96 protein-coding genes and 3 tRNA genes (1 of these 99 running past the window's edge) are annotated in these 115,343 nt (G+C 58.4%); 34 read left to right on the top strand and 65 right to left on the bottom strand.

What is annotated here, in order from left to right; genetic code table 11:
• Positions 1 to 512 precede the first annotated feature (512 nt).
• Entirely contained in the window at positions 513 to 695 is a 183-nt protein-coding gene (locus tag EYD00_RS26210) for a type I restriction enzyme subunit R domain-containing protein (protein ID WP_022563332.1), read from the top strand.
• On the top strand, positions 695 to 1,819 hold the full coding sequence (locus tag EYD00_RS18965) for a DUF3387 domain-containing protein (RefSeq protein WP_022563331.1): 1,125 nt from the start codon (positions 695 to 697) through the stop codon (positions 1,817 to 1,819). Before EYD00_RS26210 ends, EYD00_RS18965 begins: the two co-directional genes overlap by 1 nt.
• A gap of 235 nt (positions 1,820 to 2,054) precedes the next feature.
• On the opposite strand, the gene EYD00_RS18960 is transcribed toward EYD00_RS18965, so the two are convergent.
• Positions 2,055 to 2,144: transfer RNA gene (locus EYD00_RS18960), tRNA-Ser, on the bottom strand.
• A 166-nt stretch (positions 2,145 to 2,310) separates the two neighbouring features.
• Between EYD00_RS18960 and EYD00_RS18955 the strand changes: the two genes are divergently transcribed.
• Together EYD00_RS18955 and EYD00_RS18950 are read left to right on the top strand one after the other, a co-directional pair.
• Positions 2,311 to 4,965, top strand: a complete 2,655-nt coding sequence (locus tag EYD00_RS18955; RefSeq protein WP_034500324.1) for an N-6 DNA methylase — start codon at positions 2,311 to 2,313, stop codon at positions 4,963 to 4,965.
• A gap of 22 nt (positions 4,966 to 4,987) precedes the next feature.
• Entirely contained in the window at positions 4,988 to 5,476 is a 489-nt protein-coding gene (locus EYD00_RS18950; RefSeq protein ID WP_034500322.1) for a hypothetical protein, read from the top strand.
• A 20-nt stretch (positions 5,477 to 5,496) separates the two neighbouring features.
• Here the strand turns inward: EYD00_RS18950 and EYD00_RS18945 are convergent, their stop codons facing one another.
• Complete coding sequence (locus tag EYD00_RS18945) at positions 5,497 to 5,901, bottom strand: hypothetical protein (RefSeq protein ID WP_131258904.1); 405 nt, start codon at positions 5,899 to 5,901, stop codon at positions 5,497 to 5,499.
• A 221-nt stretch (positions 5,902 to 6,122) separates the two neighbouring features.
• On the opposite strand from EYD00_RS18945, the gene EYD00_RS18940 reads away from it, so the two are divergent.
• Positions 6,123 to 6,704, top strand: coding sequence for a recombinase family protein (locus EYD00_RS18940; protein ID WP_034500318.1), 582 nt, complete (start codon positions 6,123 to 6,125; stop codon positions 6,702 to 6,704).
• 294 nt (positions 6,705 to 6,998) lie between these two features.
• Here the strand turns inward: EYD00_RS18940 and EYD00_RS18935 are convergent, their stop codons facing one another.
• From EYD00_RS18935 to EYD00_RS18890, 10 genes are all read right to left on the bottom strand, one after another.
• Complete coding sequence (locus tag EYD00_RS18935; RefSeq protein WP_034500317.1) at positions 6,999 to 8,024, bottom strand: hypothetical protein; 1,026 nt, start codon at positions 8,022 to 8,024, stop codon at positions 6,999 to 7,001.
• Positions 8,025 to 8,561: 537 nt separating this feature from the next.
• On the bottom strand, positions 8,562 to 9,554 hold the full coding sequence (locus tag EYD00_RS18930; protein ID WP_034500314.1) for a site-specific integrase: 993 nt from the start codon (positions 9,552 to 9,554) through the stop codon (positions 8,562 to 8,564).
• A gap of 71 nt (positions 9,555 to 9,625) precedes the next feature.
• The gene (locus EYD00_RS18925) at positions 9,626 to 10,369 is read right to left on the bottom strand and encodes a HEPN domain-containing protein (RefSeq protein WP_034500313.1); all 744 of its coding nucleotides are present in this window, start codon (positions 10,367 to 10,369) and stop codon (positions 9,626 to 9,628) included.
• A gap of 5 nt (positions 10,370 to 10,374) precedes the next feature.
• Entirely contained in the window at positions 10,375 to 11,562 is a 1,188-nt protein-coding gene (locus EYD00_RS18920) for a DUF262 domain-containing protein (RefSeq protein ID WP_051674353.1), read from the bottom strand.
• A 183-nt stretch (positions 11,563 to 11,745) separates the two neighbouring features.
• Positions 11,746 to 11,835: transfer RNA gene (locus EYD00_RS18915), tRNA-Ser, on the bottom strand.
• 197 nt (positions 11,836 to 12,032) lie between these two features.
• The gene (locus EYD00_RS18910) at positions 12,033 to 12,914 is read right to left on the bottom strand and encodes a dihydrodipicolinate synthase family protein (RefSeq protein WP_004437365.1); all 882 of its coding nucleotides are present in this window, start codon (positions 12,912 to 12,914) and stop codon (positions 12,033 to 12,035) included.
• On the bottom strand, positions 12,911 to 14,554 hold the full coding sequence (locus tag EYD00_RS18905; RefSeq protein ID WP_006699958.1) for an ABC transporter ATP-binding protein: 1,644 nt from the start codon (positions 14,552 to 14,554) through the stop codon (positions 12,911 to 12,913). Before EYD00_RS18905 ends, EYD00_RS18910 begins: the two co-directional genes overlap by 4 nt.
• Entirely contained in the window at positions 14,547 to 15,470 is a 924-nt protein-coding gene (locus EYD00_RS18900) for an ABC transporter permease (RefSeq protein ID WP_022563330.1), read from the bottom strand. Before EYD00_RS18900 ends, EYD00_RS18905 begins: the two co-directional genes overlap by 8 nt.
• 15 nt (positions 15,471 to 15,485) lie before the next feature.
• Positions 15,486 to 16,400 (bottom strand): ABC transporter permease, encoded by a 915-nt coding sequence (locus tag EYD00_RS18895; RefSeq protein WP_022563329.1) that lies wholly within the window; start codon positions 16,398 to 16,400, stop codon positions 15,486 to 15,488.
• Positions 16,401 to 16,476: 76 nt separating this feature from the next.
• Positions 16,477 to 17,985 carry an ABC transporter substrate-binding protein gene (locus EYD00_RS18890; RefSeq protein ID WP_004437354.1) on the bottom strand — a complete coding sequence of 503 codons (1,509 nt, stop codon included), beginning with the start codon at positions 17,983 to 17,985 and terminating at the stop codon, positions 16,477 to 16,479.
• A 320-nt stretch (positions 17,986 to 18,305) separates the two neighbouring features.
• On the opposite strand from EYD00_RS18890, the gene EYD00_RS18880 reads away from it, so the two are divergent.
• Genes EYD00_RS18880 through EYD00_RS18870 form a run of 3 tightly spaced genes read left to right on the top strand, consistent with a single transcriptional unit; the run spans position 18,306 to position 21,579 of the window.
• On the top strand, positions 18,306 to 19,502 hold the full coding sequence (locus tag EYD00_RS18880; RefSeq protein WP_022563327.1) for a sialidase family protein: 1,197 nt from the start codon (positions 18,306 to 18,308) through the stop codon (positions 19,500 to 19,502).
• Positions 19,499 to 20,455: a 4-hydroxythreonine-4-phosphate dehydrogenase PdxA gene (gene pdxA / locus EYD00_RS18875; protein WP_006699954.1), complete on the top strand. Its 957-nt coding sequence runs from the start codon at positions 19,499 to 19,501 to the stop codon at positions 20,453 to 20,455. The genes EYD00_RS18880 and pdxA overlap by 4 nt, the downstream gene beginning before the upstream one ends.
• Positions 20,452 to 21,579 (top strand): iron-containing alcohol dehydrogenase, encoded by a 1,128-nt coding sequence (locus EYD00_RS18870; protein WP_022563326.1) that lies wholly within the window; start codon positions 20,452 to 20,454, stop codon positions 21,577 to 21,579. Before pdxA ends, EYD00_RS18870 begins: the two co-directional genes overlap by 4 nt.
• Before the next feature lie 56 nt (positions 21,580 to 21,635).
• On the opposite strand, the gene EYD00_RS18865 is transcribed toward EYD00_RS18870, so the two are convergent.
• The 4 genes from EYD00_RS18865 to EYD00_RS18850 all read right to left on the bottom strand — a co-directional run bounded on the left by EYD00_RS18865 (position 21,636) and on the right by EYD00_RS18850 (position 26,363).
• On the bottom strand, positions 21,636 to 22,343 hold the full coding sequence (locus tag EYD00_RS18865; RefSeq protein WP_004437348.1) for a FadR/GntR family transcriptional regulator: 708 nt from the start codon (positions 22,341 to 22,343) through the stop codon (positions 21,636 to 21,638).
• A 4-nt stretch (positions 22,344 to 22,347) separates the two neighbouring features.
• Entirely contained in the window at positions 22,348 to 23,388 is a 1,041-nt protein-coding gene (locus EYD00_RS18860) for a four-carbon acid sugar kinase family protein (RefSeq protein ID WP_034500310.1), read from the bottom strand.
• A 185-nt stretch (positions 23,389 to 23,573) separates the two neighbouring features.
• A complete protein-coding gene (locus EYD00_RS18855; RefSeq protein ID WP_022563323.1) occupies positions 23,574 to 25,817 on the bottom strand; it encodes a polysaccharide deacetylase family protein in 2,244 nt (747 codons plus the stop codon).
• A gap of 156 nt (positions 25,818 to 25,973) precedes the next feature.
• Positions 25,974 to 26,363, bottom strand: a complete 390-nt coding sequence (locus EYD00_RS18850) for an acyl-CoA thioesterase (protein ID WP_004437343.1) — start codon at positions 26,361 to 26,363, stop codon at positions 25,974 to 25,976.
• A gap of 174 nt (positions 26,364 to 26,537) precedes the next feature.
• Between EYD00_RS18850 and EYD00_RS18845 the strand changes: the two genes are divergently transcribed.
• Complete coding sequence (locus EYD00_RS18845; RefSeq protein WP_022563322.1) at positions 26,538 to 26,732, top strand: hypothetical protein; 195 nt, start codon at positions 26,538 to 26,540, stop codon at positions 26,730 to 26,732.
• A gap of 39 nt (positions 26,733 to 26,771) precedes the next feature.
• Here the strand turns inward: EYD00_RS18845 and EYD00_RS18840 are convergent, their stop codons facing one another.
• Both EYD00_RS18840 and EYD00_RS25975 read right to left on the bottom strand, forming a co-directional pair.
• On the bottom strand, positions 26,772 to 28,583 hold the full coding sequence (locus tag EYD00_RS18840; protein WP_022563321.1) for an ABC transporter ATP-binding protein/permease: 1,812 nt from the start codon (positions 28,581 to 28,583) through the stop codon (positions 26,772 to 26,774).
• Positions 28,540 to 28,803 carry a hypothetical protein gene (locus EYD00_RS25975; RefSeq protein WP_034500309.1) on the bottom strand — a complete coding sequence of 88 codons (264 nt, stop codon included), beginning with the start codon at positions 28,801 to 28,803 and terminating at the stop codon, positions 28,540 to 28,542. The genes EYD00_RS18840 and EYD00_RS25975 overlap by 44 nt, the downstream gene beginning before the upstream one ends.
• Before the next feature lie 71 nt (positions 28,804 to 28,874).
• On the opposite strand from EYD00_RS25975, the gene EYD00_RS18830 reads away from it, so the two are divergent.
• The 7 genes from EYD00_RS18830 (at position 28,875) to EYD00_RS18800 (ending at position 40,975) form a co-directional block, all read left to right on the top strand.
• Positions 28,875 to 32,201 carry a transglutaminase family protein gene (locus tag EYD00_RS18830; RefSeq protein ID WP_022563320.1) on the top strand — a complete coding sequence of 1,109 codons (3,327 nt, stop codon included), beginning with the start codon at positions 28,875 to 28,877 and terminating at the stop codon, positions 32,199 to 32,201.
• Between the two features lies 1 nt (position 32,202).
• Entirely contained in the window at positions 32,203 to 34,608 is a 2,406-nt protein-coding gene (locus EYD00_RS18825; RefSeq protein ID WP_022563319.1) for a circularly permuted type 2 ATP-grasp protein, read from the top strand.
• A gap of 4 nt (positions 34,609 to 34,612) precedes the next feature.
• Positions 34,613 to 35,494, top strand: coding sequence for a transglutaminase family protein (locus EYD00_RS18820; protein WP_034500307.1), 882 nt, complete (start codon positions 34,613 to 34,615; stop codon positions 35,492 to 35,494).
• A 166-nt stretch (positions 35,495 to 35,660) separates the two neighbouring features.
• Positions 35,661 to 36,899: a vWA domain-containing protein gene (locus EYD00_RS18815; protein ID WP_022563317.1), complete on the top strand. Its 1,239-nt coding sequence runs from the start codon at positions 35,661 to 35,663 to the stop codon at positions 36,897 to 36,899.
• Positions 36,900 to 37,023: 124 nt separating this feature from the next.
• The gene (locus tag EYD00_RS18810) at positions 37,024 to 38,646 is read left to right on the top strand and encodes an ABC-F family ATP-binding cassette domain-containing protein (RefSeq protein WP_022563316.1); all 1,623 of its coding nucleotides are present in this window, start codon (positions 37,024 to 37,026) and stop codon (positions 38,644 to 38,646) included.
• 60 nt (positions 38,647 to 38,706) lie between these two features.
• Positions 38,707 to 39,699, top strand: a complete 993-nt coding sequence (locus EYD00_RS18805) for a 2-hydroxyacid dehydrogenase (protein WP_022563315.1) — start codon at positions 38,707 to 38,709, stop codon at positions 39,697 to 39,699.
• Positions 39,700 to 39,826: 127 nt separating this feature from the next.
• Positions 39,827 to 40,975 (top strand): alpha-hydroxy acid oxidase, encoded by a 1,149-nt coding sequence (locus tag EYD00_RS18800; RefSeq protein ID WP_022563314.1) that lies wholly within the window; start codon positions 39,827 to 39,829, stop codon positions 40,973 to 40,975.
• A 27-nt stretch (positions 40,976 to 41,002) separates the two neighbouring features.
• Here EYD00_RS18800 and EYD00_RS18795 read toward each other — a convergent pair whose 3' ends face one another.
• A complete protein-coding gene (locus EYD00_RS18795; RefSeq protein WP_022563313.1) occupies positions 41,003 to 41,347 on the bottom strand; it encodes a hypothetical protein in 345 nt (114 codons plus the stop codon).
• A 176-nt stretch (positions 41,348 to 41,523) separates the two neighbouring features.
• Here EYD00_RS18795 and EYD00_RS18790 point away from each other — a divergent pair, with 176 nt between their 5' ends.
• The gene (locus EYD00_RS18790; protein WP_022563312.1) at positions 41,524 to 42,465 is read left to right on the top strand and encodes a bifunctional helix-turn-helix transcriptional regulator/GNAT family N-acetyltransferase; all 942 of its coding nucleotides are present in this window, start codon (positions 41,524 to 41,526) and stop codon (positions 42,463 to 42,465) included.
• A gap of 21 nt (positions 42,466 to 42,486) precedes the next feature.
• On the opposite strand, the gene EYD00_RS18785 is transcribed toward EYD00_RS18790, so the two are convergent.
• The 10 genes from EYD00_RS18785 to cpdR all read right to left on the bottom strand — a co-directional run bounded on the left by EYD00_RS18785 (position 42,487) and on the right by cpdR (position 53,099).
• The gene (locus EYD00_RS18785) at positions 42,487 to 43,989 is read right to left on the bottom strand and encodes an FGGY-family carbohydrate kinase (RefSeq protein ID WP_022563311.1); all 1,503 of its coding nucleotides are present in this window, start codon (positions 43,987 to 43,989) and stop codon (positions 42,487 to 42,489) included.
• The gene (locus EYD00_RS18780) at positions 43,982 to 44,824 is read right to left on the bottom strand and encodes a class I fructose-bisphosphate aldolase (RefSeq protein ID WP_034500331.1); all 843 of its coding nucleotides are present in this window, start codon (positions 44,822 to 44,824) and stop codon (positions 43,982 to 43,984) included. The genes EYD00_RS18785 and EYD00_RS18780 overlap by 8 nt, the downstream gene beginning before the upstream one ends.
• Before the next feature lie 2 nt (positions 44,825 to 44,826).
• Complete coding sequence (locus tag EYD00_RS18775) at positions 44,827 to 46,551, bottom strand: glycerol-3-phosphate dehydrogenase/oxidase (protein ID WP_022563309.1); 1,725 nt, start codon at positions 46,549 to 46,551, stop codon at positions 44,827 to 44,829.
• Positions 46,552 to 46,666: 115 nt separating this feature from the next.
• Positions 46,667 to 47,665, bottom strand: a complete 999-nt coding sequence (locus tag EYD00_RS18770) for an aldo/keto reductase (protein ID WP_022563308.1) — start codon at positions 47,663 to 47,665, stop codon at positions 46,667 to 46,669.
• Positions 47,662 to 48,636 carry a sugar-binding transcriptional regulator gene (locus tag EYD00_RS18765; protein WP_022563307.1) on the bottom strand — a complete coding sequence of 325 codons (975 nt, stop codon included), beginning with the start codon at positions 48,634 to 48,636 and terminating at the stop codon, positions 47,662 to 47,664. The genes EYD00_RS18770 and EYD00_RS18765 overlap by 4 nt, the downstream gene beginning before the upstream one ends.
• Before the next feature lie 41 nt (positions 48,637 to 48,677).
• Positions 48,678 to 49,679 carry an ABC transporter permease gene (locus tag EYD00_RS18760; protein ID WP_004437313.1) on the bottom strand — a complete coding sequence of 334 codons (1,002 nt, stop codon included), beginning with the start codon at positions 49,677 to 49,679 and terminating at the stop codon, positions 48,678 to 48,680.
• 12 nt (positions 49,680 to 49,691) lie between these two features.
• Entirely contained in the window at positions 49,692 to 51,212 is a 1,521-nt protein-coding gene (locus EYD00_RS18755) for a sugar ABC transporter ATP-binding protein (protein WP_022563306.1), read from the bottom strand.
• Positions 51,213 to 51,281: 69 nt separating this feature from the next.
• Positions 51,282 to 52,295, bottom strand: a complete 1,014-nt coding sequence (locus tag EYD00_RS18750; RefSeq protein WP_004437310.1) for a substrate-binding domain-containing protein — start codon at positions 52,293 to 52,295, stop codon at positions 51,282 to 51,284.
• Positions 52,296 to 52,580: 285 nt separating this feature from the next.
• Positions 52,581 to 52,655 (bottom strand) — tRNA-Val (locus EYD00_RS18745).
• Positions 52,656 to 52,736: 81 nt separating this feature from the next.
• Entirely contained in the window at positions 52,737 to 53,099 is a 363-nt protein-coding gene (gene cpdR / locus EYD00_RS18740) for a cell cycle two-component system response regulator CpdR (protein ID WP_003497910.1), read from the bottom strand.
• Between the two features lie 181 nt (positions 53,100 to 53,280).
• Between cpdR and EYD00_RS18735 the strand changes: the two genes are divergently transcribed.
• Positions 53,281 to 54,165: an N-formylglutamate amidohydrolase gene (locus EYD00_RS18735; protein WP_022563305.1), complete on the top strand. Its 885-nt coding sequence runs from the start codon at positions 53,281 to 53,283 to the stop codon at positions 54,163 to 54,165.
• A 313-nt stretch (positions 54,166 to 54,478) separates the two neighbouring features.
• The gene (hisN, locus tag EYD00_RS18730; protein WP_022563303.1) at positions 54,479 to 55,255 is read left to right on the top strand and encodes a histidinol-phosphatase; all 777 of its coding nucleotides are present in this window, start codon (positions 54,479 to 54,481) and stop codon (positions 55,253 to 55,255) included.
• 21 nt (positions 55,256 to 55,276) lie between these two features.
• Here the strand turns inward: hisN and EYD00_RS18725 are convergent, their stop codons facing one another.
• Positions 55,277 to 56,218: an alpha/beta fold hydrolase gene (locus EYD00_RS18725; RefSeq protein WP_022563302.1), complete on the bottom strand. Its 942-nt coding sequence runs from the start codon at positions 56,216 to 56,218 to the stop codon at positions 55,277 to 55,279.
• Complete coding sequence (locus tag EYD00_RS25970; protein ID WP_162471999.1) at positions 56,215 to 56,364, bottom strand: hypothetical protein; 150 nt, start codon at positions 56,362 to 56,364, stop codon at positions 56,215 to 56,217. Before EYD00_RS25970 ends, EYD00_RS18725 begins: the two co-directional genes overlap by 4 nt.
• 223 nt (positions 56,365 to 56,587) lie before the next feature.
• Between EYD00_RS25970 and hspL the strand changes: the two genes are divergently transcribed.
• Positions 56,588 to 57,070: a heat shock protein HspL gene (gene hspL / locus EYD00_RS18720; protein ID WP_004437287.1), complete on the top strand. Its 483-nt coding sequence runs from the start codon at positions 56,588 to 56,590 to the stop codon at positions 57,068 to 57,070.
• Positions 57,071 to 57,132: 62 nt separating this feature from the next.
• Here the strand turns inward: hspL and EYD00_RS18715 are convergent, their stop codons facing one another.
• On the bottom strand, positions 57,133 to 58,152 hold the full coding sequence (locus tag EYD00_RS18715) for a bile acid:sodium symporter family protein (protein WP_022563300.1): 1,020 nt from the start codon (positions 58,150 to 58,152) through the stop codon (positions 57,133 to 57,135).
• A 98-nt stretch (positions 58,153 to 58,250) separates the two neighbouring features.
• Between EYD00_RS18715 and EYD00_RS18710 the strand changes: the two genes are divergently transcribed.
• A complete protein-coding gene (locus tag EYD00_RS18710) occupies positions 58,251 to 59,111 on the top strand; it encodes a LysR family transcriptional regulator (protein WP_022563298.1) in 861 nt (286 codons plus the stop codon).
• 6 nt (positions 59,112 to 59,117) lie between these two features.
• Here the strand turns inward: EYD00_RS18710 and glpK are convergent, their stop codons facing one another.
• The 19 genes from glpK to EYD00_RS18610 form a co-directional block, all read right to left on the bottom strand.
• Positions 59,118 to 60,617 (bottom strand): glycerol kinase GlpK, encoded by a 1,500-nt coding sequence (gene glpK / locus EYD00_RS18705; RefSeq protein WP_022563297.1) that lies wholly within the window; start codon positions 60,615 to 60,617, stop codon positions 59,118 to 59,120.
• 69 nt (positions 60,618 to 60,686) lie between these two features.
• Positions 60,687 to 62,408, bottom strand: a complete 1,722-nt coding sequence (locus EYD00_RS18700) for an ABC transporter substrate-binding protein (protein ID WP_004437278.1) — start codon at positions 62,406 to 62,408, stop codon at positions 60,687 to 60,689.
• A gap of 73 nt (positions 62,409 to 62,481) precedes the next feature.
• Entirely contained in the window at positions 62,482 to 62,775 is a 294-nt protein-coding gene (locus EYD00_RS18695) for a DUF2160 domain-containing protein (protein ID WP_004437276.1), read from the bottom strand.
• A 2-nt stretch (positions 62,776 to 62,777) separates the two neighbouring features.
• A complete protein-coding gene (locus tag EYD00_RS18690) occupies positions 62,778 to 63,701 on the bottom strand; it encodes a carbohydrate ABC transporter permease (protein ID WP_022563296.1) in 924 nt (307 codons plus the stop codon).
• A gap of 3 nt (positions 63,702 to 63,704) precedes the next feature.
• Positions 63,705 to 64,571: a carbohydrate ABC transporter permease gene (locus EYD00_RS18685; RefSeq protein WP_004437268.1), complete on the bottom strand. Its 867-nt coding sequence runs from the start codon at positions 64,569 to 64,571 to the stop codon at positions 63,705 to 63,707.
• Positions 64,572 to 64,573: 2 nt separating this feature from the next.
• Positions 64,574 to 65,644 carry an ABC transporter ATP-binding protein gene (locus EYD00_RS18680; protein ID WP_022563294.1) on the bottom strand — a complete coding sequence of 357 codons (1,071 nt, stop codon included), beginning with the start codon at positions 65,642 to 65,644 and terminating at the stop codon, positions 64,574 to 64,576.
• 12 nt (positions 65,645 to 65,656) lie between these two features.
• Entirely contained in the window at positions 65,657 to 66,727 is a 1,071-nt protein-coding gene (locus tag EYD00_RS18675) for an ABC transporter ATP-binding protein (protein WP_006699929.1), read from the bottom strand.
• A 36-nt stretch (positions 66,728 to 66,763) separates the two neighbouring features.
• On the bottom strand, positions 66,764 to 68,287 hold the full coding sequence (locus EYD00_RS18670) for a glycerol-3-phosphate dehydrogenase (protein WP_022563293.1): 1,524 nt from the start codon (positions 68,285 to 68,287) through the stop codon (positions 66,764 to 66,766).
• 108 nt (positions 68,288 to 68,395) lie between these two features.
• Positions 68,396 to 69,169, bottom strand: coding sequence for a DeoR/GlpR family DNA-binding transcription regulator (locus EYD00_RS18665; RefSeq protein ID WP_006699927.1), 774 nt, complete (start codon positions 69,167 to 69,169; stop codon positions 68,396 to 68,398).
• 142 nt (positions 69,170 to 69,311) lie between these two features.
• Positions 69,312 to 70,778 carry a siroheme synthase CysG gene (cysG, locus tag EYD00_RS18660; RefSeq protein ID WP_034500303.1) on the bottom strand — a complete coding sequence of 489 codons (1,467 nt, stop codon included), beginning with the start codon at positions 70,776 to 70,778 and terminating at the stop codon, positions 69,312 to 69,314.
• Positions 70,750 to 73,398, bottom strand: a complete 2,649-nt coding sequence (locus EYD00_RS18655; protein WP_022563291.1) for a nitrate reductase — start codon at positions 73,396 to 73,398, stop codon at positions 70,750 to 70,752. The genes cysG and EYD00_RS18655 overlap by 29 nt, the downstream gene beginning before the upstream one ends.
• A 238-nt stretch (positions 73,399 to 73,636) precedes the next feature.
• Positions 73,637 to 73,972, bottom strand: coding sequence for a nitrite reductase small subunit NirD (gene nirD, locus EYD00_RS18645; protein ID WP_006699925.1), 336 nt, complete (start codon positions 73,970 to 73,972; stop codon positions 73,637 to 73,639).
• A 5-nt stretch (positions 73,973 to 73,977) separates the two neighbouring features.
• On the bottom strand, positions 73,978 to 76,425 hold the full coding sequence (gene nirB / locus EYD00_RS18640) for a nitrite reductase large subunit NirB (RefSeq protein WP_022563290.1): 2,448 nt from the start codon (positions 76,423 to 76,425) through the stop codon (positions 73,978 to 73,980).
• 5 nt (positions 76,426 to 76,430) lie between these two features.
• Positions 76,431 to 77,228 carry an ABC transporter ATP-binding protein gene (locus EYD00_RS18635; RefSeq protein ID WP_022563289.1) on the bottom strand — a complete coding sequence of 266 codons (798 nt, stop codon included), beginning with the start codon at positions 77,226 to 77,228 and terminating at the stop codon, positions 76,431 to 76,433.
• Between the two features lie 13 nt (positions 77,229 to 77,241).
• Positions 77,242 to 78,135: a nitrate ABC transporter permease gene (gene ntrB, locus EYD00_RS18630; RefSeq protein WP_022563288.1), complete on the bottom strand. Its 894-nt coding sequence runs from the start codon at positions 78,133 to 78,135 to the stop codon at positions 77,242 to 77,244.
• Between the two features lie 113 nt (positions 78,136 to 78,248).
• Positions 78,249 to 79,541, bottom strand: a complete 1,293-nt coding sequence (locus EYD00_RS18625; protein WP_034500300.1) for a CmpA/NrtA family ABC transporter substrate-binding protein — start codon at positions 79,539 to 79,541, stop codon at positions 78,249 to 78,251.
• A gap of 376 nt (positions 79,542 to 79,917) precedes the next feature.
• The gene (locus EYD00_RS18620) at positions 79,918 to 81,213 is read right to left on the bottom strand and encodes a CmpA/NrtA family ABC transporter substrate-binding protein (protein WP_034500299.1); all 1,296 of its coding nucleotides are present in this window, start codon (positions 81,211 to 81,213) and stop codon (positions 79,918 to 79,920) included.
• Between the two features lie 33 nt (positions 81,214 to 81,246).
• On the bottom strand, positions 81,247 to 81,834 hold the full coding sequence (locus tag EYD00_RS18615; RefSeq protein WP_022563285.1) for an ANTAR domain-containing response regulator: 588 nt from the start codon (positions 81,832 to 81,834) through the stop codon (positions 81,247 to 81,249).
• Between the two features lie 97 nt (positions 81,835 to 81,931).
• The gene (locus tag EYD00_RS18610; RefSeq protein ID WP_004437233.1) at positions 81,932 to 82,597 is read right to left on the bottom strand and encodes a GntR family transcriptional regulator; all 666 of its coding nucleotides are present in this window, start codon (positions 82,595 to 82,597) and stop codon (positions 81,932 to 81,934) included.
• A 266-nt stretch (positions 82,598 to 82,863) separates the two neighbouring features.
• On the opposite strand from EYD00_RS18610, the gene EYD00_RS18605 reads away from it, so the two are divergent.
• From EYD00_RS18605 to amyA, 6 genes are all read left to right on the top strand, one after another.
• On the top strand, positions 82,864 to 84,120 hold the full coding sequence (locus EYD00_RS18605; protein WP_004437230.1) for an NRAMP family divalent metal transporter: 1,257 nt from the start codon (positions 82,864 to 82,866) through the stop codon (positions 84,118 to 84,120).
• Positions 84,121 to 84,139: 19 nt separating this feature from the next.
• Complete coding sequence (locus EYD00_RS18600; protein WP_022563284.1) at positions 84,140 to 84,907, top strand: LamB/YcsF family protein; 768 nt, start codon at positions 84,140 to 84,142, stop codon at positions 84,905 to 84,907.
• A gap of 11 nt (positions 84,908 to 84,918) precedes the next feature.
• A complete protein-coding gene (locus tag EYD00_RS18595; protein ID WP_022563283.1) occupies positions 84,919 to 85,728 on the top strand; it encodes a putative hydro-lyase in 810 nt (269 codons plus the stop codon).
• 7 nt (positions 85,729 to 85,735) lie between these two features.
• Positions 85,736 to 87,346, top strand: a complete 1,611-nt coding sequence (locus EYD00_RS18590) for a 5-oxoprolinase subunit B/C family protein (RefSeq protein ID WP_034500298.1) — start codon at positions 85,736 to 85,738, stop codon at positions 87,344 to 87,346.
• Complete coding sequence (locus EYD00_RS18585; RefSeq protein ID WP_022563281.1) at positions 87,343 to 89,073, top strand: acetyl/propionyl/methylcrotonyl-CoA carboxylase subunit alpha; 1,731 nt, start codon at positions 87,343 to 87,345, stop codon at positions 89,071 to 89,073. Before EYD00_RS18590 ends, EYD00_RS18585 begins: the two co-directional genes overlap by 4 nt.
• A gap of 111 nt (positions 89,074 to 89,184) precedes the next feature.
• Positions 89,185 to 90,672, top strand: a complete 1,488-nt coding sequence (gene amyA, locus EYD00_RS18580) for an alpha-amylase (protein ID WP_022563280.1) — start codon at positions 89,185 to 89,187, stop codon at positions 90,670 to 90,672.
• 30 nt (positions 90,673 to 90,702) lie between these two features.
• Here amyA and soxR read toward each other — a convergent pair whose 3' ends face one another.
• Together soxR and EYD00_RS18570 are read right to left on the bottom strand one after the other, a co-directional pair.
• Positions 90,703 to 91,158: a redox-sensitive transcriptional activator SoxR gene (soxR, locus tag EYD00_RS18575; RefSeq protein ID WP_003584914.1), complete on the bottom strand. Its 456-nt coding sequence runs from the start codon at positions 91,156 to 91,158 to the stop codon at positions 90,703 to 90,705.
• Positions 91,159 to 91,314: 156 nt separating this feature from the next.
• The gene (locus EYD00_RS18570; RefSeq protein WP_003584912.1) at positions 91,315 to 93,420 is read right to left on the bottom strand and encodes a TonB-dependent receptor plug domain-containing protein; all 2,106 of its coding nucleotides are present in this window, start codon (positions 93,418 to 93,420) and stop codon (positions 91,315 to 91,317) included.
• Positions 93,421 to 93,568: 148 nt separating this feature from the next.
• Here EYD00_RS18570 and EYD00_RS18565 point away from each other — a divergent pair, with 148 nt between their 5' ends.
• Positions 93,569 to 95,038, top strand: a complete 1,470-nt coding sequence (locus EYD00_RS18565; RefSeq protein WP_034500297.1) for a glycosyl transferase family protein — start codon at positions 93,569 to 93,571, stop codon at positions 95,036 to 95,038.
• A 10-nt stretch (positions 95,039 to 95,048) separates the two neighbouring features.
• Here EYD00_RS18565 and EYD00_RS18560 read toward each other — a convergent pair whose 3' ends face one another.
• The 6 genes from EYD00_RS18560 to repA all read right to left on the bottom strand — a co-directional run bounded on the left by EYD00_RS18560 (position 95,049) and on the right by repA (position 100,987).
• Positions 95,049 to 96,248 carry a low temperature requirement protein A gene (locus EYD00_RS18560; protein ID WP_022563278.1) on the bottom strand — a complete coding sequence of 400 codons (1,200 nt, stop codon included), beginning with the start codon at positions 96,246 to 96,248 and terminating at the stop codon, positions 95,049 to 95,051.
• 38 nt (positions 96,249 to 96,286) lie between these two features.
• Complete coding sequence (locus EYD00_RS18555) at positions 96,287 to 96,571, bottom strand: hypothetical protein (RefSeq protein ID WP_022563277.1); 285 nt, start codon at positions 96,569 to 96,571, stop codon at positions 96,287 to 96,289.
• A 65-nt stretch (positions 96,572 to 96,636) separates the two neighbouring features.
• A complete protein-coding gene (locus EYD00_RS18550; RefSeq protein WP_003584900.1) occupies positions 96,637 to 96,849 on the bottom strand; it encodes a hypothetical protein in 213 nt (70 codons plus the stop codon).
• 450 nt (positions 96,850 to 97,299) lie between these two features.
• Positions 97,300 to 98,577, bottom strand: a complete 1,278-nt coding sequence (gene repC / locus EYD00_RS18545; RefSeq protein ID WP_022563276.1) for a plasmid replication protein RepC — start codon at positions 98,575 to 98,577, stop codon at positions 97,300 to 97,302.
• A gap of 185 nt (positions 98,578 to 98,762) precedes the next feature.
• Positions 98,763 to 99,776, bottom strand: coding sequence for a plasmid partitioning protein RepB (gene repB, locus EYD00_RS18540; protein ID WP_034500292.1), 1,014 nt, complete (start codon positions 99,774 to 99,776; stop codon positions 98,763 to 98,765).
• Positions 99,773 to 100,987 carry a plasmid partitioning protein RepA gene (repA, locus tag EYD00_RS18535; RefSeq protein WP_022563274.1) on the bottom strand — a complete coding sequence of 405 codons (1,215 nt, stop codon included), beginning with the start codon at positions 100,985 to 100,987 and terminating at the stop codon, positions 99,773 to 99,775. Before repA ends, repB begins: the two co-directional genes overlap by 4 nt.
• A 423-nt stretch (positions 100,988 to 101,410) precedes the next feature.
• Between repA and EYD00_RS18530 the strand changes: the two genes are divergently transcribed.
• The 4 genes from EYD00_RS18530 (at position 101,411) to EYD00_RS18515 (ending at position 106,184) form a co-directional block, all read left to right on the top strand.
• Positions 101,411 to 102,796 (top strand): FAD/NAD(P)-binding protein, encoded by a 1,386-nt coding sequence (locus tag EYD00_RS18530; protein WP_034500290.1) that lies wholly within the window; start codon positions 101,411 to 101,413, stop codon positions 102,794 to 102,796.
• A gap of 323 nt (positions 102,797 to 103,119) precedes the next feature.
• A complete protein-coding gene (locus tag EYD00_RS18525; protein WP_022563271.1) occupies positions 103,120 to 103,515 on the top strand; it encodes a RidA family protein in 396 nt (131 codons plus the stop codon).
• 31 nt (positions 103,516 to 103,546) lie between these two features.
• Complete coding sequence (locus EYD00_RS18520; protein WP_022563270.1) at positions 103,547 to 104,635, top strand: D-TA family PLP-dependent enzyme; 1,089 nt, start codon at positions 103,547 to 103,549, stop codon at positions 104,633 to 104,635.
• Positions 104,636 to 104,705: 70 nt separating this feature from the next.
• Positions 104,706 to 106,184: a M81 family metallopeptidase gene (locus tag EYD00_RS18515; protein ID WP_034500288.1), complete on the top strand. Its 1,479-nt coding sequence runs from the start codon at positions 104,706 to 104,708 to the stop codon at positions 106,182 to 106,184.
• Between the two features lie 10 nt (positions 106,185 to 106,194).
• On the opposite strand, the gene EYD00_RS18510 is transcribed toward EYD00_RS18515, so the two are convergent.
• From EYD00_RS18510 to hutI, 6 genes are all read right to left on the bottom strand, one after another.
• Positions 106,195 to 106,767, bottom strand: coding sequence for a HutD/Ves family protein (locus tag EYD00_RS18510; protein ID WP_034500330.1), 573 nt, complete (start codon positions 106,765 to 106,767; stop codon positions 106,195 to 106,197).
• A 37-nt stretch (positions 106,768 to 106,804) separates the two neighbouring features.
• Entirely contained in the window at positions 106,805 to 107,815 is a 1,011-nt protein-coding gene (locus tag EYD00_RS18505) for an alpha/beta fold hydrolase (protein WP_022563267.1), read from the bottom strand.
• A 194-nt stretch (positions 107,816 to 108,009) separates the two neighbouring features.
• A complete protein-coding gene (hutU, locus tag EYD00_RS18500) occupies positions 108,010 to 109,683 on the bottom strand; it encodes a urocanate hydratase (RefSeq protein WP_022563266.1) in 1,674 nt (557 codons plus the stop codon).
• Positions 109,684 to 109,694: 11 nt separating this feature from the next.
• Positions 109,695 to 110,498, bottom strand: coding sequence for an N-formylglutamate deformylase (hutG, locus tag EYD00_RS18495; protein WP_022563265.1), 804 nt, complete (start codon positions 110,496 to 110,498; stop codon positions 109,695 to 109,697).
• Positions 110,499 to 110,570: 72 nt separating this feature from the next.
• The gene (hutH, locus tag EYD00_RS18490) at positions 110,571 to 112,115 is read right to left on the bottom strand and encodes a histidine ammonia-lyase (protein WP_022563264.1); all 1,545 of its coding nucleotides are present in this window, start codon (positions 112,113 to 112,115) and stop codon (positions 110,571 to 110,573) included.
• Positions 112,112 to 113,371 carry an imidazolonepropionase gene (gene hutI / locus EYD00_RS18485; RefSeq protein WP_034500285.1) on the bottom strand — a complete coding sequence of 420 codons (1,260 nt, stop codon included), beginning with the start codon at positions 113,369 to 113,371 and terminating at the stop codon, positions 112,112 to 112,114. Before hutI ends, hutH begins: the two co-directional genes overlap by 4 nt.
• 115 nt (positions 113,372 to 113,486) lie before the next feature.
• Between hutI and EYD00_RS18480 the strand changes: the two genes are divergently transcribed.
• On the top strand, positions 113,487 to 114,833 hold the full coding sequence (locus EYD00_RS18480; RefSeq protein WP_022563262.1) for a formimidoylglutamate deiminase: 1,347 nt from the start codon (positions 113,487 to 113,489) through the stop codon (positions 114,831 to 114,833).
• Positions 114,834 to 114,884: 51 nt separating this feature from the next.
• Positions 114,885 to 115,343 carry the 5' portion of a histidine utilization transcriptional repressor HutC gene (gene hutC, locus EYD00_RS18475; RefSeq protein ID WP_034500326.1) on the top strand. 267 nt of this gene lie beyond the right edge of the window, so 459 of the gene's 726 nt are visible here — the first part of the coding sequence; the start codon lies at positions 114,885 to 114,887; the stop codon falls past the right edge of the window.

Here is a 115,343-nt window from a genome sequence, read left to right as displayed (position 1 = left end):
TCCGGGACGCGGGCGGCTGGTGCAACATATCGGGGTTAACACCTCCTTCGTGGCTCGATAGTGAGGCACAAGGCTCGCGACTTGTCGGAGCCTGCCGACCGTTGAGAGGTCAATTCGCTCGTTGCGCGCGTAATTGCAACCCCGGTATTGAACGCCGGGCACTATCGAAGGTGCTGATTTCGCAAAAACGTCAGGGCGCCTCGCCATTGCGGACGTGCGAGCTGACGACCACGCGTCATTCCTTAGGAGCACAGGAGCCCGTTATTACCCGCCTGTCGCTGGTCGTCATTTGTTTACTCGCTCTTCGAATGTTCGATGACGTGGAAACGCCAGGAAAGACCGGCAATCGGACCAAGCAAACTTCCGCCCTCATCAGCCGTTGAGCGCCACTCGACCGATCAGAGGCGATCGTCCTCCTCACTCGAGTGATCGATCGCAAGTACGTTGCCTGACATAAACCGGCTTCACCCAAGCGCCGGATTGATCTATCCTGTTAGCAGACATGACAGTCGATGTGCATCCGAACGGCGAGGGTCGCCAAGGCAATGTCCGGCCGCGACGATCTCGCCAAGCGGGCGCGAAAGGTCGATGATCCGCTGAAACTGGTCATCGTGCGCGACACGTGGCTTACGGGGTTCGATGCGCCCTGCATGCACATGATGTATATCGACAAGCCGATGCGGGTCATGGGTTGATGCAGGCAATTGCCCGCGTCAACCGTGTCTTCAAGGAGAAGCCAGGCGGCCTCCTGGTCGATTACATCGGCATCGCCACCAACCTGAAGAAGGCGCTCGCGCAGTATTCCCAGTCCGATCGAGACAAGACGGGGATTGATGAAGAGGAAGCCGTCGCCGTCCTCCTGGAGAAATACGAGATCGTCCGGGGCATGTTCACCGGGCATGACTACAGCCTGGGTGTCACGGGCAAGCCTATCGAGCGGCTGAAGGCGCTGGCGGACGGCATCGACTGGATCTTGAAGTGGCAGCAGGCGGAAGCAGCAAAAGTCGAAAGCCCAGAGATCAAGAAACAGGCGCATCGCCGATATCAGGATGCGGTTTTGGAGCTGAGCAAGGCCTATGCCCTTGCCTCCGCCAGCGATGCGGCAACGGAAATTCGTGATGAGGTGTGCTTCTTCCAGGCCTTTCGCGCCGCTCTGGTGAAAACCACGGCTACCGGCAAGATGTCCGACAAGGCCAAATCAATGGCGGTGGAGCAGCTTCTCAACCAGGCCGTAGCCAATGCCGAGATCGTAGACATCCTGAAGGCTGCGGGGCTGCAGTCGCCCGACATCTCTGTTCTCTCTGACCAGTTCCTGATGGACGTCCAGAAGATGGAAAAGAAGAACCTCGCGCTGGAAGCTCTGAAGAAGCTTCTGAACGGGGAGATCAAGAGCCGGTCCAAAACCAACGTCGTTCAGTCCAAGACCTTCTCTCGACGCCTTGAGGAGGCGGTGGCCCGGTATCATGCCAATGCGATTTCGACGGTCGAAATGATTCAGGAACTGATCGCGCTGGCGAAGGAAATCCAAACGGCGACCGCACGTGGTGATGAGCTTGGTCTCTCTCCGGAGGAGATCGCCTTTTATGACGCGCTTGCTGGCAATGAGACGGCCGTCGAGGTCATGGGTAGCGAACAGTTGCGTGTGATCGCCCACGAACTGGTCGAGAACATGCGGGGCTCAGTCACCGTTGATTGGCAACACAAGGCAAGTGCCCGCGCCAGGATGCGCATCCTAGTGAAACGCATCCTCAAGAAGTTTGGATATCCGCCAGACCTGGAGCAGGAGGCCATACAAATGGTGCGAGCTACTTTTGCATGAGATAAGTCGAGGCTGAAGAAAACGCCACTGCACTCTTTGGTCAACCAAGAGCGCAAAGCGAACTTTTTCGGGGCCTAGGCACGAAGACTTTACCCACGGTGCGACGTTCGCGACACTTATCTAACAGCCAAGCCAACGATGATGATCCTCACACAACAATTATGTGGGTCATTTTGTGGGGCGAAGGCGCAAATTAATTACAACACATTGATAAAATTACGCTTTTTTGCATCAATGGCGGAGAGGGTGGGATTCGAACCCACGATACCCTTGCAGGTATGCCGCATTTCGAGTGCGGTGCATTCGACCACTCTGCCACCTCTCCACAGTCTGGTCGGCGCTGTGATGCGCGGGCCGTTCATATCGGTGAGGATGACACCGAATGATATGTGCCAATGATGTGCCGCCATTGAACCAATTTCACAAGCCTCAATCCTTGTCAGTGAACTAGGTCTGACCTAAGACAGCACACTGATTCTAGGAGAGAGCCCATGTCGAGCACAGCCGATCAAAGAACCCCACTGGAATCCATTCGTGAGTTGACGGTTGAACTGAACCCGGCAGGTCGAATCGTCGATTACCTCGATAACACGATTTCCCGAGCGGATGGACCTGAAGAACGCGTTCGTCAATATTACGCAAAGGTGCTGTGCGAAGAGTATGGCTACCCTAAAGCGCGTATGCGCTTTGAGGTTCCAATCAATATTGGTAGCGACGTGAAATTTGCCGACATCGTCGTTTTCCAAACGGAAGCAGCGGCTACGAGTAAGTCGCAAGGCCAAATCGCCATCGTGGTCGAAACGAAAGCGCCGACTAAAACCATTGGGCATGGGCAACTGGCCTCATATATCTCAGCCAGTTCAGCATCCGGAGGCGTTTGGTTTAACGGACATGACATTGCTTACTTTCGTCAAGTTGTTGCTCCTGAAGCTCAACTGGCACCTTGGACCAATATTCCGCGGTTTGGCCAAACATGGGATACAGTAGGTCACTACAAGAAAAGTGACCTGCGTCCACCACGCGAGCTAAAAACTGTCTTCCAACGGTGCCACAATATAATTTATCGAGCAGGTTCTGACTCGGAAGATATTGCTCTCGATATGCTAAGAATCATTTTGGCGAAATATAGAGACGAGCAAAACGAGGGCGAGATATGTGAATTTCGTTGCTCGCCTGAAGAGTTCGCCACACCAGAAGGTATTCATACAGCGGCAGGGCGCGTGCATGAGCTCTTTGCTCAGGTCGTGGCTGATCACTCCGATGTATTTCCTCCCTACGAAAAAATTTCCCTTCGAGACGAGCACATTGCTAGTGTTGTCAATGAGCTGCAACCCTTCCAATTCCTCGCTGACGACGAAACGGAACAGGTATACGACGTCATCGGGACGGCTTTTGAAATATATGTATCGTCCCACCTCAAAGGAGCCCGAGGACAGTATTTCACGAATCGGCTGTTCATAAACATGATGGTCGATATGATCGATCCGGGTGAAAGGGATCGCATCTATGATCCCACCTGTGGATCAGGCGGGTTTCTCATTGCAGCTCTTCGGCATGTCCGCCGCAAAATTCTATCCTCCAATCGCGCAGCAACGGCAAGATCAAGAGCGCTTAGGACGGTCAGTGAAAAACTTTATGGCAGCGACATAGCGCCTCGCCTAGTTCGCGTAGCTAAAACAAATATGATTCTCAATGGCGACGGGCATGGTGGCATCGTTCATTTGAATGCACTTCGTAAGCCTGAAGACCCACTACCTCTTGGGTTCCCACTTCAAGATGGACTTGAGAAGGACTTGCTTCCCACGATTATCCTTTCAAACCCTCCGTTTGGTGCAAGCCACGAGCTACGAGAGAGAAATCGTGATGTCCTAACCAATTTTGAATTGGGTCATGTCTGGACTACATCGAAAGACGGTTGGCTTAAAAAAACCGACAGCCTAAACGATAGCGATGGTGTGCCACCAGAAATCCTTTTTCTCGAGCAATGCATCAAACTTCTTGCTCCGGGTGGAAAACTAGGCATCGTCTTGGCGCGAGGCGTATTGGACAATCGAGATGCATTGGCAGCAAGACAGTATGTTTTGAGACATACCCGCATATTGGGCGTCGTAAACTGCCACCCGAACACTTTTGCGCCCTTCAATGGAACGAAGGCATCGATTCTTTTTCTTGAAAAGAAGAAATCTGAAGGGTTTGCGAGAAACGAAGATTATCCTGTGTTCATGGCCGCAAGTCAAAAAGTGGGGCAAGACTCCATGGGCCGGGAGATTTACAAAACCAATGACGCTGGCGCTTTTGTGGTCGAGAATGGAGCATACGTTCTGGATCACGATCTCGATCGGATCGCTGAAGCTTGGCGGAGTTTTCGTAGTGGACGTCCCCTTGAGTATGAAGCTGCATGGATAACTTCACTCTCGAAGATCACTAGCGCTGTTGAAATGCGGATGAATCCAACTCGTTTCGCTCCGCAAGCAGAGTCAGCTATCACCAAAGTTCTCGAGTTGGCGGGAACGGAAGATTGGACAGTCGAAAGGCTTGGCGATTTCGCTCAAGTCTTTAACGGGCCTCGGTTTAAGAGACCGTTCGCGGAGGACAGTGTTACATCTGGTCCTGGCATAATCCGAATGTATACCCCCAAGGCTTTCTTCGAGGAGCGCGGTGAGAGCGCGAAATATCTCGATGTTAATAGAGCAACGTCTATTCAACGTCGCGCTTTGGACGTGTTGAGGTTGCAGCGGGATTGGATCCTGATTGTCGACAGCGGCACTGCAGGAAAACTTTTGGGCAGAGTGGGCATGACCTCCGGCGTTCATGATGGCTCGATAGGAAATAATAACCTCATCCGAGTCGTAATCGACGATCCTGTCCGGAGGGGATATGTATATCAGTTTCTACGGTCAGAGCTTGGCCAAGCACTGCTGCTGCGCAACGTTTACGGGACCAATCAGGACCACATCGAACCTGACGATGTTAAGGATATTCCAATCCCGATACCGCGTGATAACGACCGATTCAGCAGCATCAATGCTAAAGTAAAGCGTATAACGTGGATGAGAGAGCGAGCTGCTAGTTTGGATGCGCAGGCAAATGATGAGCTTGCGTCAATTTTCTCCGCAGCTCTAGAGCAGACCGAGGAACCAAACTGATAGGCTTATTGTCCCGCGCGCTATGACTGCCAAGCAAGATCGATCAAACGCCTATCTGGAAAATCGCCTCAAACGCGATCATCCTAACATATACGCCGATTGGGTAGCTGGCAGATACGGAAATGTCCTGTCTGCGGCGATCGCTGCCGGTTTGAAAAAGCCACGAACTCGGCTTCATGAGTTAAAGAACGCTTGGCAAAAAGCCAGCGCGCAGGAACGAGATGAATTTGAAAAGTGGTTGCTGGCTCAATCCGGCATAAAGACGCGGCACCCTAGCTCTGCTGGTGCGAAAGTTCCAGTCGCGATTGATCGGCGCCTCCAACCGTGGGCAAAGTCGCGTATCAAAGCGATAATGGCCATGCGGAATTTACAGATGGGCGATGTCATGGTTGAGTTGGGCGAAAAGCGCCTCAACCCGTCCTTAGGGCAAGCTCTTCACAATGGCAGCCGTTTACGACCAACACTGGTGGCCGCATTGGAAGGATGGCTTGAAAAGAACAAGCACATCTAAAATAGTAGATCGATCCCCTTTTACTGAGATGCGCGAACCTGCTCGGCAAGATATTGCAAGGCCCTCTCTGCATCAGTGCCGAGAGTGTTCTGATACCGCTGAAGAAGGGCATCGGAGCACTCAGCGTAGCTCGTCCTTGGCGCTTCCCGTTCAAATGCACGTTCGATTTCTCTATCGGCTGCAATCAAATCGATACTTGGAACACGACCGAGGATGCCAAGTAGCCGGGTCTTGTAGGAGATGTGCTCTCCGGCGGGTTTTCCACATTCGACGGAGCTGCGTTTCAGCACGACGTAAGGAACCATCGCATTCGCGTAAGCGGTGTCTAGCGGGCCTGCGATCGCCGGACTGCTGAGCACGCATATTGACGGGGTCAGCGCCGTTGCCATTAGAACAAACATTCTCGTCATTTTTTTGCTGAGCACCTGACCCTCCATAGATTTCGTGATGTAGGCACCGCACGAAAGGGAAGGGTTCCGTCATAACGAACCGACGATATGGCGCACGAAGATAACGTATTGAGATCCTTCGGAGACGCTTCTCGGTCAACAGAAAAGCCGTGTTGCACGAAAAGGTTCCTTTTAATCAAGGGCTTGCCGGGTATCATACACGGATGGATTGCACCAAAATTTAGGCGGCAGGCAGAATGAACACCTTGGGATATGCTCGCGTCAGCACCGTGGAACAAAGCCTCGACTTACAAATGTCGGCGCTGAGGGCGGCGGGATGCACCGATGTCCTTACAGATGAAGGATACTCCGGCGCAGACTTTACAAGACCCGGTCTGACGCGCCTGCTTCGAAAGCTTCGGCGCGGAGATACCATCGTTGTCTGGCGTCTCGACCGTTTGGGTCGATCTCTCTTCGAACTTCTCAAACTCATTCGCGACCTTAACGAGCGTGGGGTGGAGTTCCGATCGTTGAGTGAAAGCTTAGACACTGGCACGCCAGCCGGTCGGCTCTTGCTGCACGTTCTCGCGTCGATGGCCGAGTTCGAGCGATCGCTGATTAGCGAACGGACGCGGGCTGGTATGGCTGCCGCTCGTGCTCGTGGGAGCCGCATCGGTCGTCGCCCTGCAATGACAGACGATCAGCGCCGGGACGCTCGACAGGCTTTAGCGAACGGTTTAGCGACCGCCGAATCCATCGCGAAACAGCATGGAATTCACCCCCGGACATTGCTTCGAACTCTCAAGGTCGACGCGCAGCGTCTGGATGCTTCATATTGACTCAGAGAAGCTCGCTGGCTCGCTTTGAATGACGGGATGAGGAAATGTTCGTCCCAACGCTGGCTCTCGCTGGTGACTCTCTGTGAGGTTTTTCCTCTTCTTGCCGAGTGCCCTTTCTAACCACCGGCGAAGTTGTCGTATGCTCGGAGTTGGCTTGCAGTTTACAGGCCGGACAGTGTTTCAGGACCAGAATGTCACGCTACCAATTCTCTTCTATATTATCTTAAATAGAATATTTATATAATTGGTAGCGTGACACGTCTTCTCTCCAAAATCTGCCCCGGTTAGGAAAACCTAATCATGAATGTGGGGGAGCGTAATCGAACCGCTGCCATCCTCTCGACCGCGTTTTTTGGCTCTACAACGCTGTTGCCGCTTCCGATCCATCCGCCTCTTATAATCTCCCGCCGGGTCTTCAACTCCACACTGTCTAGAAGCTTCGCTCAGAACGAAATCACCAAGCTTTTTGCAGCCCTGTCTCTGCGGGCACGATGAGCATTCCTTCGAGGAAGGGTCATGAGTGTAGTGCATCCCGAAGCAGGTCGGCCAACGTTCCGTGGAACCCAATGAAGTGGAACCCATCTCTGCGACCGGACCATCACTGAGGTTGCTATCTGCGATCGCCAGCGCTCGTTCGAAGGCCTCCTCGGTCGTAATGGACTTGAAGATTTCAGCCGGAACCTGCTTTCTATCGTAGCTGAAAAGCTGGATTGCACGGTGAAGCGGCATGCTCACTTCTTTGACGTATTCGAGGATGAAGCGCCTGAAGTCGTCCTGTGCTGGGATGCCGCGATAGTTTTCGATCCGGTAGGAAGGATGCTCGACACGGGCAAGACCTGCGGTCACATATTCCCTCCATCTCCCCATAAGAAATTTTGCAAACCAAGGTGCCGACTTATCATTTCCGTGCAGTTGATTTGGCCGCGGAAACTTGTCGCGCTTGTCACCTCGACGTAGAGCGAACTCAAGAGCTACCTCAATATAGAACGGGTAGGGAACTCCAAAGTCGTCTGCCCGCTGCCGGGCGGCAACGAGATGACTTCTCTCGCGGGCGTTAGTAGCAATCGTGCGGAGATGAATTCCGCTGACGTTTTCGACAGATTGGGAATCAACCTCTGCCGCGAATTTCCGCCGAAAAATTTCCTGATAGGTTCGAGCAAAGAGCATGTTGGCATCATGCGGGGACATGAACCGATAATCAAACCACTTCCTGCTGTAGAGCCGCCGCTCAGCCTCAAGCACGTCAGTCGGATGTTGCTGGATCGTCTCGATGAGGGAGTCGACCCGCAATTGTTCGGGAGATTTTGGTGTTTTAGTCATAGCTCATCCTCCACGCCACTATGGCGAGTTAAGCGGGTTTCGTTTTCGGATGAGCAGCCGGCAGCTCGTTTCAGTATATAGCGGAATCTTCGGCGGATTCTTAAAAATGTTCAAGAAAACTCAGAGGTGGTCACGCGGAGCTTTTTCGCCCGACACGCAAACCAAAAAAAGCGTTCTCATCCGCCGCTCGATAGTTTGGATCACGAAAGATGCCGCAAACGAGCAAAAAACGCGAAATCGGGCGTTTCGCGTCAACTTAGTGTAAAGGTAGCGGCACCAAGTTTCTTATATATCCTTAGAAGCCGGTTGTTCATCCCACTTGTTATTCCGGTGGATTCTTGGCGTTTCTGTCGCGTCTGACGCCGCTATTTGTCAAAAGGTAAATCTCCAGCTTCTAGCGGGAGAGGTGGTTTGGATTTTGACACTCGGTGGCGACCCGAGGCATCCCCTTCAGTCGAGACGATTTTTTCTAAGACTTCGCTGTGCTCCGGCGCACGAGACACAGCGCAGCTTCACGATTGCATTTCGTAGATTAATCTATCCCAGACGGGCCACGAGATCGTCAGCGGCGAGGTGCGTGTATCTCCTTAGCATCCGCAACTCTTTGTGCCCGCTCACGCTGCTGACCTCAATCACGTTCAAACCCCGTTCGAACAAGCGGCTGACACCTTCATGGCGTAGATCATGAAAGCGCAACCCGTTTATGCCAGCACGCACCAGCAACCTTCGCCATGCCTGTTCAAGCGTTCCGGCACGCATTGGAAATATAGTAGATTGATCTACATCCGGATGTTCCTTCCAAGCTATCAATGTATCAAATGCTCGCTGTGACAGAGGAACGTCACGACGGGAACCGTTCTTGGTAAGAGCAAGAGAGAGCACCCGGCGATTGTGCGAAAAATCTGTCCACTTCAATCCAAGAAGCTCACCACGGCGCATCCCGGTCTCGACGGCAACGACCAACAGCGTCCGGAGAAAAGGTATTTTTCCGACATCGCAAGCATCAAGCAGCCGTTGCTCTTCATCAGGTGCGAGGCGACGGCTGCGTTCATTGCGGATCACCGGACGACGAACCAGCTTCACGACGTTCTTTGCAAGAGGCAGACCCCAATCCCGGATGGCGACCTCGAGGACGTGGCTGAGGATCGCAAGTTCGCGGACAGCAGTAGATGGAGCTACCGATTGAAGGCGCTCGTCGCGGAACGAGGCAATGTCCTGTTGGCTCAGTCCGATCATCGTCCGGTATGCGAGTTCGTGGCGACGCAACACATCAATGCGCTGTATCTCTTGGACGGAGCCACGCTTCAAAGGCGAAACTTCGTGCTGGTATCGTTCGAGAAGCTGTCCGAGCGTTGTGCTTTCTAGGATTTTCGTGTCCGGCGCAGCGCCGAACCGATCAACCTGCGCCTCAAGGTCGCGCGCCCACTTTTCCGCTTCGAGCTTTGTGTCAAAGCTCTTGCAGCGGGGTTTCATTCCGCGCCGACGAACCTGTGCCTGCCAGCGCCCCCTAAGTTTTCTGATTGTCGCCATCGTGATCTCCAACAGATGTTGAAAATCATGCTTAGGACGCCCTGACGAAGGGTCCAAGGTCGCTGGGTCAATTAATGAGTAGCCTCAGCCAAAGCACGTTCTGGAAGATGATCTGGCAATTCAGCAGCCAGCGCTACAGCTAATGCTTTGAACTCATCTGCGAATTTGTAGACGGTCTCGGCACCGACAGAACTGTCGACATTCAGTGCGTGAGCAATGTCGTTCCTCATTTCCATAAAATCGTTCAATGAAGTTACGAATTGACCGTGAACCTTGCCCTGTTCCTGAAGCCCATAATGCTCCTTCATCACTTCATGCTTACAAACCAAATTACAGACATCTGACAAACCGCATACCGAAAAAATTGAATTGATTTCATTGGGTCGCATATTGTTGTCGTTGTGTATCAACATCTTGTATATATCTTGAGACACATCCCCCCCTAAAAACGAGCAGACTGTATCAAATTTCAACCGCGATGATGCTGAAATATGTTCTAATGAAAGCGATGTCCCTCCTGTATCAATTTTTTCGCGAGCCAGATGCTCAAGTGTTCGCCTCCAGGCAGTAGCCGGGAGCTTTCGTGGTAGCTTTTTGGGATCCTTAGTTTGAGTAACCAAATCCTTTGCGAATTGCCGTCCCATCTGGCGGATGAACTCTTCGAAGGTTGCTGCCATCAACAAGATTGCGGAATTGATTGAAGCAACACGAGCTTTGCTGGAAACCTTACTCGCACTAATAAGTCGGACTACTCCGCATAGCGCGTCGAGATCGGCTATGAAATCCTCACCTATCAAGTCATAGTTGTTTGTCATCGGTATCACGATGCAAGCAGAATTGTCTGAAATAACGAAATGCGATCTCTGACGGACTCCGCTGTGTTGCCTCGTCCTACTAGAATGTCATACTCAGTCGGGTTGGCGAGAGCCTGTGTGAGCCTCAACATAATCGCAGCGTTGCGTGCGGCAATCTCGTTCCTGCGATCCCATAGACGATTTACAGCAACCATAGCAGCATCATAGACTGCCGCGGAAACTCGCTCTCTGTTGTCATTTGGTGCTTTGATTGAGAATGGTTCTCCACCAAACAGGTCGAAGAGGAATTTGAATCGGCTCTTAAATTCGACTTTTGCTGCCTCTGCTTGCTCATGAGTCATTTGAGTGTCCATTGCTCGGTCCAGCATGGATTTCATTGAACCACGAATATTGGCGTCATTTTTTAAAGCAAAATAACGCAGAACGAGTTCGCAATCCTTCATTGTGCTGTATAGGCTGTTTTTCTGCCGCTCTGGATTTATATAATAGTCGTCAGGATTAGTTTCATTATAGGCTGGAATTCCGAAGACTTGCGTAAATAAAGAATACCTACTTAACTCTACTATCGCATTATTAAAGGGTCCGGGATTTTGAGCGTTCCGCAACTCTTGCGCATTCAACTTCATTCCGCCGGTATTCAGTCTATCAAAGACCAACCGCCGAATGTCAGTGAGATTGAGAAGGTTGCTTCCCGTGATTTCGGTTTCGCTTTCCATTAGGAGAACGATAGCCGATATGCTTGCGCGATCTAAAGTTCGTTTCACGCGAGGCGGGGCTTTTGGATAACGGATACCGTTCAGCGGGGAGAGAACTCTCAGCCCGGTTAACGCGAACGCACCAGAGAAAAACTCACGTATAGTATTTAACCTTTGCTGACCATCCATCACTTCATAGCGGGCAGCGTCGTTTTCATAAAAGAAAACCGGTGGGATAGGTATATTGAGAAGAAGCGACTCGATCAGCCGCGATTTCTGCGTTGTGTTCCAGCGTAAACGCCGCTGATATTCTGGGTGAAGATTTATGGCTTCTCCCCGGTCAATCATATCTCTTATCTGAGGAAGTAGAAAGTTATTCGTCTGATATACAACGCGGAACGCATTTTTCGCCAAAAATTCGTCTGGATCACGCGAGTCGACTACGGATGGAGCATCATCTATCTCGTCTATTTCGCCCAGATCAACATCGACGTTCATTCTACTCGCCTTTTCGGTGGTTAATGCGTGCGGTATAAATCGATTAAGAGGAAGAGGCTAGTCTGATTCCTATTCGACCCTCGGATGTGCCGCGAGTGTGGCCCATCGGGCGCACAGGACCGATATTGGACACCAATAGATAACAGCCAATCCGGGAAACCCTTGCCCACCCAAGGCAGATTATGGCGGAGAGGGTGGGATTCGAACCCACGATACCCTTGCAGGTATGCCGCATTTCGAGTGCGGTGCATTCGACCACTCTGCCACCTCTCCGCATGCGCGAACGCTTGCGTTGCGCGCTCCTCTTAAACATCAATGGCCGGGCTGACAAGCGGAATTTCGCGTTTGTGTCACAAATTATTCGTCTTGAACGAGCTCACGGAATGGGGTTGGAGTTTGATTGTTTTTGCCGATATTTACTGATGACACGCCTCGGATTTTGCCAGGCGGGTGTGATTGATCGATCAGGTCTACAGTCGCTGATAGCGCCGGAGGATGTCAATGATCCGGTCATCCTGATCAGGATCCGGCAGGAGCGCCGGCTGGCGGCTGGCGCCGACGGAAGGGTCCTGGAGATAAAGCGAACGTTTCACCATGGCCGGCGCGAAACCGAGGGCATAAAGATCTGTGCGGAAAGCCGCATAAATGGCCTGCTGGCGTTCGGCTTCGGCGATGTCGCCGGCGTTGAAAGCATCGAGAATGCCGGCGAGCACATCCGGAAGCGCGTTGCCGAGACCGGAAATGCAGCCTGCCGCACCGTTCTGCAGCGACCACAGAACGAGATGGTCCGGGCCGGAATAGACCTCGAAGCCGGGCACATCCTTCGCCACCCGAAGATAGGCTTCGAGCGTCTGCTGTGCACCGCCGGAATCCTTGATGCCGGCGATATTGCCGTGAGTGGCGAGCTTGCGGGCGGTTTCCGGTTCTATGTGGTTCTGGGTGCGGGCGGGAATGTCATAGAGATAGACCGGCGTGTCGACAGCGTCGGCCACCGTCGAGAAATGGCGGATCAGGCCATCCTGCGTACAGGCGATGAAGAAGGGCGTGATGACGGCGATGCCGTCGACACCAATACGGTCGAAGGATCTCGCGAGCTGCAGGGTTTCGAAGGTGGCCGGCATGCCAGCATTCACGATGACCCTGGCGCGGCCGGCCACCTCATCCACCACCTCCTCCGTCAGCCGGATCTTTTCATCATGCGTCAGCGCGGTAAAATCGCCGTTGGTACCGGCGCACATGATGTTGTTGCCGGCGGCTACCTGGCGGCGCACCTGCGCACGCGTCGCCTCATAATTGATGGTTTCGTCTTCATTAAAACAGGTGACGAGCGCAACGAAGGCTTGTTTGCTCATGAAAGAACTCCGCTTGAATTTCCGGTGGCCTGGACAGGCGATGCAGCGTTATGTCCGGCCTCCCTATCGGGGTCGGGGTCGAGACTGGCTGAAAGGAGCGCGCGCGTGTAAGCCTCGCCCGGCGCTTCGAAAATCTGGCGGACGGTGCCGAATTCCACCACCTCCCCGCGCTGCATGACCATGACGTGATCGGCAAAATCCCGCACCACCGGCAGGTCGTGAGCGATGAAGATAAAAGAGAGGCCCATTTCGCGGCGCAGCTTGTCCAGCAGCGCAATAACCTGCGCCTGAACCGAAACGTCGAGTGCAGAAACCGCTTCGTCGCAGATGATCAGCTTCGGCTCCAGCGCCAGCGCCCGGGCAATGGCGATGCGCTGCCGCTGGCCGCCGGAAAACTGATGCGGATACCGGCGCATATGATCCGGTGAAAGACCGACCTGCTGCAGCAATTCGGCAACCCGTTCGCGCCATTTCGCCCTCGGCACTATGTCCGGATGGATGACCCAGGCTTCGGAAATCAGCTGGAACACCGTCATGCGGGGATTGAGCGACTGGGTAGGGTCCTGAAACACCATCTGCAGATCGCGCCGAAGCGCATAAAGCTCCGCTGGCGACAGCCTGAACAAGTCACGCCCCTTCCAGACGGCGCTGCCGGCATCCGGCTCATCGAGCCGCAGCAGGATGCGGGCGAGCGTCGACTTGCCGGAACCGCTTTCGCCGACGACGGCGATGGTTTCTCCGGCCATCAGGTCGAAAGAGACACCTTTCAACGCCTCGAAGGCGCCGTAACGCTTGCGCACATTCCGCACGCTGAGCAATGGCTCACCCGTTGCTTTCGGCTCATGCATCTCGCCCCGGCCGGGGGCGGCGTTGATCAGCTTGCGGGTGTAGGGGTGCTGCGGATTGCTGTAAACCTCGCGAACGGTGCCGGCCTCTACCAGAACGCCCTTCTCCATCACCACGACCCGGTCGGCAATTTCGGCGACTACGCCGAGATCATGGGTAATGATGAGCACTGCCATGCCCGTTTCCCGCTGCAGTTCCCTGAGCAGCGAAAGCACTTCCGCCTGCACCGTCACGTCGAGCGCGGTGGTGGGTTCGTCGGCGATCAGAAGATCGGGGCGCAACGCCAGCGCCATGGCGATCATCACGCGCTGGCGCTGGCCGCCGGAAAATTCATGCGGGTATTTCGTCAGCGCCCTGTCAGGATCGGGAATGCCCACACGCGCTATAAGCCGCCTCGCTTCCGCTTCTGCCTCGGCCTTGCCCATGCCATGCGTGGTCATTGCCTCGCGGATCTGCCAGCCAACAGTATAAACCGGGTTGAGATGGCTGAGCGGATCCTGAAAGATCATGGCGATGCGCCGGCCGTTGATCTCGCGGCGCGCCTCGGTCGGCATGGTCAGCAGGTCCTTGCCGTCGAGCAATATTTCTCCACCGCCGATGCGGCCGGGCGGCATGTCGATGAGGTTCATGATGGCCGACGAGGATACCGACTTGCCGGAACCGCTTTCGCCAAGGATCGCCAGCGTCTCACCTCGGTCGATATGGTAGGAGACATCCTTCACCGCATGCACGACACCGCTTACGGTGTGGAATTCCACGGAAAGATTGCGCACCTCGAGAAGATGATCAGCCATTTTTACGGCCCTTCATTTCCAGCCGCCAGCGCTGCACCGGGTCGAGCGCGATGCGCAGCCAGTTGGACAGCAGGTTGAGCGACAGGGTGGTGAGAATGATGGCGAGCCCCGGCCAGAAGGACAGCCACCAGGCATTGGTGAGATATTGCCGCCCCTGCGAAATCATCAGGCCCCAGGTGATTTCCGGAGGCTGAATGCCGATGCCGAGGAAGGACAGCGCGCTTTCCGCGAGCATGACATAAGCGAAATCAAGCGTTGCCAAGGTCGTCAGTGTCGGCAGCACCACGGGCAGGATGTGGCGGAAGAGGATGCGTTTTCCCGAAGCGCCCATGACCCTCGCCGCCTGCACGAACATCCGTTCGCGCACCTCCAGCACCTCCGCCCGGGTGGTGCGAATATAAACGGGAATCCGTGTGATGGCGAGTACCAGCATCAGGTTGAGGATGGAGGAGCCCAGCAGATAAAGCACGATGACCGCAATCAGCAGCGATGGAAAGGACATGATCACATCCGCAAGCCGCATGATGATCTGACCGGTGCGGCTGGAGGAAAAACCGGCGATGAGGCCGAGTACAGTTCCGGTGACGGCGGAGAGAAAAACCGCGCCGGCGGCGATCATCATCGTGTTTTGTGTGGCGGCGACGATGCGCGCGAGAAGCGGGCGGCCGAGTGCATCCGCCCCCAGCCAGAAATACCACTCGCGCTGCCAGTCGAACGGTGCAAGGTTGCGCCCGCGCAGGTTCTGTTTTGTCGCGAGATCGCCGAGCCAGGCCGGGCCGACAAAGGCGAGAATGACGACAATGACGAGAAAGATGGCCGCGCAGAGCGCAAACTTGTCCGCCCACAACATGCGCAGCATGCGGGTTGCGAAAGACGGTTCATCGATGATCTCAGTATCGGCGTTCATAAGGCTCATGGCTGGACGACCTCCTCAGTGCCGGATGCGCGGATCGAGCAGCGCATAGGCGATATCGATCAGAAGGCTCATCAGGAAGATGGCCAACGCCGTGACGAGGATGGCGGCCAGAACGACATTGAAATCCCGCTGAAGGATGGAATCGATCATCAGCTTGCCGACACCAGGGAAACCAAAGATGGTTTCAACCACGACGGCGCCGTTGAGAAGGCTCGCCGCCTGATCGCCGATAACGGTGATCACGGGCAACATGGCATTGCGCAAGGCGTGGATGAAGATGATCGGACCCGATTTCACACCCTTGGCGCGCGCCGTTTTGACATAGGCCGAGGACAGCGCGCCGATCATCGAGCCGCGCACCACCTGCACGATAATGCCGAAGGGGCGTACAAACAGAACCGCGATAGGCAATATCCAGTGCAGCACGGACCCTGTGCCCGACGTGGGAAGCCAGGCCAGGTTGACGGAAAAAACCACGATCGCAACGATCGCCAGCCAGAAATCCGGCACGGATGCCCCGATGAGTGAGATACTCGAAGCGACGCGGTCAAAAAAGCCGCCGGAACGGAACGCCGCGAGCGAGCCGATGATGATGGCCGCCGTGGTGACCAGCGACATGGTGATAACGGCAAGCCAAAGCGTCCAGACGAAAGCCTCCAGCACCACATCCAGCGCCGGGCGCGCCTTTCGGAGAGATTCACCCAGATCACCCGTCATCACATCGCCGGCATAGCGCAGAAACTGCACCATCAGCGGGTCGTTCAAACCGTGCAAGGCGCGAAACTGCTGCTTCAATTCCTCGGACGCTTCCACCGGCAGAAACAGCGCCGCAGGGTCGCCCGTCAGGCGGGACAGGAAGAAAACCATCACGATGAGGCCGATCAGGGAGATCAGGCTCGCAAATGAACGTTTTCGGATGAAGTTCAGCATTGTTGCCTCCGGTTTTTCAATGCGGCGGCGAAGCTTCCGCCGCGCCGCCGCTTCTTCATTGACAGGACGCGGGACCTTATTTGATGCCGATTTCCGAAAGCTGCAGCATCGAGTTGGTGGCAATGGTCGGCTTGAAGTCCAGCCGCTCGGAGACACGGGAGAAACCGACCATGTGGAACAGCAACACATCCGCTACCACGTCATCATGCAGATAGGCGATGAGTTCGGACCAGAGCTTGGCGCGCTCGTCACCCACGGCTGCGGAGGCGCGTTCGATCAGATCGTCCACCTTCTTGTCAGAAAAGCCGGACTGGGTACCCTTGGTGGCATATTTGAAGAACATCGTGAAGGACGGGTCGCCCTTGGAATTGTCATGCATGGCGGCGACGATCTGCGGTCCACGGCCTTCCTTGAATGGCTTCGAATAATAGCTTTCGTGCTCGGCCACTTCCACGAATTTCAGGTCGATCTTGAAGCCGACTTCCTGCAATTGCTGCTGGATCGCTTCCATGATCTCGGTAACGTTCGGGAAATTCGCCGTGCGCGCGATGACGGTGATCGGTGTATCCACCTTTACGCCGGCGGCCTTTGCCTCTTCGAGCAGCTTTTTTGCACCCTCAGGGTCATAGGGGAAGACCTTGACGTCGGGATTCCAGCCGAGCGTGGTCGGCGGAACCAGCGCCGTCGCCAGGACCGCTCCTTCGGGAACCAGCGTGCCGAGAAATGCCTGCCTGTCGATGGCAAGGTTGAGCGCGCGGCGCACCCTGACATCGTTCAAAGGCGCAATATTATGATCGAGGCGCATATAGACCGTTTCACTGTCGAGATAGGAAAAATCGGTCTTAGGATTTGTCGCGTCTAGCTGTGAAATGGAGGGGGAGAGATCGGCCTCGCCAGTCTGCACCATGGCGGCCCGCACCGAGGGATCGGCGCGAAAGAGATAGGTCGCTTCCGTGACCTGCGGCTTCTTGCCCCAATAATCATCACGCGACGTCAGTACGATCTGCTGGCCGGGAGTCCAGTTGGTCAGCTTGTAGGGCCCGGTGCCGACAGGCTCGCGGATGAATTCCATCTTGGTTTCTTCGGGAACGATGGTCACGAGCGACATCAGCAGCGGCAGGATCGGCTGGGCCGGATCCGTCTTGAAATCGATCGTATGGTCGTCGACAACCGTCGGCGTCACCGTCATGCCGCCGAAATAGCGACGGGACTCGCAGGCGTTCTTGTCGCTCATGATGCGCTCGAAGCTGTGCTTCACATCCTTGGCGTCAAAATCCGTACCGTCGGAAAATTTCACGCCCTGACGCAGGTGGAAGCGCCAGCTGCCATCCGAGTTCTGCTCCCATTTTTCAGCAAGGCGCGGCTGAACGCCGTTCTTGCCGCGCACATCAAGCTCGGTCAGGGTCTCACTGACATTTTCCATAATGATACGGCCAATGTTGGAGCGCGTGGCCATGCAGGGCTCAAGCAGGTCCGCTTCTTCCGCCAGCACGATCTTGATCGGCCCCGAAGCTGCAAACGCCGGCGAGCCGGCGGCGCTGAGGGAACCCAAAACAAGGGCGCCCGCAATCAATGACTTCTTCATTCCGTTCTCCTCCCAGATCAGAAATTCAGCAACATGGCGGTGGACCGCAAGAGGCAGTTGAAGGCCCCGTCTCCCGCATCGGGGAGCATGGCGTGCGGATGATCGTCTCCTCCACCCGTCATCAAAGCATCGACGCTATCGCATTTTTTGTCAATTTATTTTTCCTTACCGATTTCAGATCAGTCTCGGTTTATAATTTTTATTGTTGTAAATCAACATATTAGATATAAAACTCCGAATGAATATCACGATATTTTCTACATAATAAACTTGACAACTTTTCGAATATGCCATTTTCATCTGCCCAAGAGGAGATCAAGATGACCCCTGATGACATCGCTCAGGCCATGACCGGAGATATCCACGTCACGTCAGAAAAACGGCGTGAAGCCTTTCTGCCATCGCCCATGATCCAGAACCATGCGAGCTTCCTGCATCTTCTGGACGATGGCGTGCTGCTCTGCGCATGGTTCGGGGGAACGCTCGAGGGAAAGTCGGATATTTCCATCTTCGCATCCGTGCTGACGCCCGGAGCCGGACGCTGGGGAGCGCCGCAGCGCCTCAGTCATGATACGGCCCGCTCCGAACAGAATCCTGTTCTTTTCACCGCGCCGGATGGCGCTCTCTGGCTGTTTCACACCGCCCAGCCCTCCGGCAATCAAGATGAGTGCCGCATCCGCATGGCGAAAATCCATCGTAATCGGTCGGAACCGGAGAAGCTCATTTCAGAGGATGGACGATTTCTCGATCTTCCCAAGGGCTGTTTCATCCGCGCGCCGCTGCGCATCCGCGATGATGGAGCGTGGCTGTTGCCGATCTTCCGTTGCGTTCAGCGACCCGGACAGAAATGGAACGGCAGCCACGATACGGCAGCGCTCGGCATTTCCACGGACGATGGCGAGACATGGACATTGCAGGAATTGCCGGACTCGATCGGCTGCGTGCATATGAGCCCGGTGGCGGGAACGGACGGACAACACTCCGCTTTTTTTCGCCGTCGCCAGGCCGATTTTGTCTACCGCACCGAAAGCAAGGATGGCGGTCGCTCATGGTCAAGGCCGCATCCGACCGATGTGCCGAACAACAATTCTTCCATCGCCGTGACAAGGCTCGGTAGCGGCCGGCTGGCAATGATTTGCAATCCCGTCAACGCCGCCCAGTCGAGCGACCGCCGCGCCTCGCTTTATGACGAACTCGGAGAGGACGATGGCAGGCCGGATGCTGATCCAAGCGGCGGATGCGTGCCCGTCTGGGGGGTGCCGCGCGCACCCGTCACAATCTGCCTTTCCGATGACGACGGGCGCAGCTTTCCGACCCGTATCCTGATCGAGAACGGGCCGGGCACATGTCTGTCGAACGATTCGACGGATGGCCGAAACCTGGAAATGTCCTATCCATGGCTTCTGGAGACACCTGACGGTGCGCTGCACGCAAGCTACACCTATCATCGTCGCGCCATCAAATATGTGCGGCTGGAGCCCGGCTGGGCCGAAACTGCGGACGGGAGAAAAAGATGAGCAATATTATCGGCATCACGATGGGCGATCCTTGCGGGGTTGGTCCCGAGATCACTGTCCGGGCATTTGCTGAAATGTCCGCTTCCGACCAGGCCGCAACGCGGATTTACGGAAACCTCGCCACGCTGGAGGCAGCAAGGCAGGCGCTCGGTCTCGATATCGATCTTGCCCCCCACGTGGCAGACTTGCCCGTTGAGGGTGCGCCTTTGCCCTGGGGCACGCTTTCACCGGTGGCCGGCGACGCCGCATTCCGCTTCATCGAAACGGCTGTGCGGGACGCCGAGGCAGGGCGGATCGGCTGCATCGTCACCGCGCCGATCAATAAGGAAGCGTTGAACCTTGCGGGCCATCATTATGACGGCCACACCGGCATGCTGCGCAGCCTGACAGGTGCCTTGGCCGCTTATATGCTGCTCGCGTCCGAGCGGCTGAAGGTCATTCATGTTTCGACCCACGTCTCGCTGCAGGAGGCCATACGCCGGGCGACGACGGAGCGGGTGCTGGCCACCATTCGCGCCGGCAACGCCCACTTGAAGCGCATCGGCTACGAACGACCCCGCATCGCGGTGGCGGGCATCAATCCGCATTGCGGCGAAAACGGTCTTTTCGGCACCGAGGACGACGATCAGATCGCGCCGGCGGTTGCGGCCGCACGCGCCGAAGGCATCGAGGTACAGGGGCCTGTTTCCGCCGATACCGTATTTCATCGCGCCTATTCAGGCGCTTTCGATCTCGTCGTCGCGCAATATCATGACCAGGGGCATATCCCCATCAAACTCGTCGCCTTTGACACCGCCGTCAATGTCTCCGTCGACCTGCCGATAGACCGTACCTCCGTCGATCACGGCACCGCCTTCGACATAGCCGGCAAGGGCATCGCCAATCACGGCAACATGAATGCGGCCATCGCCTATGCGCGCAAGCTCGTGGCAGGCAAGGGTGGAAAGGGATGAGCACCATGCCTACGGCTCCCATTCTTATCCACCAGCCGCGCAGGCTCGCGGTTGGCGCAGGCACCGTCGCGCAGGTTGGTGACTGGGCCGGCAAAACGGCCTCAACACTGGTAATCGCAACGCCGCTGACGGCAAAATTCGCCGAACGTCTGCAACTGCAGGGGCCCTTTGCCGTCTTCGACGCCATTCCGGGTGAGCCGGATACGATGACACTGGACGCCGCTCTCAATGCGGCGCGCACTGCCAGGCCCGATCTCATCATCGGCCTCGGCGGCGGTTCGGTGATGGATGTGGCAAAGCTTGTCGCCGCATTGTGGAATTCAGATCAGACGCTCGAGGACGTCGCCGGACCTAACAAGGTCGCCCGTCGCGATACACGCCTCGTGCAGATAGCCACCACGGCCGGTACCGGCTCGGAAGCAGGCATCCGCTCGCTGATCACCGATCCCCTCAAGGGCACCAAGATCGCCGTCGAAAGCCCGTATCTGATCGCGGATTTCGCTATTCTCGATCCGGAACTCACCTACTCCGTACCATCGGCCGTAACTGCGGCAACAGGCATCGACGCCATGGCCCATTGCGTCGAAGCCTTTACCAACCGCAAGGCACATCCGATGATTGATGGCTTTGCCCGCATGGGCTTCACGCTGGTCGGGAAATATCTCGCCCGCGCCGTACGTGACGGTTCGGATACGGAAGCGCGGGAAGGCATGATGCTCGCCTCCTATTATGGCGGCATTTGCCTCGGGCCGGTCAACACGGCGGCCGGCCACGCCATCGCCTATCCGCTCGGCACGCGTCTCAGCCTGCCGCACGGGCTGGCCAACGCCATCGTCTTTCCACATGTGCTGGCCTTCAATCAGCCTGCGGTTTCCGCGAAGACGGCGGAAGTGGCCGGAGCGCTGGGGCTTCGTGACCATCTCTCGCCCGGTGATCTGCGCAAGGCAGCAACCGATTTCTGCGCGGCGCTCGGCATCGAAATGTCGCTTGCCAAACACGGAGCAGCCGAGGCCGATCTGACCCGCTATGCCGAGGATGCCCATGCCATCCGCAGGTTGATGGATAACAACCCCGTCGACATGACCCTGCAGGACGTGCTGGGAATTTACCGTCACGCCTACTGAAGCAGAACCGATGCGCGTGACCGCGCATCGGTTCTCGGGCCGTTTACTTGAGCCGCCTAATCTCCGTGCGATGACTCGAAAAGCCGGTCGCGCGATCCTGTCAGGTGCTGCAGCATCAATTGGCGGGCTGAATCGGCATCTCCATCCGCGATCGCCTTTGCGATGGCCTCGTGCTCGGCAAAAACGCGGGTCAGGCCCGAGGCCTCGCGCTTTACGGACATGCCGTGGAATTTCATCCCGACCGCGATATGATCCTTGAGAGCCTCCATCGCGGTGGAGAAATAGCTGTTCCGCGCCGCCCGCGCGATGGCAAGGTGGAACTGATAGTCGGCATCCTCGCGGTGGGACTGGCGGTTGGTCGCATCCCGCATCAGCTCAAGCGCCTTCCTGATGGCCGCAAGTCTTTCGGCGTCATGCCGCAATGCCGCGGCAGCGGCCGCCGCGGGCTCGAGCGTCAGCCTGAATTCGTAGCAATTCAGAAGGTCCGCAACGTTTTCCAGCTGTCCGAAGCCAAGCGGTTCCCGCAAACCGAAGGCCCGGACATAGCTGCCGGAACCTCTGCGGGAGTAAATGAAACCCTGCTCGCGTAATCGCCGTAGTGCCTCGCGAACGACCGGCCGGGACACTTCGAATTCCATGGCGAGTTCATGTTCGGTCGGCAATCTTTCATCCGGCTTGTAGGCGCCGGATTTTATCGCCCGGTGCATCCTTTCGAAAATAATGTCCGGAAGTGCCTTGCGCGCCGTTTCTTTCATCAGCCCCATCTGGTCAGCTCTCTCCAGCATCTGTCGCGCCAAGCATCATTTTCGCGATACGTTTCAATGTGTCAGCTTGCCCAAAACCGCCCGATTTCGCAATGATGCATTGGTTTCCCGCCCAGCCGACACCGAGGCCCGGCAGGCACTCGCCGGCAAGACGCAGCCGCAAAATGCCCATCGCCCGCAGCACCGCCTCGGCCGTTGCCCCACCCGACAGAAGCAGCCTGCCCGCGCCGGCCGTGAAGTGCGGAACGACCCCTTCCGCCAACCGGTCTGAAACTTCAAGCGAAGAAAGATACTCATTCCCCTGGGTTGCCTGAATGAGGGAAAGGTCGACGTCTTCCTCCGCGTCCAGAGGAACGACACCGTTGGGCGCTTCAATGATCGACACCAGATCCGCGCTCTTGAGGACGTCAATCTGCTCCAACGTAATCGGATCGCGGGAACCGATGACAAAGATCCCCTTTCCAGGTGGAACGGTTGCAACATCGGGCAGGACGCGCGCCGACATCACCGCCGCCAGCGTCTCTGCAAGACCACGCGCGCCAATGAAAAGATCAATCCCTTCAGCCTGCGCGGCAGAAAGGGCCTGCCTGATATCCTCAGTCGTTCGCGTATCGGGTATCGAACAACGCAGGGCATGTCTTCCCAGTTTTTCATCAATCGCGATGGCGGTTTCAACCCCAAAGCCCGAGACGGCGCCGCCGCTGACGATACGTCCGAAATCCGGAATTGCCGGCACGACAAGAGCGCGCCGGAAAGAAATTGCATCCATTTCAGCCGCAATATGTCCCTTCAGGCGGGAATCGATCTTTTTGAACAGGATCGTGTCGGCTGGAACCAGTGCCAGTAGTTCCTGTGTGCGACGTCGGGCCTCGTCCGCCTTCCCATCGCGGCATCCAAGATTGACGCTGAGAACGGCAGGGGCAGCGGCCAGCGCCGCATGCACGCCTTCCAGCCCCGTTGCCACCTCTGTCACCATTCCGCGCCCGGCAAAGGGGGCGGCCGCGTCGAGCGCGCCAGTCAGATCATCGGCAAAAATCAACAGCACGGCATCGCCTTCGAAAAGTTGTAAGGTTTTACGTCGATAAATTTATTTATATTCAATAGATAAATAGATGTGAATAACAAAATTGATCGCACGGACCTTTCAAGTCGCCGGAGAGAAATGGAAAGCAAGATCAGCCATGCCCACCGGTAGCGGGGTGCCAGCAAGGATGACGAACCCTCGCGTCGCTAAACGAAGCGGAAAGGCAGACCGGAGATAAGGGCTTTGACGAAGCGCTTTTTCTGAAAGCGGCCGTTCAGTGAAACACGCGGCAAGAGTGTGGGCTTTTCGAGACTGCCGAGGCCGAGAACCCCCGCCTGTGTGGTGACTGCCGCGGAAAACCCTGCGTCCGATACCGCCTTCGCCTCGCGCTCGCCCACCGCCTTCGTCCAACCATAGGGATAAGAAAAGGAGCGCGGTGTATGGCCCGCATATTCCTCTACCCGGCGCTTCGATTCCGCAATCTCGTAAGCCAGGCGCTCAGCGTCGATCTTGCGCATATTCACATGGGTCATGGTATGGGCGCCGAGATGCACCAGAGGATCCTCCGACAGCGCCCTGAGTTCTGCAGCATCCATGATGAGTTCGTCCACGATGGCAACCGGATCGATTCCACACTGTCGAGCGGCGCGATCGATCCTCTCCACCGCTTCATCTTCGGCGGCACTTTGGACAAAATTTTCCAGCCGCGCGAATGCATCCGCTTTTTGCAGGGGCGTTCCGCATGTGACGTGCTCCGGCCCTGCCCCGAAATCGAAATCGAACGACGCCGCCTTCTGCGTCAACGCGGCGGCGGTCTCCCACCACAGGCCGCGTGTACGCTCGACAAAACCGGGCGTGATGAAGATCGTGTAGGGAATGTTATATTTGCGAAAGATCGGCGCGGCGTAGTCTGCGTTGTTGCGATAGCCATCATCAAGCGTGAAGGCACAAAACGACCGGTCTTCTCCGCTGCCGGCAAGCAGTGCCGGAAGATCATGCAGGTGAACGGGAACGAGACCCGATTCAAGCGCCGCCTGTACGGCCTCTTCGAGGAACTCCGGCGTGACGGACAATTGTACATTGGGCGCAAAAGCCGAAACAGCGCCGCCCGGACGCACGTGGTGAAGCGTGAAGATGACACCTCGCCCGGCAAGCGAAGGGAATGCCGAGCGGACAGCCGGAAGGGAACTCACCTCCAGCCCGGCCCTTATGACGGTGTATTTCACAAGGCGTTTTACCGGCTGCAGAAAAAGTCCCGCCGGTTGTCGCGACGACAGGCCGGGTAATATCCGCTTTTTCAACACCCTGAAGGCTGTCAGCGGCAGGTCGATCAGGCCCGGCAGCGGGTCATTCAGCGCAAATGCAGCCCAACTGCGGACCTTGGCGAGGGACGCAAGATAGTCGGCAGCCCGCACCTCCCCTCTCCGCCCCAGGGTAAATGCAGCAACAAGATCACGGACAAGATAGGACCACGACGTGCCGTTGCGGGCCTTGACCGGCTCGCCGGTCGGCTCTTCGTTGGCGGCACGCCACAACAATGCGCCAAGATCAATGCCGGCAGCAGAACAGAGGCCGAACCACGACCACGGACGCGGATTCACATCGAGAAGTTTCAGCGTCCCGTCCCGGTCATCGAACTTGAATTCCACCTCGACCAGTCCGCTATGACCGGCGGACCTCAATATTGTCCGGGCGGCATCGATCGCCGACGGGTTGTCGACAATCTCGACCCGAGTGCTGGTGTAACCGAAATCGACGGGATACTGACGGATGCGCCGGGCGGTGAATTCCGCCACTGGTTCTCCGTTCAGCCACAGGGCAGCATAGGAGAACTGGTTTCGTCCGCCACCTGGAATGAGTTCCTGCACCACCACATTGCCGGCGCCGATCTCTTCGCTGGCCTCGGCAAAGGCGGCTTTCAGGGCCTCCCGATCTTCGGCGCGGACGACCTTGGCGCGGGCGATCGCAGTATCGCCGCCGCCCATATTTGGCTTGAGAATGACGGGAAACAGCACGTCAAGCGCATCGATATCAGCGGCTGATGCCAGCGCATAGGTCCTGGGAATTCTGACGCCGAGTTCCGCCGCACGCCTGTATAGCAGCGGTTTTTCGCACAGCCATTGCAGCGCTGCCCAGTCCGGCAGAACGATCTTGTAGAGAGCCGAAAGTTCATCGTGATGCTGCGAAACGAGCTGAACCTCACCATCGCCGGATGGGACCAGCAGCCAACCCTTGAGATGATGCCTGTCGGCCATCTGCCGCAGGAAAGACATTGCCCCTGCGTCGTGCGGACCGGCCCAGCGTATTGTCTCCCGCACGAAACGCGACCAGCTGGGCAAGGGTGAGTCATGGGTGAGGTAATAAACAGGCACATTCAGGGCCCCGAGGCTGCGCGCGAGGGCGAGCGTGCCATGAGCGCCGCCGACAATAACAACACCTGGAATGGTCAAAGCCTGATCCCCGTCCTACTCCATATCTTGATCGCAAAAATTGATAAATAAATTCGGTATTTCCGAAATATGGGGGTCGCGGAAAGGCCAAGGCGCTTGCGCTGCCGGTCTCTCCACGATGCGTTCCGGACAGCATCCGGAAGGAAAATCAACGCCTCATACGTCTTTCCGAACCGGGCGCGGCTCACCGTTCTCATCGACGGCGACCATGATGAAGACGGCCTCCGTCACCTTTTCACGCGAATCCCGATAGTGCCGGCGCGTCCAGGCTTCGATCTTGAGCGTGACGGAGGTGCGGCCAATCTTTTCGATGCGGGTATAGACGCACAATGTATCACCGATCTTGACCGGCTTCTTGAAGACGATCTCGTTGACTGCGACGGTGACGGTTCGGCCCCCGGCCACATCATTGGCGCGGACGAAAGCGGCAAGGTCCATCTGCGACATGACCCAGCCGCCGAAAATATCGCCGGCCGGATTGGCATCGGCAGGCATGGCAAGCGTTCTGAGCGTCAGTTCCATATCGGCGGGCGGCTGCTGATCCATCTGTCAAATTCCTTTCACAAACCTCCCGCTGCCGGACTTAAACAACCGCACCCCTTCCGCCAATAGCCGATTTGTCGCGGCAGCCCTTCCAAAACCGCAAGGAATCACAGGGTCATCGTAAGCTTCGGTTAACCATGATGGGGCACGATTCCAAAAAAGCGCGGGGGCGTACAAATGGCCTATGACTGGAGTGGAAACAACACGATACAGCAGCGTTACGATCGTATAGTTCTGGCGGTCGCTAGCGTTGTCGCCATCAGCCTGGCAACAGGTACACTGGCTTTCCGCTCACAGGTGGAGCCGAACCACACCATAAGTATCGCCAAACAACAGCGGCTCAACTCTGAAAAATGGCATTTGCGGCTGTGATACGCCTCGATCGGCACACCCGGCAGCACGACCATTGAGCTATTGCGGGGCGCCGCCATCGCGCCTGTCCGTCCCGTCCTTCTGGGAGACGTGGTCTAGATGGGCGACCGCCGGAGAAAGAATCGACAGAAAAGTCTCGGACCGGCCGATATAAACAATCGCCGCGCCCTCGATCCCGCTCAAAACCCCGGCCAGCGTGTCCTGCGTCTGTTTTTCCAAGCCTTCCAGCAGATCGTCAATGACGATGAATTTCGGTTTCAGCAACAGCGCATTGGCAACCCGGATGCTGGCCTGTTCGTCCGAATCCAGTTTTTTGTCCCAACGGATGTTTTCATCAAGACGAGAGGCCATCTCGCCGAGACCCGATGCGGCGAGCGCCGAAACATAGTCCTCATCCGCAAAGCGCTGGGGTGCACGCGGATAAGCCATGATTTCGCGCAGCGTTCCTGCCGGTAGATAACCGTGCTGAGCAATGAAAAGCGTGTCGGTTTGATCCGGCATCTCTATCCTGCCCTGGCCCCAGGGCCACAGCCCCGCCATAGCTGCGAACAAAAGCCGCCGGTTCACACCCTGCTCGCCATTGATCATCAGCCGTTCGCCCGGCCCGACCTCGACATCCGCCTCATGCAGCATGAACCCGCGTTCAATATCCTGCCCGCCCGCATCGCGGCAGATCGTAACCGACTGAAGACGGATTCTGTCATTTTCCGCACTGCGTTGCAGATCGATCGTCAGGCCGTGCTGTTCCACGCTGTCCATCTGGATCAAAGCGTTCCGGAACACGGAGACACGCTGCAACGTCGCCTTCCAGCTGGCGATCGGCCCGAAATTGTCGATATACCAGCGTAGCGCCGTATTCACCTGATTGAAGGCGCCGACCGCCATCATCAGCCCGCCGAAAGTGAGATTGCCGGAAAAATAGACCGGAGCCGCGATCAGGATCGGCGCCACCACCGCGAGCCAGCCATATCCCGCCGAGACCCAGGTCAGATGTGTCAGCGCCATGGCGAGTCCCCGGATGACACCGAGGACGGCATCGATATCGACGCCAATCCGCCGCCTCTCATTTTTTTCGCCGCGCGCAAGGGCAATGGCGGCAAGATTTTCGCTCGCCCGCATTAACGAAAAGCGAAGCTCAGCCTCTTTGGAATAACGCTCCGCGTTCAGCCCCACCAGCCGATAACCGACGAGGTTGCTGAGCAGGGAAGCGGAACCGGCATAAAGGATTGCCGCCCAGACCATATAGCCGGGGATAGCATAGGTATCGCCGCTGATGGTAATGGCAAAGCCCGCCGAGAGCGACCAGAGGACACCGATGAAGCTGACAAGCAGGATCGTCGCGTTCACAAGACCGATCGAAAGCGCCGTACTGCTTTCGGCGAGGTTGCGGACATCGTCATGGAGCCGCTGGTCCGGATTGATGGCTATCGTGCCGAAACTGGCGAGGCGGGCGGCGCGACCCGGCTTCAGCCACTGGTCCACCATATCCTTGGCAAGACCCTCGCGCATGTTAAGCGCCGTCATCTGGTTGAGCCAGGTCTGAATGACGTTGAGGAGCAGCAACAGCCCGGCGATGACCGCGAAAACCTCGAGCTGATGAAGGAAGGCGTCGAGATCGCGCCGTTCCAGCGCGTTATAAAACGGCGCATTCCATTCATTGAGCCTGATCTGCCCGTAGGCCGTCAGCAATATCACCGTGAGAAGGGCCATCGACAGCAAGATCAGACGGTTGCGCACCGGCGATGTCCAGAAGGCGCGCCCCATCACGCGCAGCTGAGCCGGAAAATCGAGATCGAAGCCCGAAAGGTTAGCCGCGCCCTTGCGCTGATCGTCGCTTACCGATGTTGCCATTCATCCATTCCGAAACGTCAGTGGGCAAAGAAAGCCGGTCGCGATTCTGCGCCTTTCGATGCCAAGCAATAACACGCCGTTCGACCATGTCCACAATGCCGGCGAAATCTCCGCGGCGACAACCTGAAAGCCCGCGCAATTCTTCGTGCAGGCAAATGAAGCGGCTTCGACCAACAATGCGATTGCCCCAGGAAATGATCCTTGCTTTCTTTTCCTGCATTGCACAAAATCCGAGTAATTTCAGAGGGGCGGACAAACCGCATAAGCCGGAAAACCGGGCAAGGCAGATTAATGGCGATCAAAGCGAGCATCTATCATCTGACGCATTATAAATACGACAATCCGGTTCGCCTTGGACCACAGATCATCAGACTGAAGCCCGCCTCACATTCCAGAACCAGCGTCATCAGCCATTCTCTCAAGGTTTCACCCTCCAATCACTTCGTGAACCTTCAGCAGGATCCCTACGGTAATTACCTTGCCCGCTTCGTTTTTCCGGAACCGGTGAGCGAATTCAAGATCGAGGTCGATCTTGTCGCCGATATGACGGTTTATAATCCGTTCGATTTCTTTGTGGAGGAAGAGGCGACAAAGTGGCCCTTCGACTATCCGCAGGAACTGCGCGACGATCTCTCCATCTACATGAAGCCGGAACCGACCGGTCCTCTGCTCGCCGCCTTCATGGCCACTGTCGACCGCACTCCAGGTCAACAGACGGTGGACATGGTCGTCGGCCTCAACGCCCGCCTGCAGCAGGAGATCGGTTACGTCATCCGCATGGAACCCGGCGTCCAGACACCTGAGGAGACGCTTACTTCCGGCAAGGGGTCCTGCCGCGATACCAGCTGGCTGCTCGTGCAGGTCCTGAGGCATCTTGGCCTCGCTGCCCGTTTCGTGTCGGGATATCTCATCCAGTTGACACCGGACCTCAAGGCGCTGGACGGCCCATCCGGCACCGAGGTGGACTTCACCGATCTGCACGCATGGGCCGAGGTTTATATGCCGGGTGCGGGCTGGATCGGCCTCGACCCCACGTCCGGTCTATTGACCGGCGAGAGCCATATTCCTTTGGCGGCAACACCGCATTACCGCAACGCCGCGCCTATTTCTGGCGGCTATTACGGCCATGCCAACACGGAATTCGCCTTCGACATGCAGGTCCGGCGGGTTGCCGAGACGCCGCGCATCACCAAGCCTTTTTCGGACGAAAGCTGGGACGAACTCAATGCGCTCGGCCAGGAGGTCGATGAGGTTCTGAATACCCATGATGTCCGGTTGACCATGGGCGGCGAACCGACCTTCGTTTCCATCGACGATTTCGAATCCGATGAGTGGAACACCGGTGCGGTGGGGCCAACAAAGCGCGAAAAGGCCGACCTTCTGATCCGCCGCCTGCGCGAGCGTTTCGCACCGGGTGGGTTTTTGCATTACGGCCAGGGAAAATGGTATCCGGGCGAAAGCCTGCCGCGCTGGACGTTCTCGCTCTATTGGCGCAAGGATGGCCTGCCGATCTGGCAGAACCCGGCGCTTATCGCCGAGGAGGGCGCGAATACCGGCGCAAAGGCGGAAGACGCGCAGAAACTGCTGGGCGGCATCGCCTCCCATCTCGGCATCGAACGGGAGCTGGTGCTGCCGGCCTATGAGGATCCGGCGGAATGGATCATCAAGGAAGGAAGCCTTCCCGACAATGTTGACCCGTCAAATTCCAAGCTGAAGGACCCGGAGGAGCGAAACCGCATAGCCCGCGTCTTCGAGCGGGGACTGACGACACCGACCGGCTATATTCTTCCCGTTCAGGCGTGGAATGCGCGCGCCGCCGGCAAGCGCTGGATCAGCGAAAAATGGAAGACGCGGCGCGGTAAAATATTCCTCGTTCCGGGTGACAGCCCGGTGGGTTACCGCCTGCCACTGGGCACCCTGCCCTATGTGCCGCCATCCGCCTATCCCTATATTCACGAGGCAGACCCCTCGATCCCTCGCGGTCCGCTTCCCGACGTCTTCACGCCATCGGGCCGCGCCTTGCCCGAAGCTTCTTTCCATGCCAGCGAAGCCGCGGGGCAGGAACGCGTAGAGCAGACGATCGGCGAAATCGGCGGCGCGGTGCGCACCGCCATGTCGGTGGAACCGCGTGATGGCAGGCTCTGCGTCTTCATGCCGCCAGTGGAACGCATCGAGGACTATCTCGAGCTGATTGCAGCAGCGGAGGCGGCAGCGGCCGATCTTGGACTGCCAGTCCACATAGAGGGTTATGCGCCGCCGCATGATGAGCGTATCAATGTAATCCGCGTCGCGCCCGATCCTGGTGTCATAGAGGTCAACATCCACCCCGCTTCAAGCTGGAAGGACTGTGTCGACATTACCACCGCAGTCTACGAAGAGGCGCGCCAGTCACGTCTCGGTGCCGACAAATTCATGATCGATGGCCGTCATACCGGCACCGGCGGCGGCAACCATGTGGTGGTGGGCGGCGCCAATCCCAATGACAGCCCATTCCTGCGCCGACCCGATCTTCTGAAAAGTCTCGTGCTGCACTGGCAGCGGCACCCCTCGCTTTCCTATCTCTTCTCAGGGCTCTTCATCGGCCCGACGAGCCAGGCGCCACGTATCGACGAAGCCCGCCACGACAGTCTCTACGAACTGGAGATCGCGCTTGCGCAGGTGCCGCTGCCCGGTGAAGGCGTTCCGCCCTTGCCATGGCTGGTTGACCGCCTGTTCCGCAATCTTCTGACGGATGTAACGGGCAATACCCACCGCGCCGAAATATGCATCGACAAGCTGTTTTCGCCTGATGGACCGACCGGCCGCCTCGGGCTGGTGGAATTTCGCGGTTTCGAAATGCCGCCGAATGCGCGCATGTCGCTTGCCCAGCAGTTGCTGGTGCGTGCTCTCATTGCGCGTTTCTGGAAAAACCCGGCCGTCGGCAAATTCGTGCGCTGGGGCACGGCACTCGCCGATCGTTTCATGCTACCGCATTATATCTGGGCGGATTTCCTGGATGTGCTTGCAGACCTCAGGGAAAACGGTTTCGACCTGAAGCCCGAATGGTTCACCGCCCAGCAGGAATTCCGTTTCCCCTTTTTCGGGGAGGTGGAATATGAAGGATCAAAGCTGGAATTGCGCCAGGCGCTGGAACCCTGGCATGTGATGGGCGAACAGGGCGCCATCGGCGGCACCGTGCGTTATGTCGACAGCTCCGTCGAGCGCCTGCAGGTGCGGCTCGAAACGTCCAATCCCGCCCGCTACGCGGTGGCCTGCAACGGCCGCGCCGTTCCGCTGACTCCGACGGAAAACCGCAGCGTCGCGGTTGCCGGCGTCCGCTTCAAGGCATGGCAGCCCGCTTCCGGCCTGCATCCCGTGCTGCCCGTCAATTCACCCTTGACCTTTGACATTTATGATACATGGTCGAGGCGATCGATCGGCGGATGCATCTATCATGTTGCTCATCCAGGCGGGCGCAATTACGAGACATTTCCCGTCAACGGCAATGAGGCGGAGGCACGCCGCCTCGCCCGTTTCGAACCATGGGGGCATACGGCAGGGCAATATCCGCTTCGGGCGGAAACCGTGTCGCCAGAATTTCCGCTGACGCTCGATCTGCGCCGGCCTTACGGAGTATAAATTGTCTAAAGCCCCGGCAACGGAACGCAAGACGGAAACGAGCGCGCGACCAAGCGGGCTTGAATATTCGCCCTTGCCTGGCGTTGCCGACGAAATGCTCGATAACAACGGCGCGGTGAGACCGGTCTGGAAGACCCTGCTCGAGGCCCTCTCGCGCATGTCTGAGCGGGAGCTGCATGAGCGTTTTGCCCGCACTGACCGCTATCTGCGCGATGCCGGCGTGTTCTACCGCGATTACGGCAAGGGCAGCAGCGAAAGAAACTGGCCGATCTCCCATATTCCGGTGCTGATCGACGACCGGGAATGGACGGTTCTTGCCGAGGGGTTGAAGCAGCGCGCCAATCTTCTGGAAGCCATGGTCGCCGATTTTTACGGCGAAAACCGACTGGTGAAGGAAGGTTATGTGCCGCCGGCGCTGATTGCCTCGAATCCCGAATATCTGCGCCCCATGGTCGGCGTAAAGCCGGCAAGCGGTCATTACCTGCACTTCTGTTCCTTCGAGATCGGGCGTGGGCCAGATGGCAACTGGTGGGTGCTGGCCGACAGGACGCAGGCGCCCTCCGGTGCGGGTTTCGCGCTCGAAAACCGGGTAGCGACCACGCGTGCGCTCTCCGACATCTATGCCGAAACCCATGTTCACCGTCTGGCCTCGTTTTTTGGTGCTTTCCGCGACACGCTGCAGGCGCAAAGAAAACACCCTGACGACCGGATCGCCGTGTTAACACCCGGCCCGGCCAACGAGACCTATTTCGAACACGCCTATATCGCCCGTTATCTTGGCTTCATGCTGCTGGAGGGCGAAGACCTGACCGTTGTCAATGGCCGCGTCATGGTCAGAACGGTTGCCGGGTTGAAGCCGATCGGCGTCCTCTGGCGGCGTCTCGACGCATCCTATTCCGATCCGCTGGAGCTCAACCAGCAATCCCATATCGGCACGCCGGGCATGGTACAGGCATTGCGCAATGAAGCGCTCACCATCGTCAACGCGCTCGGCAGCGGAATTCTGGAAACGCGGGCGCTGCTTGCCTTCATGCCGCGCATCTGCCGCCACATTCTCGGCGAAGAACTGAAATTGCCGTCCATCGCCACCTGGTGGTGCGGACAGGAGGCTGAACGCCGTCACGTCGCCGGCAATATCGAAGGCATGGTCATTGGCCCGGCCTATTCCCGGCTTCCATTCTTCGACGATAACGGCCAGTCCGTGCTCGGCTCTTCCCTGAGAGAAACTGCAAAGGAATCGATCAGCGACTGGCTTGCCTCCGATGGCCACAGGCTGGTGGGCCAGGAAGTGGTGAAGCTTTCAACCACCCCGGCCTACGTCGACAACAAGCTCGTGCCGCGCCCGATGAGCCTTCGTGTATTTGCCGCCCGTACCCAGGATGGCTGGCAGATCATGCCGGGTGGCTTTGCCCGGATAGGCAGCGGTGACGACGTGTCCGCCATCGCCATGCAATCGGGCGGAAGCGCGGCTGATGTCTGGATCGTCAGCGACAGACCGGTGGAGCGCACCACGCTTCTGCCGGCGGAAGAGAGCTTCACCCGCAACATGCCGGGCAGCCTGCCAAGCCGCGCGGCCGACAATCTCTTCTGGCTGGGTCGTTATATCGAGCGCTCTGAAGGCGCCTTGCGCATCCTTCGCGCCTGGCATGGGCGTTATGCCGAATCCGCTGATCCGCGCCAGCCGCTGCTCGCGCATGTCACGCGGTATCTCGAAGCGCTTGATGTGGAGATGAACGATGCCGTGCCGGAAAGCCTGCTTACCAACATCAACAGCGCGCTTTATTCCGCCAGCAACATTCGTGACCGCTTTTCACCGGACGGATGGCTGGCGCTGAACGACCTTGCCAAGACGGCCCGCCGTTTCCACGCGAAAGTGGCTCCCGGCGACGACGCGACCCATGCCATGACGGTCCTCTTGCGCAAGCTTGCGGGCTTTGCCGGCCTGGTGCACGAAAACATGTATCGCTTTACCGGCTGGCGTTTCCTGTCGATCGGCCGTTATCTCGAACGCGGACTGCATATGACGCGTCTTCTCGGCCATATGACCGGCCCGGACGCGCCAGATGGATCCTATGACATGCTGCTTGAAATCGGCGACAGCGTCATGACCCATCGCCGGCGGTATAACGTCAATACGGCAGGTCTGACCGTGACCGATCTTCTGGCACTCGACCCGCTCAATCCCCGCTCGATCCTGTTTCAGCTGAACGAGATCCGCACCGAGGTGGAGCAGCTTCCAAACGCCTTCGTCAACGGCCAGATGTCGCCCTTCTACCGCGAGACGATGCGTCTGCATTCCGGGTTGGCGGTCATGACGCCGGAAAACATGAATGGCGCGATCTACCGCCAGCTCGAAACCGACATGGAGCATCTTTCCGATGTTCTGGCCCGGACCTATCTCGGATAATCCTATGCTCTATGATCTTTCCCTGCATATGGGTTACACCTACGACACGCCGGCACATGGCGCACGCCACATCATCCGCGTCCTGCCGCTCTCCATCCCGGGTCGACAGCGGCTCGTCGCCGGCTCCATCGACGTTTCGCCGACGCCGGAAGAACGGGCCGTCTTCGAGGATTTCTTTCATCTCTCGGCAACATCGGTGCATCTGCGCGCACCGCATGAAAAGCTCGATATTCGCATGCAGGCGCGGGTGATGGTGGAAGCCCCGGCATTGACGGCGGATTTTTCGCCCGAGCTTTCCCGCCTGCCGCAGGACCTCGCCGGTGTGTGGTCGCTCGATTTCCAGTCACCGCACCACTTTATCGGCGCTAGTCCAAGGATCGGAATGGACACGGCGATATCCGCCTATGCCCGGGAAGTGCTGAAGCCCGGAATGACCATTCGCGAAATTGCGCTCTCTCTGTGCAAACGGATCCATAAGGACTTCACCTATGACGGCGAGGCGACGACCGTTGATACGACACCTGCGGAAGCCTTCAAACTAAAGCGCGGCGTGTGCCAGGATTTTTCGCATATCATGATCATGGCCTTGCGCAGCCTCGGCATTCCCGCCGGTTATGTCAGCGGTTTCCTGCGTACCATTCCTCCGCCCGGCAAGGAACGGCTTGAAGGCGCCGACGCAATGCACGCCTGGGTGCGCATCTGGTGCGGCGAGGCTGCCGGTTATCTGGAGCTCGATCCCACCAACGACATCGTGGCGGGGAGCGACCATATCGTCGTCGGTTATGGCAGGGATTATTCCGATGTCGCCCCCGTTATCGGGGTATTGAAGAGCTACGGCAATCAGCAGATAAAACAGGCGGTCGACGTGATCCCCATCCAGCAATGACACAACTTGTATTATTCCAGACCTTCGCGACGACAATTCTTGAAAATACTTTGAAAGCTGCGTCAATTTGACCACTGCGTAAAATTGAACCGATCACCTTAGCGGATTTTACATCGTTTGCGGGTTTCCTGCGCTCAGTCGAATATTCTAATCGGTGAGCCCCCCTATGACCGCCTCCGCACCTGACAAATTGAAGCGCCGTTTCCTGACCGATAAGAGCGGCAATTTCGGCATCATGACGGCAATCCTGCTGCCTGTCTTGCTCGGTTTTGCCGGTGCCGGCATGGAGTTGGCGAATGTGATGCAGGTGAAAGCGGACATGCAGAACACTGCGGATTCAGCCGCCCTTGCGGCGGCAACCGAGGCGCGGCTGAAAAAGGGCGATCTGACGGATGAGCAGATCAAGGAAATCGCCAAGGGCTTCATTGCCGCGCAGATGGAAAAAAGCCTGACCGAAGAAGAAAAGAAGAAACTGGAGGAGAATTCTCCAACCAGCATCACGACGACGGAAAATGCCCGCGGCAAGACCTACACGATCGAAACCACGATCAACCACCAGGTTCAGCTCAATCCGCTGCTCGGGTTCATTGGCGCAAAAACACTCGATCTTTCGGTAACCGGCACCGCAAAGAGCACCGTCAACAAGGGTGCTCCGATCTCCATGTATCTGGCGCTTGATCGTTCCGGCTCGATGTCGTTCAAGACGGATACCGTCAATGCCGCAAAAAAGTCGTGCCCGAACTATACCGCCAGCAACTGGGGCAAGAGCGAAGCGCAGGTTACGTCCAGCCCCTGCTATGTCAACAAGGCCACGTCGCTCAAAACCGCGGTCGGATTTCTCGTCGCCACATTGAACAAGGCCGACCCGACCTACACTGCCAACGGCAGTTCGCAACTGGTGCGGACAGGTGCCTCGGTCTATACGCACGAGACCTATGCCGCCCAGCCCCTTAGCTGGGGCACGAGCAGTGTTGTCAGCTATGTGGACAAACAGATTCCGGAATTTCCCACCGGCGGCACGGACGCCCGCAGCAGCCTGAACGCCGCCTATAACGCACTCAAGAAAGCCAATCCCGACGAAGCGAAGGCACATAAAACGCAGGGGAACGAATCCTTCGAGCGCTATATTGTTCTGATGACCGATGGCGAAATGACGGGAAACAGCGCCTCGTGGAATTCCAGCATCGACCAGTCGGTGCGCACCACCTGCGAGACTGCCAAGAAAGATGGAATCAAGATTTTCAGCGTCGCCTTCATGGCGCCGGACAAGGGCAAGGCGCTGCTGCAATATTGCGCATCGAGCGCTGACAATTATTACGCCCCTGAAAACATGGAGCAGATCGTAACAGCCTTTGGCGAAATCGCCCGCAAGGCTGCAGGCAGCATAGCCACGCTCACCAACTGATCCGCTTCCGGCGCCGCCGCGCCGGAGCGCCTTCTCCGCTGCATGGCTGACAGAACATGTGCGGCAGGTGACAGCGGCGGCGGCCCGTGGCATAGGAGGGCCGCTCCCATTCACAGGCCCTGTCATGATCCGCATCGAAAACATCAGCAAGTCGAACAGTCACCGCATTCTCTATATCGAGGCCTCCGCCGCGCTCAATCGCGGTGAGAAGATCGGCCTTGTCGGTCCGAACGGTGCCGGCAAGACCACGCTTTTCCGGATGATCACCGGCGAGGAGCAGCCGGACGAGGGTCAGGTCGTCGTCGAGAAGGGCATGACGGTCGGCTATTTCGATCAGGATGTCGGTGAAATGTCCGGCCGCTCGGCCGTGGCCGAGGTTATGGAGGGTGCAGGCCCGGTCAGCGAGGTCGCGGCGGAGCTTCGGGAACTGGAAGCCGCCATGTCCGATCCCGACCGGATGGACGAGATGGACGCCATCATCGAACGTTACGGCGAAGTGCAGGCGCGGTACGAAGAGCTTGATGGTTACGCGCTGGAAGGCCGTGCGCGTGAGGTGCTGGACGGGTTGAGCTTCAGCCAGGAGATGATGGACGGCGATGTTTCCAAGCTTTCCGGCGGCTGGAAGATGCGCGTCGCGCTTGCCCGCATCCTTTTGATGCGGCCGGACGTGATGCTGCTCGACGAACCCTCCAACCATCTCGATCTTGAAAGCCTGATCTGGCTTGAGGATTTCCTGAAGAATTATGACGGCGCGCTGCTGATGACCTCGCACGACCGGGAATTCATGAACCGCATCGTGACCAAGATCATCGAAATCGACGGCGGCAGTCTCACCACCTATTCCGGCGACTACGGCTTTTACGAACAGCAGCGCGCGCAGAATGAAAAGCAGCAGCAGGCACAGTTTGAACGCCAGCAGGCCATGCTCGCCAAGGAAATCAAGTTCATCGAACGTTTCAAGGCGCGCGCCTCGCATGCCGCGCAGGTGCAGAGCCGCGTGAAAAAACTCGACAAGATTGATCGCGTCGAGCCGCCACGCCGGCGCCAGACTGTTGCTTTCGAATTCGCGCCGGCGCCCCGCTCGGGTGAGGATGTCGTGGCGCTGAAGAAGGTGAACAAGGCCTATGGCAGCCGCACCATTTATGGCGATCTCGACTTCATGGTGCGGCGCAAGGAACGCTGGTGCATCATGGGCGTCAATGGTGCAGGAAAATCAACGCTGTTGAAGCTCGTGACCGGCACGGCGGAACCGGATTCCGGCAAGGTTACCCTCGGCGCCAGCGTCAAGCTCGGTTACTTCGCCCAGCACGCCATGGATGTTCTTGACGGTGACAGCACCATCCTGGAATGGCTGGAAGAGCGCTTTCCAAAGGCGGGGCAGGCACCGTTGCGCGCCCTTGCCGGCTGTTTCGGTTTTTCCGGCGACGACGTGGAAAAACGTTGCCGCGTTCTTTCCGGCGGTGAAAAGGCCCGTCTCGTCATGGCTGCCATGCTGTTCGATCCGCCGAATTTCCTCGTGCTGGATGAGCCAACCAACCATCTCGATCTCGACACCAAGGAAATGCTGATCAAGGCCCTCTCGGATTATGAAGGCACGATGCTGTTCGTTTCGCATGACCGTCATTTCCTGGCCGCCCTTTCGAACCGGGTTCTGGAACTGACGCCCGATGGTATCCATCAATATGGTGGCGGGTACACCGAATATGTCGAAAGCACCGGACAGGAAGCCCCGGGCCTTCACAGCTGAGCCATCTGCCGAACGCACCGCCCTGTGACGGCAGCTTTCTTTTGGAGACTGGAGAAGCAGATGCGGATCGTGGTTTACAGCGCCAAGCCCTACGACCGGCAGTTCCTTGACGCTGCCGCCCACCCTGGCATGAAGATGCAATATTGCGAAGCGCGCCTGTCTGCCGAAACGGTGGCGTTGGCGGAGGGAGCGATGGCGATCTGTGCCTTCGTCAATGACGACCTGTCCGGACCGGTGCTCGAGAAACTTGCGGCAATGGGTGTGCGACTTGTCGCCCTGCGATGCGCCGGGTTCAATCAGGTGGACCTTCAGGCCGCCGAAAAGCTCGGCCTCACCATTGCGCGCGTGCCGGCCTATTCGCCTTATGCGGTGGCGGAACACACCATGGCGCTCATCCTGTCGCTCAACCGCAAGATTCACCGCGCCTATAATCGCGTTCGCGAGGGAAATTTCGCACTTGACGGGCTGCTTGGCTTCGATCTTCACGGGAAGACGGTTGGTGTTGTGGGGACGGGAAAGATCGGAGCGATCTTCACGCGTATCGCGGCCGGCTTCGGCTGCCGTCTGCTCGGCCACGATATCCGCCAGAATCCGGATTGCGTGGCGCTGGGCATGACCTATGTCACGCGAGAGGAGCTGTTCCGCGCGTCGGACGTACTCACACTGATGTGCCCGCTGACACCGGAGACCCGCCATCTCATTCGTAGCGAAACGCTGCCGCTGCTGAAAAAGGGCGTAATGCTCATCAATACCAGCCGCGGCGCCATCATCGACACGCAGGCCGCGATTGCCGGATTGAAAGACGGCACAATCGGTTCCCTCGGCATTGACGTCTACGAGGAGGAAGCCGATCTCTTTTTCGAGGATCTGTCCAATGACGTGTTGCGCGATGACGTTTTCGCGCGGTTGTTGACCTTTCCCAATGTTCTGGTAACCGGTCATCAGGGTTTCTTCACACAGGAAGCACTCACAAACATTGCGGTCACGACAATCGCCAACATTGCGAGCTTTCTTGATACCGGCAAGGCGCTGCATGCCGTCTCGAGGACCTAGGTCGCCGGGATCGCTAACCGCCTGAGAACTGCAAAATTCGCCCCGGACGCAATTGCCCGCCCCTGAGACCCGGTATAGGTTCACTCGATCTTTTTCGAGCTTTCAAAGCTGACCGGTCGGGCAACAGATGCAACTCAAAGACTGCTATAATTTCCACGATTTTCGCCGCATGGCCAAACAGCGTCTTCCCGGACCGATCTTCAACTACATCGACGGCGCTGCCGATGACGAGGTGACGTATCGACGAAACACGGCCGCCTTCGAAAAATGCGATCTGGTTCCGGACGTGCTGCGCGGCGTTGCCGATGTGGATATGTCTGTCACCGTCATGGGGCAGAAGCTGTCAATGCCGGTCTATTGTTCCCCGACGGCACTTCAGCGCCTCTTTCACCATCAGGGAGAACGGGCGGTTGCTGCGGCGGCCGGCAAATTCGGCACGATGTTCGGCGTGTCCTCTCTAGGCACCACAAGTCTGGAGGAAGCGCGCCGGATCAGCGGCGGGCCGCAGGTCTATCAGTTTTATTTCCACAAGGACCGTGGCCTCAACCGCGATATGATGGCGCGCGCAAAAAGCGCCGGTGTGGAAACCATGATGCTGACGGTGGACAGCATCACCGGCGGAAACCGCGAGCGCGACAAGCGCACCGGCTTTGCCATTCCCTTCAAGCTCAATCTTTCCGGCATTGCGCAATTTGCCATGAAGCCGGCATGGGGCATCAATTATCTGACCCATGAGCGCTTCAGCCTGCCGCAACTCGACGATCACATCAAGATGGACGGTGGAGCGCTCTCCATCAGCCGCTATTTCACCGAAATGCTCGATCCTTCCATGAATTGGGAGGACGTGGAGCAGATGGTGCGCGAATGGGGCGGACCTTTTTGCCTGAAAGGCATCATGTCGGTGGACGACGCCCGGCGTGCCGTCGAGATCGGCTGCAGCGGCATCGTGCTCTCCAATCATGGCGGCCGCCAGCTTGATGGTTCCCGCAGCGCTTTCGACCAGCTGGCCGAGATCGTCGATGCGGTCGGTGACCGGATTGACGTGATGATGGATGGCGGCATTCAGCGTGGCACCCATGTACTAAAAGCCCTGTCTCTGGGGGCAAAAGCCGTGGGGCTTGGCCGCTATTATCTTTTCCCGCTTGCCGCTGCAGGCCAGGCGGGGGTCGAGAGGGCCTTGGAAACAATGCGTATCGAAATCGAGCGCGGCATGAAGCTGATGGGCTGCACAACTGTCGAGCAGTTGACCCGCCGCAACCTTCGGTTCCGGGACTAGGGAAGCGTTCCACGATCTCAGGGCAGGTCAAAGCCTGCCACTGCCACCGCAGACCATTTCAGCCGCGTTTCGTTGATGTTCTTGAAGCGCAAGACCGATGTTCCAGGTGAGCGCCAGGGATACCAGCACGCAAATGCCACCGGAAATCAGCGAACGATGGCGCCTGGCGCCAGACAGAAACAGCCAGCCGATGACGGCATAGGCCAAAAACGCCGGCATAGCAGCGACAAGAACCGATAGGGGGCCGTCGCAATCGATAGCCTCGATACCGACGGCGCGATATTCATTTGGCGTTCCCACAAGCCCGAGGGCGGCGACGGGGAACATCGCAACCAAAACGGCATAACGGAAAAAGCGGGGCGTATCGGGCATATCTGCTCCCTGACCGGATTATTGACCTCCCTGGTGCGGCCAAGAGACGCTTTATCGGTGCATGGAAGGAGGATCGCCAATATTTGCCAAGAAAGCCAGTCCTTATGCCGAGATGGCCTTGGCAGACCGTTCCGCATGTGCATATGGTTGCATGATGCAACCATATTGGATTAACCATGCCTGAACAGCCCCTTCCCATACACGATATCCGCTCCATCTCGCGGCGGCTTGTTCGCGAACTCGGCTTTATGGGAGGAGATTTTGCCGGCACTGATCTGCCGCCCTCCGCCGTGCACGCGCTGATCGAGATCGAGGCGTGCCCGGGCATCACAGCTCGGGATCTGGCGAAGTTGCTCAGGCTGGAGAAATCGAGCGTCAGCCGAATGCTTCGCAAACTCGTCCTTTCAGGAGACCTCCTGGAGGAGACGGATATCGACGATAGCCGAATCAAACGGCTCCGCCTGACCAAACCCGGGCACAATAGGGTGGGAACCATTCACGCCTTCGCAAATTGGCAGGTATCGAGCGCCTTAACACGGATCGGCCCGGCGCAAGCTCTCACGGTTCTGGAAGGGCTACGCCTTTATGCCGATGCGCTGGGAGACAGGGGCGATGTCGCGGCTCCCGCCGTCGAGGTCATCGAAGGCTACAGGCCAGGGCTCATCGCTCGCATCACACAGATGCATGCGCTTTATTACGCCCGGACATCCGGCTTCGGCCAGCGTTTCGAATCCGTTGTAGCAGAGGGCCTCGCGGCTTTTTGCAACCGGCTGGACAGTCCGAAGAACGCGATCTGGCTTGCAATGCGCAGCCAGCAAATCATCGGCTCCATCGCGATCGACGGCGAAGATCTCGGAGCGGATATTGCGCATCTGCGCTGGTTTATTGTCGACGACGGTGTGCGCGGCAGCGGTGTCGGACGCAGACTGCTCGAAACAGCACTGGCCTTTGTCGACAAAAATGGCTTCGCCGCAACCCATCTCTGGACATTCAACGGTCTCTCGACCGCACGCCACCTTTACGAGACCCATGGTTTTACATGCGTCGAGGAATATCCGGGCAGCCAATGGGGAAGCGAGGTCTTGGAGCAACGCTTTGTCCGGCGGCGGCCCGGTTGATCGTCTGCACGTGGTGCACTTTCAGGTTCGCGCCAGCCGCAAGGCGCTCCAGAAGCCACGCAACTGCGCGGTCAACTCCGCATAAAGACCATAACGCCGCGCATAATGCGAGACTTGCGCAGCATCCGGCTGGTAGGCATTCGCAACCCGTGTCATCGCCGAAACCGCCTCCTCATAATCGGGATAAAGTCCAATCGCCACGGCCGCACCAATGGCAGCACCGAGCGCACCTGTCTCGCGGGCCTCCGCGACACGCAGCGGAATTTCCAGGACATCAGCCATGATCTGCGGCCAATGCTGGCTGCGGGAACCGCCGCCGGACATCACGGCGCTTTCCACCGGCAAGCCCGCTTCGCGCAAGACGCCGATGTGGCGGCGATGCTCAAAACACACACCCTCGAACAGGGCGCGTAACATGTGCCCTTCACCATGCCATCCCGCGAGGCCGTAAAAGCCGCCGCGAAATTCCGCACCCAGCCGCGAGCCGAAAATGAACGGATGGAAGAACGGATCGTCGGCGCGCGGGGTAACGGAGCCGACCAATTCGTTGCAGCGCTCGAAGGCGTGGTCGCCGTGGTCACCGCGAACACGATGCACGTACCATTCGAGATTGGCGGCGGAGGTGGCGCTGGATTCGATATTGACATAGCGGTTGCGGCCAAAGGTCGTAACCATGAAGACATCGGGACTGATGACCGGCCTGTCTGCGAAAACCTGGTTGATGCTCCAGGTGCCGGCGATGATCGAAGCTTCCCCGGCATTGATGACGCCCGACCCCATGGCGCTGGAGACCACATCGAAGAAACCGCCGATGACGGGTGTGCCTTCGGATAGCCCCGTCATACCCGCAGCCTCGCCCGTCACCTGGCCGACGATGTCGGCCGATTCCACGCGATGGGGGAAAAACGCGAACGCGTCCTCGATATCGTAAAGAGACAGAAGCTCGCGGTCGAGTCGCGCTTCCGGCAAAGCCAAAAGTCCCGCGCCGCTGAGATCGGAAATATCATTGGCAAGGAGGCCCGTCAGGCGGAAATTGACGAAATCCTTGCAGAACAACACCGTGCCGGTCCGGGCGTAAAGATCGGGTGCATGTCGCTTCACCCAAGCCAAAAGGCTCGGGGTTTGCGCAGGCCATGGCCGCTGCAGGCAGCGGGCCTGCAATTGCGCTCCGCTTTTCCCGTCAAGCTCGGCCGCCACATCGGCGGCGCGGCTGTCGAGCGACTGGATGCCGATCAGGGGCTGTTGTTTCTTGTCTAGAAGATAAAGACCATTGCCATGGCCGGCGCAGCCTACCGCGAGGATGCTGCGAGGATCGACAGCCGCTTTTACCAGAAGCTGCCGGATCGCCTCGCAACCGTTGCGCCACAATTCCTCGAGATCGCGCTCGACATAGCCGGGCTGCGGGAATGTCGACTGTCCGTCGATCGCGTGTTGCGCAACCTGTCGGCCCGCCGTGTCGAACAGCACGGCCTTGATGACCGTGTTGCCGACATCCAGACCCAATATGTGATTTTTGTCAGCCACGATTATAGATATCCCATGCTTCCTCACCACCCGCACCCTGATGGATGATGGCCATCAACGCCGCAACAACGGCCTTGGGATTGTCGTGCTGGTAAATATTGCGCCCGTAAACCATGCCGTTTGCACCTTCGGCCACCAGAGCCGCCGATTTCGCCAATACATTGCGCAAGTCCTCACGCCCCCCGCCCCGCACCAGCACCGGGCACCGCGCCGCCTCGATCACCCTGTGAAAGTCCTGCGGGTTACTGGTCGGATCGGCCTTGATGATATCGGCTCCCATTTCCGAGGCAAGACGAACCAGCGTAACGATTTTTTCGGCATCGCCATCCACCTGATAACCGCCGCGCACATCATTCGGCAGCATGACCAAAGGTTCGATCATCAGCGGCATCCCGAAACGATGGCAATCGGCGCGCACGCGGCTGATGTTTTCAACACATTGACGAAAGAGCTCAGGTTCGTCGGGCAGCATGAACAGGTTCACGACGACGCAGGCGGCATCCATTTCCAGCGCGCCGATGATCGGGTCATGAGAATTCTGAAGCTGCGACCACATGGTCCTGTGGCGTGTTGAGTTATAGGGGTTGCCCATGTCGATGCGCATGACGAGCGCCGGCTTGTCGCGCTCCGGCCGCTGCTGCAGCAGGTCTGCCTGGCCGTAGGCCATCTGGATGGCGTCGGGGCGAGCCTCTACCAGCCGGTCCACGGTCTGCGACATATCCTCCAGCCCGACGAGGAAGCTCGGCTCGTTACAAACCCCGTGATCGATGGCCACATCCAGACAGCCGCCATTGCGGAACAGCCTGTTCATGCGCGCCTTCTTCGAAATCCGCATCATCATGCATTCTCCTTGCATCTGTGTTGAAGCATTGCCGGCGTGACCCCGTAAAAGGTCTCCAGCTCGTGAATGAGCCGCTGACGTTCCGCTGACGCCTGATTTGGCAGCCAGCCCAACTCGCGCGCTGCGACGGCGAGCATCGCGTCGATCAGATCGGCATCGATGACGCCGGTGATGGCGAGCGTCGTGCGACGCAGGACGAGATCGGTCAGGTGCCGCACCTGTTCGCAACGGATGAGCCAGACCACTTCCGCTGCCGTGATCGGCGATTTTTCTGAAAGCCGCACGTCATCCGAACGATCCCGGCAAAAACCCATCAGCTCAAACGCGCGGGAGCCGTAAGCCAGGGCCAGATGCTCCGCCCGGTCTTCGGCAATCGAAAACTCCTCCGACAACAAGGCAGGCAGGCCGCCTGCACCGGCCGGAAAATTCCTGCCGCCGCCGATTGCGCGGTCCATGGTGCCGGTCAGTCGCTTTCGTCCAAGAAAGGCCAGAACCTCGTCGGTCACCTGTTCGCCAAAAGCTCTGAAAGTGGTCCACTTGCCGCCGATCATGCAGAGCTGCGGCGGATCACCCGCAACGCGGTGGATGAAATGGCTGCGGGATATTTTCCCGGTGAAGGCGGCATCGCTTCGCGGCAATGGGCGTATACCGCTGAAACTGAAGACGATGTCGGAGCGATCGATGGCAATCTGCGGAAAGACCTGCCGGATCGCGTCCAGAATGTAGCCCCGTTCCTCGGGCTCGCAGCGCACCCGCTCGGGCCGATCCACCTTGATATCGGTCGATCCCGCAAGAACCCGGTCGAGATAAGGGAAGAGGATGCAGACCCGGTTGTCCGTGTTTTCAAAGAAAATCATGTGGCCGTTCAGCGCCTTGAGAAGTTCCTCATTGGCAAGGATCAGATGCGATCCCTTGGTGCCTGAAACGGTGGGTTTTGCCCTGTCCGACGCCGGGCCATCGGCCAATACGTCGATCGTCTCGTCGATCCAGGCTCCCGTTGCATTGATGATGATCCGGGGCCGTATCGGCAGGATTTCGTCCGCTTCCTCCGTCCGCAGACCATATTCATCGCCCACACGGACGAGTTCGGCATAGTTCAGTGCAACGCTTTGCGGCGCATCCGACTGGCTGTCGATCAGAAGCTCCAGAGCAAGCCGTTCGGGCTGGCTTATCCAAGCATCGTAATAGGTGGCGGAATATCTGATCTCCGGTGTCAGATCCGGCCAATGCTGCAAAGTATCGGCCGCGCCGCGAAAGACGTGACGGGGCAGGATGCGGTTTTTGCGAGTGACGAAATCATAGAGCATCAGACCCGCCTTGATGGCGAGCGCGCCCCGGCTTGCGGGTTTCCCACCGGAGCCGGCAAAGGTTGCTGCCGCATTGAACAGGCCGCTGAAAGTCGAAAAAATCGGGATCGTGGTCGGCAGCGGCCGAACCATATGCGGTGCGAGCCTCAGAAGTGCATCGCGCTCCCGCAGGGATTCGGCCACCAGGCCGAATTCGCCGTTTTCTAGATAACGCAGGCCGCCATGGATCATCCGCGAGGGAGCAGCGCTGCAGCCCGAGGAAAAATCGCTGCGCTCGACCAGAAGAACTCTCAGCCCCTGCAGGGCAAGATCACGATAGGCGGCGATGCCATTGATACCGCCGCCGATGACCACGGCGTCGAAATCACCGTCTTGCCGGATGCGATGGAGAGCGTCCTCGCGAAAACTGGGCATAGGAATACCGTTCGCTGGCGATGACCAGCGTCCCAATGTTGTTGAACGTTAAGCGACGTGAGAAAGGGAACGAAATTATGCGATGTGCGCCTGAAACCCCGTTCCAGCTACATAATCAGGTATCGAGACCCACGAGATGCTCCGCGATACCAGTGCTGATGAGCGCCAACTCACTCTCTGTGAGGCGAAGACGCGCGGCGGCGGCGTTTTCAACCGCCTGAGCCGGATCGCGTGCGCCACACAGCGAGAATGTTATACCCGGCTGGGCAATCGTCCAGGCAATCACCACCTGTGCCACTGAGGCGGAATGGGCGGCCGCCACCGGTTTCAGCACGCCCATCAAACGCGCGATCTTTTCACGGTTGGCCTGGCTGAACCGCGGATTGCCATGGCGCTGGTCATCTTCCGCAAAAACCCGCTCCGGCCCGACCTTGCCCGAGAGGAGACCGAGCGCCAGCGACGAATAGCTGAGAACCGAGACGGCATTCCCCCGGCAAACGGGTAGGAGCGTCGTCTCGATATCGCGCTTTACCATGGAATATTCTTCCTGAATGGCATCCAGCGCCCCGGTGGCGATATAGGCTTCCAGATCGGCCTGCGAGACGTTGCTTGCCCCGATCGAACGGATCTTCCCCTCTTCCTTCAGCCGCACCAAAGCCCCGACTGTCTCGGCAATCGGCGTCGTGGCATCCTGCCAATGGGTGACGTAGTGGTCGATATAATCTGTCCCAAGCCGTTTCAGGCTCTCTTCGACCTCGTACCGGATGGATGCGGCGCCGAGATAACGATGAACCGGCTTGCCATCCTGATGGAAGAAATAAGCGCCCTCATTCACATGCCACACAAGCCCGCATTTGGTGACCAGCACCACCTTGTCGCGTCTGCCGGCAATTGCCTTGCCAACGATTGTTTCGGCAAGCCCCATGCCATAGGCTGGCGCAGTATCGATGAGGGAAATCCCCGCATCGATGGAGGCCTGGATGGCTGCTATGGACTGCCGCTCGTCGGTGCCGCCCCACATCCAGCCACCGATGGCCCAGGTTCCAAGCCCCACGGCAGATGAGTTGATACCGCTTTTGCCTATCGTCCGGGTCAATATTGCGTTGTCCGTCACGAGGTTTCCCCTCCTTCATGATCCAATAAGTAGCCGGCTATCGCTTCATCCACGACCAGCGAGGTCAGATAGTGGCCGGCAAGCGTGGCCGCCACCGGGCCGGCCTTGATGGCGCCTGCTGCGACACCGATGATGTTTGGGCACCGGGCAAGCTGCCCGGGGTCCAGCGCCACCACGCGCGAGTTGAGATCGATCCGGGCAAGCTGCCCGTCCGCCATGGTGAGGTGGGCGAGAAACTCGCCGGCAATGCCGGCATCCACCAGCGCCTGTCCGCCACGGGCGGCATCCGGCAGAAGATCGTAATAGCCAGAGCCTGGCGCCTCCACCGAACCAATGCCGACCAGCGCCACCTGCGCCTGACGCGCCAGGTCGAAAACCTCACGGATCGATGCAACATTCATGAGGAGATCGCGCTGTTCCTCGTCTTCGGCGAATAACGGTGCGTGCAGCAGCGAGGCGCTGCCGCCAAGTTTTTCCGCCAGTTGCGTGGCGAGATGATTGACATCGGTGTAATGCTTGCCCTGCACCCCGCCGGTGAGCGGCACTACCCGCACATCGAAACGGCGCTCCGCCTGCAGATTGTCGACAACCGCACTCACCGCCTTGCCGCCCGTAATCGCGATCACATCGCCGTCGCGGATCGTTTCCAGCAAATGGTTTGCGGCCACCCGCCCGACCATTTGCAAGGCTGTTTCCGGATTGTCCGATACCGTTGGCGTAACGACGGATTGTTTAAGGCCAAACCGGCGGGTGACCTCGTTTTCAAGGTCCACAAGCCGCTGATAAGGACTGGAGATGCTGATCTTCACCATGCCCGCCTTGCGGCCGGCCGCGATCATGCGGTTCACCTTGGTGTGGGAAAGGTTGAGCCGCTCGGCGATTTCGGACTGTTTCACCCCTTCGATGAAATGCAGCACCAGGACGGAATACATCTGCCTCTGTTGATCGAAATCGTCCTTGATATCCAGCATGATCGTCTTTCTCCAGTTACCTTCGGGCGAGCGGACGGCGCTCAACGGCGGCGCCTGACCAGATAGTGGTCGAACAGTACCGCAGCCAGCAAGATGCTGCCCCTGATGATGTCCTGCCAGTAGACAGACACATTGAGCAAGGCAAGCGAACTGGAAACCACCGAGAGAAGGATGGCTCCCAGGATCGCGCCAAGAATCGTACCCGAACCGCCCGAAAGGCTGGCGCCGCCGATGACCGCGGCCGCAATGACGTTGAGTTCCATGCCGATGCCGAAGCTTGGCTGGGCAGAACCGAAGCGCGCCATGTAGATAACACCTGCAACACCGCAAAGCATCGAACAAAGCGTTGTGGTGGCGAAGACCACGCGGCCGACACGGATGCCGGAATAGGCCGCGGCCTTGGGATTGCTGCCGGTGTAAAAAACCTTGCGGAAAGCAGTCGTGCGCCGCAGCAGCAGATCGAAAGAAACGACCACCACCATAAATATGATCAGCACCAGCGGAATGCCGCCAATCACACCCTGACCGATGAACTTGAATTCCGGCGGCAGGGAGTAGAGCCCGAGCGGCCGCCCGCCGGTCGCCAGCAGGCAAACACCGCGCGCAATGACCATGACGCCCAGCGACACGATGAAATGATGCAGACCGATGACCGTGGTCAGAAATCCCATGACCATACCGACCAATGTCGTCAGGCAGATTGCCAACCCCGCCGCCACCCAGGGGTCGACGCCGTTGAGGAAAAGCCAGCCGGCTGCCACCATCGCGAGCGCCGTAACGGATCCCACCGAAAGATCGATGCCACCAGAGATCAGAAGAATCGTCATGCCCACCACGACGATGCTTTCGATAGCGAAGACCATGGCCATGGCCCGCAGATTGTCCACGGTCAGGAAGTACGGCGAGATGAAGGACATCACGGCAAAAAGCGCGAGAATGATTACGATCAGCCCGGTTTCCCGCGCCTTGAGCGCCGGCTCCCACCACGCTGTCCGGCGAACCGCCGTCCCGGCAAGGCTTGAAGGTGTTTCCGATGTTGCCATTTTCCCGCTCCCTCAGGCTTCCGCCGCATTCTGCACAATATTGATCGACGCGAGCTGCATGATCTTCTCCTCCGTCATGTCGTCCCCCTCGACCTCGCCGGTGATGCGCCCCTCGCGCACGACAAGCACACGATCGCTGACGCCGATGAGTTCCGGCAGTTCGGAGGAGATGACGACCACGCCAACCCCCTCACGCGCCAGTTCCCGGATCTGGCGGTGGATTTCCGCCTTGGCACCCACATCCACCCCCCGTGTCGGCTCATCCAGAAAGATGACCTTCGGTTCCACCGACAGCATCTTCGCCAGCGCCACCTTCTGCTGGTTGCCGCCGCTCAGGGTCGAGACGGAATCACCGACGCTGTTCGCCCGCAGTTTCAGCCGGCGCCCCAGCTCATCTGCGCGCTTCATCTCTTTGCGCCGTTCGATGAAACCCATGCCATTCGATATCCTGCCAATGTCGAGCGCGGAGACATTGGCGGCGATCGACATGTTCAGGAACAGCCCATCCCCCTTGCGGTCCTCGGAAAGATAAACGATCCCTTCCCGGATGCTGTCACGATAGTCTTTCAGGCCAAGCCGGCGGCCACGTAACATAACCTCGCCTGTCGGCTTGCCCTCCAGCCGGCAGACCGCCCGCGCGATCTCGCTTCTTCCCGCACCGATCAGTCCAGCCAACCCCAGGATTTCACCCCGATGCAGATCGAAACCGACATCGAAAACGCGCTTTCCTTCATTCAGACCCCGAACAGAGAGAATGACGTCGTCAGACTTCTCATCATCCGAGAGCTTCGGCGGGTAGAGCTTGTCGAGTACCCGTCCCACCATGCTGTTAACGACTTCCTCAGGGGAGATATCAGCAATATTCTCCGTCCTGATATGGCAACCGTCGCGCATGACGGTGATGCGGTCGCAATGTTCGAAAATCTCCGCCATGCGATGCGAAATATAGATGATGGCAATGCCGCGCTCGGCCAGCCGGTGCATGATCCGGAAAAGTGTCTGGGCTTCGGTCTCTGTCAGCGCTGCCGTTGGCTCATCGAGGATCAGGATGCGGCAATCCAGCGTCAACGCCTTGGCAATCTCAACGATCTGCTGCTGCGAAATCGAAAGGCCGCCCGCGCGGCTGGCGGGATCGATGTCGCCGATCTCCCGCAGCACTGCTGCCGCCCGCTTTTCCAGGTCGCGGTAATTCATGAACCAGGAACGGCTTCGACCGGTCTCTGACATAAACATGTTTTCGGCAACCGAAATATCAGGGCAAAGAGCGATCTCCTGATGCACGAAACCGATGCCGAGCCGGTTCGCCACATTAGGCGAGGATATCTTGACCGGCTTGCCATCCAGCAGGATCTCCCCTCCATCGGGCTGCAGAATGCCGTCAATGATATGCATCAGCGTCGACTTTCCGGCACCGTTTTCCCCGGCCAGCGCGTGGATTTCGCCGCGCCGCAGGTCAAGTGCAGCACTCCGCAGCGCCTTTACGGGCCCGAATGCCTTATGAATATTCGTCATGCTGAGGATGACCTCACCCATAACGCCCTCCCGAACCGGCTTTCCACATGGCCGGCGAGGCGTAAACCTCGCCGGGTCCAGATCGACGCCTCAGCGCCCCTTCATATATTCGTTGAGATCGAAGGAGGCGGCGTTCGCCTTGGTGATGACGGCAAAACCATTGTCCATCGAAGGCACCTGCATCGGGTTGAAGCCGGAGACCTTGTAGTCGTTGAACGGGTCGATCAGGTCCGAATGAGCACCGAGAAACGTGTTCATGAAACCCATGAAGCCCTGAACCCCCTGATTGGGATTGATGGCCATATAGATATTACCCTGCTTGATGTGTTCCAGCGTTGCCGGCGTGATATCCGCATGCAGGATCAGGACCTTCTTTTTTGCCTCGAGAACGGCGGTCGTCGCACCTTCAGCCGAACCGGCCTCAGGGATCCACAATGCACCGAGATTGGGATTGGCCTGCAGTAGTGCGGCGGTTGCCTGATAAGCGACGTTTGCATCCTGGTTGGTCGCTTGCCGGCCAACGAGCTTCATCTGCGGATAAGTCCGCCCCATATAGTCTATGAGGGCGGTAACGCGCAGATCATGGTTGCTTTGGCCCGGATTTTCCAGAACGGCATATTCGCCTTTTTCACCAAGCTTCTTGACGATTTCGTCAGCCGCAAACTTCGCCTCTGCGACATTGTCCGAGGTAATATAGGCGGTGCGCTTCGACTTCGGAGAATCGGCGGCGAAGGTGGTCACGGATACACCTGAGGCGATCGCCTTGTTGATCGGCTCGATGAAAGGATCGGCCTGCATCGGGTGCAGGAGAACGCCTTTCGGCTTCTTCACCAGCTCCTGCTCGAAGGACGCGATCTGCTTTGTGATGTCATATTCCGGCGTGCCGGTGAAAACAGCTTCGCAGCCGAGCGCCTTGGCGGCCTGCTTGAACCCTTCAAATACCGGAACCCAATAGGGATGGCTGGAAACCATGACATTCATCACATAGGTTTCGCCGGGTTCACAGGCAAACTTGCCTGCGGCGGCGGCCGGCGAACCGGCGCCAGCCGCAAGCGCCACGGCCAATACACCCGCAGCGACGGTCGATTTCAGAAAAGCCAACATATTCCCCTCCCAAGGATAATGACTTGTCGCGCAATAAATTTTAGTCTCTGTAATTTATTGCATACTGATGGCATAGCTGGAAAAACTGGAGACGTCAACGGCATTGAATTTTATTTTTCAATTCGAAATTTATTGCAAACATACCCCGCCACCGCAGTGACTTGAAGCTCATGCGCAGGAGAAAGCCAGCAGCGACAGAAATCGCTTCCGAGGAAAAAGGGCTTGGCTGAAGGAGAAACGAAAAATGGGTTTCTGACTGCTCAGAAACCCTTTTATGAATTCGGATGGTGGGCGTGACAGGGATTGAACCTGTGACCCCTACGATGTCAACGTAGTGCTCTCCCGCTGAGCTACACGCCCTCCGTGGCGGCGGATAGACCACAAAACCGGTTCATGCGTCAACTGCTTTTTTTCGGTTTTGTGAAGGTTTTTTGAGAGGCCTTACGCCACAAGGAGTTTGTTGACCTCATCCACCAGATCGCGCAGATGGAACGGCTTGGAAAGCACCTTGGCGTCCTTCGGAGCCTTCGAATCGGCATTCAGCGCAACCGCTGCAAAGCCGGTGATGAACATGACTTTCAGGTCCGGGTCGAGTTCGGTCGCGCGTCGTGCAAGCTCGATACCGTCCATTTCGGGCATGACGATATCGGTGAGCAGAAGGGAAAAGGGCTCCTCGCGCAGCCGGTCGTAAGCGCTTGCGCCATTGTCGAAGGAAGAAACCTTGTAACCGGCTTTTTCCAGCGCCTTGACGAGGAAGCGGCGCATATCGTTATCGTCTTCAGCGAGAAGAATTTTCTGATTCATGGTTAAGTGACCGTAACTGCTCAATGTTTGGAATACCCTAGCGCGATTATAGGATTTTCACGGTAAATATCCTGTGAACACGTGAATCGGTATAGCGCTACTTGGGCGACAGTATGGACTTGCCGCACCGTAACTGGCAACATGAACCTCCTGATAGTTTGCGACATGGTAAATGGCCTGAATGGACTGGGTAACAGGTGAATATGAGCTGTTCGAAGTAACGGAACCTGCCGTTCAAACCCTGCCATTCGTCTATAATTCCCCCCATAGCGGCCGCTGCTATCCCATCTCCTTCCTAGAATCGGCGCGGCTCGATTCGCATGACATCCGTCGCTCCGAGGACCACTTCGTCGACGAGCTTTTCGGCGCCGCCCCAGAGATTGGCGCGCCGCTGTTGAAAGCGAATTTTCCGCGCGCCTATCTCGACGTCAATCGAGAGCCCTATGAGCTCGATCCCCGCATGTTCGAGGGCACCTTGCCGCCCTACGCCAATATCGGCTCCATGCGGGTTGCAGGCGGCCTTGGAACCGTGCCGCGTATCGTTGCGGAAAACATGGATATTTATGCCCATCGCCTGCCGGTGGATGAAGCCCTCTCCCGTATCGAGACCATCTACAAACCCTACCACGCATGTCTGCGTCGCCTGCTGTCCCGCACGCACGCACATTTTGGCATGGCGGTGCTGATCGATTGTCATTCGATGCCCGGTAATATCCGGGTCACCGGGTCAAACCTCAGACCTGATATTATTATCGGCGACCGCTACGGCACCAGCGCCTCCCAGGAAGTCTCGCGTGCGGCCCTACATTTCCTCGAAGAACTTGGCTTCGTCGCCGTCTGCAACAAGCCCTATGCCGGCGGCTTCATTACCGAACATTACGGCCGTCCCATACGCTCGCTTCACGCGCTGCAGATAGAGGTCAACCGGTCGCTTTATGTCGATGAAAAAACGCTTTTGAAGAAAGGCGATTTCCCCGCCATTCAGGCTTCGCTGGAAATATTCATGCGCCAGCTCGGGGCTTTCGTGTCGGAATATGCGATCGAAACTTCGCTTGCCGCCGAATAGCACAGCCAAGCTTCTCAATTAAATCGTTCGCCCCTTGCCTGGCTGTGCGCCGGGCAAAAAAAACCGCGCCTTGGCGCGGTCAAGTCTAGGGAGGAAACACCCAAGGAGGGTATTTACAGTCAAAGACTGTAGCATCACGCTACGCAGTAATTGCACAATTGTCAATCATTTTATTTTTTGCATGTTTTTTGTGCTTTTGCCGAAAATATGGAAACCGCGGCTTCGTCACCATACGAGTGGACAGCGGAGGTGATTCCGGTCTATGCATTTCGCCACACAATTGAGGCCATCAATTCACGCAATGAGGTTTCGCATGCTGCCCGACCGGAATTTCTTCTTCGAACTCGCTGATGCGGCCAGCGCCGAAACGCTTCCCCGCTTTCGCACGGGCGTTGCCGTTACCAACAAGCAGGATGGCGGCTATGATCCGGTGACGGAAGGCGATCAAGCGGCCGAAAGCGCCATTCGTGCGCTCATCGAGGCTCGTTTTCCCCAGCACGGCATCCTCGGGGAAGAACATGGCAATGTCGGTCTCGACCGCGAGCATGTCTGGGTCATCGACCCCATTGACGGCACACGCGCCTTCATTTCCGGCGTGCCCGTATGGGGAACTCTGATCGGCTTCCAGTCTGCCGGCCGCGCCACGATGGGCATGATGGACCAGCCCTTCACCAGGGAGCGTTACTTTGCCGACGGCACCTCCGCCTGGTATTTCGGACCCGAGGGCGAACGAACCATCCGCACGCGTGACTGCGCTTCGTTATCGGACGCAATACTTTTTACCACAACACCTCATATTTTCACCGCCGAGGAAAAGCCCTTCTACGAAAAGGTGCAGGATCAGGTCCGCCTTTTCCGCTACGGCGTGGATTGTTACGCCTATTGCCTGCTGGCCGCGGGTCATGTCGATCTCGTCATTGAATCCGGCCTGAAGCCCTACGATGTGGGCGCACTTATTCCGGTCATCAAGCAGGCCGGCGGCATCATCACCACATGGGATGGCGGACGTCCTGAAAATGGCGGCCGCATTCTGGCCGCCGGCTCCAGATCCGTACACGAACAGGCGCTTGCCATTCTCTCCAGACTATAGACCTGCCCTGCAAGGCGGCCATCACTCCGGCGCGAAAAACGCGTCGATGGCGGCCAGTGCCTGCTTGCGGAAAACATCCCGCTCATGCAGCAGTTCATGACGCGCGCCGGTGATGGGAAGAAGCTGCGCTGCCCGGAAATTGCGCGACAGCTCTTCCTGCGCCTTATAGGGCGTTATCGTGTCCAGCATGGGCGCCAGAATAAGGGTAGGAATGGTTATATTCGTCAGATGATCCTGACGGGTCACTCGGCCCATGGTCTTCAATGCCTCATAGACCCAGCGGGCCGTTGGCGCGCCAATGAACAGTTCCGGAAACTGCCTGTGCAGCGAGAGATTCCTTGCGAAACGTTTTGCGTCCGAGGTTAGCGGATTGCCGTCAAAATCCCGTTCGCGCTGGTCCCTGCCAAGCTGAACTTTTCCCAGGCCGGCAAGGCTCAAAGCCGTGGCGACCAGCCGGATAACGGATGACGGGACGGATTGCTGACTGTCGAGTTCTATGAAGGGCGAACAAAGCGCCAGCCGATCAATCCTGTTCGCGAGCCCGGGCGCTGCGGCAAGCGCGGCAAGCGCGCCGGTAGAATGTGCAATCATGAAGAACGGCAGCCTCGTATCCGGAAGCACCACCTGTTCCAGAAAAAGGCTGATGTCGTGCTGATAATCGGAAAAGCGCCGCACGTGCCCGGCACCCGGCCTTTTGAGCAGCCGTTCGGAACCGCCCTGCCCGCGCGTATCGAACGTCGCGACCCAGAAGCCCATGGCCGTCAGACCGGCCACTGTTTCAAAATATTTTTCGATACATTCGTTTCTGCCATGCAGCAGAACCACCGTTCCGCGGGCAACATGACGATGGGTCCGAAAGATCGCATAGCGGAGCTGTTTGCCGGCATGGCCAGAAAAATATCCAACCACATGGCTGTCGGGAACCGGATTGTCTTCACTGGCGCGCAATGTGGCTTCGATCATCGGTCTTTTTCCGGCTTTTCAACTCTTTTCGGATAGGTCGGCGGCGCGGGAAGGTCAAAGAAAAAATTGCCGGAACCGTCGGTTAAAGCAGTCGCGGTTCCGGCGAGTAAGACAGAAGAAGAAGGGACGTTATTGCTTCTGTCCACGGAGAATGTCTCCGATGACTGGAGTTTTATGGCTCTCAAACTGAACGATGCCGGAACCGGATGTTCAGACATGGTTCATGTTGCATCCACCCCTTGACGCCGCGCGACGCCATTCCCATCTCCTTCATGCGGTCGCCAAAGCGGGGCCGCGCCAAATGTCCGACCGTCGCCAGAATGGGATGGCGGACTTAACCGCAAACAGTCGCTTCTTAAGGAGGACACCATGCGTCACGTTGATTTTTCCCCTCTCTATCGTTCCACCGTGGGCTTCGACCGTCTTTTTTCGATGCTTGACGGCCTCGGCCAGCCTGAGCAGGCCCAGTCCTATCCGCCCTACAATATCGAGCGGACCGGTGAGAATACCTATCGCATCACCATGGCGGTTGCCGGTTTCGATGAAAATGAACTCAGCATCGAATCCCGCGCCAATGCGCTGACCGTGAAAGCCGAGAAAGCCACGGATGAGAAGACGACGGAAGGCGAATTTCTGTATCGCGGCATCGCCACGCGCGCCTTCGAACGCCGCTTCCAGCTTGCCGACCACGTAGAAGTGCAGACCGCTTCCCTGAAGAATGGCCTGCTTCACATCGATCTCGTTCGCAATATTCCGGAAGCCATGAAGCCGCGCCGCATTGCGATCTCGTCCGACAGCGCCGATGCGCCGAAGACCATCGAAGCCCAGGTTACCCCGGCTCAGGTTAACTAAGTATTCCACATGCAAGACAGACGGCCCCCTTGAGGGGCCGTTTTTGTTGGCGGGAGCGCGTTTTATCGAGCGGAGGCTGCGGCGCCTTCTGCCGCAGCCGCTTCGGCTATCGCTGCCTTTTCATGGGCCTTGCGGGCATAACGCTGGGCAAGGACAGCGCAGACCATCAACTGGATCTGATGAAAGAGCATGATCGGTAAAACGATGGCACCGATGCTCTGGCCGGCGAAGATCGCGCCGGCCATGGGCACGCCGCTGGCGAGGCTCTTTTTCGAGCCGCAGAAGGTGATGGTGATCTCATCGGCCTTGTCAAAACCCAATAGCCGGCTGCCGAACATCGTTACACATAGGACAAGCGCCAGCAGCAGGATATTGATGACGATGACCACACCGATATCCCGGAGCGAAAACGTGTGCCATATGCCCTCGATGACCGCATCGGAAAAGGCGAGATAAACGACCATCAGGATGGAGCCGCGATCGACCGGAGAAAGCAATTTCTTGCGCGCCCTTATCCAGTCACCAATCCAGGGCTGCAGGACCTGACCGACGATGAAAGGCAGAAGCAGCTGCAGGAAGATTTGCAGGAAAGCATCCAGCGAAAATCCGCCGCCATGGCCGCCGACCGTGAACAGCAGGCCAACCAGCAACGGCGTCAGGAACATGCCGAAAATATTCGAAGCCGAGGCTGAACAAATCGCCGCCGGCACGTTTCCGCCCGCCATTGACGTGAAGGCGATGGATGACTGCACGGTGGATGGCAGCACACAGAGAAACAGCACGCCCATATAGAGCGGTGCCGGCAGGATGCTTTCGGGAATGAAGCCTATCGCCACACCGAGAAGCGGGAAAAGGCCGAAGGTCACGAGCAGGATCGCCAGATGCAGACGCCAGTGCAGGATGCCCGCAATCACCACATCCCGCGAAAGCCGCGCGCCGTGCAGGAAGAACAGCAGAGCGATCGCGAGTTTTGTCGCAAGCCCGAAATATTCTGCCGGCTCGCCGCTGATCGGCAGGATGGAAGCCAGAATTACGGTGGCCACCAGCATCATGGTGAAACGGTCGGGCAGGAAGCGGGTCATGGGAGGTCTTTCCGGCAGCGGTTTTGCTTGAAACGCGCGCCACTATCGCTCATCATGATTTCGGATGCAAAGATTAACAGTTATCATGATTTGAGATAATGCTGAACCTTCAACATCTTGCCAGTTTCGTCATGCTCCAGCAAACCGGCAGTTTTACCCTTGCTGCCGAACGGCTCGGCATTGGCCAATCCACTGTCAGCCAGCATATTCAGAGGCTTGAAGCCTCCCTTGGCCGCCGATTGATCGCACGCAACACCCATCAGGTAAAACTGACCGGCGAGGGTGAGGCATTACTCGGTTACGCTCGCAACATGCTTGAAATCGATAGCAAGGTCTCTTCGCTCTTCAGCGAAAGCCGCCTGCGCGGTCGGCTGCGGCTTGGTGTGTCGGAAGATTTTGTCGCCAGTCGCCTTACGACCATTCTGGAGGAATTCATTCGGCTTTATCCGCTGGTTGACCTTGAACTAACGGTCTCGCTGAGCGGTGTGCTTTACCAGATGCAGGACAATGGCGAACTTGACGTGGTGTTGGCCAAGCGTCGTCTTGGCGACAAGCTTGGTCATTTCCTTTATCGCGAACCGCTCGTCTGGCTGGCGCGCGATCCTGAGCGGATGCTGAACCAGCCGGATGCGCTCCCGCTGATTGCCTTTCCGCCGCCGAGCATCACCCGGAGGGCGGCGCAGGAGGCACTGGACCGGGCCGGTCTCGCCTGGCGGATCGTCTGCACCTGCGGCAGTCTCAGTGGACTAACCGCCGCAGCAAGGGCGGGCATGGGCATTCTGGTGCAGCCGCGCAGCATGGCGCCGGCTGGTCTGAAGGAGATTGCCGCAGGCGTGCTGCCGCTGCTGGAAGACGTTGAATTTGTGCTTCAACCGAGCAAGGGCGCGGAGGCGGAGCTGGTGCGCGCCCTTTCCGATCTCGTTTACAGCAAGAGCATCGCACCCGGCAGTTTCGTGTAACCGGCCTTAATTGTCCCGTTTCGAGAGGCAACGGCCGACGCTGTCGCGCCAGCCTGCGATGGCGTTCTTCCGCTCGCTCTCTTCCATCTCGGGGCTGAAGCGGCGGTCGCGCCGCCAATGGTCGGCGAAGGCCTTGCGGTCCGGCCAGATACCGGCACGTGAGGCCGCAAGCCAGGCGGCACCAAGGATTGTCGTCTCGAGAAACACCGGTCTATCGACGGGCGCGGCGAGAATATCCGCCAGCCGCTGCATCGTCCAATCGGAGGCGACCATGCCGCCGTCGACCCTCAGCACCGTCTTGCCATTGTCACCCGCCCAGTCCTTGCGCATCGCATCCAGCAGATCGAACGTCTGATAGGCAACGCTTTCGAGCGCCGCGCGGGCAAATTCCGCCGGGCCCGTCCCGCGTGTGAGGCCGAAGATCGCACCCCGCGCTTCGGCATCCCAATAAGGCGCGCCAAGACCGGTAAAGGCAGGCACGAGATAAACGCGCTGTTTCGGATCGGCCTTTTCGGCAAGCGCGCTGACTTCTGATGCAACCGAGATGAAACCAAGCTCGTCACGCAGCCACTGCACCGCCGCCCCGGCGATGAAGATAGAGCCTTCCAGCGCATAGGTCGTCACGCCGCCGAGGCGATAAGCAATCGTCGTCAGCAGCCGGTTTGTGGAGGCCACCCGGTCTGTGCCCGTATTGAGAAGTGCGAAGCAACCGGTGCCGTAGGTCGATTTCATCATGCCCGGCTCGAAGCAGGCATTGCCGATCACCGCCGCCTGCTGGTCGCCCGCAACGCCGAGGATCGGAATTTCCGCGCCCAGAAGCGACTTGTCAGTTACGCCGAAATCGGCGGCGCAATCCAGAACCTCCGGCAGCATGGCGCGGGGGATGTCGAGGATGGACAGGAGCTCATCATCCCAGACATTGTCTTCGATATTGTAGATCAGCGTTCGCGAGGCGTTGGTGGCGTCGGTCACGTGCCGGCGGCCGCCGGTGAGACGGTAGATCAGGAAACTGTCGACGGTACCGAAGCAGATTTCTCCCTTGCCCGCCCTTTCGCGAAGACCGCCGACGCTGTCCAAGAGCCATTTCAGCTTCGTGCCGGAAAAATATGGATCGAGCAGCAGTCCGGTCTTTTTAGAGAAGAGCGGTTCCAGCCCCCTTCTTTTCAAATCCTCGCAGACCGGGGCGGCACGGCGATCCTGCCAGACCACGGCGCGGTGCACCGCTTCGCCGGTGTTGCGGTCCCACAGCACCGTCGTTTCCCGCTGATTGGTGATGCCTATCGCCTCTATATCGGTTGCGGCGATGCCGGCATCGGCAAGTGCAAGTCGGATGGTTTCAAGCACACTTTTCCAGATGTCTTCGGCATCGTGTTCGACCCAGCCGGAGGCAGGAAAATGCTGCGGAAATTCTCGCTGCCCGACACCGATGACCCGCATGTCGCGATCAAAGACCATCGACCTTGTCGATGTCGTGCCCTGATCGATCGCCAGAATATAACCGCCCATTATGTCACTCCCTTTCAAACGCAATGACGGGGCGGCAGAGCCGCCCCGATTTAAGATTTTATGCAGACATCACTTCTGCCAGCTTTTCACCAGTTCGTCGTAATTGACGGTGACCGGCTTTTCCTTTTCGTTGGCGATCTTCAGCTGCGGCGCGAGATTGCCCTTCGAAACGGCGTCCTTGTTCCAGTATTCGATATCATGCTCTTCCGCCAGCTTCGGGCCGATATCGCCCTGCACGCCAGCACGTTCCAGGCGGCTCATGACCTTTTCCTGTTCAGCGCAGAGCGAGTCCATGGCAGCCTGTGCGGTCTTGGCACCCGACGACGCATCGCCGATTGCCTGCCACCAGAGCTGCGCCAACTTTGGATAATCAGGAACGTTGGTGCCGGTCGGCGACCACTGAACGCGGGCCGGCGAGCGATAGAACTCGACAAGACCACCGAGTTTGGAAGCCCGGTCCGTGAAGCTCTTGTGATGGATGGTGCTGTCACGAATGAAGGTGAGACCGACATGGCTCTTCTTCACATCCACGGTCTTTGAGGTCACGAACTGCGCATAGAGCCATGCGGCCTTGGCGCGGTCGTCTGGCGTGGATTTCATCAACGTCCAGGAACCCACATCCTGATAACCGAGCTTCATGCCGTCCTTCCAGTAGACGCCATGCGGCGAGGGTGCGACGCGCCATTTCGGCGAACCGTCCTCGTTCACCACAGGCAGGCCGGGCTTGGCCATGTCGGCAGTAAAGGCCGTGTACCAGAAGATCTGCTGGGCGATGTTGCCCTGTGCCGGCACCGGTCCTGACTCGGAGAAGGTCATGCCCTGCGCTTCCGGCGGCGCATATTTCTTCAGCCATTCGAGATATTTCTCGATGGAATAGACCGAAGCGGGACCATTGGTATCACCACCGCGCGCCACGCAGGAGCCGACCGGCTGCGACTTGTCATTGACCTTGATGCCCCATTCATCGACCGGCAGGCCGTTTGGCAGGCCCTTGTCGCCATTGCCGGCCATGGAGAGCCAGGCATCGGTGAAGCGCCAGCCGAGCGAGGGGTCCTTCTTGCCGTAGTCCATATGGCCGAAGACCTTCTTGCCGCCGACGTCGCGGCCGGTGAAGAATTCGGCGATGTCCTCATAGGCCGACCAGTTGACGGGAACGCCGAGGTCGTAGCCGTACTTGGCCTTGAAGTCCGCTTTGTTCTTGTCGTCGTTGAACCAGTCGTAACGGAACCAGTAGAGGTTCGCGAACTGCTGGTCGGGAAGCTGGTAGAGCTTCTTGTCCGGTGCCGTCGTGAACGCGCTGCCGATGAAGTCCTTGAGGTCGAGACCGGGATTGGTGACATCCTTGCCTTCATTGGCCATGAAGTCCGTCAGGTTGCGCACCTGCTGGTAACGCCAATGGGTGCCGATGAGGTCGCTGTCGTTGACCCAGCCATCGTAAAGGTTCTGGCCGGTCTGCATCTGTGTCTGGATCTTTTCGACAACGTCACCTTCCTGGATAAGGTCGTGCGTCACCTTGATGCCGGTAATGGCGGTAAATGCAGGCGCCAGAACCTTTGATTCATATTCATGCGTGGTCAGGGATTCGGATACGACCTTGATCTCCATGCCCGCGAAAGGCTTCGCGGCATCAATGAACCATTGCACTTCCTTTTCCTGCTCTGCACGGGAAAGCGCCGACATGTCGCCGATTTCCTTGTCCAGAAACTGCTTTGCTTCCTCCATTCCGGCAAAAGCCGAACCTGTCATTGCCAGCAGCATGGCTGCCGTCGTCGTCATCAGATGCCGTCGCATATCAGTCCTCCCAAGGGTTGCGATTGCATGAAGTCTGCGAGATGCGGTTTCCTCCGCCGCATCTTTTCCTGCTCTAGACAAAACGGAAAACGCCAACGGCGTAGACCACGGATAGAGCGAGAGCCCACCACAGGTTCGGGCCGACCAGCCCGAGCCATGCGAGATGAATGAAGGCGCTGCCAAGCAGCGAGATGAACAGCCTGTCACCACGCGTCGTTTCGAAGCGCAACAGGCCGAAGCGGGGATTGCCGCCGGGCGAGAGACGTTCCCAGAACCACATGCCGACCAGCAAAACCGCGATGGTGCCGAAAAAGGCCGCCGTCTGCCACGTCCACGCCATCCAGGTAAAATCGGGCATCTTCGTCATGGTCAAACCCTTCCCAGCGCAAAGCCTTTGGCGATGTAATTGCGCACGAACCAGATCACCAGAGCGCCGGGTATCAGCGTCAACACGCCGGCAGCGGCAAGCAGGCCCCAGTCCATGCCGGCGGCAGACACGGTGCGCGTCATCGTCGCGGCAATCGGCTTGGCGTCCGTCGTCGTCAGCGTACGGGCGATCAGAAGCTCGACCCACGAGAACATGAAGCTGAAGAAGCAGGCGACGCCGATGCCGGAAGCGATGAGCGGCATGAAGATCTTCACGAAGAATTTCGGGAAGGAGTAGCCGTCAATGTAGGCGGTCTCGTCGATTTCCTTCGGCACGCCGGACATGAAACCTTCGAGAATCCAAACCGCCAGCGGCACGTTGAACAGGCAATGCGCGAGCGCCACCGCAATATGCGTGTCGATCAGCCCGAAAGCGGAATAGAGCTGGAAGAACGGCAGCGCAAAGACCGCCGGTGGCGCCATGCGGTTGGTCAAAAGCCAGAAGAACAGGTGCTTGTCGCCGAGAAAACGGTAACGCGAAAAGGCATAGGCCGCTGGCAGCGCGACAGCCACCGAGATCACCATGTTCATGACGACATAAATGATCGAATTGATATAGCCGGAATACCAGGATGAATCGGTGAAGATCGTCCTGTAGTTCTGCAACGTCGGCTGATGCGGATAGAGCGTCATGGAAGAGACGATTTCCGCATTCGTCTTGAAGCTCATATTGATAAGCCAGTAGATCGGCACGAGCAGAAGCAGGATGTAGATGGTCGGCACCAGCCAGGAAAACCGGGATGGCCCGTGATGGCGGCGTGAGCGCGCCCTTGCGGCAAAGCTGGGTCTTGCCGACGTGGCAACGCCCGACGAGCCGGAGACCAAGCCGTTACGTTCCACGCCGGTCGTGACATTGGAGGCGCTCATGACTCAGGTCTCCGCGTCGTGGCTGGTCATCACGGTATAGAACACCCACGATAACAGCAGGATGATGAGGAAGTAGATCAGCGACATGGCCGCTGCCGGGCCGAGGTCGAACTGGCCAAGTGCCATCTTCACGAGATCTATGGACAGGAAGGTTGTGGAATTGCCCGGGCCGCCGCCGGTGACGACGAAGGGTTCGGTATAGATCATGAAACTGTCCATGAAGCGCAGCAGGAAGGCGATCAGCAGCACCCGTTTCATCTTCGGCAGCTGGATGAACCGGAACACCGCAAAACGCGACGCGCCATCGATCCTTGCCGCCTGATAATAGGCGTCAGGAATGGAAACCAGGCTGGCATAACACAGAAGCACGACAAGGCTCGTCCAATGCCACACATCCATGATGACGACGGTAATCCAGGCATCGACGGGATCGTTGACATAGTTGTAGTCGAGCCCGAGCTGATTGGCGTAATAACCGAGAAGTCCGATATCGCTGCGCCCGAAGACCTGCCAGATCGTGCCCACCACATTCCACGGCACCAGCAACGGCAGTGCCATGGTGACGAGGCAGATCGGCACGCCGATGCCGGATTTCGGCATTTTGAGTGCGATGAAGATGCCGAGCGGAATTTCAATCGCGAGGATGATGCCGGAGAATAGCAGGTTGCGCCCCAGCGCATCCCAGAACCGGTCCGACGCCAGGATTTCCTCGAACCATTGCGTTCCCGCCCAGAAGAACTGGTTGTTGCCGAAGGTGTCCTGCACCGAATAATTCACGACGGTCATCAGCGGAATGACGGCGGAGAAGGCGACCAGCACCAGCACCGGCAGCACCATGAACCATGCCTTGTTGTTCCAGCTTTTTTCCATGGTCAGGCCCCCATCTTTACACGCCAGGAATCGGCGAAAACACCGATGGCGGCCGGGTCGAAGCGCACACCGGCCTCCGCCGGGATTTCCTCGTCTTCCGCAACGACGATCGCGAGTTTCTGGCCGGCGAACCGGGCACGCACGATCTTCTGCCGGCCGATGTCCTCGACCTTATCGACAGTGATGGGCATGCCGCCGCGCTCCAGCCGGACGAATTCCGGGCGGATGCCGATTTCGATGCGCTGCCCCGATGCGATCGTCGGCGCACCTGCCAGCGGCACACCAAGACCGCCGACTACAGCCGTCGTCCCCTCGATATTGGCGGGCAGAACATTCATGCCCGGCGAGCCGATAAAATAACCGACAAATGTATGCCCCGGCCGCTCGAAAAGCTCAGCCGGCGTGCCGATCTGGACAATCTGGCCGTCATACATCACCACCACCTTGTCGGCGAAGGTCAGCGCTTCGGTCTGGTCATGGGTGACGTAGACCATGGTAAAACCGGACTGGCGATGCAGGCGCTTCAGCTGCGAGCGCAGCACCCATTTCATATGCGGATCGATGACCGTCAGCGGCTCATCAAAGAGAATGGCGTTGACGTCGGAGCGTACGAGGCCGCGCGCCAGCGAGATCTTCTGCTTCTGGTCCGCCGTCAACCCGCGGGCCCTGCGTTTGGCCATACCGGAGAGGTCGGTCATCTCAAGGATTTCCCGCACGCGGCGGTCGACCTCGGCCTCCGGCACATGCCGGTTGCGCAGCGGAAAAGCAAGATTGTCGTAAACTGTCATCGTGTCGTAAACGACCGGGAACTGGAACACTTGGGCGATATTGCGATCTTCAGTCGCAAAATCCGTGACGTCTGTTCCGTCGAACGCGATGCGGCCTTCGGAGGGGCGCAGCAGGCCAGAAATGATGTTGAGCAGCGTGGTCTTACCACAACCGGAGGGACCGAGAAGTGCATAGGCCCCGCCATCCTCCCATTCGTGATGAACCTCCTTCAGCGCATAATCGCCGGCAGCCTGCGCCTTGGCGTTATAGGCGTGGCGGATATGATCGAGCGTGATACGTGCCATGACCGATCCCCCTTACGCCGCTTCGCCGATGGCGCGGCCATTTGCGTCGAATGCCATCAGGTGGCTTGTATCGAGAAACAGCTCGATATCCCTGTCCGGTTCGATGTCGTGAATGCCATGCGCCAGCATGACCCAGCGTCGGCCCGAAAATTCCACATGCACGAAGCTTTCCGACCCGGCGATTTCCGAGATCAGCGTCCGCGCCCGTATGGATTGCCGTGCTTCACCCTTCGCCTGCGGGAAAAGATGATGCGGCTGGAAAGCGATGGTCAAAGGTCCATCCGGCACGGTGGCAAGGTGCGCCGGCACCGCGACAACGGCGCGATCAGCACGGGTAAAGGCTCCACCCGTCTTGATGACCTCGATGGTGTTGAGCGGCGGGTCGGCGAAAATTTCCGCCGTCACAATATCCACCGGGCGCCGGTAAACCTCGATGGTGCGACTGAACTGGGTTACCCTGCCCTCGTTGAGCGTTGCCGTATTGCCGCCCAACAGCAGCGCCTCTGACGGCTCTGTGGTGGCATAAACAAAGATCGCGCCCGACTCCGCGAAAATGCGCGGCAGCTCCTCGCGCAATTCTTCGCGCAGCTTGTAATCGAGATTGGCCAACGGCTCATCGAGCAGCACCAGAGTGGCGTTCTTGACGATGGCGCGGGCAAGTGCCGTGCGCTGCTGCTGGCCGCCGGAAAGATTGAGCGGCGTACGGTCGAGATAGGGTGTAAGCCTCAGAAGCTCCGCGGCTTTTCTCACTTCCCGGTCGATGGTTGCCTGATCCTTGCCCGCAACCCGCATCGGCGAGGCAATGTTTTCGTAAACGCTGAGCGCCGGATAGTTGATGAACTGTTGGTACACCATGGCGACATTGCGCTTCTGGACCGGCCAGCCGGTCACATCCTCGCCGTTGACCAGGATCGAGCCGCTGCTTGGCTTGTCCAGCCCCGCCATAAGCCGCATGAGCGACGTCTTGCCCGAAAGCGTCGGTCCAAGCAGAACGTTCAGGCTTCCGCGCTGCAACGTCAGATCCGTGGGATGAATATGATAGTCACCGCCCACCATCTTCGAGACATTTCGCAATTCAAGCATGGTGATCCAAAGCCTCCTCCGCTTTTGTCCGGATCGTCAGATTGCCTTCAATCGTCCACCTGCAATGTCATCGATGTAGTCCTCCAACCCACGCACCTCGTCGGGGGTCAAAAACAGCCCCTGCTTGGTACGGCGCCACAGAATATCCTCCGCCGTCAGCGCCCATTCCCGCGCCATCAGCCAGCGAACTTCAGCTTCGTAGAGCGTGCCGCCGAAATACCGCCCAAGCGCCGGCGCGTCTGTCGCATTGCCTATCATCGCCGCCACATCGGTGCCGTAGCAGCGGACAAGCCGCTCCGCATGACGCTTTTCCAGGAAGGGATAACGCGATAGCAGCGCAGAAACCTCCGCAGCATAAGCTTCTACATTGAAATTTCCGCCCGGCAGATGAGAACCCGCTGTCCATGGGGCTCCCTTTGTTCCCAGCGCATCGCCGATCTTTTCAAGAGCATGTTCGGCGAGTCGCCGATAAGTGGTGAGCTTGCCGCCGAAAATATTGAGAAGTGGTGCCTCGCCGTCGGTCCCCTCGGTCTTCAAGACATAATCACGCGTCGCCTCCTGCGCTTTTGACGCGCCGTCATCAAAAAGCGGCCGCACCCCGGAATATGTCCAGACGATATCGGACGGCTTCACCGGTTCGGCAAAATATTCACTCGCCGCGCTGCAGAGATAGCTGATTTCCTCGTCGCTGATCTTAACAGCCCGGGGGTCACCGGTATAGTCGCGATCCGTCGTGCCGATCAGGGTGAAATCCTGTTCGTAAGGGATGGCGAAAATGATGCGGCCATCCGGATTCTGAAAGAAGTAGGCGCGCGGATCGGAGAACTTCTTGCGCACGATGATATGGCTGCCCTGGACGAGGCGAACATTGTGAACGTTGTTTTTTCCGAAGGTCGCCGACAGAACCCTGTCGACCCATGGACCGGCGGCATTCACCAACATCCGCGCCCGGTGGACCTGCGTTTCTCCGGCGGCATTTCTCGTCTCGACCCGCCAGAACGCGCCGTCGCGCCGCGCGGAAACCACCTGCGTCCGATTGAGGATCAACGCGCCACGGTCAGCGGCATCACGGGCGTTCAGCACGACCAGGCGGGCGTCATCGACCCATCCGTCGGAATATTCGAAAGCCCGGGCGAAAATCGGTTTCAAAGGCTTTCCGGCCGGATCACGGCGCAGATCGAGCGAGCGGGTGGCGGGCAGAAGCTTGCGGCCGCCAAGATGATCGTAAAGGAAGAGCCCGAGACGCACGAGCCACGCCGGACGCACACCGCCCTTCTGGAAGGGCAGCACGAAACGCATGGGCCAGATGATATGAGGCGCCATCGCCCACAGAACCTCGCGTTCCATCAGTGCTTCGCGCACCAGACGAAACTCGTAATGTTCGAGATAACGCAGGCCGCCATGAATGAGCTTGGTTGCAGCAGACGACGTACCGGAGGCGAAATCGTTCATTTCCGCAAGTGCGACGGAATAGCCCCTGCCGACGGCGTCGCGCGCAATGCCGCAGCCATTGATACCGCCGCCGATCACGAAAATATCGTGAATTGCCTCGTCAGACATGCACCCTCCCGCGCTTTCATCGACGCTCTCCTCATCGATATATTGAAAGCACGACCATCTAATTCGAAGACAAAACGAATGTCAAACGAAATTCCGACAGCCCGTGGATCAGGTGCCGCGGGCCTCCGTCTCGATCAGCCGGACATCATGATCGGCGCAGATACCGCGGATGGAATCAATCGGACAATGATCGGTGATGAAGGTATGAACCTGCGAAAGATGGCCGATGCGGACAGGGGCCGTCCGTTCGAATTTGAGCGAATCCGATACCAGAATCACATGGCGCGCGTTGGAGATGATTGCCTGCGCAACCTTGACCTCGCGGAAATCGAAATCCAGCAGGGCGCCGTCCTCATCGATGGCGGACACGCCGATGACGGCGAAATCCACTTTGAACTGGCGAATGAAATCCACGGCCGCTTCCCCGACAATGCCGCCATCGGAGCCGCGCACGACACCACCGGCAATCACCACCTCAATACCCGGAAAAACGCGTAACCTGTTGGCAACATTTATATTATTCGTGATGACCATCAGTTCGTGATGATCCGCCAGCGCTTCGCCCACCGCCTCCGTGGTCGTGCCGATGTTGATGAAAAGCGACGAATTGTTGGGAATGAGAGCGGCGGCAGCGGCCCCGATCGCCTGCTTTTCCACGGAAGCAATCGCCCGCCGAGCCTCGTATTTGACATTTTCATTGCCGCTTGGAAAAAGCGCGCCGCCGTGGATGCGGGTCAGAACACGGGTATCGCAGAGGTCGTTCAGGTCCTTGCGGATCGTCTGAGGGGTGACGGAAAACCGAGATGCCAGCTCGTCGACCAGCACTCGCCCGTTCGCTTTCGCCAGCGCGACGATTTCATCCTGACGCGGTGTGAGCAACATTTCGCCCTCCCTCCTCTTTCAATTTTTTCGTTTTATTGAAGAGCGAACAAAAAACCAATGTCAAGGCATGGTTTAGGCCGACCGTGGGTGGCCGCGTCGACGTCGTGTGTCAAAAATTTGCGCCGGGGCGGCGCGTGGTCCGTCATCGAGCTATCAGAACGGGCGGAAGGATCTCCTTTGCATCCATCAAGGACAGCGCCGGGGAAGCGGCGCGGAACGCATCGCCAATGCCGATCAGAACGGGCTCGTTTACCCCCAGCCGCTCGATTGCCGCAGACAGTTGCGTGAGTGGGCCGCGCCAGCGCTGCTCATTCGCCCGGGTGACGGAAACCACGACGGCAACGGGCGTCGAGGCGTCCATGCCGTGGGCGAGCAAGGAGGACTGGATTGCCGCCGCGGTTCGCCCGCCCATGTAAAAAACCGTGGTTACGGCGGGGTCGGCAAGCGATGTCCAGTCAATATTCTCCGGCAGCTTTCCCTGACGGGAATGGCCGGTGATGAAGCGCACCGACTGGGCGTGGTCGCGATGGGTCAGGGAAATGCCGAGGCGGGAGGCCATGGCGCTTGCCGCGGTGATACCGGGCACGACATCGACGGGAATGTTTTCAGCCGCCAGCGCGGCGATCTCCTCACCGGCGCGCCCGAAAATCATCGGATCGCCGGATTTCAGGCGCACCACCCTTTTTCCCGCCTTTGCAAGCCGGATCATCATGTCGTTGATATCTTCCTGCCTGCAGCTTTCGCGGCCGCCGCGCTTGCCAACCAGCATGCGCTTGGCCTCCCGCCGCGCCAGCTCCAGCACCTCGGCTGAGACAAGATCGTCAAACAGGATGACATCTGCCGCCTGCAGGGCGCGCACCGCTTTCAGCGTCAGAAGTTCGGCGTCTCCAGGGCCGGCGCCCACAAGCGTCACCCGCCCCCCAACCTCGCAAGCCTGCATTCCGGTAGCCGTCAGCAATCGTTCTTCGCTGTCTTCGTCCAGCCTTTCGGTAAAGGCCCGATCGACGAATTTCTCCCAGAACAGCCGCCGGGACGGACCTGGCGTCAGCCGCAGGTTAACCCGCTCACGGATGGTCCGGGCAAGCGCGCCCCAATCCCTGAGCGAGTGCGGCAGCAATGTCTCAATGCGCCGACGGATGGCCTGAGCCAGAATAGGTGCTGCGCCATCGGTGGAGATCGAGACGACCACTGGCGAGCGATTGACGATGGAGCCGAACTGGAACTGGCAGAATTCCGGCTTGTCGATGACGTTGACGGGAACACCCGCTGCCCGCGCAGCGGCATGAAAGGCTGCCGCCTCCGTATCCGTTTCGCAATCCGCCAGCGCCAGTTCCGCATTGGCGAATATGCCACTATGCCAGCGCATGGCATGGAAATGCAGGCGAGTGCTTCTGGCAACGAGCCCTGCAAATGTCTCGGACAGGTCACCCCTCTCACAAAAGACATGCAATTCCGCGCCGCAGGCCAGCAACAGCTCCGCCTTCCAGGCGGCCCCATCCGATCCGCCCGCCAGCACCACGCGCTTGCCCTCAAGCCCCCAGAAAACCGGCAGCTTGGCGAGTTTCTCCATACGGGCCGGTTCATTCCGCTGCGGTTTTAAGGCATCCATTGATGACCCCCTTGATTTCGGCGCGGCACGAGCCGCAATTGGTGCCGGCATTCAACACCTTGCCGATGGCTTCGACGCTATGGCAGCCATCCCGGACTGCGGCCGTGATCTGGTTGACGCCGACATTGAAGCAAGAGCAGACCGTGGCCCCCGGATCGGGACGGCCGGCTCCCGGGCGACCGGCGATCAGCGCAAACCGCATTCGCAGATCCTCATGGCGCTCGGTCAATTGTAAAATCGCCCAGTTGCGGGCAACAGCCACCGGCCGCCTTGCGATGAACAGCGCCGCCAGCAGTATATCGCCATCGAAAAAGGCAAGGCGCAGATCGCCAGTTTGCCGGTCGCTATAACCCAGCGGCTCGATCCCGGCGTCGATGCCGAAGACCTGTCGTGCCCAGAGCATCCAGTCCTGCGGCTCTTCCGCAAAGGCAAGCTCCATGCGATAGCCGCCATCCGCCTTTGCAATCGCCCAATAGGCGCAGTCCGGCGCATCGGGCCGGGTGCGGGAAATGGCGAAACCGTAAGCCTTCGCTTCGAAACGTCTTGCCCTCACGCCCGTGTTTTTCGAGGCGGGCTGGCCGGAATAAGGGTCCGTGACCGGGGCCACAACCATATCGATCCGCGCCAGCGAGGCGAACTGGTCGTTCCAGTGCATCGGCGCGAACACCGACCCGCGCGCCTGCCTTTCGCTGATCAACGCCCGCAGCAGAACCTTACCATGTGGACTTTCCAGCTCTACCAGATCGGCGCTTTCAATGCCCAGCGCCTGCGCATCGCGCGGGTGAAGCTCGGCGAATGGCTCGGCGATATGGGCGGTAAGGCGTGCGCTTTTGCCGGTGCGGGTCATGGTATGCCACTGGTCGCGAATGCGCCCGGTATTCAGCGTCAGCGGATAGTCCGCCGACGTTCTGTCCACCTCCGGCAAGGCTGTGACGATGAACCGTGCCTTGCCATCGGCGTGATAAAACCGGCCATCTTCAAAGAAACGCGTCGTGCCGGCGTCGCCTGCCTGCGGTCTTGGCCATTGGAGGGGCGCCATCCCGTCATAGACTTTCGGGTCGACGCCACTGATGTCGAAATCGCGACTGCCCAGATTTTCGAAGCCAGACAGAGCCGCATGTTCGGCGAAAATCTCCGACGCGTGCCGGAAGGCAAAGGCTGCGCCGAAACCCATGCGCCGGCCCACTTCCGCCATCTGCCACCAGTCCGCCTTCGCTTCACCGGGTGTATCGAGAAAACCGCGCTGGCGGGAAATGCGCCGCTCGGAATTGGTGACCGTGCCGTCTTTTTCCCCCCAGCCAAGCGATGGCAGAAGCACATGGGCATGGCGCGCCGTATCGGTCTTTGCCATGACATCGGACACCACGACGAATGGACAGGCCTTGATGGCCGCTTCGACGGCACCGGCGTCAGGCATGGACACCACTGGATTGGTTGCCATGATCCACAGCGCCTTGATGCGGCCATCGGCCACGGCCCGAAACATATCAACGGCCTTGAGGCCGGGTTTTTCCGCAATGGCAGGCGAGGCCCAGAAGCGCTGCACGCGATCACGATCCCCGGCACTTTCGATGGCCATATGGGCGGCCAGCATGTTGGCCAGCCCGCCGACCTCGCGCCCGCCCATGGCGTTCGGCTGACCGGTGAGCGAAAACGGTCCCATGCCGGGCCTGCCGATGCGACCGGTCGCAAGGTGGCAATTGATGATAGCGTTGACCTTGTCGGTGCCGCTTTGCGACTGGTTGACGCCCTGGCTGTAACAGGTGACGGTTTTTTCGGTGCGTTCGAACAATTCGTAAAAGGGAATCAGTTCGGCAATCGTCAGCCCGGTGGCCTCAGCGATATCAGGCAGGCTATGTTCGGTTGCTGCCTGCATCGCAGCATCAAAACCGACCGTGTGATCTTCCACAAAGGCGTGATCGACTGCAGGACTACCGGAAAGATGCGCCAGCAGGCCGGTAAACAAGGCCACGTCTCCATCCGGGCGGATGGCGAGGTGCATATCGGCAATATCGGCGCTCATCGTGCGACGCGGATCGATGACAACGACTTTCATTTCCGGCCGTGCCGCCTTTGCCGCCGCTAGCCTCTGGTAGAGGACGGGATGGCACCAGGCGAGATTTGAACCGGTGAGGATCACCAGATCGGCAAGCTCCATATCCTCATAGGTGCCCGGCACCGTATCGGCCCCGAAGGCGCGGCGATGGCCGGCGACCGAGGACGACATGCAGAGCCTTGAGTTGGTATCGATATTGGCCGAACCGATGAAACCCTTCATCAGCTTGTTGGCGAGGTAATAATCCTCGGTCAGCAATTGGCCGGAGACGTAAAAGGCAACCGAATCCGGGCCATGTTCGGCAATGGTGTCGGAGAAGCGGGAAGCGACGAGATCAAGCGCTTCGTCCCATGTTGCCCGCTTGCCATTGATCTCAGGGTGAAGAATGCGTCCTTCAAGGTCGATGGTTTCGGCGAGAGCCGAGCCCTTGGAGCACAGCCGGCCGAAATTGGCGGGGTGGTCCTGATCGCCTCTGATGGAAACGATGCCATCGTCGTTGACGGTGGCGATGACGCCGCAGCCGACGCCGCAATAGGGACAGGTGGTTTTGGTTTCAACGGGCATGGGTTTGCCCTCTCAGCGTGTGGCGGTTACGCCGCCTCAACGTGTGGCGCTTACCCCCCTCTGCCCTGCCGGGCATCTCCCCCTCAAGGGGGGAGATCAATCGCGGCACAAACTTCCATTCACAACTGGCGTCGTCGCCGGTGGAGAGGGAACGAGGAGCCCTCCGCTTGTCGATCTCCCCCCTTGAGGGGGAGATGCCCGGCAGGGCAAAGGGGGGTAAAGCCACCGCCATCGCAATTCACTCCGCCGCAATCATCAGGGTTTCGAGCGCTATCGAAAGCCTTCCATCCAGATTACGCACCGGAATGGTCCTCACCTCGCCCTCATCCGCCCCCAAGGCCTTGCCGGTTTCCAGCGAAATGACCCAATTATGCAAGGGACACGTCACCGAAGCGCCATGCACGATGCCCTGGCTCAGCGGCCCGCCCTTGTGCGGGCAATGGTCCTCGATGGCGAAGACCTGATTTTCCGCCGTGCGGAACACGGCGATCTTGCCCATCGGCGTTTTTACGCACCGTGCGCCGCGCAGTGGGATGTCGGAGATGTCACCAATATCGATCCAGTTGACGTCCATCGTTCTCACTCCGCTGCCTCGCTGAAACCGATTGCCGCCATGGGCCTGAATTCGTGCTTGTCGTGGCCGGACACACGCTCGGACCAGGGATCGACCTGCGCGAATTTCTGGCTGAAGACGAAGCGTTCGAAATAGGCCCGACGCTTCTCCGCATCATTCATGATCTGGCGACGAACCTCGTCGTAGCCGATGCGCTTGGCCCATTTGTAGATGCGCTCAAGGTAGCGCGCCTGCTCACGGTACATTTGGGTGAGCGCCACGATATGCTCCAGCGCTTCATCCTCGGTTCTGACAAGACCCAGAACTTCAGTGCCCTTGATATCGAGGCCGGCGGCACCGGCGAAATGGATTTCGAACCCGGAATCAACGCAGATGACGCCGATATCCTTGCAGGTGGCCTCGGCGCAGTTGCGCGGACAGCCGGAAACGGCAAGCTTCAGCTTGGCGGGTGTCCACGAGCCCCACATGAATTTTTCAATGCGGATGCCAAGCCCGGTGGAATCCTGCGTGCCGAAGCGGCACCATTGCTGGCCGACACAGGTCTTCACGGTGCGCAAGCCCTTGGCATAGGCCTGGCCGGAAATGAACCCGGCCTTGCCGAGATCGGCCCAGACCGCCGGCAAATCCTCCTTCTCGATGCCGAGAAGGTCGATGCGCTGGCCGCCCGTCACCTTAACCATCGGGATTTCGAACTTGTCGACCACATCGGCAATCGCCCGAAGTTCGGAAGAGGATGTCACACCGCCCCACATGCGCGGCACGACGGAATAGGTCCCATCCTTCTGGATATTGGCGTGAACACGCTCATTGATGTAACGCGACTGGTAGTCATCGGCATACTCATCCGGCCAGTCGCAGACGAGGTAATAATTGAGCGCCGGCCGGCATTTCGCACAGCCGCAGGAGGTTTTCCACTCAAGCTCCTGCATCACGGCTGGAATGGTCTTAAGACCCTTGGCCTTGATGAGACGGCGTACATCGTCGTGGCCGAGATCGGTGCATTTGCACATGGGCTGCACGGCAGCGGGGTTATAACTGTCGCCGAGCGTCAGCGTCATCAGCTGTTCGACAAGACCGGTGCAATTGCCGCAGGAGGCGGAAGCCTTGGTGTGGGCGCGCACATCATCCAGAGACGTCAATCCCTTGGAGGTAATGGACGAGGTGATCTTACCCTTGCAAACGCCGTTGCAGCCGCAGATTTCCGCATCATCCGGCAAGGCTGCAACGGCCGCCATAGGGTCCAGCGGCGACCCTCCCTGATAGGCCTGGCCGAAAATCAGGGTTTCGCGCATGGCGGAAATATCGGTGGACTTCTTCATCAGATCGAAGAACCACGACCCATCCGCCGTCTCGCCGTAAAGCACCGCACCGATGATGCGGTTTTCTTTCAGGATGAGGCGCTTATAGACGCCGGCCGTGGCGTCTCGCAGCACGATTTCCTCGCGGTCGTCGCCTTCTGCGAAATCGCCGGCGGAAAACAGGTTGATGCCGGTGACCTTGAGCTTCGTGTTAGTGACGGAGCCGTGATATTCGGCCGAACCGCCGCAAAGGCGGTCGGCTAACACCCGGGCCGATTCATAAAGCGGGGCAACCAGCCCGTAGCACATGCCGCGATGTTCCGCGCATTCGCCGAGCGCATAGATCGAGGCGTCCGACGTCATCATGCCATCGTCAACGACGATACCGCGATTGACGGCAAGACCGGCTTCCCTGGCAAGACCGGAAGCGGGACGGATACCGACCGCCATCACCACCATGTCGCCTTTGATGATCCTGCCGTCTTCCAGCTCGATGCCCTCGACCTTCTCCTTGCCAAGAATGCATTTGGTATTGGCCTTGGTGATGATGTCGATGCCGCGCTCGGTGAGCGCCTTCTCCAGAAGATAGGCCGCTGCCGGATCAAGCTGACGCTCCATGATCGTCGGCATCAGGTGGATGACGGTGACGTCCATTCCCTGACGCTTGAGACCATAGGCGGCTTCCAGCCCGAGAAGGCCGGCGCCGATGACAATGGCGCGGCCCTTTCCTTCTGCGATCTCCAGCATCTTCGTCACATCATCGAGATCGCGATAGGCGAGCACGCCGGGCAATTGATGGCCGGGGACGGGAATGATGAAGGGCAGAGAACCGGTGGCGATCACCAGCTTGTCATAGGAAGCCGTAATACCGTTTTCGCTGGTGACGGTCTTTTTGTCCCGATCGATACCGGTGACCTTCGCACCCTTGTGCAGCGTCACATTATTGGCCGCATACCAGTCGTCATTGTGGATGACGATGTCCTCGTAGCTCTTTTCGCCTGAAAGCACCGGCGAGAGCATGATGCGATCGTAATTAACACGCGGCTCAGCGTTGAAAATGGTGACATCGTAGAGGCCGGGCGCGGTTTCGAACAGGTTTTCCAGCATGCGCCCCGGCGCCATGCCATTACCGATGATGACGAGTTTCTGCGTCATGGTCGTTACTCCGCGGCTTCGACGAAGCGGTGACGTTCATAAAGGAACTTCAGCACGGCCTCGCGGCATTTGAGGTAGGTCTTGTCGGATGCAAGCTCGATACGGTTGCGCGGGCGTGCCAGCGGCACCTCGAGCACTTCGCCGATGTGAGCTGCGGGACCGTTGGTCATCATCACGATACGGTCGGAGAGCAGCACAGCCTCGTCCACGTCATGGGTGATCATGACCATGGTGTTGCCGAGCCGGGCGTGGATTTCCATCACCGCATCCTGAAGATGAGCGCGGGTCAGCGCATCCAGCGCCCCGAAAGGCTCGTCCAGCAGCAGGATTTTCGGCTCCATGGCGAGCGCCCGGGCAATGCCGACACGCTGTTTCATGCCGCCGGAAATTTCCGAAGGCTTTTTGTCTTTCGCCTGCCCCATCTGAACGAGATCGAGATTGCGCATGACCCAGTCATGCCGCTCGGTCCGGGTCTTGGTGTTGCGGAAGACCTTCTCGACAGCGAGATTGACGTTTTCATAAACCGAAAGCCACGGCAGCAGGCTGTGGTTCTGAAACACGACGGCGCGTTCAGGTCCGGGTTCGTTGACCTCCCGGTTTTCGAGGAGCACGGCACCGGCGGAGACTTTCGTCAACCCGGCGATGAGGTTCAGCATGGTGGATTTGCCGCAACCGGAGTGGCCGATGACCGAGACGAATTCACCCTTTTCGATAGTGAGGTTGATGCCTTTCAGCACCTCGGCGCGCGAGCCGCCCTTGTCGAAATATTTGTCGATGTGATCGAGCTTGAGATATGCGTTCATAGTTATCGCCCTTTCAGTTGGCCGCAGCGCCGCGGGTGATGACCTTGCCGAGCGCCGCCACCAGCTTGTCGAGCATGAAGCCGACGACGCCGATGTAGGCGAGTGCCACGATGATGTCGGGCAGGCGCGAGGAATTCCACGCATCCCAGATGAAGAAGCCGATACCGACGCCGCCGGTCAGCATTTCCGCCGCCACGATCGCGAGCCACGAAAGGCCGATGCCGATGCGCAGGCCGGTGAAGATGTAGGGTGCTGCCGATGGCAGCATGATCTTGAAGAAGAATTCGAGCTGGTTCAGCCGCAGCACCTGCGCCACGTTGCGGTAATCCTGCGGAATGTTCCGCACGCCGACTGCGGTATTGATGATGACCGGCCAGATGGAGGTGATGAAGATCACGAAAATGGCCGACGGATTGCTGTCCTGAAAGGCGGCCAGTGAAAGCGGCAGCCAGGCGAGCGGCGGCACGGTGCGCAGCACCTGAAAGATCGGATCGAGGCCGCGCATCGCCCAGACCGACTGGCCGATGACAGCCCCGAGAATGATGCCGGCGATGGCGGCAAGGCCGAAACCGTAGGCCACCCGCTCCAGCGAGACCAGCACGCGCAGGCCGAGACCTATATCCTGCGAGCCATTATGGAAGAACGGCGATACGATGAGATCGTAGCTCTCCTCGAAAACCTGGCTCGGCGGCGGCAGGGAGGCGCCGGGGGCGGAACAGAGCAGCTGCCAGACAGCAAGCAGAATGGCGAGAACGACAAACGGTGGGATGATGTTGCGGGCCGCTACCACAGCCCATTTGCGCAGATCAATCCGCGGCGACTGTTTCGGCGCAAGCGCCACGACACTTGCCTTCTTCGCTGCCTGCTGCTGCGGCTCTTCGTTGAATTTTCGGGCCAATGCGGACATGGGCATTTCCTCTTGATGTCGGTTACGGTCTGGGCTCGCCCCTCACCCGGTCTTCAGCCGCACCGGTTGGGAAGCGCGGCCGGCGGATGAAGGGCGACGCCCGGGTCTCCTCCTCAGGAGGCCGCCTTGATGGACAGGCTTTCGAGATAGGCCGACGGGTTTTCCGGGTCGAAGACCTTGCCGTCGAAGAAGGTTTCCTTGCCGCGCGAGGTGGAAGCGGGCAGATCGGTTACGCCGAGATCCTTGGCGGCAGCGCGCCAGATATCCTCTCGGTTCACCTTCGCAACCAGCGCCTTCACATCGGTGTCGGGCGCGAATTTGCCCCAGCGGATGTTTTCCGCGATGAACCAGCTGTCGTGGCTGCGGAAGGGATAGGAGGCATGGTCCTGCCAGAACTTCATCTGCAGGCCGGTGTTTTCGAGCGCGCGGCCGTTGCCGTAATTGATATTGCCCTTCAGACGGCCAAGCACATCCTTCGGCGGCACGTTGAACCATTGGCGTTTGCCGAGGATGGTGGACATTTCTTCCTTGTTCGCCATCTCGTCGCACCATTGCTGCGCTTCCATGACCGCCAGCAGCAGCGCCTTGGCGGCGTTGGGGTTCTTTTCCACCCAGTCGGCGCGCATGCCGAGCGCCTTTTCCGGATGGCCCTTCCAGAGTTCGCCTGTCGTACAGGCAGTAAAACCGATGCCCTGATTGACCAACTGCTCGTTCCAGGGCTCGCCCACACAGAAGACGTCCATGTTGCCAACCTTCATGTTGGCGACCATCTGCGGCGGCGGAACGACGATGGTGGAAACGTCCTTGTCGGGATCGATACCGCCGGCGGCAAGCCAATAGCGGATCCAGAGATCATGCGTGCCGCCCGGGAACGTCATCGCGGCCTTGATTTCCTTGCCTTCCGCCTTCTTTTTCTCGAACGCCACCTTCAGTTTGGAGGCATCGAGTTGAACGCCGGTATCTGCATATTCCCTGGCGACGGAGATGCCTTGGCTGTCGAGGTTCAGGCGGGCGAGGATTGTCATCGGCACCGGCACATTGTTCTGGGTTACCTTGCCCGTATGCATCAGATACGGCATCGGCGTGAGAATATGCGCGCCGTCAATACCGTTCGAAGCGCCGCCGAGCACCAGATTGTCGCGCGTTGCGCCCCATGACGCCTGCTTCAGAACCTCGACGTCAGGCATGCCATGCTTGGCGAAGAGGCCCTTTTCCGCGGCGATAACGAGCGGTGCGGCGTCGGTGAGTGCGATGAAGCCGAGTTTTGCGCCTTTGACCTCAGGCTCGGCGGTGGCTGCGAAAGCCCCAGAGGGAAACGCGCCGCGTACCGCAGTGACAAGGGCTGCGTTGGCCGTGGTCTTCAAAATCGCGCGGCGGCTGACAGCGCCGGAGAATATCTTTTTCATTCGCATGTTCCCCTTATTGGGCCACCCGTGGGTGACGTTTTCGCTTGCGAAAAAACCGGAAAATAAAAAAAACGCCGCTCGGTGTTTGCGTCTGCGGACGGGAGAAGTCCGGACTGCAAAACCTTGCGACGTCTGTGTCTTTGAAAGCGCCTATGCCGCGCCCTGCTTGCTCCGATCGCCGTTGACCGGTGCGAAAAACAAAAAGCAAAAGGCGTGCCAGTTTATCAAAATTAGATTATAGCCCTGAAAAGAAAGGCGTATTCATGAGGTGGGCTGTACGACTAAATTTTAATCAGGGATTTTCTTGGCTTGCATTTGGGCAAATAGAGAAATCCAGCGCTTGAATTTTACGCAGCTTGACCAGCTTGGGTGCCGTTTATGCCTCACCGGAAGCTTGAGAAACAGCCGTAGATGTACGTACTGAGAATTCCTTCACATAGCCTTCTATGTCGGCGGGATCGAATATGAGGCCATCTACGAAACGATCACCCTCTTCCTGCCCTTCGACACGGATATCGGCATCATCAGGCGCATTGGCGTCGCCCAGCACCGCCCGGTAAATATCCGGCCGGTAGGAAGACAAGGCGGCCGCCAAGCCTTTGCGAGAAAATTCCGCCTGCCCCCAGCGGATCATCTGGCTGTAAATCCACAAAGCCTGACTTTGCCGGGGATAATTCGCATGGCCGCCATGAAAGGTGAAATATTTGTCGATCACGCGCCTATTCCCCCGGCTATCAATGCTGAATTCACCGGCAAGCACACGACGGATAATCGCCTCAGGCGCTCCGATGTAACGCGGATCGGCAAGGGCCCGGCTTAGTTCATCGTGATTTTCTGCAAGATCGCACCAGCGCGCGGCCGCATCAAGCGCCGTCAGCAGCCGTCCGACCGCTTCTTGTTGGTTTGCCGCCCATTCGGGCCGCATGCCGATGACCTTTTCGGGTGCGGAAGGCCACAAATCCTGCTTGGCGGCAACGATCCGGCCGACACCGCGTTCGGCGGCGACGATATTCCACGGCGCTCCAACGCAGAAACCGTCAATCGCTCCCGCAGCGAGCGCATCCGATGTCAACGGCGGCGGCACGACCACAAGCTTGACATCGTTGTCGGGGTGAATGCCGCCAGCGGCAAGCCAGTAGCGAAATTCGTAATTATGCGAGGAAAACGGGTAGGTCATGCCAAGCGTCGGTGGCGGCTCGCCGCGGGCACGCATATCATCAAGCACACGCTTCAGCGCCTCAGCATTTTCGAGCGCTCCCGCCGTTTCGGAAAGTCCGGTCACGGCCTTCATGCGGTCAAACAGGCGGGTCGAAAGCGTGATCGCATTGCCGCCGCGTCCGAGTGAAAAAGGCGTAATCGTCGGCGACGGGTTAGAACCGAGCCCGAGCATGGAGGCGACTGGCATTGGCGATATCATATGGGCAATGTCGAATTGCCGGAACGCCAGCCGGTCACGCACATTTGCCCAGGAAACGTCTTTCACGAGATCGAGCGTAATGCCCTCGCGTTCTGCAAAGCCGAATTCGGCCGCTGCGATAAGAACCGATGCGTCAACAAGGGGTATAAAGCCAGCACGCAGGATTTTCTGCCGGTCACTGCCGACCCTTGCCGGTGCGCCCGGGGCTTTCGTCGCTCCGCTGTCTGGTCCTGCCGTTTGTTCCGGTGCCGCCATGTTATTCACTCCACGCTGTCCGGCTGGTCTTCGTCACATCAACAGACCGGCCGCGGTGACCACGCTTTGCGCGATCTCGGAAATCTTCTTTTTCTCGTTCATTGCCGTTTGCCGCAGAAGTGCAAAGGCCTCTTCTTCAGGAAGGCCGCGCATCTTCATCAATATGCCTTTGGCGCGTTCGATGACCTTGCGCTCCTCAAGCGCCGATTTCGCATCGGCCAGCTCCCGCTGCAGGCGGCTGAAAGCATTGAAGCGGCTGACCGCCATATCGAGAATCGGTTTCACACGCTCTTTCTTCAACCCGTCCACCACATAGGCGGAGACACCGGCCTCGACGGCTGCCTCGATGGAGGCGGTGTCGGAACGATCGACAAACATGGCGATAGGCCGGCCAACCGTGCGGGTGAGCTGGAACAGATGCTCCATCATGTCACGATTGGGATTTTCAAGATCGATGAAAATGACATCAGGCTGCAGCGTCTCGATGGTGCGCGCCACCCCGTTCACCTCGTGGATGACGGTAACGCGCTGATAGCCCGCCTCGCGCAGGCCCTCCTCTATGATGGAAGCGCGGATCGCGTTTTCGTCGATAACGAGAATTGTCAGGTCGCGAAGCGTCATGTCAGCATTGATGACGCAGCGCAGCAAACTTGGCAATCGCCCTGATCGGCAAAAGTGAAACAGTACGGCACGAGACGTTTCGCCGCCGCCCGCTATGTCAGGAGGCGTGTTCCACGGCACGTTCGAGCGCTTTCAGGACCGTACGCTCTGAAAGATTGAGATAGGTGTCCATCTCGTCGCCCGCTTCCTGCGCCTTGCCTTCCTCCATCAGTGACAGAATCTTGCTGTTCATGTCGACAAATGGAGAATGAAGCTGTTCGGGATCTTTCAAGAGACCGAAACACAGCCGGAGTTCAGCGGCAATACGCTCGTAAAAATCGCTGATCCGGGCACTGTCGAGGAGATCAACGACAGCTGCATGAAATTTCATGTTGGCGCTGCCCACGCCCAGCCAATCAGCAGCCTCACGCTTCACCTTCGCATCCTCGACCGCCGCCCGCATCGTTTTGATCGCGGGGTGCTTGTGCCAGGCCTGCCTCAGCGCGCCGCATTCCACCATGCGCCGCACCCGGTAGATATCGATGACCGAGGACATGGTGGGAACTGCGACGAACACACCGCGATTGGCCTCATGACGCAGAAGCCCATCCTTGGTCAAAAGCCGGAATGCCTCGCGCAGCGAATTGCGGGAGACATCGAAACGTTCACTGAAGGCTGCCTCTGACAGGCGCTGCCCCGGCGCCAGCTCACCTGATATCAGCAGGGTACGAATACCCTTGGCCAATCGATCCGCAAGCGGCAGACCCTCTATCGTTTCCGTCATGGCGCTCCTTTCCTAAGAGCAATGCAGCATCGGGAATTCCGTGACAGGCATGTTCGGACACGGCATGTTCTGCCCATAGCACAAAGCATTAGCAAAGCACGAAAAAAACATGCTGAATTCATGCGCATAACGTCCAACAAATAGACAAAATAAGAGAACGATTATTATTTATTGTTGAACAATGTTGACAATTTCGCGGAACAGGCCAAACTCGGTCTCATAAAGCATCCGCGAGGGGCGGATTGCAAATGGAGCGGAGAAAATCCATGGAGCAGAATAAGCTCTCGCCCGCCGACCCTAACGAGGTTGCGCGCAAGGCGAAGAATCAACGGTATGCCTTGCTTTCGGCAATGTTCTTGATGTCGATGTCGGCCGTCGGGCCGGGCTTCATCACACAGACCGCAAATTTCACGGTTAAACTGGGCGCCGCATTCGCATTCGCCATCGTCATTTCCGTCCTCATCGACTTCGTCGTGCAGGCCAATATCTGGCGCATCGTCACCATTACCCGCATGCGGGCACCGGCCATTGCCAATGCCGCTATTCCGGGTTCGGGTTATCTGCTTGCGATTCTCGTCATTATCGGCGGCCTGTTCTTCAACATCGGCAATATTGGCGGCGCGGGCCTCGGCTTCAACGCCATGATCGACCTCGATCCGAAGATCGGCGGTGCAATAGGTGCACTGGCGGCCATCGGAATCTTCCTGTCCCGCCGCGCCGGCATTGCCATGGACCGCGTGGTTTTTGTCGCGGCCTTTGTCAAGCTGGCGCTGATCGTTTATGCGGCATATGTTTCCGGCCCGCCGGTCGCGGAAGCCTTCCGCCAGACTTTCCTGCCAGACACCATCGATTTCGTCACCATCACCACCATCGTCGGCGGCACGGTTGGCGGCTACATCACCTATGCCGGTGCGCATCGCCTGCTGGACAAGGGCATGGTGGGCATTGAAAATATCAACGCGGTCAATCGCGCGGCGCTCAGCGGCATCGCCATCACCGGCGTCCTGCGCTACGTCCTGTTCCTTGCCATCCTCGGCGTTGTCGCAAGTGGCGTGGTCATCGATCTCTCCGGCAAGGCGGCGAATCCGGCCGGCCAGGCTTTCCATGCCGCCGCCGGCAATATCGGCTACCGCCTGTTCGGCGCCGTCTTCCTCGCCTCGGCCATGACCAGCATCATCGGCGCGGCCTATACCTCCGTGTCATTCCTGACAGCTTTCAAGCCTGACATAACGGAGCGTCAGCGTAATCTGGCAACGGTCGGCTTCATCGCCATTTCGCTGATTGCCTATGTCATCATCACCACCCCGCCTGCAGCCATGCTCGTCTTCGTCGGCGGTCTCAACGGTCTCGTCCTGCCGATCGGTCTTTCGATCTTCATGTATGCCGCCTGGAAGCGCGCGGATCTGATGCACGGGTACCACTACCCGCGCTGGCTGCTGGTGCTTGGCGTGCTGACCTGCGCGCTCACCTGGTATATGGCCTATAAATCGGCGGGCGCGATCTTTGCCCTGCTCGGCTACTGATGGAATAAGGGAGGCAAACATGGCCGCTATCGATCTCAACAGCGATCTTGGCGAAAGTTACGGCGCATGGCGCATGGGCGATGACGAGGCGATGCTCGCCATCGTTTCCAGCGCCAACATCGCCTGCGGATTTCACGCAGGCGACCCGGCCGGCATCTACCGCACCGTCAAGGCCGCTGCCGAAAAGGGCGTGGTCGTTGGCGCCCATGTCTCCTATCCTGACCGCGTCGGCTTCGGCCGCCGCGATCTGGACGCCACCTCGGAAGAACTGATTGCCGATGTCATCTACCAGATAGGCGCGCTGAAGGGTGTTGCCGCCGCTGCGGGCACCACGGTGCGTTACGTGAAGCCGCATGGCGCACTTTACAACCGCATCGCCAATGATGCGAAACAGGGGCAAGCCGTGATCGACGGCATCAAGGCCATAGATTCGTCACTGGCGTTGATGGGCCTTGCGAACGCGCCCATCCTCGATCTCGCCCGCAAGTCCGGTCTTGCCGTCGTTGCCGAAGCTTTTGCCGATCGCGCCTATACGCCTCAGGGCCAGCTCGTTTCCCGCCGGGAAGCCGGTGCCGTATTACATGACGCGGCAAAAATTGCCGACCGCATGGTGCAGCTTGCCCGCGAAGGCACGCTGGAGGCGATCGATGGCAGTATTATAAAAATCGAGGCGCAATCCATCTGTGTACATGGCGACAGCCCCGGTGCGGTCGCCATCGCCCAGGAAATCCGCCGGCGCTTCGAGGCTGATGGCATCGACATCCGCTCTTTTGCATCCAATCGCTGAAAGGATAGCCGATGACGATACCCACATCCTATCTCAATCACACGGACGCGGACGCCGCCCGCAAGGCCCGCGCCACCTATCGCGGCGGTATTGTCGCCCCTACCTCCGGCATCGCGCCCGGCTTCACGCAGGCGAACATGATCGTGCTGCCGCGCGACTGGGCTTTCGATTTCCTGCTTTATGCGCAACGCAATCCCAAGCCCTGCCCGGTACTCGACGTGTCCGATCCGGGATCGCCGACCACTCTTCTGGCGCCTGGCGCCGATCTCAGGACTGATCTGCCGCTTTATCGCATCTGGCGTGACGGCAAGCTTGTTGAGGAAACCGCTGACGCCACCGCCGCATGGGCTGAGCGCGACGATCTCGTCGCCTTCCTCATTGGCTGCAGCTTCACCTTCGAAACACCGATGGTGGAGGCGGGTATCGAAATCCGCCATATGACGGACAAGAGCAATGTGCCCATGTATCTCACCAACCGCCCCTGCCGTCCGGCCGGTCGGCTGAAGGGCAATATGGTCGTTTCCATGCGGCCGATCCCGGCGTCGCGCGTCGCTGATGCGGCGACCATTTCGGGACGTTTTCCAGCGGTGCATGGTTCGCCCGTGCATGTGGGTGCGCCCGAGGAGATCGGCATTACCGATCTCGCAAAGCCCGATTTCGGCGACGCGGTGCGGATCGAACCCGGCGAGGTTCCGGTCTTCTGGGCCTGCGGCGTCACCCCACAGGCCGCCGTGATGGCATCCGGTGTTCCCTTTGCCATTACCCATGCGCCGGGACACATGTTCATTACCGATATTCCCGATTCCGCCTACCACGCGTGAGGATATGATGCGTTTTCTTCCCGTCAGCCTCGCCACCATTCTTGTCGAACTCGCCGATCTCGATGAAACGCTTGCGCTTTTCGCCTCGCTGCAGAACGATCCCATCGAAGGCATAGAAGAGACGGTGCCGGCTGCCCGCACGCTGATGATCCGGTTCCGGCCCGAGAAGATCGGCTCCGAAGCGCTGGCTGCGCGGCTTGCGAGCCGCGATCTCTCGGCAAATATCGCGCCGTCGGACAATCTTGTCGAAATCCCCGTCCGTTATAATGGCGAAGACCTTGCAGATGTTGCCGAACTAACCGGCCTGAGCATCGAAGAGGTTATCCGCCGGCACACCGAAAGCGAATTCACCGTTGCCTTCTGCGGCTTCGCTCCCGGTTTTGGTTATCTGGTCGGAGGCGATCCCGCGCTGCATGTCCCGCGCCGGCAAAGCCCGCGCACCCGTATTCCGGCCGGCTCCGTAGCATTGGCCGGTGCTTTCAGCGGCGTCTACCCGCAAAACAGCCCTGGCGGCTGGCAGATCATCGGCACGACGCCGGTGAAGATGTGGGATATAGACCGCGACCCCGGCGCGCTGTTTCAGCCGGGCTACCGTGTGCGTTTCTTCGACATGGACAAGACCGGTCGAACGGTAGATATCCCAGCTCCGGCACCGGACAGGAAAGTACCAAAAAAGGATGGCCCGCATTTCGAGGTGCTTGCCGCGCCAATGCCAGCCATCTTTCAGGACCTCGGCCGTTTCGGCCAGACCGGGCAGGGTGTCTCCGCCTCCGGCGCGCTGGATCGCGGCGCATTTAATGCCGCAAACCGCATCGTCGGCAATCCGGTCAACACGCCCTGTCTCGAACTGACGCTCGGCGGCTTTTCCTTCAAAAGCGCGAACCGTACCGTTATCGGCATAACCGGCGCCCCCTGCCCCGTCACGATCAAGACGGCAGAGCGCAGTTTCGTGGCAAAGGCGCATGCACCGGTTTCCCTTGAGGCCGGTGATGTTGTCACTTTCGGCCAACCATCGAAAGGTATGCGTTGTTATCTCGCGGTGCGCGGTGGCTTCGATGTCGAGCCGGTGCTCGGCAGTTTCGCGACGGATACACTTGCCGTTGTTGGCCCGGAGCCGGTCGGTGCAGGCGCCATCCTGCCGCTTAAGGGCGAGACGTCCGGCCTTTCCAGCGTATCGATCGACGAGGTTCCGGCTTTCGAGCCGCCGGCAACGGGTGAGGTCGTGACACTGGATGTCGTTCTCGGGCCCCGAACGGACTGGTTCACGCAGAGGGGTATCGAGACGCTGACTGGCCAGCTCTGGCAGGTCACCCCACAATCGAACCGGGTCGGCATTCGCCTCTCAGGCGACGTGCCGGTGGAACGCAAGGACAGTGCGGAGCTTCCGAGCGAAGGCACGGCAACGGGCGCGATCCAGATTCCCCATAGCGGCCAGCCGGTTCTTTTCCTTGCCGATCACCCGCTGACCGGAGGTTATCCTGTCATCGGCGCGGTAGCGGAATATCATCTCGATCTTGCCGGGCAGATCCCCGTCAACGCCAAAATCAAATTTCGCCCGATCGGCCCCTTTGCCGAAATCGTGGCCAGGAACATAGAATCCCGAGGAGAAAAGCGATGAAAAAAGTGCTGATTGCCAATCGCGGCGAGATCGCGGTGCGCATCATCCGCGCCTGTCGCGATTACGGCCTGAAATCGGTCGCCGTTTATGCCGATCCCGATCAGGACGCGCTTTTCGTCCGGCTGGCGGATGAAGCCTATGCGCTGGAAGGCGTGCGGCCCGCCGAGACCTATCTCGACATTACCAAGCTGATCGCGGTTGCAAAACGCGCTGGCGCGGACGCCGTGCATCCCGGTTACGGCTTTCTGTCCGAACGCGCGGAGTTTGCCCAAGCCGTCATCGATGCCGGCCTGATCTGGATCGGTCCCGACCCTCATGTCATCGAGGCGCTGGGCGATAAGGTCGAGGCACGGCGCATCGCCACCGGCGTTGGCGCACCACTGGTTGCCGGCAGTGATGGCCCCGTCTCTTCCGCCGCGGAAGTCACCGCCTTCGCCGAACAGCACGGCCTGCCGGTCGCCATCAAGGCTGCCCATGGCGGTGGCGGGCGCGGCCTGAAGGTTGCCTGGAAAATGGAGGAGATCGCCGACCTCTACGAATCCGCCGTGCGCGAAGCAACCGCCGCCTTCGGTCGTGGCGAATGCTTTCTGGAGCGCTTCCTTGACCGGCCGCGCCATATAGAAGCGCAGGTTCTGGCCGATAAACACGGCAATGTGCTTGTTCTCGGCACCCGCGACTGCTCGCTGCAACGCCGGAACCAGAAACTGATCGAAGAGGCCCCCGCCCCCTTCCTGTCCGATGAGCAGCGCCAAAAAATCCATGACGCCGCCAAGGCGATCTGCGCCGCAGCCGGTTATTCCGGCGCCGGCACCGTCGAATTCCTGCTCGGCGTTGACGGCACCATTTCTTTCCTCGAGGTCAATACGCGCCTGCAGGTGGAACATCCTGTCACCGAGGAAACCACCGGCATCGATCTCGTCATCGAACAGTTCCGTATTGCCGAAGGCAAGACGTTGCGTGTCCTTGAAACGCCCGAACCGCGCGGGCACTCCATGGAGTTCCGCATCAATGCCGAAGACCCTGGCCGCGGCTTCCTGCCGACGCCCGGCTCGATCTCGGTTTTCGACGCGCCGTCCGGTCCCGGCATTCGCATGGATAGCGGTGTCGTCAGCGGCTCCGTCGTGCCTGGTGTCTTCGACTCGCTGATGGCGAAGCTCATTGTGACAGGTGTTGACCGCGATCAGGTTCTGCGCCGTGCCCGTCGCGCGCTGAAGGAATTCCGCATCGAGGGTATCGCGACCGTTCTTCCGTTCCATCGCGCCGCGATCGAGACGGACGACTTCATCGGCACGGATCGGTTCAAGGTTCACACCCGCTGGATCGAAACCGATTTTGCGGCCATGCCCGACGCCATGGAGCGCCCGGCACCGGCCGACGATCCTTCCATGACACGAACCTATCTCGAGATTGACGGAAAGCGTGTTTCGGTCGGCCTGCCCAGCATTCTCCTTTCCAGCCTCGGCAGCGTCAACGGCGGCCAGGCGTCCGTTTCCGGCACTGCGGTCGACAGGAACGAGGGTGAAATCACTGCTCCCGTTTCCGGCACCTTGCAGTCCTTCAAGGTAAAAGATGGCGACACGGTCGCGGAAGGTGATCTCCTGGCAATCATGGAAGCAATGAAGATGGAGACGCAGATTGTCGCCACCAGGGCCGGCAGGATCCGCCTGATCGGCAAGGAAGGCGACTATCTTCAGGCCGGCGATAGGGTGCTCGAAATAGCCGGCTAATATTGAAGCGCCGCAACGACCTCATAATCGCAGATCGCGCATCCCCGGTGGCGGAACCCTTTCGTCACCGGGCCGTTTATGGCGCGACCTGCTAACCATCGTGAGGGACATATGGCCGGACGCACCTTGCTTCAATTCTTCCATTGGTATTATCCGGACGGAGGGAAATTATGGAGCGAGGTGGCCGAGAAGGCCGAAAGCCTTGCCAAAATGGGCATTACCGACGTCTGGCTGCCGCCCGCCTACAAGGGCGCCGCCGGCGGTTATTCGGTTGGATATGACACCTACGATCTCTTCGACCTCGGCGAATTTGACCAGAAGGGCACCGTCGCCACCAAATACGGTGATCGTGGCGCCCTCGAGCATGCGGGCAAGACGCTGAAAGAGAATGGCATCCGTGTCATTCACGACGTCGTTCTCAATCACAAGATGGGTGCCGACGAGAAGGAAAAGGTACGGGTTCGCCGCGTCAATCCCGACGATCGCACGGATATCGACGACGAGGATTTTTCCGCACTCGCTTACACACGTTTCACCTTTCCTGGCCGAGGCGGCGTGCATTCCAAATTCATCTGGGACCAGAAATGTTTCAGCGGCGTCGATCACATCGAAGAGCCGACCGAAGACGGCATTTTCCGGCTCGTCAACGAATATGGCGACGGTGAGTGGAACGAGGAAGTCGATCAGGAAAACGGCAATTTCGACTATCTGATGGGTGCGGACGTCGAGTTTCGCAATCGGGCCGTCTATGAAGAGCTCAAATATTGGGGCCGCTGGCTTTCCGAGCAGGTCCAGGTGGACGGCTTCCGGCTGGATGCCGCAAAACATATTCCGGCATGGTTCTTCCGCGACTGGGTCGGCCATATGCGCGAGACTATTGACCCCGATCTTTTCGTCGTAGCGGAATATTGGCACCCCGATCTTGAGGCCTTGAAGAGCTATCTCGAACTCGTCGACAAGCAACTGATGCTTTTCGATGTCGCCCTTCACCACAGCTTCCACGACGCGTCGAAACAGGGGGGTGATTTTGACATGCGCAGCATTTTCGATGGTGCGCTTGTTGCCGCCGTTCCCGATCACGCCGTCACGCTTGTCGATAACCACGACACCCAGCCATTGCAATCGCTGGAGGCCCCGGTGGAGCCCTGGTTCAAGCCCCTAGCCTATGCGATCATATTGCTGCGTGAAAACGGCGTGCCTTGCGTTTTTTATCCCGATCTGTTCGGCACGAGCTATACCGACACGGGTAATGACGGCAATGAGTACAAAATCGATATGCCGGCCATCGAATGCCTGCCGAAGCTCATAGAGGCGCGCAGCCGTTTCGCCAATGGCGTACAGACGGACATTTTCGATGACCCGAACTGCATCGCCTTCGTTCGCCATGGCACCGCCGATGCGCCCGGTTGTGTCGTGGTGATGTCGAATGGCGAACCGGCGGAAAAGCATGTCGATCTCGGTCCGGATCATGCAGGGGCGGTCTGGCGCGACTTCCTCGGGCACCGTCAAGAGGAGATCACCCTCGATGAGAGCGGCAAGGGCGCCTTCCCCACCAATGGCGGCAGTGTCAGTGTTTGGGTGCCAGCCGAATCCGGGTGAGCAACAAGGCTAACGGTCCGAAAATTATGCTCACTCTGCCGAAACGAGGCGGCGGGGACCTGCGCCGTTATCGGCGAGAACATCGTTCGGATTGCGCAACGGACAATCATCCAGCGAAAGGCACCCGCAACCGATACAGCCGGTAAGCTGGTCGCGCAGCATGATCAGGTTGTTGATGCGGAGCTGGAGCATTTCCCGCCAGGATTGGGAGAACCTGCGCCAGTCGGCTGTTGTCGCCACCCGATCCTGCGGCAGGTCGGCCATCGCGTCCCTGATGATGCTCAGCTGTATACCCGCCCGCTGTGCAATGCGGATGATGGCGATGCGCCTCAGAACGGCGCGATGATAACGGCGTTGATTGCCGGCGGTGCGCCAGCCCTCGATCAATCCCTTCGCCTCGTAAAAATGGATGGTGGAGACGGCGATGCCGCTGCGGCGGGCAACCTCTCCCACCGTCAGGCTGTGTTTGAGTATGGTATTTTCCATTCTGGCTCCTGCTTCCGGACCGATTTCCGCTCGGAAACGCGGAAACACAACGAAGAGCAGCCGGTATAATTCCTCAACTATAGTTGAGGTCAATAGACCAACGGTCAAAAAAAGAGGCGCCCGATGGCGCCTCCGAATTTCGCGGCTATGACTGGATCAGAACTTCGCTGTCATGCTGATCCAGAAACGACGGCCTTCCATGACGGTGTTGAAATCGTCGGTGCCGACATCCTTGTCGAAGACGTTGTAGACGGCGGCATTGAGATCGACATTTTCGGCGACCGCATATTTCGCGCCGATATCAAGCGTGGTGTAGGCGTCATATTTTCGACCGGCCTTGCCGTTGATCGTCACCGGCGTGCCGTTCGTGCCGATGCGCGGGCCGGCATTGATTTCCGATCCGTGGTAATTCAGCGAGGCCCAGGCTTCAAGACCATCGATCGGTGTCACCCAGTCGCCGCGCAGATTGGCCATATGCTCCGGTGTCCGCGCCAATGGAAAACCTTGGTAATCACCGGTCTTCTGTTCGGAATGCGTATAGGTATAGTTGCCGCGCAGCGTCAGTTCCGGCGTCGCGTACCAGGTCGCCGTCAATTCCACACCCTGAATGACCGCATCGTCGATATTGTAATTATACCAGAGGCGGTAGTTGCGGTCTTCGCTCCAGCGGACAGGCGTTCCATCGGGATTGAGCACCAGCGCGTTGGAAATCTTGTCCTTGAAATCGGTGTAGAAATAGGTGGCCCCCAGAGCGACGTCACCATTCTCCCAAAGTGCCGCCACTTCGTAACTCGTGCTTTTTTCCGCTTCGAGGTTGGGATCGCCGATGATCACACCGCAGGTGCCGCTCGGACCATAGGTGCAACCGCCCCCACCTGTCGTATAGGCATAACCCGGCGCGATCTGACGGATTTCCGGTGCGCGGAAACCGGTGGAAACGCCGCCCTTGATGGTCAGCTCTTCCGTGGCGCTCCAGACGCCATAAAGACGCGGGCTGAAATGATTGCCGTATTTTTCATGGTTATCGAGGCGAAGCCCGCCCGTCAGCGCGAAATTGTCGACGATGCGCCACTCATCCTCAAGGAATAGAGCCCATTGCGTGGCCGAAAACGTCTCGTCCCGGCCGGTACGGCGGCCCGGGTTCTGGTCCGTCAGCCGTGCCTCGAAATATTGGCCGCCCGTGACCAGTGTGTGGTTGCCGAAGAGCTCGAAAGGCGTGGTGAACTTGCCATCGAGCACGGTATTGCGCACCTCCGGCGAGCGTGCATTTTCAGTCACGCGGCCGGTTCGGATGTTTCTGGTGAAATTGGTGCGTTCCGCCCATTCCTGCTGCAACGAGAATTCGGATGTGGTCGGTCCCCAGCGGCCGGTGTGCGAGAGTGACCAGTGGTCACGCGTGTTGATGTTGTAGGTGCCGTCGCTATTGGCCGCGAGCGATTCGCCAGGCTCGGCGCTCCGGCGTAGCCTTGTCTTGCCACCCTCGAGATAGATGTCGTGATCTTCGTTCGGCGTAAACGTCAGGCGGCCGTTGAAATCATATTCCTTGGCGCCGGTGGTCCCGCCCAAAATGCGGTCTTCGCCGCGCGTGAAGCCCCTGCCCCAGAGCTGCAGACCAAGCTGATCCTTGAGGATCGGACCGTTCGCATACCAGGAGACCTGGCCGCTGTTGCCGAATTTCGAATGCTGTTGAACCGTGCCCTCGGTGGTGACGGAGCCCGACCAGACGTCGCCGACCTTGCGGGTGATGATGTTGATCACGCCGCCCATGGCATCCGAGCCATAAAGCGAGGACATGGGACCGCGCACCACTTCGATACGTTCGATCGCCGAAACCGGCGGCACGAAGCTCTGTTCGAAGCCGGAGTTGCCATTCGTGCGGGCATCGCGCGTGCTCTGCCGCTTGCCGTCAACGAGGATCAACGTATAGGCGCCCGGCAAGCCGCGGATGAAAACATCCTTTTCGTTGGCGATTCCGGTGACGGACACGCCCTGCACTTCGCGCAGGGCGTCAGTCAGGTCGCGATACGCCCCCTTTTCCAGATCCTCCCGTGTGACGACGGTGATGCTGGCCGGAGCGTCTTTTACATTCTGCTCGAAACCGGACGCGGTGACGACGATCTGCTCAAGAACAGTGGTATTTTCGGATGCCTGCTGCGCAAAAGCGGGCAGAGCAATATTTAACGCGGTTCCCGCCATTGCTGCCGAAAAAGTAGTCTTTATTGTCATCGAAGCCTTTTTGCAGCCCCGGTACTTCAATTCCATGTTATGCCCCCGCATTTAACTTGAGAATTTCACCCCACTTATTTACGAGGGGGGTGCGGGTGCAACAGGTTTGTTTTCGAACAGTTCTAAATTCTAGAAATTGCAAAAAGGGCTCCCTCTTAAGATGAGTGGAGTAAAAATTCGCCAGATGACAACCAGCAAGAGAAAAGACGGACCGGCTTCCACGGCAAAACCCGACAGGCTTGGGCAGCTGAAACTGCTTGTCGCTTTTGATGCGTTGTTGCGGGAAGGTAGTGTCAGCCGCGCCGCGGCGGGCATGGGACTTCCAACATCATCGATGAGCCGGATCTTGCAGCAGCTACGGGAAAAATACGGGGACCAGCTCTTTCTCCGCACCGGCCAAGGCCTGCGCCCCACCCCCTTTGCCGAAGCCATGCGCCTGCGCATCCGCTCCCTGGCGGCAGAGGCCGAAAATCTGATCGATTATTCGCAGGAAGAACCCGACGCGCCGGCCACCATCAATAAGAACGGCTGGGAGCAGCCGGCATTGATGAAAGCACCGCCACTTTCCCTTCGCCCCAGCATTCTTCTTGAAGGTCAGCCGACGCCGGAAAACATTGCCGAGCGTCTCGCCCGCATCGGCCACAATTCTGCCCCACAGGAACGGCTCGCCAAGTATATTGCAACGTCTGCGATGGGAATAGGCAACAGCCGTCCGCTCAGCCAATCGGAGGCGACGGATGCACTGTCGATCATTCTGGAAGGGGATGCCGATCCGATACAGATCGGGGCACTGCTCGCCACCATGCATTATCGCGGCGTGACGGCGGCCGAACTGGCCGGCTTCATCCAGGCCACGTGGCGACATGTCGGGCGCGACCGCTACCGGCCTGTCACCGTCGATCTCGACTGGCCGGCTTATATGTCCCCCAAACACCGCGACGCGCCATGGTTCGTGCATTCTGCCCGCCTCGTTTCCATGGCGGGATACAGGGTGCTGCTGCACGGCCATGTTGGTCAGGGCGAAAATGGCGGCAAGCTTGAACGCGCCGCACAAGCCTGCGGTATTCCCCTTTGCCGTTCGCTTTCGCAGGCGGCCGAGGCCACGTCATCCGAACGGATCGCCTATCTCCCCCTGGGCGGCCTGTCTCTGCAATTCCAGAGCCTGCTCAGTCTCCATGGCATTCTGGAAATGCGCCTGCCGGTGCATACTGTCGTCCACCTTCTCAATCCACTGCGCGCAAGGAGCACCATTATAGGGCTCGCCCGTCCGGCCTATCAGGAGCTGCATCGCGATACCGCCCGCCTGCTCGCCGTGGAGAATCTCGCAATACTCGGTAACACGCGGGATTTCGCACAGTTCACGCCATTCCGCAGCACACGGATTTTCGGTCTTTCAAGCGGAAGGGACGTGGAGGTCCTGGTCCCCGCCCGCGAAGCACCGCCTGCCGAAATGCCAACCATGTTTACCACCTTCGAATATTGGCGTGCAGTCTGGACAGGAGCCGCGAAAGACGAAAGGGCGGAAACCATCATCATATCCACCGCCGCCGCCGCGTTGATGCTCGTCAATGACATGGGGCTTTCCTTTGACGAAGCTTACGCGAAAAGCCTCAAGCTCTGGAACGAGAGGACGCGCAATCTGGTCAGCGTCTGAGCATTCGAGATCACGCCGTGGCGACTGACTTTTTCAGAGCCAGATATTCCCACAGGGCAACAAGCAGCAGAATACCCGTGCTGGCCAGCTGCAGGATGAATAGCGGAATGCCCGGCACCGGCAACAATAGGCAGAGCGCTGCCACGCCCGCAAAATGCGAGACGGGGCGCTGATAGGTCGCTGCGATCTTGACACCGATATTGCCTGCCAGAAAGAGGACGGGACCACCGACGATTGCGATGGCCTCCCTTATCGTTGCGGCCTCGTGGGCGTGGGACAGGCTGAAATCCTCTCCCACCGCCGTCAGAATGATACCGGCGACGATTGGCAAATGTCCGTAATTGAAGAGATTATGGGCGATCTTCGCCTTCTCGTCGGCGTTCTCGGCTTTTCTGGAGGCTTCCGCCTGTCCGTGATGGAAGTAAATCCACCACATCGCGACGGTGCTGATGAAGGCGGAGCAGAAAACGACAAATGTCAGCCCGGAGTTCATATATTCGGTTGCCGTCCGGCCAGTGGTCAGAATTGTTTCCCCCAGACAGATGATGACAAACAGGGCGCAACGTTCCGCCAGATGCTCTCCGGAAAGATGCAGACTGTCGTCATCGCGAGAACGCAAGCCGGGGACAACATAGCGGCAGGCCGGACCGGCATACTCGATTGCGAGCGCCATGCCCCACAGGAGAATGCGTTCCCCCAGATCGCAAAATCCGCCTGCCAACCAGAACAGGCTCGAAATGGCCAGCCAGATCGTCACCCTCACGAACACCAGAAACGACTGCCGGTCTTCATCCCTGAAGGCATAGAGAGCAAACAGGCTTCGACCGATCTGCATGACGCTGTAGATCAGCGCGAAAACCAGGCCCTGTTCGGCAAAGGCTTCCGGCAAGGCGATGGCCAGCAGTACACCGCCAAACATCAGCACGAAGAGCAAAATCCTGACCGGTTCTTTTTCGGTATTCAGCAGATTGGTGATCCAGGTGGTGTGTATCCACAGCCACCACAGGGACAATATCAGGATGCCGGCTTCCAGCACCGCCGTTGGCCCAAAGTCCTTCGCCAGAGAATGGGATAACTGAATAAGAGCGAAAACGAAAACCAGATCAAAGAACAGCTCAGGAAATGTTGCCTTTCCCGTCTCCTGGCCGTCATGCCGGATCCAGCTTTCTGCCCTCGGCGCCCGTCGGGAAATCTGGGTTCCTGTTCTCATTCTGCTTCCGTTTGCGGAGCATAGATCATCGCAATCCCTCACTGTCGCAAGACGTGGGTTTCAGCCCCGGTATTGTTATGATCTGACCCGCGGCCGGGGAATTCCAGCCCACGCGCCCTGTCGGGAAGGAACTGCGGTCCCACCAGCCGCACCGTTTTTCCGGAGACATCAATAATGTAACTTTGGGCGGAAGGCGCCGATGAAACCGCTGCGTTACCGTCTTTTTTATCTTCCAGCCGGCTGATTTCCAGGGACTGGGAAAATACCGGCACGACCATTACGCAAACGAGGCCGGCGGCGAGAAAGAGGGGCTTGGGTAACATCGAAATTCCCTGACGCTTTTATCTGCGCCAATAACAGCCATCACCTGCATTTGTTCCGCGCAGCTTCAGGTATCGCCGTCAAGGTAAGTGCGGTATTGCACGTAATCACCGCTCGATTGCCCATCGACGACTTCAGGCGGCCGCCCCTCGCCCCCTGGGAGATAGCCGGTGTCTTCGAGGACCGATTTCACGAGCTCTGCAATCGCAATATGTCGGGGCATAGCTTTATCCGCCATGTAAAGGGCGACGGCCAGTTCTATATCATCCGGAAATGTCATGAGCGTGGCGTTCCGTTAAACCATGGACTGGAACGCGCAGTGCCAGCGAAAGTTCAATTCGTCGGCGCCAAGGTAGCGCGGATTGGCGACATATCGCGGAACTTTTTTCGAGGGAGGAACTTCTGCCCGAAATGAACAGGCTGATGTTCACCGTAGGTTTTCAGTCCGGCCCCGTCGCAATTTAATTGACCCTGGAATGCGGCGAGACAGCTACTTGGCATTAAAAATGCTCCAGACTCAAGCAATTGAAACCAATCATGGAAACGCGCAAACGAAAGCTAAATTGGACTTAACTTTCGTTACTTTGCATTAACCACGGGAAGCCCCGATCGGACACAAAGTGTTCTAGCAGCTTCGTTCCAACGAATCTTTTGGTGTTTGCGTGAACAGCAAGAATCTAACCGCATAGCCGGTTTTTCGCAAGCTGCCGCCGCTCCGCTCATCACGCCCTCATGATCTCGTTCCCGCCTCCTGCTTGTCTGTCCGACCACGCAGTTGCGCCGTGAGCATAGCCTTGAGATCGAAACTACCTTCCTGGGCCTTACGTGTGAGATTGCGCAGATATCCGCCAAGCGAACTGATTTGATCAGCCTTCTGCAACAGGCAAGCGAGGATGGCCGCTGTTCCCTGCCTCCCGAAGGTGGCCAAAGCGTCCTGATAGGCCGACTGGCTGATGCTGAACATCGTTCTGATGACGGAAGTTGCCACCTCCATATCTCTCCAGCCAGTCACCGCACCTCCAGGTGCATAGAGTGAGATGTCCGGGCACGCTTTCAAAACCAAAACAATATCAGGAACAAAAAATTGCTTATGAAGATCGTTCTTGGGTGTTGGTTTTGGAGGTGTGACACCAGTGACCGCGGCATCTGCGGATGTGGACGCGACTGTTGCAGCATTTCGAACCGGCGCGGCATCCTCCAATTCCTGCGGTTCAGATATGGATTCGGATTCTGAATTCTTTATGAGGCGCTCATTTTGGCAGTCATTGCCGCTCAAATTTTCCGATTTTTCAAGATTTTCCAGATAGTTGGTCACTTCTGTGCGCAGTGAAGCCAGAAAACCGGCGATTTCCTTGAGTTCAGCTGTCTTCGAATTGCGCCCTAGAGCCCGCGCGATGTCGTTGTAACGGGCCTGAAACCCGTCAAAGATCTCGATCTTGCCGCTGGCAGCAATCATTTCGCAGAGTTTCTGGATGTCCCGACGGCAGAGGCTGATCGTCTCGCGAAGCCGTTGAAGATCGAGCCGTTCGCCAATGATGCGTTCGGCCAGTTCCTCTATTTCCGTTTTACGAGCAAGAAGCGGTGCGAGTGAGAACCCGTAGGCTTCGCTGATCTCGCCACCCCTGTGCTTCCGTGCGTAACGTTTCCCATTCGGGCTGTCCTTGCGGATGATGAGGCCGGCTTCGACAAGAGCCGAAAGATGCCGACGCAATGTCTGTTCCGCCATGCCATGTGCCCTGAGCGACAACTGCGTATTGGATGGAAACACCACCAATCCGGCTTCGCTGGAAAGCTCATTTTTGGGATAAAAGCTCAGGAGCGCGTTCAGAACGGCAAGCGAGCGATCGGTTACGCCGAGCAGCGGTCTTGCTTCACAGACCGACCGATAGAGTTTCCATTTGTCGACTGCTTCGCATTTTCTGTTTTTCTGCGCGGCAAACTGGGTTGCGAGCACGCCAAACGACATCGCTCGCCGCCCAAAGGGCGTCGTTACACATGTGCTGTCCATGTCTTTCACCTTTCACAAGGCAAAAGAAAATCGCTCACCGAAAAATTCGATGCCAAGACTCTTGACTATGATTCGCGGAAATGAGATTCTTCGGGTGCTTAAATCAAAGAAAGGCTTCCGCGCGGCAACGTTCGGGGGCTTTTTTCTTTTGTGATGCGTCTCCTGTTAGTCGTTCGGGTTAGAAATCACTGCTTGGACCGATACTCGGCAAACAGCGTCTGAAGATGCTCAAGAACGAATTCGGCAAATTCCGGTGCTTCGTTCTTGTCGATCGATATATCCAGCTTGCGGTCGCTCTCGACCACTTTCGCCAGGCGACGGCCCGTATCCGAAGACCATACGCCGGTTTTCTTGGCCTGTGCCTTTGGCTTCAAAAAGTCCAGAAGCGCCTTGAAGCGTTCTTCGGAAGGAAGCGAGGCAACCGTCGGTTCGCTGACATATGCGCGGGCCGCCTCCTTGACCTGTGAGGAGGAAAGCTGGTCGGCAAGATCCAGCCAGTTGCGGCGGCCGACAGTGGGTGCGGGGCCTATGAGATCGACCAGATCCTCTGGAATGCGTCCAACGACCGAAAGCATATTGGACAGATCGCCCTTGTGAAGCGACATTGCCGCCATGATCGTGTCTCGAGGGAACCGCATCTGCAGTTTCTGCGCAAACCGTGCTTTCTCGATATAGGTCAGGTCGCGGCGTTCGTTATTTTCCTGGCCCTGGGCCACCACCAGCTGTTCATCGCTGAGATCCCGCACAACGGCCTTGACCGGAATTCCAAGACTTGAAACGGCGCGAAGGCGGCGATGACCGAAGGCGACCTGATAACGGCCCGGGAAATCGGGATGCGGGCGCACGAGAATCGGCACCTGCTGCCCCTGCTCACGAATTGCCTCCACCAGACCGGCATCGGCCTCTTCGGAAGCGGGCATACGATCCGGTATGAAGGAGGGATCGATATCCGCGGGGTCGAGAGAGACAATCGTCAGTCCTTCGGCGAGCTGCTTTTCAATGGCTTCAGCCCGTTTGGCGCGCTCCGAGACTTCATTCAGCGATTGACCGATCATACCGACGGGGGAGTTCAAAACATCCGTCACCAGCTCAGGGGAGCCGAGGATAGGCCTGATACGGGGTCGCGAACGCTCCGGCGTGGTATCGTTGTTGTCAGTACCCGGTGTGCCAAGATTTGCGAAGATTTGTTTTCTGCTCATGCTGCCCTACCCCACGCTTTTTTAATCAGTCCTTCGATTTCAGCGTTCACATTGTTCATGGCTTCCAGCGCGCGATCATAGGTCGACCGGGTGAATTGCGTCCTCTCCACTTCGAAGAGCGTCTGGTTGGTCAATCCAGCGTCCGAGACCGCCGTGCTTTTCAGCATCGGATGATTGAGGACGTTTTCACCAAAGATCGATCGCAGGAAAGCGACCATCTGGTTCTGCGGCCCGTCGCTCGGTTCGAAACGGGTGATCAGGTAACGCATCCAGTTATAATCCGACCGAGCACCGGCCCGGCCAATTTCTGCCAGAAGGTCGCCGGTCATGGCGAGGAACTGGTTCATCGACATCACGTCAAGCATCTGCGGATGGACGGTGACGAGCACCGATGTCGCCGCTGTCAGAGCCGAAAGCGTCAGATAACCGAGTTGCGGTGGGCAATCGATGACGACAACGTCGTAGAAATTTTGCGCTTGGGCGATCGCCTGGCCGATACGGGCGAAGAACAGCGTGTCACCCGGTGCACGGCGCATCAGCGCACGCGGAGTATCGTGTTCGAACTCCATAAGTTCCAGATTGCCAGGAACAATGTGGAGATCGGGAATATAGGTGCCACGGACAATCTCGGCGATGGGGCGGCGTTCATCGTCATAACGGATCGCGCCATAAAGCGTCTCGTTCGGCCCGACATCAATCTCGGGCTGGTGACCAAAAAGCGCGGAAAGGCTGGCCTGGGGGTCGAGATCGATGGCAAGAACCCGATAGCCACGTAGTGCCAGATATTGCGCCAGATGGGCAGAGGTGGTTGTCTTTCCCGAACCGCCCTTGAAATTCATGACGGCGATGACCTGTAACTCTTCACCCTCCCGGCGGTGGGGCAGGTAGCGGCGTGTGCCACGCGCACCCTGGTCCAGAAAACCCCTGATATCGCGCATGTCTTCTACGGAATAGGAGCGACGCCCGGATACCTGCGCGGCATCAAGCTCAGGCAACTCGGAAGCGATCTGGCGCAGATAGGCTTCGCCAATGCCGATGAGCTTTGCGGTCTCAGCCGGAGAGAAATGCCGCATGCTCTTTTCGGTATGTGGGGAAAATGTATTTGCGTTATGCGCCTGCAACTGGGCTGACAACGCAGCCGAATGCTGTTGTATAAGACTCGTCAGGTCAGGTGCTCCTGCGGCACGTCTTAAATCGGCACTCTGTGTCATCGGTCTTCTTTCGCTCGAAATTGCAGTAGCGGTTTTTTTCGAAAAAGGCGGTTTTTTCCGCAACTGAGATATAAGCGCCGATTCTCTTTTTGGCGCAATAGGCTTTTTTCTCATGTACAGAGACGCCGCTAAAGCATTGTGGAAGAATCACTTTTCCCTTCTTGGCGTTTTCTGGTTTGCCGCGGCTAACTTGGCCTCGTTTTTCCCCTCGCTCCCTCGCTCCCTCGCTCCCTCGGCTTGAGTTATGACAGCAGGTGGGCCGGAAGTTTGCCGCGGCTAACTTTCGCTATCTCGCTAGGGCGGGGCAGTTGGGAAATTCAAGGGTGGACATTCGCAGCTGGTTAATCTCTACTGCATGACTAGAGTATGGGAGGCCTCGCGCTGGTTGCCGGGCAATTCCATTGTCGTTGGTTGGAGGATTGAATGTCCTATGACGTCGCTCTAGTCGGTTCGGGTTTCTCGGCCATTTGTACAGCAGCCCATCTCCTGTTATCACTGCCAGCGGAGGCGTCGATTGCCATCGTTGGTGACGAGTCGGATTTTGGCCGCGGAACCGCCTATCGCACGGAACTACCCTATCATCGGCTGAATGTGCCTGCGGGGCGTATGAGTGTCTTTCCAGACCGCCCGGACGATTTTGTCGAATGGTTGGCGCAGAACGGGCTGGGAAACGATCCCCTTCTATTCGCGTCGAGGGGCGATTATGGGCTCTATCTGCGGGACCGGCTCGCCAGTCTTCTCAGAAGCCGGGAACAGCGGGCGCGTGTGGATTTTATTCGGGCGAAGGCATCCGCTTGCCGGCCCGAATCACAAGGCGGCTTTACCTTCACCCTGGAAAATGGCGAGACATTGCAGGCACGCAATGTCGTTCTGTGTCTCGGCGTTGGTGCTGCAAGTTTGCCGGTGCAAACTGTCGCAAAACGTGAAGAGGGCGTGCAGCGCGTGGTGAGCCATTGCTGGCAGCCGGGATGGTTGTCCCGGGTGAAGAGCGGGGATCGTATCTGTATCCTTGGTTCCGGCCTTACGATGATCGATCAGGTGTTGACGCTGCGCGGAAAAGGTCACCGGGGCCCGATCCATGTCCTGTCCCGCCGCGGGCTCATTCCGCATCCGCATGTTAGTCCGCCTGTGCCGCCTAGCGCTCCGCGTCTGCCTGAAGGTTCCACTGAGATAAGCGAGCTATTACGATCTCTCCGTCAACAGGTGACCAACGGGGCGCCATGGCGCTCGGTTATGGACGGTTTGCGGCCAAAAACACAATCGCTATGGCAGAGCCTCAGCTCACAGCAACGCGCAAGGTTTTTGCGGCATGCGCTGCCTTGGTGGAATATCCATAGACATCGCATCGCGCCTGAGGTGCATGACGCCTTTGACAAGCTGTTGTCAGACGGCGTTCTCACTATCCACGCGGGTTATCTCCAGGCGATCGATGAACAGGAGGAGAGCATCTCCATTCGTTATCGCGTTCGGCATACGCAGATGATTAAGGAACTGCAGGTCGATTGGGTCATCAATTGCACCGGCATGGAACGCGCGGGTATCGGCCACTCTCGCCTTCTGGAAAGCATGCGATCTGACGGGGTGCTTCGGCTCGATTCCTTTGGCCTTGGTGTCGAGGTCGACGGCGATTCCCGGCTGCTGCGCACGGATGGCCAGGCATGGCCAGGTCTCTTCGCCGTCGGCGCGCTGACGGCAGGCCGGTTCTGGGAAATTACCGCCGTTCCGGATATACGGATCCAGGCTCGTGATATAGCGCATTTCATCACTGACAGAGTGATCGGTAAGCGCCTCATATCCGCACAAGGCTGATGCCTGTTGCGGACCCAACAATGGTGCCGGACTCTCCGGCCTCCTCATTTATAATGCGTAGTTTGCCGCGGCAAACTCGTCGGTTGAGTCACGGTCACCGCGTGGATGACGCTCTTTGGCCTGGATGCAATAGGTCATATTCGACGCGTAGCGAAAAATCGCCGGCCGTTAAGTAAATATCCGCAACATTCAAAAAATGTCGCGAAAAGCGAATGAATCTCATCATTTGCTAAATAATTTACATGGGTTATGGAGTATCGTCGTTAAACCGGCTATAAATGCAAGAAAAATTGAACATCATGAAAATAATTTGCGAGGCTTGAATGGTGAAAAATAAGTTGGTGCGGTTCGAGGTCGCAGATAGCCAGGCCGGCGGGCAGCGTCGACCCTTCGCCAAGGCCGTCCGGGCCGGTGATTTCGTCTATGTGTCCGGACAGGTGCCCACCATTGACGGCGAAGTGGTGACTGGCGGTATCGTCGCCCAGACCGAGCAGGTGGTGGCCAATCTCAAGGATGTCCTGGCGCTGGCTGATTGTACGCTTGCCGATGTGGTGAAGGTGAATGTCTGGCTGGATGACGCCAGGGATTTCTCCAGTTTTAACGCCGTGTTCCAGAAACATTTCATCGATCATCCGCCTGCACGCTCAACCGTACAGTCCCCGCTGATGGTTGACGCCAAGGTGGAAATGGACGTTATCGCTTATAAGCCTTTGGCTTAAGTATCTGATTTATTTCGCTTAGAGAGATATGATGACCTATCCATGGCCTGACGAGGGCGCAAAGCTTGATGCCATTTCGACGCCAATGCCGGTGATCGACGAAGACCGGCTTGCCGCAAATATAAAGAAGGCGCAGGCCTATCTCGACAGTCATGGCAAGGCCTTCCGGCCGCATATCAAGACACACAAGATACCGGCCATCGCCCGACAGCAGCTTCAGGCCGGCGCCATAGGCATCAATTGCCAGAAAGTTAGCGAAGCGGAGGTTTTCGCAGACGCCGGTTTTGACGATATCCTGATTACCTACAATATTCTTGGTGCCGCGAAACTGTCGCGGTTGAAAGCGCTGAATTCCCGTATAGCTCAGCTGAGCGTTGTCGCAGATAGCGACGTGACGGTTGCCGGCCTCGCTGCCACATTTGATGAGGGGCGGCCGCTCGGCGTGCTCGTTGAATGTGATACCGGTGGAAAGCGTTGCGGTGTGCAGACACCGGCGGCGGCAGCGGCACTTGCTGAGAAAATCGTCGCCGCGACGGGACTTATATTCAAGGGTATCTTGACCTATCCGGCACCGGGCGGAGCTGAAAAGGTGGAAAGCTTCCTGCGCGACACCATGGTGCTGCTTGCGGCAAAAGGCGTGGACTGCCCGGTTCGTTCCAGCGGCGGCTCGCCGGACTTCTATGCAGCGCATCTCGTTCCCTCTGCAACCGAACACCGGGCAGGCACCTATGTCTATAATGACCGGGCGATGTTGCGTGCCGGCCATTGCACGGCCGATGATCTGGCAATGCATGTTCTCGCTACCGTTGTCTCGCGGCCTGCAGCGGACCGCGCCGTGCTTGATTGCGGCTCCAAGGCTTTGACCTCCGATCTCCTCGGCTTCAACGATTATGGGCTGATCGAAGGCCATGAAGGCGCAAAAATCATCTCACTCTCTGAAGAACACGCGGTTGTCGATCTTTCCGGCTGCGCGTCCGGCGGTCCCCGGATCGGCGATGTCGTCAGGGTCGTGCCGAACCATACATGCGTCGTCAGCAACCTTTTCGACAGGATGGTGTTCCATCGAAACGGCGTTGTTACCCGCGTCGAAGAGGTCGCTGCACGCGGTACGGTCTGGTAATGTTACCCGGCTAATTAACTTGAGGAAACGAGCTCAGCCCGCAGGCAGCTCCGGCAACGAGACCCCATAAATGCGCATATTCACGGCGTCGCTCGCCACCGAAACCAACACGTTTTCACCTGTTCCCACGGATATGGATGCCTTTCGTGCGGCTTTCTATGCCGGGCCGGGTGAACATCCGGACACGCCGACGCTATGCTCCTCGCCGGTCCCTATTCTGCGGCGCCGCGGCAAGGCGGAAGGGTTCACGGTCATCGAGGGCACGTCCTGCTGGGCGGAGCCTGCCGGCCTCATCCAGCGCCAGACGTATGAAACACTGCGAGACACCATTCTTTCGGAGCTCCGGGCAGCCCTGCCGGTCGATGCTGTGGTTCTTGGCCTGCATGGCGCCATGGTGGCGCAGGGCTATGACGATCCTGAAGGGGATTTCCTGTCGCGGATCCGGGCAATGGTGGGCCCGAACGTCTTAATTGCGGCGGAGTTCGATCCCCATAGCCATCTCACGGCATTAAGGGTTGAAAGCCTGGATATCATGGCGACGTTCCTGGAATTTCCCCATACCGATTTTGAGGAACGCGGCGAACATGTCGTCGAAATGGCGTTGCGTACTCTGCGCGGCGAAATCAGGCCCGTCATCTCGACTTTCGATTGCCGGATGATCACCATTTATCCGACCAGCCGTGAGCCGATGCGTTCTTATGTGGACCGGCTGAAGGCGATGGAGGGCAAAGACGGTATTCTCTCCATCTCCGTTATTCATGGATTCATGGCGGGTGATGTACCGGACATGGGCACACGCATCGTCGTTGTTACGGATGACGACAGGACCAAAGGGGACGCGCTGGCCGAAAAGCTGGGCCGTGAACTTTATGCCATGCGCAGGCTGACCGCCATGCCGATGCTGGATACGGAAGCCGGTCTCGACCAGGCCGTTGCCATTCGCAGCGAAAATTCGCAAAGGCCGGTGGTGATCTCGGATATATGGGATAATCCCGGCGGCGGTGTCGCGGGTGACGCGACCCACATTCTGCGCCGCATGGTAGAGCGCGGCATGGACAGGATCGGCGTCGCGACGATCTGGGATCCCATCGCAGTGTCTTTTTGCCATGCAGCGGGGGAGGGCGCAGAGCTCGATCTTCGCATCGGTGGAAAATCCAGTCCGCAGGGCGGCGATCCGCTGGATTTCCGAGTAAAGGTTATGCGCACCGTCGAGACGGGCTGGCAGAGTTTCCGTAATAGCCGCGTTACGCTCGGCCGCGCCGCCGTTGTCCGGCCGCTCGGCACCGAAATCGACATCATTCTCATCACCAGTCGAACGCAAACTTATGAGCCGGATATCTTTTCCAATCTCGGAATCGATTTCGCGAAAAAAGACCTGTTGCTCGTCAAGTCGACCAACCATTTTCACGCGGGTTTTGCGCCGATCGCTTCAGAGATCGTCTATATCGCGGCCCCGACCTCCTATCCCACCGACCCGGCAAAAACACCTTACCGCAAGGCAAGCCTTGGCCTATGGCCACGGGTTTCCGACCCGCTCGGTCTCGATTGAGGGAAGCAGCTTAGACCTGATCAAACGTCACGACGAAGAAACGACCATCCTCTTCCATGCCCTTCACTGCAAATCCGGCGCCGCGCTCCAGCAAGAGGCTGTCGCGTCGCTGCAAATGCACCGTTTGGCCGGCCGATGAGACGCTGACGGGATCAACGGCAAAAATTATTGTCGCCGTTGAGCCTGTCGACTGGACAGTGAGTGTGGTGCGGTGTCTTTCGACGCGATGCGAATATTGCTCGCGACGGGACATGACATTGAGATCGACGATGGGACCGTCTGCCAAAACGGCGTCCACCGGAACATCCGCGGCGAAGGGCAGGGGATCGCTTGCCATCGTCAACACCACCGGCTCGCGTGCGTCGATGCTGAGGCTCATGCCTTTCCCTTCGAGGATGCAAAGGGTGCGATCAACTCCGGGAAATATGGAAAAAGGCCCGTCTTGCGCAACGTTCGCCATGCTGATGCGCCAGTCGAAATCCGCCATCGGGGCTTTTGCGGGATGAACGATGATCTCTGTCGTTACACCGCCGCCGTTTTTCCAGGGCATTGATGTATAGGCGGTGTTTTCTAGGTGTCTCATCTTCTGCATTCCCTGGTCGTTTGTCTGGACGATGGCACTATTTATCGCGGTCGCCAGCGATACGTTGTTCAAGCTTTTTTTGCGCGGCGCGTAGATCAACACTTTTTCCGGCGAGTTTTTCGATTGCCGCGACCACAAGATCACGCGCAACGTAGTCCGACTTGTGTCCGAGATTCCTCACAATGATCAAGCTCGACCCATCAATAGCGCGTGCAAGCTGGCGGGAATGAATTTCCGGTGAAACAACATTGTCGGTGTCGCCGGTTATAATGACGGTCGGCGCCTTGATTTTGGAGTAGTTCGGTGAGGCGCTCCGCGCCCATGTGTTCAGCGCGGCGACTTCCTGCGCGTTATGGCGAAAAGCCTGCGGTCTCAACGCCCCCCGTGCGCGCGTTGCCTCCACATAGCCGGGAGGACGATGATTGGGGGCGAAAACCCCGCGCGTCGCCCGGTCGAGCGCAAGGAAACCCACGGGCGGTGCGACGAAGATCGAAAAAAGCGGGCCTGTCACCCGGGCGCTTGCCGCCGTGTAATACCAGGCGATGCCTCCAGGCCAGGGGTAAACCGCCGGAGAAAGAAACACCAGGCCCGACACCATTTCCGGGTGGCGAAGCGCGAATGCCGCGGTAATGGCTCCGCCAAAGGAGTGGCCGACGATGATGGCCTTGCGGATGCCGCGCTTTTTCATCAGTTGAGCCACGGCGTCGGCCTGTCCGTCGGGCAGGATATTATCTTTGCCGCCGATGTCGGAACTGCCATGGCCCGGCCTGTCGACGAACAGAAGTTTTGCGCGGCCGCGGAATTTGTCCGCAAAGGACAACAGCGGGTCGTAGAGACTTGCGCTCGCGCCATGCAGGAAGACGATCGGTGGCAGCTCCGCCTGCTTTTGCGGCTCCAGCAACAGGCTGTTGAGCTTATATCCGCCAACATCGATTCTTACCGGCACAGCCTCTTGGGCCTGGGAGGATGCAGGGACGGTCAAAGAAAAAGCCGGAAAAATTGCACCAACCAAAAAGCTGAAGGCAAGTGAAGTACGCCGCGGTGCCATGCTGTCGTTCGCACTCCATTAAAAGCTTGCCGCGCCGTTATAGACGCTAAAAATGATCGGCTATGACCGACCAACAGCTAACAACGAGAAAATCGAACCGGAAGTTTCAGTCAAAGGAGCGTTGGGTAATGCCCTGAGGCTTTGCCGACGCAAGGTCGGAATGCCGCGCGGCGATGGACCGCGCGGCACGCTCATTAATTGCCGAGAATACCGGGGAGACGCAGTCCCTGCTCCTTGGCGCATTCCACGGCAATCTCGTAACCTGCATCGGCATGGCGCATGACGCCGGTTGCCGGGTCATTCCACAGAACACGCTCGATCCGACGCGCGGCGTCGTCGGTGCCATCGCAGCAGATGACCATGCCGGAATGCTGGGAAAAGCCCATACCAACACCGCCGCCGTGATGCAGCGATACCCAGGTTGCACCGGATGCAGTGTTAAGCAGTGCGTTAAGCAGCGGCCAGTCCGATACGGCATCGGAACCGTCCTTCATGGATTCGGTCTCGCGGTTGGGCGAGGCGACGGAGCCAGAATCGAGATGGTCGCGGCCGATCACGATAGGCGCCTTCAGTTCACCGTTCCTGACCATTTCATTAAAGGCAAGCCCGAGACGATGGCGGTCGCCGAGCCCCACCCAGCAAATGCGGGCAGGCAGGCCCTGAAACGCGATGCGTTCGCGCGCCATATCCAGCCAGTTGTGCAGGTGTTTGTTGTCGGGCAGTAGTTCCTTCACCTTGGCGTCGGTCTTGTAGATGTCCTCCGGGTCACCGGAAAGTGCCGCCCAGCGGAACGGCCCGATGCCTCGGCAAAACAGCGGGCGAATATAGGCCGGCACGAAGCCGGGGAAAGCGAAGGCGTTTTCCAGCCCTTCGTCCTTTGCGACCTGGCGGATATTATTGCCGTAATCGAGCGTCGGAACGCCGGCGTTCCAGAAATCGACCATGGCCTGGACGTGAACTTTCATGGAGGCGCGAGCGGCAGCGGCAACCGCCTGTGGATCACTCTCCTGTTTGGCGCGCCATTCGGCCACGCTCCAGCCGGCAGGCAGATAACCATGGATCGGATCGTGCGCCGAGGTCTGGTCGGTCACGATATCGGGCCGGATGCCGCGACGGAAAAGTTCCGGGAATATCTCCGCTGCGTTGCCGATCAGGCCGACGGACTTGGCCTCGCCGGCCTTCGTCCATTGATCGATCAGCGCCAGCGCCTCATCAAGTGTATGCGCCTTCGCATCAACATAACGGGTGCGCAGACGGAAATCGACGCGGGTTTCATCGCATTCGACGGCAAGGCAGCAGGCGCCGGCCATGACGGCGGCGAGCGGCTGCGCGCCGCCCATACCACCGAGACCGCCGGTCAGGATCCATTTGCCCCTGAGATTACCGCCATAATGCTGGCGGCCAGCCTCCACGAAGGTTTCGTACGTTCCCTGCACGATGCCCTGGGTGCCGATGTAAATCCACGAACCAGCGGTCATCTGGCCGTACATGGCTAGGCCCTTCTTATCCAGCTCGTTGAAATGATCCCAGGTGGCCCAATGCGGCACCAGATTCGAATTGGCGATCAGCACGCGCGGCGCATCCTTGTGGGTGCGGAAGACGCCGACCGGCTTGCCGGACTGCACGATCAGGGTCTCGTCCTCGTTCAAATCCTTCAGCGTCGCGACGATGCGGTCGAAATCGTCCCATGTGCGGGCGGCGCGGCCGATGCCGCCATAAACCACCAGCTCATGCGGTCGCTCGGCCACATCAGGGTCGAGATTGTTCATCAGCATGCGCAGCGGCGCTTCCGTCATCCAGCTTTTGGCATTGAGCTCGGTGCCCTGCGGTGCGCGAACCTCGCGAATATTATGGCGCGGATTGTTCATAAGATTTCCCCTTATCGTTTCGTGTCGAGCGCAAATTCTTCCATGCGCGTGAGAATCGTCTTGAGATGCTGGCGAAGGCGTTCGGCTTTGCCCGCGTCATAAGCAAAAGGCGGCACCTCGCTTTGCAGATGCGTGGATTGTGCCAGCTCCATCTGGATTGCGTGCACACCTTTCTGCGGCTTGCCATAATGGCGCGTCGTCCAGCCACCCTTGAAGCGGCCGTTCAGAACGCTGTCGTAACCTTGCGCGGCGGCGGTGGCCTCAACGGCGATGTGCTCGATGGCGGGATCACAGGTTCTGCCCATATCCGTGCCGATGTTGAAATCCGGCAGCTTGCCTTCAAAGAGGAAGGGGATGTGCGAACGGATCGAATGGCAATCATAGAGAATGGCGATCCCATGGATGCCCTTGATCCGCTCGATCTCGGCCGCAAGAGCTGCATGATAGGGCGCGTGGAAGGTTTCCAGACGGTCCGCAATGTCATCCGGCGTGGGTTCCTGCCCTTCATTCCAGATAGGCTTGCCGTCGAAATCGGTGTCCGGAACCAGCCCGGTCGTGTTCTGGCCCGGATAAAGGCTCACCCCGGCCGGGTCGCGGTTGGCGTCGATGACATAACGATGGAACGTCGCCCTCACGGTTGTCGCGTTTTCCAGAAGCCCGGCATAAAGCTCATGGATGTACCAGTCCGTATCGGCCAGAATTTTGCCGTTGTCGTTGAGGCGGCTCCAAATCTCCGCCGGAACATCCGTGCCGGTGTGAGGCAGACCGAGGATGATCGGCGAAGTGCCTTGGTGAAGGGCAAAGGGAGTCTTCATCGATTGCCTCTCTTTTCCGTGGGTTTAGCCCCTGCAAGAACAGAGTTGGCGAAGGTTAAAACGTGCCTCATCTCAAGCCTCCAGCTTCGGCAGGATGCCGTCCGAAATCGTGGCGACCAACGCACCGGAGGCGATCAACTCCGCCGCCGCCTTGAGATCCGGCGCCATATAACGGTCTTCCTCCAGCGAAGGGATTGCGGCCCGTAGCACAAAAATGGCCTTTTGCAGTTCCGGGCTGGTTTTCAGCGGCCCGCGCAGTTCCACGCCCTGAACGGCTGAAAGCGCCTCGATCCCGAGGATGGCGAATAGATTGTCGGTCATCGGCAAAAGTCGCCGCGCTCCGTGGCAGGCCATGGAGACATGGTCTTCCTGGTTGGCCGAGGTTGGCGTCGAATCCACCGAGGCCGGATGTGCCATCTGCTTGTTCTCGCTCATCAGCGCTGCGGAAGTGACTTCGGCGATCATGAGCCCGGAATTCAGCCCCGGCTTCTTGGAAAGGAAAGCGGGCAGGCCATAAGAAAGCGCCGGATCGACCAGTAGCGCGACACGGCGTTGGGCGATGGCCCCGATCTCGCAAATCGCGAGCGCCGTCTGGTCGGCGGCGAAGGCCACCGGTTCGGCATGGAAATTGCCGCCGGACACGACGGAATTGTCAGAAAGCACCAGAGGATTGTCGGTCACCGCATTGGCTTCGATTTCCAGTGTGCGGGCCACCTGCCGCAGGAGGTCAAGGCAGGCGCCATCCACCTGCGGCTGGCAGCGGATGCAATAGGGATCCTGCACCCGCTCATCGCCTTCGATGTGGCTGATGCGGATTTCGGAGCCGTCGAGCAGCCTGCGAAGCGCAGATCCCGCGTCGATCTGCCCCTTGTGGCCCCGCAGGCTGTGAATATCCGGGTGAAATGGAGCGGAAGACCCCATGGCGGCGTCCGTGGAAAGTGCGCCGGTAATCAGCGCAGCCTGCGCGGCGCGATGGGCGCGAAAAAGCCCGGCAAGCGCCAGTGCGGTGGAGGTTTGCGTGCCATTGATCAGGGCAAGCCCTTCCTTGGCGGCGAGAACCACCGGCGTCAGCCCGGCTTTCGTCAGCGCCTGGCCGGCGGGCAGCAGAGCGCCCTGATAAAAAGCCTCGCCCTCGCCCATCATCACCGCCGCCATATGGGCAAGCGGCGCGAGATCGCCGGAAGCGCCCACGGAACCCTTTTCGGGAATGACGGGAATAACGCCCTGTTCCAGCATGGCCTCGATCAGCCGCACCAGTTCCAGCCGCACGCCGGAAGCGCCGCGGCCAAGCGAAATCAGCTTCAGCGCCATGATCAGCCGAACCACATTTTCAGGAAGGGGCGCGCCTACACCGCAGCAATGCGAAAGGATGAGATTGCGCTGCAGCGTTGCCACGTCGGCTGCATCGATCTTGATGGAGGCAAGTTTTCCGAAACCGGTATTGATGCCATAGACGGGGGCATTACCCGCGGCAATCTCGGCAATGCGGGCAGCCGCCTTTTCAATGCCGGCGTCGAACGAGCGGTCCAGCTTCGCGGAGCCGTTGTTCCAGTAGATGCCGGCCAGATCGGCCAGGGCCACGTTGCCGGGGTGAAGCGTAATGATCGTCATGGTCATGGAGAAACCTTCTGTCCCTTGAATATGCGGGCATGGAGCGGATTGAAACCGATGCGATAGACAAGCTCGGCCGGGCGTTCGATATCCCAGATTGCAAGATCAGCGGATTTCCCGGCCTCCAGCGTGCCGGTTTCCGCAAGCAGGCCAAGCGCCTTGGCGGCATTGCGCGTTGTCGCTGCCAGGCATTCCTCCACGGTCATGCGGAAAAGCGTTGCACCCATGTTCATGGTCAAAAGCAGGGAAGTGAGCGGTGAGGTGCCTGGATTGCAGTCGGTGGCGAGGGCGATTGTCGCGCCTGCATCGCGCAATGCCTGCATCGGCGGAGCCTGTTTTTCACGAAGCGCATAAAAGGCGCCAGGCAAGAGTACGGCCACGGTTCCCGCCTTGGCCAGTGCCCTGGCGCCTGATTCATCCAGATATTCCAGATGATCGGCGGAAAGCCCGCCGCAGGAGGCGGCAAGCGCTGCGCCACCCAGGTTGGAAAGCTGCTCGGCATGCAGCTTGACTGGCAGACCAAGCTGCCGCGCCTTTTCAAAAACGCGTGCGATTTCTTCGACGGAGAATGCGATGCCTTCGCAGAAGCCGTCCACCGCATCGACCAGCCCTTCGGCCTGTGCCTTTTCCAGCCCGGGCAAAACGACATCGGTGATATAGTCACCATTCCTACCCTTATATTCAGCGGGTGTTGCATGGGCGGCCAGATAGCTGGTGACGATCCGCACCGGCCGCAGCGTCTCCAGCCTGCGGGCAACACGCAGCATTTTCAGTTCGGTATCTATATCGAGGCCGTAACCGGATTTGATTTCGATCGTCGAGACGCCCTCGGAAAGAAGCGTATCGAGACGGGGCAGCGCTTGCGCCATCAAGACATCCTCTGAAACCGCGCGCGTGCTGCGCACGGAGGACACGATGCCGCCACCCGCCTTGGCGATCTCTTCATAAGTCGCGCCATTCAGCCGCATTTCGAATTCCATGGCGCGGTTGCCGCCAAAGACCAGATGGGTGTGGCAATCTATCAGAGCGGGAGTGATCCAGCGCCCGTCGCAATCGGTGATTTCCTCCGCGGCGGCGAGATAAGCGGGCAGATCGCTCTCCGGGCCAGCAAATGCGATGCGACCGCTGCTGACGGCGATCACGCCTTTTTCGACTGCGCCGATGCCTTCCCTCAATGGATCGAAGGTGGCCAGCCGGGCATTACGCCACAAGGCCGTTGCGTTTCCCATCGCCGCTCCCTTTGCAGATTTGTTCCCGGGCATTGCTTTTCGCCTTTCCTTTATGGCGTAAATGTATATACATAATAATCGGCTTGGCAAGCCGCATTTTCTGTCCGAAATGGCCTTGCCCGATGTCGTAACAAGAGGAGAGGGTGGTATGACGGCAATTCACGCAGGTGCGGCACTTCTCAGCGGCGGGTGGGCGCAGGATGTCCGTATCGTCTGTAATGGCGGGGTTGTTTCATCGGTCGAAAGCGGTGTTTCTCCCGAGCGGCAGGATGAACGCCATGCCGTCATCGTTTCGGCCATGCCCAATCTTCACAGCCACGCCTTCCAGAGGGCCATGGCTGGACTTGCCGAAATCCGCGGGCCTGCCGACGACAGTTTCTGGAGCTGGCGCACGGTCATGTATAAATTCGCCCTCTCCATGACGCCTGACCATGTCGAGGCCGTTGCTGCACAGCTTTATATGGAAATGCTGGAGGCCGGTTTCGGCAGGGTCGGAGAATTCCATTACCTGCACAATGACAGGGACGGTTCACATTACGGAAATATCGCCGAAATGGCGGAGCGTATCGGCGCTGCCGCCGCCCAAACGGGCATAGGCCTGACATTGCTGCCGGTCTTTTACGCGCATTCCGGTTTCGGCGGTCAGCCGCCAATCGACGGGCAGAAACGTTTCATCCATTCGATTGACAGTTACGAAAAGCTGATGCAGGGCGCACAGGCTGTCGTCAAATCCCTTCCGGGTGCGGCGCTTGGCATCGCGCCGCACAGCCTGCGCGCTGTGACCGGTGATGAGCTTGCGGCCATCGTGCCGCTCGCAAAAGACGGGCCGATCCATATTCACGTGGCGGAACAGATCAAAGAGGTCGAGGACTCCCTCGCTTTTTCCGGTGCGCGGCCAGTGGAATGGCTTCTCGGGAACGCGCCGGTCGATAAGCGCTGGTGCCTCATACACGCCACGCATATGACGCAAGCGGAGATACGCCGTATGGCACGGAGCGGCGCGGTTGCGGGCCTCTGCCCTGTCACGGAGGCCAATCTCGGCGACGGTGTCTTTTCCGCTCCGGATTTTCTCGCGGAAGACGGACATTTCGGTGTCGGATCCGACTCCAATATTCTCATCTCGGTTTCTGAAGAGCTGCGCACGCTGGAATATTCCCAACGTCTGTCTCGGCGCGCGCGTAATGTCATTGCCGATGCGGGCAGTTCCACCGGGGAAAAACTTTTCCAGGCGGCGCTGGAAGGCGGTGGCGGGGCACTCATGTCAGAAAGTAGAATCGAAAAGGGAAAAAGCGCCGATCTTGTCGCGCTCGATATTTCGGCCGTGCCCTATCTTCCCGCGTCAAAGATCCTCGACCAATGGTTATTTGCAGGCAATGTCCGTGTCGATACCGTTTGGGTCCGTGGCGAAAAACAGGTGCAGGCGGGTCAGCATATCCGGCGCCGGGAAATATCGGATCGTTTCAACCAGGTCATGGCCGAACTTCTTAATAGCTGATATGGGCTCGGCGAGAACGAGAAAGAGCCCGTGCGGAAAGGTATCACGGACGTGACAAAGGCATCGGCCGGACAGACCCTGCATCAGACGATCCTCAGCGATATAGAGGGGCGGATCGTCTCGGGGGAATGGCCGCCCGGTTACAGGCTGCCGTTCGAGGTCGATCTTGCCACCCATTATGACTGCTCGCGCATGACAGTGAACAAGGTCATGAGTCAGCTCGCCAAGGCGGGTTTGATCGAGCGACGCAAGAAATCCGGCAGTTTCGTTCGTCAACCGCAGATCCAGTCGGCAGTTCTCGAAATTCACGACATCAGGGCCGAGGTTGAATCCCTCGGTCTTGATTACGGTTTCAAGGTTCTGAAGTGCACGCAGCGTACGGCAACGAAAGACGACCGTACACGGCTTGACATGGCAGCTGGCGCGCCGCTGCTGGATATTGTCTGTCTTCACTTCGCGGGCGAGCGGGAATTCTGTATCGAGCAGCGCCTTGTCAACCTCGTAACGGTG

The organism is Agrobacterium sp. 33MFTa1.1 (assembly GCF_004328495.1).
GTDB lineage: Bacteria > Pseudomonadota > Alphaproteobacteria > Rhizobiales > Rhizobiaceae > Agrobacterium > Agrobacterium pusense.
This window is presented reverse-complemented; position numbering and strand designations above follow the sequence as displayed.

Coding starts and splice junctions, on each gene's coding strand:
- hutI (WP_034500285.1), bottom strand. CDS start 113,371: ATGCCCGGGAACAAATCTGCAAAGGGAGCGGCGATGGGAAACGCAACG.
- EYD00_RS18550 (WP_003584900.1), bottom strand. CDS start 96,849: ATGACATTTCCGGATGATATAGAACTGGCCGTCGCCCTTTACATGGCG.
- EYD00_RS18765 (WP_022563307.1), bottom strand. CDS start 48,636: ATGCTGGATATCAAGGACGATTTCGATCAACAGAGGCAGATGTATTCC.
- EYD00_RS25975 (WP_034500309.1), bottom strand. CDS start 28,803: ATGCAGGAAAAGAAAGCAAGGATCATTTCCTGGGGCAATCGCATTGTT.
- EYD00_RS18515 (WP_034500288.1), top strand. CDS start 104,706: ATGCGCATATTCACGGCGTCGCTCGCCACCGAAACCAACACGTTTTCA.
- EYD00_RS18795 (WP_022563313.1), bottom strand. CDS start 41,347: ATGCCCGATACGCCCCGCTTTTTCCGTTATGCCGTTTTGGTTGCGATG.
- cpdR (WP_003497910.1), bottom strand. CDS start 53,099: ATGAATCAGAAAATTCTTCTCGCTGAAGACGATAACGATATGCGCCGC.
- EYD00_RS18805 (WP_022563315.1), top strand. CDS start 38,707: ATGCGGATCGTGGTTTACAGCGCCAAGCCCTACGACCGGCAGTTCCTT.
- EYD00_RS18810 (WP_022563316.1), top strand. CDS start 37,024: ATGATCCGCATCGAAAACATCAGCAAGTCGAACAGTCACCGCATTCTC.
- EYD00_RS18620 (WP_034500299.1), bottom strand. CDS start 81,213: ATGGCGGCACCGGAACAAACGGCAGGACCAGACAGCGGAGCGACGAAA.
- EYD00_RS18750 (WP_004437310.1), bottom strand. CDS start 52,295: ATGTTGGCTTTTCTGAAATCGACCGTCGCTGCGGGTGTATTGGCCGTG.
- EYD00_RS18600 (WP_022563284.1), top strand. CDS start 84,140: ATGGCCGCTATCGATCTCAACAGCGATCTTGGCGAAAGTTACGGCGCA.
- EYD00_RS18625 (WP_034500300.1), bottom strand. CDS start 79,541: ATGAAAAAGATATTCTCCGGCGCTGTCAGCCGCCGCGCGATTTTGAAG.
- EYD00_RS18895 (WP_022563329.1), bottom strand. CDS start 16,400: ATGCTGAACTTCATCCGAAAACGTTCATTTGCGAGCCTGATCTCCCTG.
- EYD00_RS18565 (WP_034500297.1), top strand. CDS start 93,569: ATGACAACCAGCAAGAGAAAAGACGGACCGGCTTCCACGGCAAAACCC.
- cysG (WP_034500303.1), bottom strand. CDS start 70,778: ATGGATGCCTTAAAACCGCAGCGGAATGAACCGGCCCGTATGGAGAAA.
- EYD00_RS18610 (WP_004437233.1), bottom strand. CDS start 82,597: ATGACGGAAACGATAGAGGGTCTGCCGCTTGCGGATCGATTGGCCAAG.
- EYD00_RS18930 (WP_034500314.1), bottom strand. CDS start 9,554: ATGGCGACAATCAGAAAACTTAGGGGGCGCTGGCAGGCACAGGTTCGT.
- EYD00_RS18890 (WP_004437354.1), bottom strand. CDS start 17,985: ATGAAGAAGTCATTGATTGCGGGCGCCCTTGTTTTGGGTTCCCTCAGC.
- repB (WP_034500292.1), bottom strand. CDS start 99,776: ATGAGCAGAAAACAAATCTTCGCAAATCTTGGCACACCGGGTACTGAC.
- EYD00_RS18965 (WP_022563331.1), top strand. CDS start 695: ATGCAGGCAATTGCCCGCGTCAACCGTGTCTTCAAGGAGAAGCCAGGC.
- EYD00_RS18480 (WP_022563262.1), top strand. CDS start 113,487: ATGACGGCAATTCACGCAGGTGCGGCACTTCTCAGCGGCGGGTGGGCG.
- nirD (WP_006699925.1), bottom strand. CDS start 73,972: ATGGACGTCAACTGGATCGATATTGGTGACATCTCCGACATCCCACTG.
- EYD00_RS18950 (WP_034500322.1), top strand. CDS start 4,988: ATGACTGCCAAGCAAGATCGATCAAACGCCTATCTGGAAAATCGCCTC.
- EYD00_RS18780 (WP_034500331.1), bottom strand. CDS start 44,824: ATGCGGATTTCGAAGAAGGCGCGCATGAACAGGCTGTTCCGCAATGGC.
- EYD00_RS18940 (WP_034500318.1), top strand. CDS start 6,123: ATGAACACCTTGGGATATGCTCGCGTCAGCACCGTGGAACAAAGCCTC.
- EYD00_RS18655 (WP_022563291.1), bottom strand. CDS start 73,398: ATGCCCGTTGAAACCAAAACCACCTGTCCCTATTGCGGCGTCGGCTGC.
- EYD00_RS18715 (WP_022563300.1), bottom strand. CDS start 58,152: ATGACCCGCTTCCTGCCCGACCGTTTCACCATGATGCTGGTGGCCACC.
- EYD00_RS18830 (WP_022563320.1), top strand. CDS start 28,875: ATGGCGATCAAAGCGAGCATCTATCATCTGACGCATTATAAATACGAC.
- EYD00_RS18880 (WP_022563327.1), top strand. CDS start 18,306: ATGACCCCTGATGACATCGCTCAGGCCATGACCGGAGATATCCACGTC.
- EYD00_RS18510 (WP_034500330.1), bottom strand. CDS start 106,767: ATGAGACACCTAGAAAACACCGCCTATACATCAATGCCCTGGAAAAAC.
- hutU (WP_022563266.1), bottom strand. CDS start 109,683: ATGAACAATCCGCGCCATAATATTCGCGAGGTTCGCGCACCGCAGGGC.
- EYD00_RS18845 (WP_022563322.1), top strand. CDS start 26,538: ATGGCCTATGACTGGAGTGGAAACAACACGATACAGCAGCGTTACGAT.
- EYD00_RS18690 (WP_022563296.1), bottom strand. CDS start 63,701: ATGAGCGCCTCCAATGTCACGACCGGCGTGGAACGTAACGGCTTGGTC.
- EYD00_RS18775 (WP_022563309.1), bottom strand. CDS start 46,551: ATGCCCAGTTTTCGCGAGGACGCTCTCCATCGCATCCGGCAAGACGGT.
- EYD00_RS18695 (WP_004437276.1), bottom strand. CDS start 62,775: ATGACGAAGATGCCCGATTTTACCTGGATGGCGTGGACGTGGCAGACG.
- EYD00_RS18680 (WP_022563294.1), bottom strand. CDS start 65,644: ATGGCACGTATCACGCTCGATCATATCCGCCACGCCTATAACGCCAAG.
- EYD00_RS18900 (WP_022563330.1), bottom strand. CDS start 15,470: ATGAGCCTTATGAACGCCGATACTGAGATCATCGATGAACCGTCTTTC.
- hutG (WP_022563265.1), bottom strand. CDS start 110,498: ATGAAGACTCCCTTTGCCCTTCACCAAGGCACTTCGCCGATCATCCTC.
- glpK (WP_022563297.1), bottom strand. CDS start 60,617: ATGGGCGGTTATATTCTGGCGATCGATCAGGGCACGACATCGACAAGG.
- EYD00_RS18675 (WP_006699929.1), bottom strand. CDS start 66,727: ATGCTTGAATTGCGAAATGTCTCGAAGATGGTGGGCGGTGACTATCAT.
- EYD00_RS18790 (WP_022563312.1), top strand. CDS start 41,524: ATGCCTGAACAGCCCCTTCCCATACACGATATCCGCTCCATCTCGCGG.
- EYD00_RS18585 (WP_022563281.1), top strand. CDS start 87,343: ATGAAAAAAGTGCTGATTGCCAATCGCGGCGAGATCGCGGTGCGCATC.
- EYD00_RS18925 (WP_034500313.1), bottom strand. CDS start 10,369: ATGACAAACAACTATGACTTGATAGGTGAGGATTTCATAGCCGATCTC.
- nirB (WP_022563290.1), bottom strand. CDS start 76,425: ATGACGCAGAAACTCGTCATCATCGGTAATGGCATGGCGCCGGGGCGC.
- EYD00_RS18590 (WP_034500298.1), top strand. CDS start 85,736: ATGCGTTTTCTTCCCGTCAGCCTCGCCACCATTCTTGTCGAACTCGCC.
- EYD00_RS18850 (WP_004437343.1), bottom strand. CDS start 26,363: ATGGATCAGCAGCCGCCCGCCGATATGGAACTGACGCTCAGAACGCTT.
- soxR (WP_003584914.1), bottom strand. CDS start 91,158: ATGGAAAATACCATACTCAAACACAGCCTGACGGTGGGAGAGGTTGCC.
- EYD00_RS18755 (WP_022563306.1), bottom strand. CDS start 51,212: ATGGGTGAGGTCATCCTCAGCATGACGAATATTCATAAGGCATTCGGG.
- EYD00_RS18815 (WP_022563317.1), top strand. CDS start 35,661: ATGACCGCCTCCGCACCTGACAAATTGAAGCGCCGTTTCCTGACCGAT.
- EYD00_RS18605 (WP_004437230.1), top strand. CDS start 82,864: ATGGAGCAGAATAAGCTCTCGCCCGCCGACCCTAACGAGGTTGCGCGC.
- EYD00_RS18505 (WP_022563267.1), bottom strand. CDS start 107,815: ATGGCACCGCGGCGTACTTCACTTGCCTTCAGCTTTTTGGTTGGTGCA.
- repA (WP_022563274.1), bottom strand. CDS start 100,987: ATGACACAGAGTGCCGATTTAAGACGTGCCGCAGGAGCACCTGACCTG.
- EYD00_RS18725 (WP_022563302.1), bottom strand. CDS start 56,218: ATGATCGAAGCCACATTGCGCGCCAGTGAAGACAATCCGGTTCCCGAC.
- EYD00_RS18570 (WP_003584912.1), bottom strand. CDS start 93,420: ATGGAATTGAAGTACCGGGGCTGCAAAAAGGCTTCGATGACAATAAAG.
- amyA (WP_022563280.1), top strand. CDS start 89,185: ATGGCCGGACGCACCTTGCTTCAATTCTTCCATTGGTATTATCCGGAC.
- EYD00_RS18955 (WP_034500324.1), top strand. CDS start 2,311: ATGTCGAGCACAGCCGATCAAAGAACCCCACTGGAATCCATTCGTGAG.
- EYD00_RS18595 (WP_022563283.1), top strand. CDS start 84,919: ATGACGATACCCACATCCTATCTCAATCACACGGACGCGGACGCCGCC.
- EYD00_RS18920 (WP_051674353.1), bottom strand. CDS start 11,562: ATGAACGTCGATGTTGATCTGGGCGAAATAGACGAGATAGATGATGCT.
- EYD00_RS18865 (WP_004437348.1), bottom strand. CDS start 22,343: ATGGGGCTGATGAAAGAAACGGCGCGCAAGGCACTTCCGGACATTATT.
- repC (WP_022563276.1), bottom strand. CDS start 98,577: ATGGACAGCACATGTGTAACGACGCCCTTTGGGCGGCGAGCGATGTCG.
- EYD00_RS18735 (WP_022563305.1), top strand. CDS start 53,281: ATGGACTGGGTAACAGGTGAATATGAGCTGTTCGAAGTAACGGAACCT.
- EYD00_RS18635 (WP_022563289.1), bottom strand. CDS start 77,228: ATGAACGCATATCTCAAGCTCGATCACATCGACAAATATTTCGACAAG.
- EYD00_RS18905 (WP_006699958.1), bottom strand. CDS start 14,554: ATGGCTGATCATCTTCTCGAGGTGCGCAATCTTTCCGTGGAATTCCAC.
- EYD00_RS18665 (WP_006699927.1), bottom strand. CDS start 69,169: ATGTTGCTCACACCGCGTCAGGATGAAATCGTCGCGCTGGCGAAAGCG.
- EYD00_RS18555 (WP_022563277.1), bottom strand. CDS start 96,571: ATGTTACCCAAGCCCCTCTTTCTCGCCGCCGGCCTCGTTTGCGTAATG.
- EYD00_RS18870 (WP_022563326.1), top strand. CDS start 20,452: ATGAGCACCATGCCTACGGCTCCCATTCTTATCCACCAGCCGCGCAGG.
- EYD00_RS18935 (WP_034500317.1), bottom strand. CDS start 8,024: ATGACTAAAACACCAAAATCTCCCGAACAATTGCGGGTCGACTCCCTC.
- EYD00_RS18685 (WP_004437268.1), bottom strand. CDS start 64,571: ATGGAAAAAAGCTGGAACAACAAGGCATGGTTCATGGTGCTGCCGGTG.
- ntrB (WP_022563288.1), bottom strand. CDS start 78,135: ATGTCCGCATTGGCCCGAAAATTCAACGAAGAGCCGCAGCAGCAGGCA.
- EYD00_RS18820 (WP_034500307.1), top strand. CDS start 34,613: ATGCTCTATGATCTTTCCCTGCATATGGGTTACACCTACGACACGCCG.
- hisN (WP_022563303.1), top strand. CDS start 54,479: ATGCTGCCCGACCGGAATTTCTTCTTCGAACTCGCTGATGCGGCCAGC.
- EYD00_RS26210 (WP_022563332.1), top strand. CDS start 513: ATGTGCATCCGAACGGCGAGGGTCGCCAAGGCAATGTCCGGCCGCGAC.
- EYD00_RS18800 (WP_022563314.1), top strand. CDS start 39,827: ATGCAACTCAAAGACTGCTATAATTTCCACGATTTTCGCCGCATGGCC.
- EYD00_RS18710 (WP_022563298.1), top strand. CDS start 58,251: ATGCTGAACCTTCAACATCTTGCCAGTTTCGTCATGCTCCAGCAAACC.
- EYD00_RS18560 (WP_022563278.1), bottom strand. CDS start 96,248: ATGAGAACAGGAACCCAGATTTCCCGACGGGCGCCGAGGGCAGAAAGC.
- EYD00_RS18520 (WP_022563270.1), top strand. CDS start 103,547: ATGACCTATCCATGGCCTGACGAGGGCGCAAAGCTTGATGCCATTTCG.
- EYD00_RS18840 (WP_022563321.1), bottom strand. CDS start 28,583: ATGGCAACATCGGTAAGCGACGATCAGCGCAAGGGCGCGGCTAACCTT.
- EYD00_RS18910 (WP_004437365.1), bottom strand. CDS start 12,914: ATGAGCAAACAAGCCTTCGTTGCGCTCGTCACCTGTTTTAATGAAGAC.
- hutH (WP_022563264.1), bottom strand. CDS start 112,115: ATGACCATGACGATCATTACGCTTCACCCCGGCAACGTGGCCCTGGCC.
- EYD00_RS18525 (WP_022563271.1), top strand. CDS start 103,120: ATGGTGAAAAATAAGTTGGTGCGGTTCGAGGTCGCAGATAGCCAGGCC.
- EYD00_RS18700 (WP_004437278.1), bottom strand. CDS start 62,408: ATGCGACGGCATCTGATGACGACGACGGCAGCCATGCTGCTGGCAATG.
- EYD00_RS18670 (WP_022563293.1), bottom strand. CDS start 68,287: ATGTCTGACGAGGCAATTCACGATATTTTCGTGATCGGCGGCGGTATC.
- hspL (WP_004437287.1), top strand. CDS start 56,588: ATGCGTCACGTTGATTTTTCCCCTCTCTATCGTTCCACCGTGGGCTTC.
- EYD00_RS18615 (WP_022563285.1), bottom strand. CDS start 81,834: ATGACGCTTCGCGACCTGACAATTCTCGTTATCGACGAAAACGCGATC.
- EYD00_RS18530 (WP_034500290.1), top strand. CDS start 101,411: ATGTCCTATGACGTCGCTCTAGTCGGTTCGGGTTTCTCGGCCATTTGT.
- EYD00_RS18760 (WP_004437313.1), bottom strand. CDS start 49,679: ATGGCAACATCGGAAACACCTTCAAGCCTTGCCGGGACGGCGGTTCGC.
- pdxA (WP_006699954.1), top strand. CDS start 19,499: ATGAGCAATATTATCGGCATCACGATGGGCGATCCTTGCGGGGTTGGT.